Genomic DNA, 115,343 nt, shown 5'->3' with positions numbered 1-115,343 from the left:
TGGCTTGGTGAGGGTAAGCCGATCCAGCATGGGCACGGAGGTGCCGTTCTGAGCGCCATTGGCCACATCTTTTGCGTTGGCGCTCAGGATGGTGTCCTGATTCTCCAGGAGTGCCTTGGCAATGGCTCGCAAGCCCTTGTCTTTCCATGCACGGTTGGCCCCGGCCATGCGGCGGGCTGCCCGGCGGGCGCGGTCGGTGATCGCCCGAACTTCGGCGGCAATATCTAGTTCTACAATCTGCTCGGTCATGTCACCAAGTCTAAGGTACCTGCGAATGAGATGCTGTGGCGTATCCCTCAGAGCGTCCCGGCTGTGCCACCCCTGTAAACTACCGGGCAATCTACTTAGGGGTTCAGGAGCACCAGGTCATCGACGTGGATAACCTCACGTTCAAATTCGCGGCCCAGTTCCTTGGCCAACGCCTTGGTTGAGCGGCCCAACATTTGGGGTAGATCCGAGTACCTGTAATTGACTAATCCCCGGGCAAAAACTTTTCCTGCGGAATCACAAATTTCCACCGCATCGCCAGGGTCAAAATCACCGGTGACGGCTGTGATACCGGCGGGCAGCAGCGATTTGTGCCGCTCCCCCACGGCCCGCACGGCGCCGTCGTCCAATACCAACCGACCACGAATATCGGCCAAATGCGCCAGCCAGAGCATGCGGACGGGGCGCTTATTTCCGTTGATCCCAAACCAGGTGCCCACGTCTTCACCAGCCAGAGCCTGCGCTGCCTGCTCCGTGGAGGTGACGAGTGCCGGGATGCCTGTTTCGGCGGCAATCAGGGCAGCCTGAACCTTGGTGGCCATACCGCCTGTACCAATCCCGGCCTTGCCCGAACTGCCTATCACAATGCCTTCGAGGTCCTCGGGTGAGTCCACATTGCTGATGCGCGTGGCACCTTCCGCGGGCGGACCGTCGTAGAGGGAATCGACGTCGGAGAGCAGGACCAGCGCATCAGCCTTGACAAGATGGGCCACCAGAGCAGCCAACCTGTCATTGTCACCAAACCGGATTTCATGGGTGGCCACGGTGTCATTTTCATTGACAATAGGGACCACGCCCAGATGCAGCAGACGCTCCAGGGCCCGGTGAGCATTGACATATTGGTGACGGCGCGTGAGGTCCTCAGCGGTCAACAGGACCTGGGAGGCTGTCACCCCGTGAGAGGCGAACGCCTGGTTGTAGTGCGCCATCAAAAGGCCCTGCCCCACACTGGCAGCTGCCTGCTGAGTGGCAAGATCCTTGGGTCGCTTGGACAGGCCCAGTGGGAGCAGGCCGGCGGAGATGGCTCCGGAGGAGACCAAGATGACCTCTGTGCCGGCGCGCTGACGCTGCGCCACAACAGCTACCAGCGCCCGTAGCGCCTCCTCGGAAATACCACCGGCTACTGACGTCAACGACGACGAGCCTACCTTCACCACGATTCGCGCCGCAGTCGCTATATGGCTACGCGATGTGCCTGAACCCGCCTGATCCTGCCCCGTCATTGCCATTAGTCCTGAGCTGCACCTGTGTGCTCGGATGAGCCTTCGGCAGCAAGATCCGCGGCGATGCTGTGCGCCTTGCTGGTGGTGCGGTCATCACTGAGCTCGGTCCAGATACCGGCCTCACGCTCGGCAGCCATTTCGGCGCGTGCAGCGGACTTTGCGTCGCGGCGATCCTGCTGTTCTTGGCGCTTCTGAGAACGTGTGGGGCGATCACCCAAATCAAGTAGGCGCAGGTCGGTGCCACGGGGTGCGGCCAGGTGCTCGGCGCCACCCATCATGGTTGGTTCCCAGTCGAAGATCATGCCGTTGTCCCCGCCAATGACCACGGTATCCCCAGGTGTGGCACCGATGCGGAAGAGTTCCTTCTCGACTCCGGCCTTCGCCAGCCGGTCTGCTAAGTAGCCAATGGCTTCCTCGTTCTGGAAGTCAGTCTGCTCAACCCAACGCTCGGGCTTTTCCCCGCGAACACGGAATAGCGGAAGCATATTGCGCTCTTCACGATGGATGGTGAAGGACGATTCATTGACTGCACGGGGGCGCAGCACAACGGGCGCAACCTTAACGGCCATGTCCGCTTGGGCCTTGCGCGCCGCCATGACAATTTCAGCCATGGCAAAGCCGAGTGCCTTCAAACCTTCGTGGCTTGCGGCGGAGACTTCGAAGACGCGGTAGCCGCGTGATTCCAGGTCGGCACGGACAAAACCAGCCATGTCACGGCCATCAGGAGAATCAACCTTGTTCAGGGCGATCAGGCGGGGGCGGGCGTTCAAAGGCACCACGTCACCGTCGGCTCCTGCGAAACTCATGTCAACGTCGTACCGGTCAAGTTCGCGCTCGATGATGGCGAGGTCACTGATGGGGTCGCGGTCAGCTTCAAGGGCGGCACAGTCCAAGACATGCACAATGGCGGCACAGCGTTCTACGTGACGCAAGAAGTTGTGGCCCAGGCCCTTGCCTTCGCTGGCACCTTCAATGAGGCCGGGCACATCAGCCATGGTGAAACGTACGTCACCGGCTTGGACCACACCCAAGTTGGGGATCAACGTGGTGAAGGGGTAGTCAGCAATTTTGGGCCGGGCCGCAGACATGGCAGCGATGAGGCTGGACTTACCGGCGGATGGGAAGCCCACCAGGGCAATGTCAGCGATGGACTTCAACTCAAGGACAATGTCAGCCTCTGAGCCCGCAATACCCAACAGCGCGAAGCCCGGAGCCTTGCGCTTGAGTGAGGACAGAGCATTGTTGCCAAGTCCGCCTTGGCCACCGGCGGCAGCAATATATTCGGTACCGATGCCCACCAGATCGGCCAAAACATTGCCGTCTCGGTCCTTGATAACGGTGCCATCGGGTACTTCTAGGATCAGGGATGCCCCGTCCTTGCCGTCCCGCCAGTCACCCATGCCGGGCTGGCCGTTGCCGCCGCGGCGGTGGGGTGCGTGGTGGAAGTCAAGCAAGGTGGTGGTTTGGTCACTGACGCGGAAGGTGACGCTGCCACCGTCGCCGCCCTTGCCGCCGTCGGGCCCGCCCAACGGCTTGAATTTTTCGCTGTGAACTGAGACGCAGCCATGGCCGCCAGTCCCGCCGGATACGTGCAGAACAACCCGGTCAACAAAGCTGGCCACTGAAATCTCCTTGAATAGAACGTGCTACTGCGTACTAATTCTAGTCCGCTGCACAGCTGCACACCGATATCGGTTGGCGCTGCTGATGGTAATAAAATCTGATGTTAAAACTGCCTGTGTTAAAAGCCAGTGGAGCGAGCCATGCGGCCCGCTCCACTGGAAAAGCTTTGGTATTAGACCGTAGCTGCAACGATGTTTACAACACGACGTCCACGACGTGTGCCGAACTCGACTGCGCCTGCGTCCAATGCGAACAGCGTGTCGTCCTTGCCACGGCCGACGCTAACGCCGGGGTGGAAGTGAGTGCCGCGCTGGCGAACGATGATTTCGCCAGCCTTGACAACCTGACCGCCGAAGCGCTTTACGCCCAGGTACTGAGCGTTGGAGTCACGACCGTTGCGAGTGGAACTCGCACCCTTTTTATGTGCCATTTGAAAATGCCTGCCTTTTTACTAAAAGTATCTAAGTGGATCTAACGCTCAGTGCGCTTATTAAGCGATTGAGGTGATCTTGACCTTGGACAGTTCCTGACGGTGACCCTGACGCTTCTTGTAGCCGGTCTTGTTCTTGAACTTCTGGATGACGATCTTCGGTCCACGAAGATCCTCCAACTTCTCAGCCGTAACCTTCACATTAGCCAGGTCCTTCGCGGCTGTGGTGAGCTTGTCACCATCAACCAAGAGCAAAGCGGGCAGCTCAAATGTGCTACCGACTCCACCGGGGACGCGGTTCATGGTCACGTGGTCTCCTACGGAAACCTTTTCTTGACGGCCGCCTGCGCGGACAATCGCGTACACCACTGGGGAACTCACTTCTCTCGACGTTATTACAAAGTTTTTATGCCAACATGAATCATAATTGACCATGCTAACCGTATGCGCCGCAGTTCAAGATTGAACAGACACGGTATGCATACTATGTGCCTCAACGCCGTGGACCTCAATGGAGTTCTGCCATGGAGTGGTTGCCCTAGGTGTTGGCGTAAGCACCGAAGATCAAGAATACGCTAATTCTGGCTCCGGGAGCAAATGAGACTGATTTCGTATCCTGCGCATCCTCGGACAAGTGAATATTTTCATCCGATGGCTGCGGCGATCCCCGAAACCGTACTAGGCAACTTTAGCGCGACTCAGATCAGAAAAAGGCATTTCCGGGCGTGACTCGCCGCATTTTTTGCTTTATCCGGCGTGGTGTTAATCACTCTGGGTATCTTGGGGCGCAGGAGCGTGCAGGTGCGGGGCCGCAAAGAAGTCCACCTCGTACGCGGCGGAGTGGGCAAAGGCTGCCTTCATGCCGGCCCGCTCACGCACTGAACCGCTCCGTGCTGCGTTGTCCAGGATGGCAATTGCCGTTTCCGTGGCTTTGGCAAATTCTTCGGAGGCGTACGTTTGCAACCAGGCCCCGTAGGGGTGCTCACCCTCAAACGCTAGATACTCGGTGTGCAGCATGCGGCCCACTTCCGCATACAGCCAGTAGCAGGGCAGCACTGCGGCCACTACTTCGCCGTAGCTTCCCGAGAAGGCCACGCCCTGCAGGTGATCCACATAGTGTTTGGTGACAGGTCCTTGCATCAGCCCGGCGCCTTGCCCGCCCTCCAACAGCCCTGCCGCATCGTGTTCACGCTCCAACGGATACTGGCTTAGCCAATCTCGGTGCAATGAGACTTCCACTTCCAGGCAGTTCTGTGCCCCGCCCGCCCAAAACTTCTGCTCCGCCTCGGTAGGCGCCAGGGCACTGGCCCTCGCGAGCACTCGCGAGTACGTGCCTAAGTAGAGTGCGTCCTGGGCCAGATAGTAGGCAAAGTGCCTGCGGGCGAGTGTTCCCGCGGCAAGTTCGCTAATGAAATCAAGGGAAGCAATCGCGGCACGTTGCTCAGCGCAGTCCGCCCAGAGCTCTTGGCTGAAGCTATCTGCGTGAGGAGCAGCAGTTGCCCACAGTTCGCTCAGGTGATTGACGGGCCCCGAACCGTGACCCACCGCCAGTTCAGCAGATGTTTCCAAGGCTCGAGCCAGCCACGCCTTGGCACGGGCCACGCTGCGTGGCCAATCATTGAGCTGGGGCATAAGAGTTGCCAGAGCCGCCGAAAGTGAGCAGCCGGTGCCATGAGTGTTGGGGGTGTCAATGCGTGTCCCCATGAATTCATGCACTGTGCCGTCCGCGGAAACCAGGGCGTCCGGACATTTCCGAGACGCAAGATGCCCACCTTTGACCAGCACCCGGATCTGGTGTTCGGCTGCCAGTTCCTTGCCCTGTTGCACCGCCTCGTCCCAGCTTGAGGCCGCGGGCTTGCCCAGCAGGACACCAAGCTCGGGAATATTGGGGGTGACCAGGTGCGCCAGGGAAAGCAGAGAGAGCATGGCGTTGCGGGCCTCGGGAGCCATGAGCGTGTCACCGCTGGTAGCCACCATGACCGGGTCAAGCACGACGACGGGAGGCCGGGTTGCCGCCAGCCACTGCCCTACCGCGCTCATCACCTCGGCCGTGCCCAGCATGCCGATCTTCACCGCATCAATGCTGATGTCTTCGGAGATGGCTTCCAGCTGTGCCCTAAGGAATCCAACATCCGGCACGTGAATCTCGCGGACGCCTCGCGTATTTTGGGCCGTCAATGCCGTGATGGCGGCCATTGCGTAACCGCCATGGGCGCTGATTGCTTTGATATCGGCTTGGATACCGGCCCCTCCCGAAGGGTCGGAACCGGCAATACTCAAAACCCGTGGGTGGCGTGTTCCCGGGAGATGTGGCACTGGCAGTGCCGCAGCAGGCGAGCCTGCAACAAGCGAGCCGTGGACTGTTGAGGCTGGGATTGTTGAGGCTTGGACTGTTGAGGCTTGGACTGTTGAGGCTAGGGGTAGCGCGTCTTGATCAGAAGAAACTAGTGCAGTTGTATCCATGGGGACATCCCTTCGCCGGTGCTAACCGGGCAGGTTCAACGGGTATTGTCTCAGCCGGCCCTGATGGCCTGGCACCCCGTGTCTGTTTCCACCCTAACCCTGCTAGCAGGCCAACAAAAAATAGCCCGCAGCAATGCCTGTAAAGTGACGCACATTTGCGTTTCTTCAAGCACTGCTGCGGGCCATTGAGAGAAGGCCTAGGCGGTTACAGCTCGGAAGCCGGAACCCCTACACCCAAAATGATGGGCTCGGCACTCTTGTGGACTACCGGCGCCGGTGTAGAGATGCGCACCTGGGCGCTGCTGTGGGGAGCTGAACCTTGGCTTGTAACAGGCGCCTCTGACGTTTCTACCGTCATATCAGCACCACCTTGAGCACTGCGTGCGCTGCGGTTGCGGCGGCCACGGCGTGCTCGGGAACGGTTACTGCCGGACTCTTCCGCCTCCGCTACCTTGTGCTCGTGCGTAGAGGGCTCGGGCGCAGAGGGCTCGGGTGTAGAGGGCTCGGGTGTAGAGTGCTCGGGCGCAGAGTGCTCTGCCCCGGGGGCTGAGAGCTGGTCCAGCGCCTGAGTCAGCCCCGCCAGAGCGGCTGCCTGATCAGCATTGTTGTGCGCAACCATGCCACCGCTTTCACTGCGATGCCCACGCGGCAACTCAATGGCCTCCCCACCCAAGGTGAGGATTCCGGCGTCGTGCATTACATGCTGCTCCGAAGCATCCGCAGCCTGGTGGTGCCCCTGCGCTGGGGAATGCTCGTGATGCGTGGCAGCAGCTGCGGCAGCAATGTTCGCCAGCGCGGCACGGGCTTCGTGAGCCTTCTGCGCCTTCGCGGCTTCAAGGGCCTCGGCAGCCTCATCGGACAGCGGCGTCACGGGGGTTTCCTGATGCTGCTCCGCCTCGTTCCCCTGCGTACGGTTGCGGTTGCGCTTCCGCTCGCTTCGGGTTGAGCGGTTAGCGGTGCGTTCCGGCTCGCGCTGCTCCACGGTGGGTGCGTGAACCTGAGCCTGAACCTGGGCGCCTTCCACGCCGGGTGTGTGCGGGCGGCGGTGCTCCACGGGAATTTCGTGGGTGACCATGCCGCGGCCGGCGCAGGTGCCACACTGCTCACCGAAGACCTCAAGCAGGCCGGTGCCCATACGCTTGCGGGTCATCTGAATCAGACCCAAACTCGTCACCTCGGCCACCTGGTGCTTGGTCCGGTCACGTCCCAGGCACTCAACCAGGCGGCGCAGCACCAGATCGCGGTTGGATTCCAAAACCATGTCAATGAAGTCAATGACAATGATGCCGCCAATGTCGCGCAGCCGCAGCTGGCGCACCACTTCCTCGGCAGCTTCTAAATTGTTCTTGGTGACGGTCTCTTCCAAGTTGCCGCCGGATCCGGTGAACTTGCCCGTGTTCACATCAACCACTGTCATGGCTTCCGTGCGGTCAATGACCAGTGAACCACCGGAAGGCAGGAACACCTTACGTTCGAGGGCCTTGTTGATCTGTTCGTCAATGCGGTGTGCACTAAAAATGTCTTCGGGGTTGGTCCACTTTTCCAGACGGTCCAACAGATCCGGGGCTACGTAGGTCACATAGGCCTCAATGGTGTCCCAGGCGTCTTCACCCGAGACGATGAGCTTGGAGAAGTCTTCATTGAAGACGTCACGGACCACCTTGATGGTCAGATCCGGCTCGCCGTAGAGCATTTCTGGTGCCAGCGTCTTGGAGGAGGCGGCACGGTTGTTGATGCCTTCCCACTGGGCGCGCAAACGGTTGATGTCATTGGTGAGCTCTTCCTCACTGGCACCCTCGGCTGCTGTGCGCACAATGACCCCGGCGTTCTCGGGCAGGTGGTCCTTCAGGACCCGCTTGAGACGGTTCCGTTCGACGTCGGGCAGCTTGCGTGAGATCCCTGTCATGGAGCCGCCGGGCACAAACACCAGGTAGCGTCCGGGCAGGGAAATCTGGCTGGTCAGGCGGGCACCCTTGTGTCCAACAGGGTCCTTGGAGACCTGGACCAGAACCGAATCGCCGGACTTCAGCGCGTTTTCAATGCGGCGCGGCTGGCCGTTGAGGTCCGCTGCGTCCCAATCAACTTCGCCAGCGTAAAGAACCGCATTGCGGCCGCGGCCAATATCCACGAAGGCCGCTTCCATGCTGGGCAGCACGTTTTGGACCTTGCCCACGTAGACGTTGCCGATCAGGGAATCCTGCTGCGTCTTGGAAACAAAGTGCTCGGCCAGGATGCCGTCTTCGAGAACACCAATCTGGATGCGGTCATCGGCTTGGCGGACCACCATGACGCGGTCCACGGATTCGCGGCGGGCCAGGAACTCGGCTTCTGTGATGACTGTGCGGCGGCGGCCGGAATCGCGGGAGTCGCGGCGGCGCTGCTTCTTCGCTTCCAGACGGGTAGAGCCGCGCAGACTCGTAACACGGTTAGAGACGCTTGCCGTGGGCTCGGCAGGAACGCGGGGGGCCCGCACACGGGTCACCGTGTTGGGCGGATCTTCATCGCTGCCGCCGGTCAACTCCAGATCCGTATCGCCACGGCGGCGACGGCGGCGGCGGCGGGAGGTCACGCCGTCGTCGCTGTCATCAGAATCGCTCTCAGCGACGTCGGCATCTTGGCTCTCATCCACCGGCTGCGTATCGGCTGCGCGTGGCCGGCGGTTACGGTTGCGTGAGCGGCCACGCTGATCGGCATCCGCTCCGTCCTGCGTGTTCTCCTCAGGGTTCCCGCCCTGCGTGGTAGCAACGGGTACCACTAGGCTCAGATCCGGCGCCAAGAACAGTGCCGAGATGCCGGAATCCGGAGCATGGAACAAGGAGTCCGTCACAGCGGGTTCGGCTTGTTCGGGCGCATCAATGGCCTGCGGTGCTTCAACGGGTTCTTGGGCAGCTTCTTCGGAATTCGCACCGGTTTCTTCGGCAGGCGCACCGGTCACGGTAGGTACGGCAGCCTCGGCGGGAGCTGCGGTTACGGCCGAGGCTGCGGATGCGGGGGTAGACGTGGGGGCTGAGCTCCGGCGGCGGCTGCGCGTTGCCTTGGGCGCTACTGCAGCAGCAACCTGTACGGGCGCTTCTTCGGTGGCAGCCGCTACCTCACTGACGCTCTCCTGGGCGGCCTCCGGCGCGGCTACATCTGCCGCTTTCGCAGAGGCACGGCGTGAGGTTGATCGGGTGCGGGACGTGGCGGCCTTGGGAGCGTCTGCCATCTCGGTGGCAACCTCAGCCGTAGCTTGCACTTCGACAACGCCCGTGTCTGCGTGCTGCTCTGCTGCAACCTTGGTGACGGGAGCTTTTGCTGCACGGCTGCGCCTGACCGGAACCTTGCGTGCAGGAGCATCTTCTTCAGGCACAACTGTGGCTGGGGCGCCGCCTGTCAGGATCAGTTCACCCTGGCCGGCAACTTCACCCGAAACGGGAGCAGTGACGGGGGCGCTGGCACGGCGACGGGGGGCCTTCTTGGCGGGGGCGGCCACGTCATTGGCTGCGGCTTCAGAGCCGGCTTTCTCAGAGTTGGCGGCTTCAGAAACGGCGTCTCCAGAAATGGCGTCGAGCAGCGACAAGCCAGCATCGCTGACGGACGGCGCCTCTGCTTCCGCTGCGGAGCTACTCAACGGTGAATCGCTCTTTTTGGCGCGGCTGCGACGCACGGGAGCTTTCTTGGCTGGCGTTTCAGCCTCGGCCGGTGCTGCGGCGGCTGCTTCAACGGGTGTCACGGCCGGAGCAACTTTTTCGGCCGGTGCTGCGGCGGCTGTCCCAGGGCTGGTGACGGCCGAGGTGGCTCGGCGGGACCGCGTGGTGCGAGTCTTTGGAGCTGCGGCCGGAGCAACTTCTGTGTTCTCTAGTGTGGGCTGTTCATTTTCCATTGTGGGCAGTGCCTTCGCACCGATTTGGCACCTCCACATCGGGCGCCAAAGTCGGCTGATGTGCCAACACCCTCGGGCGTTGACGGAAGTCGTCTAATTACTTTCCAGGCGGCACCAACTTCCGGGTGCGCAAGCTCTGAAAAGCCAATGGTTTGCCAAATACTGAGCTGGTGGATGGTTGCACACACAGGCAACGTCTTCTCCAGCAGCCAGTAGGCGTGCCATAGGACCGAAAGGCGCATGTGGATCGCCGCCCAGCCTTTTATATTGTCTCACACGCACTTGTCCTACCTGCGATTTCGCGCAGGGCGCGCCATGATTGGCACGCTACAATCAGGACACAATCACCGGTCTCGATGAATAGGACGCCATGCCACGCACCACAGTTTCCCCCATTGAGCCAGCTGACCCGGACAAACCTGCCCTGGCGCGCGCCAAACCCTTTGGCTGGCTGTTGGTCATTACCGGCGCCATCGCCTGGATTGCATCCTTCACCTTGGTGCTGGAGAGGCTAGAGCTTTATAAGAATCCGAACGCCATTGCCAGCTGCGACGTCAACGCTTGGATATCCTGCAGCGATGTCATGAAGACGCCCGAGGCAGCCCTGCTTGGCTTCCCGAATCCCTTCATTGGCGTGGCCGCATTTGCCGTGGTGATCACCACAGGCATGGTCCTGCTGGCGGGGGCAAAAATGAGCCGCTGGTACTGGATCGGCCTGCAGATTGGCATCACCGCAGGCATGGCCCTAGTGTCCTGGTTCTGGTTCACAGCGTTGTACACCTTGGCGATCTTGTGCCCGTACTGCATGGTGGTGTGGGCCATGATGATCCCCCTCTTCGTGTGGACAACGCTGCGGAACATCAATCACGGCATCATCCCCGCACCCGCTGCGCTGAGAAAGTTCCTCAACGATTGGTCCTGGACCATTGTGGGACTGATCTACCTGGCCACCCTGGCATCAATCTTCTTCCGGTTCATTCACTTGATCATCCCCTCCAACGCCTAGCCTTCCAACGCTCGGTTAACTACCAACCGAGCGTTGGATGTGGCCGCGGGGTTAAAAACGACGGCGGGGGCTCACCATAAGGTGAGCCCCCGCCGTCGAACTTCCGTGGATGGGCCCACGCGCCCGAGGGACCCGCAACGAGCTTGCGAGCTGCGGGAGGGCGTGGATGGGCCCACGCGCCCGAGGGACCCGCAACGAGCTTGCGAGCTGCGGGAGGGCGTGGATGGGCCCACGCGCCCGTGGATGGGCCCACGCGCCCGAGGGACCCGCAACGAGCTTGCGAGCTGCGGGAGGGCGTGGATGGGCCCACGCGCCCGAGGGACCCGCAACGAGCTTGCGAGCTGCGGGAGGGCGTGGGGACTAGTCGAACCAGATACCGATCTCGCGCTCTGCTGAGAGCACGGAATCGGAACCGTGGACCAGGTTCTGCTGAACCTTCAGGCCCCAGTCGCGGCCAAAGTCGCCGCGGATGGTGCCCGGGGCTGCCACCGTGGGATCGGTAGCGCCGGCCAGTGAACGGAACCCGGCAATAACGCTGTCCCCTTCAAAGATGGCCGCCACCATGGGCCCTGAGAGCATGAAGTCAACCAGCGGCTCGTAGAAAGGCTTGCCCACGTGCTCTTCATAGTGAGCCTCGAGGACCTGACGGGTCGCGTTGACCATTTCGAGCTGAACCAAGGTGTAACCCTTAGCTTCAACGCGAGCCAGGATGGCGCCGGTGAGGTTGCGGGCCACGCCGTCGGGCTTCACAAGGACAAGGGTGCGCTCAGTGCTCACAATAACTCCAATAACTAGATAAAAAGGACATTCACTCTTAGCTTACTCGGACGGTTCCTCAGGCGCCGATTCCTCTGGAGCCGATTCCTCGGGGTGCGCTGCATCCCATTGCGCCTGGACCCTGGCGCGTTGGGCGTTCTCACGGTCAATCCGGGCTCCGGCATACAGGGCATACCACCAGGCCACCGCGAACAACACACCCACCACGAACATGGACGGTTCCCAGAAGCCACCCGCGATCAGCACAATCTGCAAAATCCACCCCAACGCCGGGCCCCAGGGTTTGCGGATCACCCCGCACGTCAGGATCAGCACCACGGCCAGCACGCCGCCGGCAATGAGATAGGCCGGATTTTTGTCCTTCAGGCCAAAGAGTGCCAGGGCCAAGAAAAGGGCCACGAAAGCTTCAAGAAACAGCACCACCGAGGCGAACATCAGCCGTGTGGAGCGTGGCTTCTTCGGCGTGTTGGGCTTCCATTCGCGCTGCGCCTTTGTCAATTTTGCCATGGCTTAGGCGCCTGCCTTTTCGCCGGGGCGGCCCAGCAGTATCCGGGCTTCACCCACCACGGTGATGGAGCCGGTGATCAGTACGCCGCCGGCGAGATCGTTATTGGCTTCGGCACGTTCCACCGCCCACTCAATGGCGTCATCAAGCTTCTCCGCAATGTGGACGTCTTCCTCATTCCAGCCAAGGTCAACGGCAAGCTCAGCCAATTCCGCTGCCGGGATGGCGCGCGGGGAGTTCGACTGTGTCAGGCACAGCTCCTGCGCCTCATCGCCATAGGCTTCCTTGAGCGAGTTCAGGATTTCTTGGGCATCCTTTTCCGCCAGCACACCCAGCACCACCACAAGCTTGCTGAACGCGAAGGACTCCTGCAAGGCAGCCGCACTGGCCGCAATACCTGCCGGGTTGTGGGCCGCATCCACCACAATGGTGGGTGAGGTGCGCATGACTTCCAGACGCCCCGGCGAGGTGACGGCACCAAAGCCCTCCTGCACGAGTTCGTGGTTCAGTTCCCTCTCTCCCCCGCCTAGGAAAGCTTCCAGCGCGGCAAGTGCGACGGCAGCATTCTGGGCTTGGTGGGCACCGTGCAGCGGGAGCAGGATGCCCGGGTAACGCCCGGCCAGTCCCTGCAGGTCCAGTTGCTGCCCGCCCACGGCAACCGTGCGTGACTCAACACCGAACTCCACGCCTTCAAAGCGGAAATCGGCATGCTTTTCCCGGGCCGCATCCAGGATGACCTGGGCGGCGTCAGTAGGCTGGGCGGCGCTGATGACAAACGCGCCCTCCTTGATGATGCCAGCCTTCTCCTGTGCAATAAGCCCTGTAGTGTCTCCGAGCAGTTCGGTGTGATCCAAGGAGATGGGGGTGATCACGGCAACCTGGCCGTCTCCCACATTGGTGGCGTCGGTGATCCCGCCCAGCCCTACCTCCATGACGGCCACATCAACAGGCTCGTCAGCGAAGATGGCAAAAGCCAGGATGGTCAGCGCCTCGAAGTACGTCAGTCGAGTTTCACCGGCTGCCGTAAGTTCGGCGTCCACAATGTCCAGATAAGGGCGGATCTCATCCCAAATCCTTACGAACGTCCCATCACTGACCGGCGCCCCATCAATGCTGATGCGTTCGGTGACTTTTGTCAGGTGCGGGCTGGTGTACCGGCCGGTGCGCAGATCGTGGGCCATCAGCCCCGCCTCGATCATGCGCGCTGTGGATGTTTTTCCGTTGGTGCCGGTGATGTGGATGATGGGGAAAGCCTTGTTGGGCTCACCCAGAATTTCCATGGCGCGAAAGAGCGGAGCCAGGCGCGGCTCCATCTTGTTTTCGGGCGCACGGCCCAAAAGCTCGGCGTAAACGCTCTCCACCGAAAATTCATCGTGCTGGGCGCTCATTTAGACGGCACTCCGTTCAACTGTGATGGTGGTTTCGACGTCACCGGGGATGAGTTCAAGCTTGAGCGTGAGAGTCTCGGACTTCAGCAGCTCCGCGTTGGCGTGCAGTGCGTCGATTGTCTCTTGAGGGGCGCTGATGATGGTGCGGATCCTGTCGCTGACCTGCAGGCCGGTGTCCTTGCGGGCCTGCTGAACGGCACGGATCATGTCCCGTGCGGTGCCCTCAGCCTCAAGTTCCGGGTTCAGCTCGGTGTTGAGCACCACGAAGCCGCCGGTGGGCAACATTGCAACGGCACTCTTGCCGCCGTCGGCCGCGTCTGCCACCACGGTCTCCAGCGTATATTCGGAGGGTTCCAGAGCCAGGCCACCGGCGGTGACCACACCGTCAGTGACGGACCAGTCCCCGGACTTGGAGCCCTTGATGGCGAGCTGGACGTTCTTGCCCAGGCGCGGTCCTGCCGCACGGGCGTTGACTACCAGCTTCTGGCTGATGCCGAATTCCTCCGGGGAGGCGTCCGCTGCGTCCACAAAGCGGATGGAACGGATGTTCAGCTCCTCGGCCACGATTCCGGCGCCGCTGGTCAAGGCTGCGGCGTTCGGTGCCACCACGGTAAGTTCGGCCAAAGGCAGGCGCACGCGCAGCTTGGCGGCCTTGCGCAGGCTGGAGCCCGTGGAGCAGATCTGCTGGATGGTCTCCATCTGCGTCACCAAGGCGGCGTCAGGTAGGAAAAGATCGGCGTTGGGCCAGTCGGTCAGGTGCACGGAGCGCCCGCCCGTGAGTCCGCGCCAGATTTCCTCGGTGAGCAGAGGCAGCAGCGAGGCGGCCACCCGGCACACGGTTTCCAGAGCGGTATAGAGCGCGTCAAACGCATCCTCGTTTTCGTCGAAGAATCGGTTGCGGCTGCGGCGCACATACCAGTTGGTGAGCATGTCGAAGTAGCTGCGCAGGGAATCACAAGCGCCGGAGACATCGTAGCCATCCAGCTTGGCTGTGATCGCGCGGACCAGATCGCCGGTGTTGGCCAGCAGGTATTGGTCCATGGGATCGGAGTAGCCGTCGTAGCGCAGCTTCGCGTCGTAACCCTTGCCCTGGTTGGCCGTGTTGGCGTACAGGGTGAAGAAGCTGTACACGTTCCACAAGGGCAGGATGACCTGGCGGACGCCGTCGCGGATGCCTTGTTCGGTGACTACCAGGTTGCCACCGCGCAGGATGGGGCTGGACATCAGGAACCAGCGCATGGCGTCGGAGCCGTCACGGTCCAGGACCTCTGAGACGTCCGGGTAGTTGCGCAGCGACTTGGACATTTTTTGGCCGTCGGAGCCCAGCACAATGCCGTGGCTGATGACGTTGCGGAACGCCGGGCGGTCAAAGAGTGCCGTGGAGAGGATGTGCAGCATGTAGAACCAGCCGCGCGTCTGACCAATGTATTCCACGATGAAGTCGGCCGGGTTGTGGGTGTTGAACCAGTCCTCGTTCTCAAACGGGTAGTGGACCTGGCCGTAGGGCATGGAGCCGGAATCGAACCAGACATCCAGCACGTCCTCCACGCGGCGCATGGTGGACTGGCCTTCTTCGGGGGTGCGCGGGTCATCCGGGTTGGGGCGGGTGAGCTCATCAATGAACGGGCGGTGCAGATCCACCTCGCCCTCATTGTTCAGTGGCAGGCGGCCAAAGTCGGCCTGCATTTCGGCGAGGGAGCCGTACACGTCGGTGCGCGGGTACTCTTCGTCGTCGGACTGCCAGACGGGGATGGGTGAGCCCCAGTAGCGGTTGCGGGAGATGGACCAGTCGCGGGCGTTGGCCAGCCATTTGCCAAACTGGCCGTCCTTGACGTTGCCGGGGATCCAGTTGATGTCCTGGTTTAGTTCCACCATGCGGTCCTTGAACGCGGTGACTTCCACGTACCAGGAGGAGATGGCGCGGTAGATCAGAGGTGTGCGGCAGCGCCAGCAATGCGGGTAGCTGTGCACATAGCTGGCCTGGCGGACCAGGCGTCCGGCATTCTTGACCACACGGGTGATGGTCTTGTTGGCGTCAAAGACCTGAACACCGGCAATCTCGGCCAGCGGTCCTTCAGCGAAGAGCGGCAGGAAGTTGGCGCCCTCATCGATGGAGAGAACCACGGGGATGCCGTACGCCTCACACACCTTTTGATCCTCTTCACCGTAGGCGGGTGCCTGGTGGACAATACCGGTACCGTCCGTGGTGGTGACGTAATCGGCTACCAAGAACTGCCAGGACTTGGCGGTGCCGTACTTTTCATCGTCGGCAAAGTAGTCCCACAGTGGCTCGTACTTCAGTCCCTCAAGCTCGGTGCCCGCATAGGAAGCGGAGACGGCGGCCGTTGCGGCAGCTCCGTCGTCGTACCCCAAATCCTTGGCGTACGCGCCCACCAAGTCAGCGGCCAGCAGGAAACGCTCGGCGGTAGCGGCACCTGTGGTGGAGGCAGTAGCGATACCGTTGGGCCCAACAGGGACCACGGCGTAGCTCACGGCGGGCCCAACAGCGAGGGCCTGGTTGGTGGGCAGGGTCCAGGGCGTGGTGGTCCAGGCGATCGCGGCCACACCGGCCAGTTCCTGCGAGAGGGCGGATTCGCCGGGCAGGATCGGGAACGTGACGGTGACTGTGCCATCCTGACGGTCCTTGTAAACGTCCTCGTCCATGCGCAGCTCGTGGTTGGAGAGGGGGGTCTCATCCTTCCAGCAGTAAGGCAGCACGCGGTAGCCGTTGTAGGTGAGCCCCTTGGAATGGAGCTGCTTGAACGCCCACAGCACCGACTCCATGTACTCAACGTTGAGCGTTTTATAGTCGTTCTCGAAGTCCACCCAACGGGCCTGGCGGGTGACGTACTCCTGCCATTCGCCAGCGTACTTCATGACTGAGGAGCGGCAGGCCTCATTGAACTTGTCAATGCCCATGGCCTCGATCTGGGCCTTGTCCGTCATGCCCAGCTGCTTCATGGCTTCCAGCTCGGCGGGCAGCCCGTGCGTGTCCCAGCCGAAGCGGCGCTCCACCCGGCGCCCGCGCTGGGTCTGGTAGCGGGCCACCAGGTCCTTGGCGTAGCCGGTGAGCAGGTGCCCGTAGTGCGGCAGGCCGTTGGCGAAGGGCGGGCCGTCATAGAAGACGAACTCGTTGGACCCGTCAACACCTGCGTCGCGGGCGTCAATGCTGGCCTGGAAGGTGCCGTCCTGATCCCAGTACTTCAGGACCAGTTCTTCCACCTTCGGAAAATTCACGGAGGAGGGAACATGGTTGGATTCGGCGTGGAGGCCGGCGGCGGCTGAGGCCTTCGGGAAGTGGGTCATCACATCATCCTGGTGGTGGGCGAACTTTTTCAGGATGCAAGGACGGCTTGCGCCGCGGTACCACCTCGCTTGCCGCACCTGATTTTCACCGGGCCCGGCCGCTTGTTGACTGCTGTAACGGGCTTACCCGCCCGGTTCTACTGACGCCAGCTTTCCTTCTCAGGGTGACTGGGGCGTTCTTCCGGAAGCTCACCGGTGATGGCCGGGTCTGTGCTTTGTTCCTTATCTTACCGGATACTTCCACGGTGGCCGTACTGCTTCTTCGGTCCGAGGCTGGTGGTCAGCGCTCGGACCATCGGGGGCACCGCAACCTCATCGACCGGCGAGAATCGACCTGCGAGAATCGACCCGTGAGATATGGCTGCTTTGAGCCTGCCAGAAGCGCCTTATCTCACGGGTCAATTTCGCCGCTTCCAAACTACAGCCGATGCGGGGCCTGGTTTGCTACTTGCGGATGAGCTTGTGCGCGGCCGCCTGTGCCACGGGGCGCATGATGATTTGGTCCAGGTTGACATGGTGGGGAAGCCCGACGGCGTAACTCACCACATCCGCCACGTCCTCCGGGGTGAGTGGTTTTTCAACACCCTGATAGACCGCCTCGGCGGCTTCCTGATTCCCGGCGAGACGGTTGAGCGCAAACTCCTCCGTGTGAACCAATCCCGGAGCTACCTCAATGACGCGCACATTGTGCTCCGCTTCTTCTAAGCGGAGGGCACCGGTGAGTGCGTGTTGGCCAAACTTGGCTGCGTTGTAGCCGGAGCCACCCTCGTAGGCTGTGTACGCTGCGGTGGAAGTCAGGTTCAAGACGGTGCCGAAGCCGTGTTCACGCAGCGCAGGCAGCAGCGCCTTCGTCACCTTCAGGGTTCCCAAGACGTTGACCTGGAACATCCATTCCCAATCATCCACCTGCGAGGTGGCCACACTGTCCACACCGCGGGCGCCGCCGGCAATGTTGATGAGCGTGTCAACGCCAGGCTCGCTGAAGGTGTCCGTGACAAAATCACGCAGCCGCTGAACGTCATCGCTCGAGGTGACATCCGCGGCAAAGGGAACGGAGCCGGTTTCCTGTGCCAACTGCACCAGTCGGTCCTCGCGGCGGGCCACGGCAATGACGTTCCAGCCGTCGGCGCGGAGTTTGCGGACCGTGGCGGCACCGATTCCTGAACTAGCACCGGTGACAACTGCATTCTTTGAAGTGTTTTCAGACATGCTTCAAATGTATCGTGTTGCATCTCCGGGATGCGGTCACAAAGCTGCAGTCAGGACGATGCATTCAAAAAGCTAAGCAGCACAGCCGCTTGGTTTTGCTCGTGGTCCTTGGCGCCGTACAGCAGCACCACCTGTTCATGTCCAGCCAAGATCTCGCGCAAGTCTGTCACTGCCGGGTTCTTGTTGAGTTCTGCGGTGTAGTCGCGGACAAAGGTTTCAAAGTGCTCGGGGACGTGACCAAACGCGTTGCGGACCTCCGTGCTGGGGGCCACGTCCTTGAGCCAGAGGTCAATTTTGTCCTTTTTGACCCCACGCGGCCACAGCCTGTCCACCAGTACCCGGTACTCCCCCGGCTCCGGCTCTTCATAAACACGCAAAATCCTGATTGTGCCCATATTTGCATCATAACCCCGGTGTTTGCTCCGGTGGCACATATGCAACTGCGCACCGTTTTCTTGCAATGGTGCGCAGCTCCTGTTTCTGCGCACCATTGGCCCATAACCGTGCGCGGAAGCTGTCGGATCCGGCCCGGCTCATGACGAGCATTGCCCATGCGCCGTGGAGGAATTTTCAAAAAGCGCATAGTGAATGGCGTACCAGCGGAAGTCAGGCTGTAAACAACCGAGCAGCGCTCTCCGGCTTTGCCTCGGCGGGCAGAAACCATTCGCACTGCCACTTTTGGGTGCGCCTGGCCTGTGCGCTGGTGGTCTGCACATCAGGGGTGTAAACACGCATGGCCCGTTTCCCGCCCACCCCGGAGACGGAGATCACCCCACGGTGGGCCAACACGGAAAGGGGGAACACAAACTGGCCCAGCCCCGCACCCACGCCAGCCTCAACAACGAACAGGGCAACGCCGTCGTGCATGTCAAAGGGACGGATAGGGCCCGCGGCAGAACGCTGCCACAGGGTCACAAACTGGCCAACCTTGGTGGGTGTGGTCTTCGCGCGGCGGAAAATAGCGGCCCGCCCACCTAAGGTCAGCGTGTGAGCACAGTACTCGGCGCTCTCTTGCTCCGGCACCACATCAGCCCAGGTGACACCCCAGCGTTCCCATAGATTGCCTGCGTTCTGCATCTAAAATCCCCTGAATCTAGGTTCGGCGCCAACTCGTGGAAGAATTGGTGCATGGCTGAAATCATTCCGGGCACAGACACGCCCGCACCCACGTCAAGCAACGTCCCCGACAAGCCCGTTTTGGAGGGTCTTGAAGAGTCCCTGACCAAGCGCTGGCTGGAAGAGGGCACCTACAAGTTTAACCGTGAAACCACGCGGGAGCAGGTGTACTCCATTGACACTCCCCCGCCCACCGCGTCCGGATCGCTGCACGTGGGGCACATGTTCTCCTACACGCAGACCGACGTGCTGGCCCGTTTCCAGCGTATGCGCGGCAAGAATGTCTTCTACCCTATGGGCTGGGATGACAACGGCCTGCCCACCGAGCGCCGCGTGCAGAACTATTACGGTGTGCGTTGCGATCCGAAGATTACCTACGACGCCGACTACCGCCCTCCCGCGCAGCCCGCCAAGAACCAGCGTGATTTCGATGTCATCTCGCGCAAGAACTTCATTGAGCTGTGTGAAGAGCTGGCGGTTGAGGACGAGAAGGTCTTTGAGCACCTGTTCCAGACGCTGGGCCTCTCCGTTGACTGGGAGCTGACGTACCGCACCATCGATGACCACTCCCGTGCAGTCTCCCAGCGCGGCTTCTTAGAAAACCTGAGTGCCGGCGACGCCTACATGGCCGAGGCCCCCACCCTGTGGGATGTCACCTTCCGCACCGCCGTGGCCCAGGCCGAGTTAGAAGACCGCGAAATGCCGGGCGCGTACTACCGCTACCCGTTCTTCGCCGAAGACGGCACCAAGATTTACATTGAGACCACACGTCCCGAGTTGCTTGCAGCCTGCTCCGCCCTGGTGGCCAACCCGGATGACGAGCGCTACAAGCCGCTGTTCGGTAAGAAGGTCACCTCGCCGCTGTTTGGCGTTGAGGTTGAAGTCCGACCGCACGCATTGGCCAAGGCCGATAAGGGTTCCGGCATCGCCATGGTTTGCACCTTCGGCGACCTGACTGACGTCATCTGGTGGCGCGAACTGCAGCTGCCCACCCGCGCCATCGTAGGCCGTGACGGGCGCATCCTCGGCGATACCCCTGACTGGATCACCTCCGAGCAGGGCCGCGAAAACTACGCGAAGATCGCTGGAAAGACTGTCTTCAGCGCCAAGGAAGGCGTTGTTGAGATGCTTTCTGGGGCTGAACTGCTGGACGGCGAAATCAAGAAGATCATGCACCCCGTGAACTTCTTTGAAAAGGGTGACAAGCCCCTGGAGATCGTCTCTTCACGCCAGTGGTACATCCGTAACGGTGGCCGCGACGATGACCGCCGCGAGAAGCTGATTAACCGTGGCAAGGACATTGAGTTCCACCCGGCGTTCATGCGCTCACGCTATGACAACTGGATCTCCGGGCTAAACGGTGACTGGTTGGTTTCCCGCCAGCGCTTCTTCGGCGTGCCGGTTCCCGTCTGGTACCCGCTGGATGCCGACGGCAACCCGGATTACGATCACCCCATCCTGCCCACCACCGCGATGCTGCCGGTTGACCCCGCGGCCGATGCGGCGCCCGGCTACACCGAGGAGCAGCGCAACGTTGCTGGCGGCTTTGTTGGCGACGCCGATGTGCTGGACACCTGGGCCACCTCCTCCCTAACCCCGCAGATTGTGGGCGGCTGGGGCGTTGACGAGACACTGTTCTCCAACGTCTACCCCTTCGACCTTCGTCCCCAGGGCCACGACATCATCCGCACCTGGCTGTTCTCCTCTGCTGTGCGCGCCGATGCTCTGCAGGGCAGCGCCCCGTGGAAGCACGCCGCCATCTCCGGCTGGATCCTTGACCCGGACCGCAAGAAGATGTCCAAGTCCAAGGGCAACGTGGTGGTCCCCACCGACGTGCTCAACGACTTCGGTGCCGACGCCGTCCGCTACTGGGCAGCCTCCGCCAAGCTCGGTGCCGATACGGCGTATGAGATTGCGCAGATGAAAATTGGCCGCCGCCTGGCCATCAAGCTGCTCAACGCTTCCAAGTTTGTGCTGAACCTGGGCGCCACAGAGGCCAATGTGCTTTCTGCTGACAGCGCCGTGCTGAGCAACCCTCTGGACCGTGGCCTACTGGCCCAGCTATCCGAAGTAGTCACGGCCGCCACGGCTGCGTTTGAAAAGTATGACTACGCCCGCGCTCTGCAGCTGACCGAGAGCTTCTTCTGGCACTTCACGGACGACTACGTGGAGCTCGTCAAGGACCGCGCCTACGGTGCATCCGGCGAGGAAGGCCAGGCATCCGTGCTGGCTGCTCTGGGCACCACGCTGGATTCACTGCTGCGCTTGTTCGCCCCGTTCCTGCCGTTTGCCACGGAGGAAGTATGGAGCTGGTGGCGTACAGAGTCTGTTCACCGCGCACCGTGGCCCACCGCTGTTGGCGTGGACGACGGCGACACCACCTTGCTGGCGACCGTCGGGGACGCGCTCTCTGGCATCCGCAAGGCCAAGTCTGAGGCCAAGGTCAAGCAGCGCACCCAGGTACTCTCGGCCACCGTGACTGCGGGCGAGGTGGAAGCCGCACAGTTGGGCGCTGGGTTGTCAGACTTGAAGGCTGCTGCGAATGCCGTGGAGATCACGGTATCCGTGGGTGAGGGCCAGATCACCGTCTCCAATGTTGTGCTGGAGCCGGTTCAGGAGCCCGCACAGGCCTAGCCGCCGCTGCTCTTCGGATCACTCCGCAGCGTCAACGCTCCTGCGGAGAACATTTCTGGAGGACGCTACTGGGGAACGCCGCACCACACGGTGCGGCGTTCCCTTTTCTGTATCACCCGGCAGGGCTCAGCGGGGCTATGCTGCAGGGCTCAGCGGGTAGCTTGCAGGCTCGCCCGGACAAGCTTGCGCAGACCCTTCTTGGGTGGCACCCGGACCGGCTCTGGCCAGCGTGGACCCAACGAATCGCCGAGGGTTGTGCGCCGCATTTTCCGGCCGATCAGCGGCACCACCCACTCCATGTACCACCGGTAATGCCCATAACCGCGCTGTTTCCAGGTAGTTGGAGGGTGGCTTTTGTCCTTGAGGCTGATGCCATGGGGTACCTCCAGCAGGTCCAGGACCCGTCCAGCCAGGTATTTGTGCCCGCGCTTGGACATGTGCAGCCGGTCCGAGCACCACATGGCGGGGTTCTCGTAAGCCGTCCAAGACGCGTAGTCCACCACCGTGGCACCATACTTCGCAGCGATGGTTCTGATGCCGTCGTTGTACGCATGGTTCTTGCTGCGCAGTGGAGCCAGCGGTGGCGAAACCTCCACATCGTATCCGGTGAACAACAGCGGGGCTGCCCCTGACTGGGCCAGCCGGGCCACGAGTGATTCGTACTCCTGCAGGATCCGGGCCATCGACGTGCCCACGTCCATGACGTCGTTGCCGCCTGCATACAAGGTGACCAGTGTGGGTTTTGGATCCATGGCTGCTTCGAGTTGCTCGGCCGCCACGTGACGCAGCCTTTTACTGCGTACCGCGAGGTTGGCATATTCCCAGCCCGGAGCGTCCCGGGCGAGCCCTTCCGCAACCCAGTCGGCCCAGCCCTTGACTCCATTTGGCCAGTGCTTCTTATCATCACCCACCCCTTCCGTGAAGGAGTCCCCCAGTGCGAGGTAACGGTCGGTTCCCCCAACAATCATTGACCGTTACGTACCGCTCTGGGGCCGCGCCCGTACCGGCGTCCCCTTGCCCACTCCGGTGTAGTCCCAGCAGGACCAGCTCGGCCCCCTGTCGGGCCACCTCACACGGAACCGTCCAACAGTTGCGTTGCCGTCTCTGCCAGCCTGTCCCTCGCATCGAGATTGACCTCCTCGGCCAGGGCCTGGACCTGCTTCTCGAGGGCCAAGCGCCCCACGTAGCCAATGATCTTCTGCCCCGGAGCCGCATGCTTCCTGCGAAAGGCGGCGCTACGCTTTGTGGGGTGGAAACGTTCGGTATCCACCCCGCGGCGCCACAGTTCCACGCGGGGAATGCCGTGCCCGCGCAGCTTCTCGAGGGAGTCAGTGGACGGCGCTAGGGTCAGGGTGGCGGTGGTGTGGATGTTTTCCAGACGCCGCCAGGCCCAGTTCTCCAGAAAAGACAAGCCGTAGCGTGCGGCGTAACCCGGCACGTCCGTCTGGTAGACGGCCACCGTGGGAATCCCCAGCGCCTCCGCGGCCCGCACAGCCCGCCAACCTAGCACGAAGGTGAGGCCAGGTGCACCACATCTGGCTGGAATTCGGTGAGCAGCGTTTTCACCCGCAAAACCCCGCCGGCGGCAATCCGGATGTTCGGATATCGCGCCAAGGCAATGGCGGGCAGCCGCCTGACTCTTGCCCCTTCGACCACGCGCGGCTCCTTGCCGGCAGCGGACGGGGCAATCACCAGCACCTCGTCGCCTCGCGCATCCAGGTGTTGCAGGATCTTTAGCAGTGAATGGGTGACCCCGTTCATCTCGGGCAGAAACGATTCAGCAATGATTGCAAGTTTCACGGTTTAACCATGGCGTGCCCAGGTTGGCGCTGCGGGCTGCGGAGCAAACGAACCGGTGAAGAGTGGGTGAACGTTTTTGGACAAAGGGGAAGCCCCATCGGCCAGAGTGCCGTCGGTGGGGCTTCGACTTTCATGCCGTCATGTGATGCTAACGGTCTAGCGCTTGCCATGGAGTTCAGGACAATTCACCGCATCACCGGTGTCAAGGAACCTATTCGAGCGTCCCGCCGAGGCGGTGCTCATTGATCAAGATGGTTCAGTCAATGAATTTATGGTTCGTACTAGCCCTTTCCTTGGCGGATCGGGTATTAAAAAGTATGCGCTTCTGCTGGGGCAAAAACAACGGCCGGGTGGAAAAAGTTAGACTTTTTCAACCCGGCCGGAAGTATCACGCTCTACATGAGCGCCGTATCAAGGGTGTTAGTCGAATTGGGGGTATTCCGTGCGGCTGCGCTTGATCTCAAAGAAGTACGGGAAGCTAGCCAGTGTCACGGTGGCGTCCCAGAGCTTGCCCGCCTCTTCACCGCGCGGGATACGGGTGACGACGGGGCCAAAGAAGGCGGTGCCGTTGAATGCCACGATGGGCGTTCCCACGTCCTCGCCCACCTTGTTGATGCCTTCAGCGTGGCTTGCCCGCAACGCCACGTCATGGGCGTCTGTGGTGGCTGCCGCTGCCAGTTCGGCCGGCAGACCCACCTCGGCCAGGGACTTGGCGATGACGTCGCCTAAGTCCTTATTGCCGTTGTTGTGGATCTCTGTTCCCATGGCGTCGTAGAGCGGCTTGATGACGTCTTGTCCATGAGCTGCGACGGCGGCCATGATGACGCGAACGGGTCCCCACGCCTTCTTCACGTGCTCCTGGTACTCAGCAGGTAAGTCAGTGTTGTTCTCATTCAGAACGCCCAAGCTCATGACGTGCCAGTCCACCTTGATGTTACGTACCTGCTCCACTTCAGCGATCCAGCGCGATGTGGCCCATGCAAAGGGACAGGTGGGGTCAAACCAAAAATCGGCCTTTTCAGTGGCGCCGACATTACTCTCAGACACGTCAAATCTCCTTAGTAGTGCGGGGTGCAAAGCAGCTAAAACCACTTCACCATTTGGTGCAACGGCGGCAGCTACCCAACTATTCCGTCAGCATGCACACAGATGCGAAAGGGGTGGCCTAAGCCGATTTGTTCCTGCGCTTAGCAACCACTTCGTGGGGAATCAACGTGGGTTCAGACTTCTTGGCCACCACATCGGCAGTAATCACCACTGTGGCAATGTCTTCGCGGCTGGGCAAATCGAACATGACAGGCTGTAGAACTTCTTCCAAAATGGCACGCAATCCGCGGGCGCCAGTGCCCCGGGCCAAGGCCAGATCAGCAATGGCGCTCATGGCGTCTTCATCGAATTCAAGATCGACCCCGTCCAGGGTGAACATTTTTTGGTACTGCTTGACTAACGCATTTTTGGGTTCCGTGAGGATCTGAATCAGGGCCGTGCGGTCCAGCTGAGTAACAGTGGTAATAACGGGCAGGCGGCCAATGAATTCAGGGATCAGACCAAACTTCAGTAAGTCCTCAGGCATAACATCCGCGTAGCTTGCCTCGGACTGCTTCAGGGCACTGAGCGGAGCGCCAAAGCCGATGCCCTTCTTGCCCGCGCGGGAACCAATAATTTCTTCCAGCCCAGCAAACGCCCCGGCCACAATAAATAGAACATTGGTGGTGTCGATCTGAATGAACTCTTGATGCGGATGCTTGCGCCCGCCCTGCGGCGGTACTGACGCTACGGTCCCTTCAAGAATCTTCAGCAGCGCTTGCTGCACACCCTCCCCGGACACGTCACGGGTAATAGAGGGGTTCTCAGATTTACGCGAGATTTTATCAATCTCGTCAATGTAGATAATGCCCTGCTCTGCCTTCTTAATATCAAAGTCGGCTGCCTGTATGAGCTTGAGCAAGATGTTTTCTACATCCTCGCCCACGTACCCGGCCTCAGTGAGAGCTGTTGCGTCTGCAACGGCAAAGGGGACATTGAGACGGCGGGCCAAAGTCTGCGCCAAATACGTCTTACCGCAACCGGTGGGACCCACCAGCAGGATATTTGACTTGGCAATCTCCACCTCATCGTGAACACCGCCGGAGATGGTGTTGGATTTAACCGCATGGCCGGACTGAATACGTTTGTAGTGGTTGTACACGGCTACGGCCAAAGAGCGCTTTGCCGCTTCCTGACCAATCACATATTCCTGCAGAAAATCAAAGATCTCGCGGGGCTTGGGGAGCTCAAAGGCGTCAAGATCTGCCACCTCAGCGAGTTCTTCATCAATGATCTCGTTGCACAATTCAATGCACTCGTCACAGATGTAGACGCCGGGTCCGGCAATAAGCTTGCGAACTTGTTTTTGACTCTTTCCGCAGAAAGAACACTTCAGCAGATCTGTGCTTTCGCCCATCCTGGCCATTGATGTGTCCTTCCGCGAATAACCCGCCGACGGCGCAGTTACTTCTACTACTTCTTCATTCCACAGCTGGTGCCGAGAACGTCCTACCAATTACATTCCACTCTAAGCCACGGCACTGACATTGGCTGGTATGCCAACGCCGGAACAAGGGATTTCCTCCCTTGTTCCGGCTATCGCAGGTACTTTAGCGAGTGATGGCCGCCGGCTTCATCTTGCGCGGTGCCAGTACCTCATCGATCAAACCGTACTCCTTGGCCTGGGCGGCCGTGAGGATGTTGTCACGCTCAATGTCATTGCTGACCTGCTCAGGCGTGCGGCCGGAAAGGTCAGCCAGCGTGTTTTCCAGCCATTCACGCATACGCATGACCTCGTTAGCCTGGATTTCCAGGTCGGAGGCCTGTCCACCCTGACCGCCGGAGAGTGCCGGCTGGTGGATCAGCACGCGTGCGTTCGGCAGTGCCAAACGCTTACCGGGTGCACCGGCGGCGAGCAGCACGGCGGCTGCGGAGGCGGCCTGGCCCAGGCATACGGTCTGAATCTCGGGGCGAATGAACTGCATGGTGTCATAGATGGCCGTCATGGCCGTGAATGATCCACCGGGAGAGTTGATGTACAAGGTGATGTCGCGGTCCGTGTCATCAGCTTCCAGCACCAGCAGCTGGGCCATGACATCGTCGGCTGATGCGTCATCAACCTGGACGCCCAAAAAGATGATGCGGTCTTCAAAGAGCTTGGTGTACGGGTCCTGGCGCTTGAAGCCGTAGGGTGTGCGCTCCTCGAACTGAGGGAGCACGTAGCGGCTGGTGGGTAGGTTGCCGGCAGTGTTGCCAAATGCTGTGCTGCCAAAGTTGTAAGTCATGTCTTGTTGCTCCTGAAATCTTGTGCTTTGGCGAATTACTTGGCGTTGGTTCCGCCGCCACCGGCAACGGAGCCGGCGTGGCGGGCAATCTTATCGAAGAAGCCGTATTCCAAGCCCTGCTCTGCGGTGAACCACTTATCGCGGTCATTGTCCACGAGGATCTTCTCGATGCTCTGGCCAGTCTGCTCTGCCGTCAGTTCAGCCATGACCTTCTTCATGTGCAGGATCAGCTCAGCCTGAATCTTGATGTCCGACGCCGTTCCTCCAATGCCGCCTGATGGCTGGTGCATGAGGATGCGTGCGTTGGGAGTTGCGTAGCGCTTGCCCTTGGTGCCCGAGGAGAGCAGGAACTGGCCCATGGAGGCTGCCAGCCCTGTGGCGACCGTGACAACGTCATTCGGGATGTACTGCATGGTGTCATAGATCGCCATGCCGGCTGTCACTGAGCCGCCGGGTGAGTTGATGTACAAGAAGATGTCCTTGTCAGGGTCCTCGGCCGAGAGCAGCAACAGCTGCGAGCAGATGACATTCGCGTTGTCGTCGCGAACTTCCGAGCCCAACCAGATGATGCGTTCCTTCAGCAGGCGGTTGAAAATGTACTGATCTTGACCGTTTGAGTCCGCGCTGGCCATCGTGGGGGTGGTTTGCTGTGCCATGGTGGGTTTACCTCTCCTTCGTGTGGCCTGCCGAGCGTGCCCGGCGGAACCATCACTAATGTTCACTACTTGGACAGTAGCCCTTTTTCACAAGCCTTTGGGGCCCGTGGCGGTGCTGTTCGCTGTCGGCGCACGATCCCCGTTCGCCCTACGCGTAGGGGAATGAAAGCGCTCCCACGGGCGTTGCTTCGTGGGCATAAAAAAGCCGTTGCCGGCTCTCCTGGGAGAACCGGCAACGGCGTTCAATCTTTGTTGCCCCGTCATGGGGCAAGCAGCATTAGATGCGGACTTCGCCCGGATCGGAAACCGCTGAGGCCTCGATGACCTCGTCCTCGCCAGCAATGTCTTCTTCTTCAGAAGCAACTGAGACGAAGTCGGTCAGATCCACTACGGCACCTTCGGAATCCGTCACGGTGGCTTTGCCCAAGACAACGGCAAGAGCCTTGCGGCGGCGTACTTCGCCAACAATCATGTTGACCTGGCCGGAGGAATCGAGCATCTGTGCGAACTGGTTCGGGTCCATGCCGTACTGGCTGGCCGAGGAGACGATGTAATCGATCAGTTCAGCCTGGCTGACGCCGATCTCTTCCTTCTCAGCGATGGCATCGAGGATGATCTCGTTACGGAAGGCCTTCTCGGTGTTTTCCTTGACCTCGGCGCGGTGCTCTTCGGTGTCATGCTCTTCGGGGCCGTGAGCGTTCTCGGCCTTGAAGTGCTGCTCGAGCTGATCGGCAACCACCGAATCCGGGACAGGCACCTCAACGAGCTCTACGAGCTTCTCAAGAACCTTGTCGCGGGCCTCAACACCCTGCTCTACGGTCTTGGACTCGGCGGCCTGCTGGGCCAGGTCTTCCTTGAGTTCGTCAATGGTGTCGAACTCAGAAGCCAGCTGAGCGAAGTCATCGTTTGCCTCGGGCAGTTCGCGTTCCTTCACTGAGGTCACCTTGAGCGTGACCTGAGCTTCTTCACCAGCGTGCTCGCCGCCGGCAAGCTTGGTGTTGAAGATGGCTTCCTCGCCAGCGGACAGGCCGGTTGCGGCCTCGTCCAGACCGTCAAGCATGTTGCCTGCGCCAATCTGGTAGGAGAGATCCGATGCGGCGTCAACCTCGACGTCGTCGATCTTGGCAGCGATGTTGATGGTCAGGAAGTCACCGTCAACGGCCGGGCGGTCAACAGCAACCAGGGTGCCGAAGCGGGCGCGCAGCTCATCCAGAGCCTTGACGTTATCTTCTTCGGAAGCCTCAACAGCGGCAACCTCAACCTCGATGCCTTCGTAGCTGGGCAGCTCAATCTCGGGGCGGATATCCAGCTCAACGTGGAACTTGACAACGCCGTCGGTTGCGGTGGGGTCAGGAACCTCGGTGATTTCTACCTCGGGACGGCTCAACGGGATGAGCTTGTTCTCGACCACAGCATCCTGGTACCAGCCATTGAGGCCGGAGTTGATGGCGGTTTCCAGAACGTAGCCACGGCCAACGCGCTGATCGATCAGCTTGTTGGGGACCTTGCCCTTACGGAAGCCAGGTACCTGTACCTGTGTGGCAATCGTCTTGTAGGCCTCGGTGATGCTGGGCTTCAATTCCTCAAAGGAAACCTCAACGTCAAGCTTTACACGAGTGGGTGTGAGGTTTTCGACAGCGCTCTTCACAGCGTGGTACTCCTGATGGTCTGTTGATGGATATTTAGGCCCAGCACATGGGCAGTCACTGACCAACCGTGAACCGAATAATGCTGAAGTCGGGGCGACAGGACTCGAACCTGCGGTCTCCTGCTCCCAAAGCAGGCGCGCTAGCCACTACGCTACGCCCCGTAGTTGCCCGGAACAGTCTACGGGCAAAAGTACCCAGATGCACAATCGGGGGTTTACGGGGTGCTTTTCACGGCCCGTGGCGCGTAGCGAATCGCTCGTAAGTAGCGGCTTTTGAGGCACGACGCCGGGCACTCACCCGCCGCTGTTGCCTTACGTTCTCCGGCCGCTGGCCCAGTCGCAGCCGGCGCCAGAGCGTCCAGGAGGTAGTTGTTATGTTTGGAGGCCTGTCCACAGGCCTCCAAACATAACAACTACCTCCTCGGAGCAGCCGGGAACGCAAAAGTCCCCGGCCAGATGGCCAGGGACTCGTTACTGCATGGAGGGGGCGACGGGAATCGAACCCGCGTCATCAGTTTGGAAAACTGAGGCTCTACCATTAAGCTACGCCCCCGTATTTCGGGGCTGTTGTGGGCTTTCGCCGGAACAACTCCGTAACACTATCAACCACTTTGCCAGTCTCGCAAATCGGCGCTCGAAGGAACTCAAAAGTGCGTTGATTCTCCGGCATTTAGGCCTTTCCGCTCTGGCAGTGCGGGCACCAATAGAGCTTTCGGCCACCGAGCTCAGCCATGGCGATCACGGTCCCGCAATGCCGGCAGGGCTGACCAACACGTTTGTACACATAATGCGCGTCTTGCACCGGGACATCCTTATTGGGGCGGCTTCCGAGCAGAGCAGCATCGAGCCCGCGGCCCACAGCTGCGCCCAGCCCTGAAGGCCGGTCCCCCAATTCAGTGGTGATGATGCGCCCGTCACGGACGCCGTCGGCCATAATCTTGGCAATGTCCTCCCAGAGCGCCCGGGCCTCTTCCACTTGCAGACTCTTGCCTGGCCGCATCGGGTCCAAGCCCAGACGGAACAGCACCTCCGCGCGGTACACATTTCCGACCCCGGCCAGCACCTCTTGCTTCATCAGTTGCAGGGCGATGGAGGTGATGCTTTTGCGGATCCGCCGGCCAAATTCTCCACCGTCCCCGGGCAGGTTGTTCAGCGGATCCGGGCCCAGCTTTCGCCGCACCACAGCGGCCTCGGAAGGCGTGAGAACCTCGCAGGCGGTTGGCCCGCGAAGATCGGCCCAGCCGTGGGCGGAGACCAGCCGAACCCGCACGGCACCCTTGGGCTCCGGCGGTCCACCGTGGCCCCACCCGCCGGAGTCCCCAGCGACTTCCTGTTCTCCGATCCGCCGGGGCGCACCAATACTGGAGGCTCCCGTAAAGGTGGAGTCTCCGCCAAAGTCCCAGGCACCGTAGAGCCCAAGATGGACCCGCAGGATCAGCTCATGCGAGAAAGTGAGGAACATTTGTTTGCCGTGGGCCTCTGCCCGCTCCAGCGCCTGCCCGTCAATCAGCCGCGCGCCAGCCGCAAACTTGCCCTGCGGGCTGGATACGGCCAGCACTGAGCCAGCAAACACGTCGTTGAACTGCCGCGCCAGGCGGTGCACCGAATGTCCCTCAGGCATTTACTCGACAACGTCTCCGGTGGTCTCGTACGTGGCGATCTTGCCGATGCGGCGCACGTGGCGTTCGGCATCGCTGAAGGGCTCGGCTAGGAAGGCCTCAATGATTTCGGTGGCCTCCTCAACGCTGTGCTGGCGTCCGCCCACAGCCACAACATTGGCGTTGTTGTGCTCGCGGGCCAGCTGGGCGGTGGAGAGGTTCCAGGCCAGTGCTGCACGGACGCCCTTGACTTTGTTTGCCGCGATCTGCTCGCCATTGCCGGAGCCTCCCAGCACAATGCCCAGCGCGTCTACGCCTGCTGCCTGGTCGGCCACCACGGCGAGGGCTGCGTTGATGCAGAAGGAGGGGTAGTCGTCCTCGGCGTCGTATGACTGCGGGCCGTGGTCAACCATCTCGTAGCCCTTGGCTGCCAGAGCGGTGATGAGGTGGGCGCTGAGCTCCATGCCGGCGTGGTCGGTTGCGATGTGAACGCGCATGAGGATTCCTTCGTTTTGGGATTGAGTACCGCCACAAGCCTACCTATGGCCGGGGCATGCTTTGGCCGCTGCCACTTGCTACCCGCCCGGCCCTGCTCAGCGCTGTGTTGGCGGTTTTCCGGCCCGGCGGTTGAGGATTTCGGAGAGTTCATCGGCCGTGTCAAGGTTGGGGGCACTGACGGCAACCTTTGCGCCGTCGTTCATTCGAAGGACCACGGCGGCACCCGAGTAGCTCAAAAAGGTTGCGTTTCCGCTGTGTTTGCGCAGGCCCCAACCCCCGTAGTCTTTGGCAACAATGTCTAAAGAAACTGCTGCGGCAATCTCTTCGCAAGGTGCCACCAGAGCGGGGATGAAACCCAGAATCTTGACGGTCAGCCCCTGGCGGTCCACGTGAACGGTGGCACACAGCATGGCCACGAGCAGCAGGGCCGCCGCCAGCAGTCCCAGCAGTATCCACGGGGAAATCAGTGCCAGCAAAGAGCCGGGGAGCACCGCCAACAACAGGATCATCATGGTCACGGATCCGCGCGGATGGAGGAAGTAGGCCAGCTGATCGTGCGCCGCCGCAGGATCCTGGGCACTGTCAAGGATCCCCGCCAAGGCGGCATCATCGGCTCGGGTCCACTGCTCATCGGGTTTGAACGTCAAGGCCAGGACCACGCCCATGGCGGCTGCCAATCCGGAACCCATGAGCATCACGTAGCCATCCACTCGCACCGCAGGCAGCGGGCCTTGACTGGATTGGCCCAATAGTGCCGCGGCAAACAAGGTGCAACTGGCCAGTTGAAGGGCCATGGCTGTGCCTAAGAGAACTCGGCGGCCGGTGCCTGGCAAGGTGGTGCGGGCTCCCCACCCGCCAATTCCGGCGCCCAGCACCAGTATTGTCCCCACTCCCACGCTCAGGAATACAGGCAGAGAAACCGCGCCCCCGCCCCACGGCAGTTCCACTCCGTCAGGAAGATCGCCACCCACCAACAGCCCGCCAATCACCAGCCCTATAGCCAGTAATCCGGGAAAGATCAGGGCGAACCGCAGCGCCCGGGCGTCAAGGTGCCGGGCGCTGGGTACGTCATGGCTGCCGTCAAAGGTCATGATGCTAGTTTTTCACTTTCGTGTTGCGGACGTAAGCGTTAATGAGCGCGGCCGCCTCGGCAGCCTTGAGCGTGCTGGGCATGGAGATGAGAAACCTCTGGTGGAAGCCCGCCTCAATGACCACGGCGGGCCCGTTGGCCATGATGAAGCCCACAGCTCCGCCGCTCATCCGGTATCCCCAGCCACCGTAGTCCATGGCTTTGATGTCCTCCACTGTGGCGTTGTGGATTTCTTCCCATTTCAACGGCATGATCTTGAAGAATCCGGAGGCCAGGACCTTCACGCCCTCGGCGCTGATCACCGCGATGCCGCGGGTGAACACCCAAATCAGGCCTCCCACCACAACGCCGAGCAGGGCCAAGGCAGGGAAAATGAAATAGGTGCTCACTGCCACAACACCGCCAACGCCTGCGCTCAACAGCCACGCCCAGGGGCCCATGGAGACCTTGATGGCCATGGTTTCGCCTCTGGCCACACGGTCCTTCGCCGCCGCAACAAGGCTTGAGTCCCCTGAGGAGGCCTCGTTGTTGGCAACCAGCACCTCGGGGCTGGGGCTCCTGTCCATCTCACCGGGCTTGTACAGCCACATCACCAAGGCACCTCCTGCAGCTGCCAGCGCCAAGCCCGCGCCCATAACGGGATTCGAAATTTCAGCCTGCGAAGATTCCGAGAGCCCTATCTGGCCTGCCACCACGGCAACCATCAGTGCCCCCACACCCATCCCCAACCCCACAGCCACACCGGCACCAATCCGGGCAAGCAAGGCGTTCTGTCCGCGAGCGAGCACGGCAAGGGCTGCAATGATGCCACCCACTCCAAGCATGGTCAGGACCGTGGTGAGCGCCACGCCCCACAACGAGGACCATCCATCCACCTCGTTCTTGGAGTTCCAATGGATGGCCAGTTCCTGCGGCAGCCGTGCGGAAATGGTAAACATCCAGACCGCGGCCAGGATCCCCAGGAGCAGCATCCCACCGAGCAGTCCAATCAACCACCGCTTGTTGTACTGGCGTTCCGCCGCTGCACCGCGCACTTGCTCCCCCACTAAAAACCCCGCTGCTCGTCCTTTTCAACCATTCTCCTCCAACCCTGCCCCACGCCACACCCCCGGGCAAACCGCCGCCGCGGGCCCCATTTGCGCCCTAGCGCGTCTCCGCTGGAACGTCCACTACCAGCTGGGTGGCAACATGGCTATGAAAAATTCGTTCGGATGAAATCGGTGCGGGGTTAGGGTGGAAGAATCATTTCAATCGCTGGCGCTCCTCTGCGCTGGCAGCAATGTTCCATCCGCACCCGAACGGAAGGCATCACTTTGCCTGGCATGAACCTCACCCGCGCCGAAGCCATTGAGCGCACAGCCACTTTGACCGTCACAAGTTATGACGTGAGCCTTGACTTGACCACCTCGGAACGCACCTTCGCCTCCACCACCACGGTGAAATTCAATGCCACAGAGGGAGCGTCCTCGTTCATTGACGCGGTAACGGAAAGCGTCAGCCGTGTCACTTTGAACGGACAGGACCTTGATCCGGCGCAGGTTTCCGACGGCGTCCGCATCCAGCTGCCACACCTCGCCGCCGAGAACGTGCTGAGAGTGGAGGCGCAGGCGTTCTTTATGAATACCGGTGAGGGCCTACACCGGTTCGTGGACCCCGTGGATGGCGAGGTGTACCTGTACAGCCAGTTCGAGGTGCCGGATTCGCGCCGCATGTTCGCCGTGTTTGAGCAGCCGGACCAGAAAGCCACCTTCACCTTCCACATCACGGCACCGGATCACTGGGACGTCATCTCCAACTCCCCCACCCCCGTGCCGGAAGCCGCTGGCGAGGGCAAATCCACCTGGCATTTTGAGCCAACCCTGACAATATCCAGCTACATTACGGCCCTGATTGCCGGGCCTTACGAGTGTGTGCGCAGCGAATTGACCAGCTCCAACGGCCGCATTGTGCCCCTGGGTGTGTTTGCCAGGAAATCCCTGATGGAGTACCTGGATGCGGAGAACGTTTTTGAGCTGACCCGCCAGGGCTTTGAATTCTTCGAGGCGCAGTTCGGCGTCCCTTACCCCTTCCCCAAGTATGATCAACTGTTCGTCCCCGAATTCAATGCCGGAGCCATGGAAAACGCTGGCGCCGTGACGTTCTTAGAGAGCTACGTATTCCGCTCCAAAGTGGCGGATGCCACTGTGGAACGCCGCGCCATCACCATTTTGCACGAGCTCGCCCACATGTGGTTCGGCGATCTGGTCACCATGCGCTGGTGGAATGACCTGTGGTTGAACGAATCCTTCGCGGAGTTCATGTCCACTCTGGCCGCCGCCGAAAACACCAAGTATGTGGATTCATGGACCACGTTCTCCTCGCTGGAGAAAAGCTGGGCGTACCGCCAGGACCAGTTGCCCTCCACCCACCCCATCAAGGCCGAGATCAACGATCTCGAAGACGTGCTGGTCAACTTTGACGGCATCACCTACGCCAAGGGCGCCTCCGTTTTGCGCCAACTCGTGGCCTGGGTGGGGCAGGAGGAGTTCATGGCCGGCGTGCGCGCCTACTTCGCCAAGCACGCCTGGGGGAACACGGAACTGCCGGACCTCATGGTGGAGTTGGAAGCTGCCAGCGGCCGGGACCTCTCGCTCTGGACACAAAAGTGGCTCGAGACGGCAGGGGTGAACACCTTCAAGCCCGCCCTGGAAGTAACGGACAGCGGCATCATCACCTCATTCTCGATCCTCCAGTCCGCTGTGGCAGAGCACCCAACCCTGCGCCCGCACCGCGCGGCCATTGGCTTCTACAACCTGGCCGCCACCGGTGAGGACGCCGGCAAACTGGTCCGCACCCACCGGGTGGAACTAGACGTTGACGGTGCCGTGACGGAGGTTCCCGAGCTGGTGGGCCTGGAGCGCCCGGCACTGATCCTGCTCAATGACGACGACTTGGCATACGCCAAGATCCGCCTCGATCCGCACTCGCTGCAGACAGCCAAGGAGCACCTAAAGGACTTCCGGGATTCGCTGCCGCGCACCCTGGTGTCAGCCTCGGCCTGGGATGCCACGCGCGACGGCGAAACCCCCGCCCGCGAGTACGTTGACTTTGTGCTGGCCACCATTGGCTACGAAAGCGATTCAACAGTCATCATGGTGCTACTGCGCCAGCTAAGCACCGCCTTGAGCTTCTATGTTGCCCCCGAACACCAGCAGGCCACGGCCATTGCCGCCGCCGATTCGCTGTGGGAGCTGACACGCAATGCCGCAGCAGGAACTGATGCGCAATTGCAGTTTGTCAAAGCGTTCGCCGCCCTGGCCCAGTCCCCTGCCCAGCTGGATCGTGTGCAAGCACTCCTTGACGGTGAGAAGATGCTGAACAAGCTGGTCCTGGACACCGATATGAAGTGGGAGTTCCTGATTGCCCTCGCCGCGGGTGGCCGGGCGGATGCCGCTGCCATTGAGGCGGCCCTGGCGTTGGACAACACCCAAAACGGTCAACTTGCGGCAGCCACCGCCCACGCAGCCATCCCCACAGCCGAGAACAAGGCTGGGACGTGGGAGTCCGTCGTCGTCCGCGGGGACGGGGCCAATGCAATCCAGCGCGCGGCGATTGACGGGTTTACGAAGGGTTGGGACACGGCACTGCTGGAGCCCTTTGTGGCCAAGTACTTCGGTGCTCTCCGGGAGGTGTGGGAGAGTAAGTCCTATGAGACGGCGTCCACCATCATCACCGGTTTGTACCCGGTCAAGCTGGTTTCACAGGCCACCCTCGATGCTACGGATGCGTTTCTGGCCACCTTGGGCACCGAGGTGCCGGCCTTGCGCCGCCTGCTCGTGGAAAGCCGCGATACCGTGGTGCGAGCACTGCGCGCCCAGGCCGCGGACCGCTAGGCACCCCGGCCGTGACATTGCCCGGGCTGCAGCATATTTTGTTGCAGCCCGGGCAATTTTTACTGTGTGTATCTACCCGCCGCGGGTGCGGCGGACTTTCCCTCAAGTATTGCTAAAAAGTCTAGTCCTCCCCGGCTTTTCGGAGTAGCTTCAGGGCATGTTCACACATCATTTAAAGTCAATTGCTGCCCGCGTAGGAGCTGTTACGCTCCTTTCCGCCGGGATGATTGTGGGCTTCGCCGGAACACCGGCCCTGGCCCAGACACAAACCACCCACACCACTGGAACAAGCAGTATCTACACGGTTCTGGGAGACTCTTATTCGGCAGGCTCCGGTGGTGGCGGCGAGGTTGGCGCCTGTGGCCAGAGCCCCAACGGTTATGGCCCCTGGGTGGCCGCTAAACTTGGCGCCCACCTGGAGAATCTGGCCTGCGCCGGTTTTACCACCGATCAGGTGCGCACCCTGGAAGTGCCGTATCTGCAATCGGGCACAAAGGTCATCACGTTGACGGCCGGTGGTAACGATGTTGCCTGGACCGCCGCCATCACGGCCTGCCTTGCGCCAACATCAACTGCCACCATGTGCCAAGGTGCCGTGGCGAACTCCATCCATCTCATGAGCAAGTTGCCGAAATCGGTAACCTCCATGCTCAAGGCAGTCAAGGCTAAGGCTCCGGGCGCAAAGGTTTTGTACCTGGGCTATCCGCGGCTCTTTGAACCGCAGAACATGGCCGCTCTGGGATACACCCCAACTCAGATCTCCGGAACCCGGGCCTTGAACGCCGCCGCTGATCTGCTCAATGGCACGCTCGCTTATAGCGCTCTGTCCAACCGGGTGGCATTTGTCCCGGTGGCTTATCTCTTTAGCGGACACGCCGTCCCCTCAGCCAACCCTTGGCTGAACTACCCGGGCGGGCCTAACCCGTACGCGTTCCATCCAAATGCTGCCGGCTACCAGTACGGGTACGCAGGAGCCCTGAAGTACTTCCTCTAAAGCTCCTCCGACAGAGTGATTCTCACACCCCGGGGCAGGCAATATCCCCGGGGTGTGAGAATCCCCTATGCTTGGCTGCATGAGCCTGACTAAGCACTCTTATGAGATCAACGTCCACTGGACAGGTAACCGAGGGCCCGGTACATCCAGCTATAAATCGTATGGCCGCGATCATGCCATCACGGCGCAGGGCCTGCCGGCACTCCTGGGCTCAGCGGATAAGACCTTCCATGGGGACCGGGACCGGTGGAATCCGGAGCAGTTACTGTTGACAGCCCTGGCCCAGTGCCACATGCTTTCTTATCTGCATGTAGCCGTCAAACACGGGGTGGTAATCACCAAATATGAGGACACCGCCACGGCCACGCTGGTGCTTAACCCTGATGGCAGCGGACAATTTGAATCAGCCACCCTGCACCCCAAAATTTATGTGGCAGATCCAGCCACCGAATCACTTGCCCTCTCCCTACATGCCGAAGCAGCGGCTGCGTGCTTCATTGCCCGCAGCGTGAACTTTCCCGTGCACCACCAGCCGGGTCTATTGGCTGCCACGCAGGACTAGGCACCCAGGACTGAGCACCCAGGACTGAGCACGCGGGGCCAACTACCCAGGACTAACTGCTCAGGATTAAACCGTGTCCACTGCGCGTTAGGGTTGTTAACAATCATCACTGCCCCATTGGAACGGACTTTAAGGTAAATCGCGCGTGCAGCTAACCAACTTATTGGGTGAACCCACTGAAGGCTTCTTCGAGAACCTTGCCCAGGCCGGCATCACTGTGGCAGTGGGTCTGGTGGTGTGGCTGGTGCTGCACTACTTCATCCGCATAGTGGTCAAGCGCGCTAAGGCCGAGACTACGTTACTGGAGCACCGGAGCATGCGTTGGGCCGCGCCCATGCTGCGCACCATTGACCCTGTGGCGCGTGCTCTGGATAATGAACGCCGGGTCCAGCGGGCCCGTACCATCGGCACCTTATTGAACTCCGTGGTGACAATAGTGGTGGCTGTGGTGAGCGGGTTCTACGTTCTCATTGCCTTCAAGATAGATATCGCTCCGCTGCTGGCAAGCGTGGGTGTGCTTGGTATTGCCATTGGTTTTGGCTGCCAACAACTGATCCGTGACTTTTTGGCAGGCATTTTTATTGCCATTGAGGACCAGTTCGGCATTGGTGACGTCATCCAAACCAGTGAGGTGATTGGCACGGTTGAATATGTCAGCTTGCGGATCACCCGGGTCCTTGGCGAAGACGGCACGCTCTGGTACCTGCGCAATGGTGAGATCCTGCGCCTGGGCAACCGTTCCAAGGGCAGCTACCATCCCCCAGCTGAAGCAGGCTCACCCACCTCAACGCAAGCGCCGGTCACCTCAAGCACCCCGGCAACAGCCCCCGCACCGGCACCCGGGCAAGTCCCGGCGTCGGAGTTGAACGAGACCTCTGAGTAAAGAACATCAGAGTAAGAACACCAGAAAGCACTGAACAGACTATGAGTTCCCAGCACAATCCCACATCTCCCTTTGCGAACGGCCCCGCCGCTAACGATGCCGCGGAGGGGATCCCTATCCCGTCGCGCTTTGGCGAACCGCTGGCCACGCTCCTGCCAATTCCCACCGTGGGCAAACCGTTGCCGTCCACATCGGGGCCTACCCCGGATGAAGCCGAGGATTACTCGGACACGTTTTACGGCCAGGTGGGCGGGCATGAAACCTTCAAGAAAATGATTCATGTGTTCTACCAGGGCATCGCTGCTGATCCAGTGCTGCGCGCCATGTACGCCGAGGAAGATCTGGGCCCGGCTGAACACCGCATGCTGATGTTCATTGAGCAGTACTGGGGCGGGCCGCGCACCTATCTTGAAGAGCGCGGACACCCGCGGCTGCGCATGCGTCATATGCCATTCGCTGTGACCCCCGAGGCCCGTGACCGCTGGCTGGTGGCCATGCGCAAGGGAGTCGATTCCGTGGAGCTCTCCCCCATGCACGAGGCCACCCTGTGGGACTACATGGAACGGGCCGCGGCGTCGTTAGTGAACGCAGCGTCGGTTCCATCACAGGCACTCTAAAAGGCCAGCTGGGTGGGGTGGGCTCGGGCCGGTTTGCCCAGGCTGGGTATGCCCGGGCTGGGTCTACCCGGGCTGGGTTTGCCCGGGCGGCTCACTTTAAAGCAGCGACGCTGGCTTCACCAGAATGTGGCCCCGGTTGGTGCTGATCCGCAGCCACCGGTGCGAGAGAAAAATAGTGGCAGTCTCGGTGGGTGCCACAAAGCCCAGCGCGTATGCTGCGAAGGCGGCCCCGCCGGGGATCTGGCCCGGCACATCCGCCATGGTGCGCCCCCAGACGGAAGCCCTAACGTTATTGACTAAAAGAGCGCCGGGATTGACGGGGATGATCTGGCCAATTTCCTGCACGCCGGTCTTCGCCACCTCGATCAAAGTCTCCGCAGGAACCGTAGCTATTTCCTGCCATGCCGCGCGCGGGGCACCGATCCCGGCCCACGATTCGTGGACGCTCATGGGAGGCACGGGCAGACGGAGCTCGCCGTCTCCCATACGGGCCAGGCGGTCCGCCACAGCGGACAGGGACACCGTGACATCAAGGTCCGCGGGTGCCGCCAGGGCCATGGTGCGTAGTCCCAGAATCGTGGGGGTACCTTCGCCCAGAAGCTTCCCGCGCATGACGCACACATACGCCGCGAGAACGTGACCGGCCCCCTGAAGCCGGATGGCGCCGTCGTCCGCGGTACGGGCACGGCTAACAAAGGTGCGCAGATCCGCAAGGGTTCCGGCATCCTCAAGGACCAATTCGTTGGTGTGGGTGGTGGTGTCCATCAGTGTGCTCCTTGTGCTGGGCTCAGAACGGGACGGGCGGGTGCGCGCCGGAAGGGCACCGGGTCACCGCGCCATGGATTTAAGGCGCTTTTCTGGGTCTCTGTGAGGCGGACCGGGCGCCCCGTGTCGCGTGAGACCACCACCATGGAGGTTGCCGCCTGGGCGTAAATAATGGAGGTGTCGGCTTCCGTGACGGTGTAGCCGAGTTCAAAGCTGGAACCGCCCACATGGGTGACCCAAGTATTCACATGGATGGGATCGGTCCGGAAGCTGATGGGGGCTAGATATTCAATCTCATGACGTCCCACAAGAGTGAAGAGTTCCGGGCCAAGCAGGCCGCGGAAAGTGCTGCCACCGGGCAGTTCGGCATAGAACAATTGGACTCGCGCGTCCTCAAGATACTGCAAATAAGCCACATTGTTGACGTGATTGTACGCATCAATGTCGCCGAAACGGATTTGTTGGGTGAGCTGAAAGCCAGGTGCCATGCCTTCATCATGTCAAAGCGGCGTTGGTGCCACCAATCAAAGTCCCCAACGTCACAGCAAAAGCCAGGCGTAGGGCGGGATTCATACCGGACTCCCCATTTGTCGCAGCCTCCTCTGGACACATAGAGTCACGTTTATGAATGTCACACCAACGGACTTTGACCCTATGGAATCCCTCCTACGCATCTTGGAGCTCTCCGATGCAGGAGGTGCTCAAACTGACGAGGATATTTTTATAGGGCTCGGTGATGCAAAAGCGCCCCGGGCCCGGCTTTTTGGTGGCCAGGTTCTGGCACAGTCGCTGGTGGCAGCTGCGCGCACCGTGGGAGGGGACCATCTGGTGCACTCCATGCACGGCTATTTCCTGCGCCCAGGCGAGGCGGCCTCCTCCCTGACGTTTGGCGTGCAGCGCCTGCGCGATGGGCGTTCCTTCTCAGCGCGACGCACCCATGCCTACCAGGGCGGTGTACCCATCCTTTCCATGATTTCCTCATTCCAGAAACCTGACAGTGGGATTGAGCATCAAGAGCCCATGCCGCAGGGCATTCCTGCGCCAGAGACACTTCCCACGTCGGCCCAACTCCTGGGTGGGATCGATCACCCTGTGGCCCGGGCGTGGGCTTACGAACGCCCCTTTGACATTCGGCATGTAGAGAATGACATCTATTTTGATGTCAAGGGTGAGCATGTGGCGCACACGGCTGTGTGGCTGAAAACTTTGGGCCCCATGCCTGAGGACCAGAACTTGCACCGCGCGGCTCTGGCCTACGCCAGTGATTACACGTTGCTGGAGCCTTCACTGCGACGCCACGGCATCAGCTGGGCAACCCCCGGCATCAGTGTGGCCAGCCTTGACCATGCCATGTGGTGGCACCGGCCCTTGGCGGTGGATGATTGGCTGCTGTACGTTGCCGAATCGCCCAGTGCTTCAGAGGCCCGCGGTCTGAACCTGGGCCGCTTCTACAACCGCGACGGCGTGCTAGTAGCCTCCGTGGCGCAAGAGGGCATGATGCGTATTCCAGATGGTACTGCTGCGGACTAAGCCTGCGGGCTAAGGCTGGGGCGTGACGCGTGCCGGCTACGGTTCCGGTTTGTCGGTGGGCGCCTCAACCGGGGCGGAGGTGGCGGCCTCCGTAGTGCCGCCGGATTCGGGACCCGCGTTCGCGCCTTCAAGGAATCCTGATCCGGGGCGGGCGTGGCCGAATGGATCAATGCGTGCGCGCCGTGCTGGCGGGACTTGCCCCCGCAATCTGGCCGTGAGGAGCTTCAGGGTAGCCAACGGAGAGATTTCCTGCGGGCCATCCACCTCCAACCCGTAAAATTCCCCAATGTGGCCAACAAAAGCCTGGCGTTTGGCCTTCTCATACGCACGGGTCTCACGGGCAAAAGCCTGGTACGTGGAAAAACAGATCAAGATCAGCACCAGGCTAAACGGCAGTGCGATGATGATGGCTGCTGTTTTCAGGGCCTCCAACCCGCCGGATAGCAACAGCGCGCTGGCCAACAATGATGTGGCGAGGGCGAAGAAGATACGGATCCAGTTTCGGGGTTCCACATCTCCCCCACTGGCGATCATTCCCATGACCAACGCACCTGAATCAGCGGAGGTGACAAAGAAGATGACGATCATGATGATCGCCCCGATGGTCAGCACCCCGCCTGCGGGAATCTGAGCGAGTGTGGCAAAGAGTGCTCCGGCGGAATCCACTGTTCCATCCGGACCCACCAGCCCGCCGGGGCCGTTAAGCTCGGAATACAGTGCGGTACCACCGAGCACGCTGAACCAAAGTAAGGTGACCACGGTGGGGACCAGGATTACCCCTGCCACAAATTGGCGCACGGTGCGGCCCTTGGAAATCCGGGCAATGAAGATACCCACAAAGGGTGCCCAAGAGATCCACCAGCCCCAGTAAAAGGTGGTCCACGTTGACTGCCAGACTTCGCCCTCCGCACCGGAGAAGGCACTGACGTTGAAAGCCATACCCACAAAACTCTGCAGATAGTTGCCGGTTGACTGCACAAAGTTACGCAGCAGGAACTGGGTAGGACCCACCACCAGCAAGAAAAGTACAAAAATACCGGCCAGTATCAGGTTGGTGTTGGAGAGCCATTTCATGCCCTTGCCCACTCCAGAGAGCACAGAGAGCAACACCAGGCAGGTGACCACCACAATGATGACCAGATCTATGAACATTGAGGAAGTGATCAGCCCCGCGTGTTCCAGACCGGCACTGATCTGCAAAACACCTAGTCCCAGTGATGTGGCAACACCGAAAATGGTGCCAACCAGGGCCACCACGTCAATCAGGTTTCCCAGGCCACCGCTCACCCTTTTCTTCCCTAGCAAGGGTTCCAGCGTCCACCGGATGGAAACAGGACGGCCGCGACGATGGATGGCGTAGGCCAGTGCCAAGCCAATCACCACGTAGATTGACCAGGCGTGGACACCCCAGTGCAGGAAAGTTTGGGAGAGGGCATGCTGGGCAAGTTCACCGGGGTTGCCGGTGGTGCCAGGCTTAGGAGATGCAAAGTGACTGAGTGGTTCGCTGACGCCGTAGAACACTAGGCCAATGCCCATACCGGCGGCGAACAGCAACGAAAACCATGAGCCCAGCGAGAATTCCGGCTCGTCGTCATCTTTGCCCAGCTTGATATCGCCAAATTTGCTGAACCCCACCCACAGGCTGAAAATCACCAAAGCGGTGGCCAGCAGCACGTAATACCAGTTGAAGTAGCCCACAATGGCGCCTTGAATACTGGAAAAGAGCGCCTCGGCAGTTTGCGGCGCAATCATGGCGAACGCTGCAAAGACCAAAACTATGGAGGCTGCTGGCCAAAAGACCCAACGATGGACTGGAGGTTTGCTCTTAGTCTCTGACATGGCCCCAGCATAAGTCCATGAAGGGAGGAAAACGCGTGTTACGGGCATAAAAGTGACCGGTCCCTCAAAAGGAACCGGCCACTTTATGGGCCCACGTACCCGAAGGACCCAACAATCAAACGCGCCAGCGGTTGATTATTGGGAGGGCGTGGGGACTAGTCGCGGGTGAGGCGGCGGTGAGTCACGCGGTGCGGACGTGCTGCGTCTGCACCAAGGCGCTCAACCTTGTTTTCCTCGTAGGCGTCAAAGTTACCTTCAAACCAGTGCCAGTTGGCCGGGTTCTCATCGGTGCCTTCGTAGGCGAGGATGTGGGTGGCGATGCGGTCAAGGAACCAGCGATCGTGAGAGACCACAACGGCGCAGCCGGGGAATTCCAGCAAAGCGTTCTCGAGGCTACTGAGAGTTTCCACGTCAAGATCGTTAGTGGGCTCATCCAAGAGCAACAAGTTTCCACCCTGCTTAAGGGTCAAAGCCAGGTTCAGACGGTTGCGCTCACCACCGGAGAGCACACCTGCCTTCTTTTGCTGGTCCGGACCCTTGAAACCAAAGGCTGCCACATAGGCACGGGAAGGCATTTCAACCTGGCCCACCTGGATGAAGTCGAGTCCGTCGGAGACAACCTGCCAGAGGGTCTTATCGGGATCAATGCCACCGCGGCTCTGGTCGGCGTAGGAGATCTTGACCGAGTCACCTACCTTGAGCTGGCCGCCGTCGAGCTCTTCAAGACCAACAATGGTCTTGAAGAGGGTTGACTTACCAACACCGTTGGGCCCAATGACGCCAACAATGCCGTTGCGGGGCAGGGTGAAGGAGAGTCCGTCGATCAGGACACGGTCCCCATAGCCCTTCTTCAGCTTGTCGGCCTCGAGCACGATCCCACCAAGGCGCGGGCCTGGGGGAATCTGAATCTCTTCGAAGTCAAGCTTGCGCGTGCGGTCAGCCTCGGCAGCCATTTCCTCGTAGCGGGCCAAACGGGCCTTGGACTTGGTCTGGCGCCCTTTGGCATTGGAGCGAACCCATTCGAGTTCCTCGGTGAGGCGCTTGGCCTGCTTGGCGTCCTTCTTGCCCTGAACTTCCAGACGGGCGCGCTTCTTCTCTAGGTAAGTGGAGTAGTTACCTTCGTAGGGGTACAGGTGACCGCGGTCTACTTCTGCAATCCACTCGGCAACATGGTCAAGGAAGTACCTATCGTGGGTGACGGCCAGGACGGCGCCGGCGTAGCTCTTGAGATGCTGTTCCAACCAGTTTACGGACTCAGCGTCCAAGTGGTTAGTGGGCTCATCCAGGAGCAACAGGTCAGGCTTCTGCAGAAGGAGTTTGCACAAGGCAACACGGCGGCGTTCACCACCGGAGAGAAGCGTGACATCGGAATCTCCCGGGGGACACTGCAGTGCGTCCATTGCCTGCTCCAGCTGAGAGTCAATATCCCAAGCATCGGCAGTGTCAATAGCTTCCTGCAACTTGCCCATCTCTTCGAGAAGGGTGTCGAAGTCAGCGTCGGGGCTAGCCATTTCCTCGGAGATCTCGTTGTAGCGGGTGATCTTTGCGTAGATCTCCCCCACGCCTTCCTGGACGTTGCCCAGAACGGTTTTTTCCTCGTTCAGCGGCGGCTCCTGGAGCAAAATGCCCACAGTGTAGCCGGGGCTCAAACGAGCCTCACCGTTGGAGGGAGTGTCCAAGCCAGCCATGATCTTCAAAATGGTGGACTTACCGGCACCGTTAGGACCCACAACGCCAATTTTGGCGCCGGGGTAGAAAGACATACTTACGTTGTCAAGAATGAGTTTTTCTCCAACAGCCTTGCGGGCATTGGACATTGTATAAATAAATTCCGCCATACCCTCAAGGTTAGTGGGTGCAGGCATATATCTCACATTCGCGACGGTGTAAGTGAGCAACACGGCAGACTGTGGCCGGTCAGGGGCGCTGGCGCCTAGTGAACGTCTCCGACGAAGCAGCGCCCTGATGCCAAGACCGGAAGGGTGGTCACGGCAACGTTTCCGCCACGTACCTGACCGATGACGCATTCTTTTCCAACCAGCGTGGCAGATTCAATGGCATCCACGGCAAGTCCAGTAGGTGTGATGTCAATGGACACCTCCACCTTTTCCTTGACGGCGCCAGCTTCAAGCATGGCTGCCATCATTTGCTCCCTGTTGGGTGCCTTGGTGGTGGAGGCCAGTGTGGTGAGTGTGGCTTTCAGTTTCCCGGACATCTCTTCAGCAGCCGAAACCTTTTCAGCCTGCTTCTCTTCGGGGGCCTTTGATTCGGGGGTATTGGCACCATCCTTGACCGGGGCTTTCGAAGTAGCGGCCGGTGCAGCATCGGTAGCTGGCGCCTCGCCTGGTAGCAGCGAGCAACCGCTCAATGCCATGGAAGCCACTAACAGAACAGATACTCCAACAGCCCTGAGACTGAGCTTGCGCGGAGTGGGCTGGTGGCGAGATGTCATCTTTTCCAAAGTCACCCCGCCATTGTGCCATGCGTACCCGGTAATTGAGCTCCACCACGGCGAACCAAGAGCTTGGCCAACACCTCAGAAGGGGGCTGCCTCTGCCAGGATCTCCCCCGTCTCATGATCAGCGTGCTCATGCGGCTGGATCCCTTCAGCCTTTGCGGGGTCATACGCTGCTGCGGCCGCATCTAGGTCCTCATCGCCCTCGCTGCCATCAACATCGCCCCCGCCTTCGGTCCCTTCGTGTGGCTGATCTGCATTAGTTGGCTCATCATCGGGGATCTCTCCTTCCTCGACGTCTTGAGGCCCGCCCCAACCACCGGGATCATGACCAATCTCGCCGTCTCCGGGGCCGGCAAGGCGCGCGCTGGTCTTGCGGCGGTAGTTTGCCGTTCCAAACTGGAGGTCAGGACCAATGCTGTCTGCATCGATCTCAACGCCGGTTGCGTGACTTCCGTCCTTACGGAGGTAGGAGGTCACCTTCAGCTTGCCCACAATCAAGATCCGGTCCCCTTTGTGGATGCTGACCATGGTGTTGGAGGCAAGGGCCTTGAAAACATTGACCCGAAACCAGTTGGTGGGACCGTCCACCCACTTGTTAGTGATGGGATCGAGTCTGCGCATGTTGGAACCCATGCGGAACTTTCCGATGACCAAGCCACTGTCCGTGGTGTTCATGACGATCTCAGAACTGACAAATCCCCGGAGACTGATGTGATTTCCCATTGCCCTACCTTTCGATGGGCCGCAGCTGCGGCAGTGTTTGCTTGAGTTCCAGCCAACGCCTTTCCCGGTTCATCAACCAGTGGAAGAAGCCCAAATGTGAACCAAATCAAGCCCTAGTGGGCCTGTGGAGGAAGAGAAACATGAATAAACCTGATAATTTAGATGCGGCCCATGATTGGGTCAACGCCTCGGTAGCTCAGCGGATAGAGCAGGAGCCTTCTAATCTCTTGGTCGTGGGTTCAATTCCCGCCCGGGGCACCAGAAAGGGCCTCTGACCTGCGGTTATGTCCCGCAGGTCAGAGCCATTTAAGGCCAAAAACGGCCCAACTCCCCCTTTACTCCCCCAATTCAGCAAAATTTTCTTCAGAAATCACTCCCCCTTTTCAGCAGGTTGAGCTCCCCCTTTTGCGGCCAAGCGGGAGAATCGTTGCCCTTGGCGAACGCTTCGACTCGATTGAGCGGCCTCCCGCAAGCCAACCCGAAACCGCGATGCAGGGAGCGGTCAAGTCCGCGCAGACGCCCAATCCCGGAGGACTGTCTGAGCCATGCAAGCTATCTACCCAGATGCCACCCAACAATGTCCATAGCCCGAAGTGGAGTGATCTTCACTTGCGTAGCCAGATCGGCGATTTCCAGCCAATGGTCAATCTGGTCAGCTAGGTCACGTTTCATCGCCGCCAACAATAGCCGGGAGTAGTCGTGCCAGCTGCGGCTACGGTCCCTCGGATCCAGCCCCTCGTCCGCGTAGCACCGCGAGATGTTCTTGTCATAGAGCGGTATGAGCTCCGGCCGTTTCCTGTGCAGCACTTTCGACAGTTTTGTCAGGCTGACATATTTCGGTCGCTTCTCGTCCAGAACCCCGAACAGCCGCGCAATCGCATCCAGGGTTGCGGCGTTGGCCTCGGCCAAGGATCCCTGCAGGGCAGGGTCAGACAACCTCTCATTGATCAGAGGAATCAGCGATTCGAGCCCGTAGTAGCTGTCGAGCGGTCTCTGATGTGCGTTGAGCAAGGCAACGGCCAGCAAATCCGCGTGACCCACGTCCGTTCCTGGGTGTCCGGGGTAGGCATCGTAGGCAGGGTAGGCCCAGATCCCCTCCCCTGAAAGGTACTTCCGGGCAAACGCCTTGGCGTCATCAAGGGGGATTTTCCTGCCGCCCACAGTCAGTTGCTCAGTCATGCAGCGATCCTACCCACGTCATCCGACACTCATGCAGCGCAGACGGATCGTGTCCAAGTTCTCCGTGTCGGCCCCTCAACATAAGATGCAAGGGACAGTTTCAAGAATTTGGCCCCATGAACACGGGCGGGAATGGGGAGTAGTGGCAGGCAACAACAACGCCAACTTGGTATGGAGCATCGCGAATATTCTGCGGGGCACTTACAAACCGGCGCAGTACGGCTCCATCATCCTTCCCTTCACCATCCTCCGCCGGCTGGATTGCGTCCTGGAGGACACGAAACAGGCAGTGCTGGAAGAGCAGGCTAAGAAACAGCATCTGGACATCCCCTTGGACACATTCTTGGAAAAGGCCTCCGGACACACCTTCTTCAACACCTCAAAGTTCAACTTTGAAAAGCTCCTTGATGACCCGGCGAACATCAAGAACAACGTGCTCAGCTACGTCCAGGCCTTCTCCGAAAACACGCGCGACATCTTCGAGCGCTTCGAGTTTGAAAAGACCCTGGAGAAGCTGGACAACGCGGACCTGCTCTACCACGTGGTCAAGGACTTCGCCGGGATAGATCTGCACCCGGACACCATCACCAATATTGAAATGGGCCTCATGTTTGAGGAGCTCATCCGCCGCTTCGCCGAGTCTTCCAACGAAACCGCCGGTGAGCACTTCACCCCGCGCGAGGTCATCCAGCTCATGGTCCGCCTCCTCATCGACACCGAAGACGACGTGTTGACCAAAGACGGCATCGTCCGCAGCATCTACGACCCTACCGCCGGCACCGGCGGCATGCTCACCGTTGCGCAGGAACACCTGCGCGAGTACAACCCCAGCGCCACACTCGTCGCCTACGGCCAGGAAATCAACGACGAGTCCTACGCCATCTGTAAATCCGACTTGCTCATCAAGGGCCAGGACATCACCAATATCTATGTCGGCGACACCCTCGCCAACGACCAGGCCGCCGGCAAGCAGTTCGACTTCATGCTCTCCAACCCACCCTTCGGTGTTGAATGGAAGAAGATCCAGCCGCAGATCCTAAAGGAACACGAACTCCATGGCTTCGACGGCCGCTTCGGTCCCGGCCTGCCCCGCGTCAGCGACGGCTCTTTGCTGTTCCTTCTCCATCTGATCAAGAAGATGCGCCCGGCCCACGAGGGCGGCTCCCGCATCGGCATCGTCCTGAACGGCTCACCCCTGTTCACCGGCGGCGCAGGCTCCGGCGAATCAGAAATTCGCAAGTACTTGCTGGAGAACGACTTCGTCGAGGCCATCATCGCTTTGCCCACGGACATGTTCTACAACACCGGCATCGCCACCTACATTTGGGTACTCTCCAACAACAAACGGCAGAAGCAGCCCGATAGGGTTGGCAAGGTCCAGCTCATCAACGGCGTGGACTTCTTCCAGAAAATGCGCAAGAGCCTCGGCTCCAAACGCAAGGAACTGGGCCCCAAGGACATTTCCAGCATTGTCAGTCTCTACGGCAGCTTTTCCGACGACGGCGACACCACCAAAATCTTCAACACCACGGACTTCGGCTACCGCACCATCACCGTCGAACGCCCACTCAAACTCAGCTTCGCCTTCACCCCCGAACGCGTCGAGGCTGTTTTTACGGCCAAGGCATTGGGAAAGCTCGACGCCGGCACTCGGGTTCGGCTTGAAACGTGCCTCCGCGCCGCAACAGTGAGCGAGAAAAGGGACGTGGTCTACAAGAACCGCGACCAGTTCACCAAAATCCTCAAGGCTGCACTCATCGCTGAGAAGATCATCCTGGCGCCACCCATTCTCAAGGCGGTGCTGGCAGGGTTGTCGGAGCGCGACGACACTGCCGACGTCTGCATGAAGGGCAAAACACCCGAGGCCGATACCGACTTACGCGACACCGAAAACGTGCCGCTCAACGAGGACATTCAGGACTACTTTGCCCGTGAAGTGCTCCCCCACGTCCCCGACGCCTGGATCGATGACACCAAAACCAAAATCGGATACGAAATCCCCTTCACACGGCACTTCTACAAGTACGTAGCCCCACGTTCATTGGATACGATCGACGCAGACCTCAACACCCTCATCGCAGAAATCACCGCTCTTCTTGCCGAGGTTGAGAAGTGACTAACGTTAAGCCTTACCCGGAATACGTTGACTCCGGTGTCGAATGGTTTCCCGCCCTCCCCTCAAATTGGTCTACAACGAAGCTAAAGCACATCGCGACGTGCCTGCCTGGCGGGACTCCGGACACGTTGGATGACGACTATTGGTTGACGGACGGTTCGGGAACTCCTTGGGTCGCAATTGGAGATATGAGCGGACGCCAGATCATCCATTCGACTTCAAAATCTTTGACGGATGCTGCACTAGTTAATAAATCACTGCCGATTGGCGGGCCGGGGACTCTGCTCTTTGCAATGTACGCCAGTGTCGGAGAGGTGACTCCCCTTGGCATAAGCGCAGCCTGGAATCAAGCATTGCTTGGGATTGTTGCCGGGCCAAAAGCGGAAACACGATTCATTTACTACGTGCTTCAATCGGTCAAAGACTGGCTCCCTGCCCTGTATCGCAGCAACACCCAAAATAATCTAAATGCCGCCCAAGTCGGGAACTTCGACCTTCCGTTGCCGCCATTAGCCGTTCAGCAGTCAGTTTCTACGTATTTGGATCGTGAAACCGCACAAATCGACGACTTGATCGGCAAGCAGGAACGTCTCATCGAGCTCCTGGCTGAGAAGCGCCAGGCTGTCACCACCCAAGCCGTCACCAAAGGACTCGACCCCAACGCGCCCACCAAACCCTCCGGTGTTCCGTGGCTTGGCAGCGTTCCGACCCACTGGACCGTTATGACGATCAACCGCCTAGCCTCGGTGATTTCCAAAGGGACGACACCGACAACAATCGGCGCGGAATTCACTGATCAGGGCGTCAAGTTCCTCAAGGCAGAGAACATCCAAAACAATCAAGTATGGGATACACCTGCGAATTTCATTTCCACCGATACCAATCGGCTACTTGCACGGAGCCAACTTCAGGTAAACGATCTGCTCGTAGTAATTGCAGGGGCCACAACCGGTAAATCGGCCGTACTTCTTCGTGCTCAGACTCCGTCTAACACCAACCAAGCGGTGGCATTTGTCAGACCACGCGATCCAATTATGTCTAAGTGGATACATCACGTCCTATCGACCCAGCGCGTTCAAAGCTTGATTTCCTCCCTTTCAGTTCAGTCCGCGCAACCGAATCTGTCGATGGGTGACCTCGGAAAAATATGGGTGACAGTCCCTCCCCCAGTAGAAATCGACCTGATCTTGAGCCAGACATCACGAGCCATAGAAAACCTGGATAGTTTGACGATGATGGCGCGCCGAGCAGTTGAACTTTTACGCGAGCGACGATCGGCCCTTATTTCGGCCGCCGTGACCGGCAAGATTGATGTACGAGAAGGAGTTGCTTGACTATGGTTTTACCGCAGTGGCATGGTTTCGTTGATCCGGTACTCCGGCTCATGGTGGACGGTCAGATCCGGCGAAATGTTGAGATTCGTAATTTGGTTGCCGAAAGGACCGAACTTTCGGAAGAGGACAGGGCCGAGACCATGTCATCCGGTGAAGCCCGGTGGGCGAACCGCATCAACTGGGCGATTTTCGATTCGTTCAAGGCCGGCCTGCTGCTTCGTGAGGCCCGCGGTCAGTACAAGATCAGTGACGAGGGCCGCCGTCGTGCTTCTGAGTCTGGGGAGATTACCTACCAGACCTTGATGGAGTATGACTCGTATGTTGAATATCAGGGGTCTTCCAAGCAGCCCAAAACGGGGTCAAGCTTGACCATCGGGGCGACAGAACCTGGCCAAACAACTACAGCGGCTGCAGATCCCTCGGAGGCACTCGAGCAGTCGGCCGCGCAGCTCAATCGGGTCGTCATTGACGAGATCTACGGTAGCCTCATGCAGCTTTCTCCGGATGGCTTCGAGCGACTCATTCCCCATGTTGTAAAGGCCTTGGGTTACGGGACCGATCGCGAAGACAATCTCAAGCCCACGCAACGCTCCGGTGACAAAGGGATTGATGGGATTGTGTGGCAGGATGCCTTGGGGTTTGACCGTGTGTATCTGCAGGCCAAGCGGTATTCCGAGGGGAACAATGTCGGCGGGCCCGAAGTGCAGGCATTTAGCGGCGCTTTGGGTCAGTTCCGCGCCACCAAAGGCATCTTTATTACGACCTCCACGTTCACGCCGGCGGCCCGTGCAGTGGCGCGGGAGACGGCACATTACACCTTGATTCTGATCGATGGTCAGCGTTTGGCGTCACTCATGTTTGAATACGGGGTGGGGATCCAAGTCGATAAGACTGTAATTGTGAAGAAGTTGGATCAGGACTTTTTCGACGGTTTCTAGGGGGAATCATTTTGGCACAGCACAGCGAATCAGCGTTTGAAGACCATATCTGTCAGGCCTTGCAGGCCAGCGGGTGGCTTTACTCACCGAACGATCACGAGTACGACCGGGAACGGGCATTGTTCCCTGCTGATGTATTCGGCTGGCTTGAAGAGACCCAACCTGATCAATTGGCCAAAGTGGTCAAGCCCGCTGACTCCCCTGCCGAGCAGGAGGCCGCGAAACTGCTGCTGCTGACGCGCCTGTGCAAGGTGCTGGACAAGCCCGCCACACGGGAGGCTGGCATGCTCTCCGTGCTGCGCACCGGGTTCAAGGACGTTTCAGCAAAGTTTGAAATGTGCCAGTTCAAACCGGCTATGGGGCTAAATCCCGAAACCCTTGAACGCTATGGCAAGGCCCGGCTGCGCGTCATGCGCCAGGTTCACTACTCCACCTCGAACCAAAACAGCATCGACCTGGTCTTGTTCGTCAACGGCTTGCCGGTGGCGACCATAGAACTGAAGACGGACTTCACGCAAAACATTAGAGACGCCGTCGAACAATACAAACACAACCGCCTGCCCAAGGATGCCAAGACCAACAGGGAAGAACCGTTGCTGGCCTTTGGTCGGCGCGCCCTGGTGCACTTTGCCGTCAGCAACGAAGAAATCCAGATGACCACCCATCTGAAAGGCAAAGACACGTTCTTCCTACCGTTCAACCTCGGCAAGAACGGGCACAAGGGCAACCCCGACAACCCGAACGGTTCGAGCACCAGCTACTTGTGGGAACAAGTCCTCCAGCGAGACACCTGGCTGGGTATCCTGGGCAAATTCCTGCACCTTCAGGTCAGCGACTCCACCAACCCTGTCACCGGCGAGCGTGACCTTCGCCAGTCATTGCTATTCCCGCGGTACCACCAGCTGGACGTCGTCACCAAGCTCGTGGATACCGCCCGGGTAGAAGGGCCGGGACACAAGTACCTTGTGCAGCACTCGGCAGGCTCCGGAAAAACAAACTCGATCGCCTGGACAGCCCACCAGCTGAGCACACTCCACAACGACGACGACGCAAAAGTTTTCGACTCGGTCATTGTTGTTACGGACCGCACCATTCTGGATACACAGCTGCAGGACGCGATCTACCAGATTGAGCACAAGTCCGGCGTCGTAGTTCCCATTCGTGGCAATGCTGGCTCCAAATCGGCCGAGCTGACAGCCGCCTTGGTGGCCAGAACGCCGATCATCATCGTCACGATTCAAACGTTCCCCTTCGCGCTGAAGGCCATCGCTGAATCCAAGGCCTTAGTGGGGCGAAACTTTGCCATCATTGCCGATGAGGCACACTCCTCCCAGACTGGCTCGACAGCGAACAAGCTCAAGCAGGTACTCTCCGCCGAGGAACTTGCGGATGTGAACGACGGCGGTGAGGTCGATGTCGAGGCCTTCCTGGCCGCGGAAATGGCCGAGCGTGCCGATGCGAAGAACATCAGCTACTTCGCGTTCACGGCAACGCCCAAGGCCAAGACGCTGGAACTCTTTGGCCGCAAGGGATCTGACGGGTTGCCTGAACCATTCCACCTGTATTCGATGCAGCAGGCCATTGAGGAACGCTTCATCCTGGACGTCCTGCAGAATTACACCTCCTATAAGGTGGCGTACAAACTGGCGCATGAAGGCCGCGAATACGACTCCGAGGATTCCAAGGTGGAGAAGTCCGAAGCCTTGAAGACGCTCATGAAGTGGGTGAAACTGCACGAACACAACATCGCCCAAAAGGTTACGCTGATCGTGGAGCACTTCCGCGATAACGTGGCCTGGCGCCTGGACGGCAAAGCCAAGGCTATGGTCGTCACCGGATCCCGCAAGGAAGCTGTCCGCTACAAACTGGCCATCGACAAGTACATTTCCGAGGCCGGGTACACGGGGTTGGAAGCCATGGTCGCCTTCTCCGGACAAGTAGTTGACACCGATTCCGGCCCCGAACCCTTCACCGAACACAACATGAACGAAGGGCTCAAGGGTCGCACCCTGCCCGAGGCGTTCGCCTCCACCGATTACAGGATCATGCTCGTCGCCAACAAGTTCCAGACCGGCTTCGACCAGCCCCTACTGGTGGCCATGTACGTGGACAAGAAACTCTCCGGCGTCTCCGCCGTGCAAACCCTTTCCCGGCTGAACCGTACCGCCGTCGGCAAGGACCAGACCTTCGTGCTGGACTTTGTCAACGACCCGGCCGAGATCCAAGCATCGTTCGAGCCATATTTCCGGCAAGCCACCATCGAGTCCATCTCGGACGCGAACGTCGTTCATGATCTACAAGCAAAGCTCGATGCCGCCCAAATCTATACCGACTCCGAGATAGAGGGTCTCGTCAAGGCCTACGTCACCGAATCGGGTAACAACGCTCTCTCTGGCTGGGTTTCCCCGGCCAAATCCCGATTCAATACCCAGTACAACGCCGCCGTCGCACAGGAGGATAAGGCCTCACAGGACGCTCTGGACCTTTTCCGAAAGGACATGGGCAGCTTTGTCCGCGCCTATGACTTCCTCTCCCAGCTCTACGACTATGCCGAGACAGACCTAGAGAAACGCTCCATTTACTACAGGCATCTGCTGCCAGTCCTGCGCGTCAACGATTCCCGTGTGGAACTAGACCTCTCCGAGGTTGTGTTGGCGAAGTACGCACTGAAGGACAAAGGCACATCCAATTTGGCGCTCACAGGCGACGGCGAACCGCTCAAGCCACTGACCGATCCGGGAACAGGCGTACCCAAGGACCCGGTGCTGGTCACTTGGGCAGACATCATTCACCAAGCCAATCTTCCCTTCGAAGGGGAACAGTTGGACGCTGTGGCCCACTTCGTCGATGGTGTGAAGCGCGAGCTCGTCAAAAACACCACGTTGCAAACGCAGGCGCGCAACAACTCGCGCCAGCACTTCCGCAGCAGCCCCGACCTGGCCCACGCCGTCACTACCGCCGTGTCCGACGCCCTCGATAGCCACACCAGCCTCAGCCTGCAGGCCCTCGGCAGCAAGGACAAGATGAAGGCGCTCCTCGAAATGCTCAGCTCGCTAGTATACGAAGAATTGCAGTCGTGAAGATTTAGTTAAGTGGCTCAGAGGAAATAGTCTTTGGCATCCGGCCAGCGCTCCGTCCAGTCCCTATTGTTTGGATGGCTCGAGAGCCACTGGCGGATATTGATCAGAACTTCATTGACGTCTCGAAGCAGGTCTTTCTGCTTCCGAATCAGAGTGCGATCAGTTACGTTCTTCCGAAGCGCGTGGGCTGGTTTTTGACGCGCTGATCGGACCGCCTTTAGAGGCTTTACAGCCCACTCTGCTTGTTCCTCTGTAACGTGATTCGTGGTCATTAGTTCCTGAAGCCATCTAATAGTGCCAAAAGGATGCTGGCTTGTGTCGTCTTCCTTTGGAACTCCCGCTGCGTCAAAGGCCGAATGTCTGAGGTTCTCCGATAAGACTTTGTCGAGCAGGTGAATGAAATGGTCCCACTCCCGTTGATCGGATCTAAGAGTCCAACCAAGATCTTCGGGCAATTCAGTGGTCTTGAACAATGGCCGCCCCCAAACACCCTCGAAGAGTTTGTCGAGATATCCCAGTTCTTGGGACAGTCGTGCGAAGGGCCCGATTCAGTCTGGCCAATGGCCCATCTGTGATCCATACCATACTGGATGCGGCTCTACTCCATCATCCGACACTTGATAGCTTGCCCAGCGCAGCTGATGCTCAGGGGTGAGATCATCGAGATCACCGTAGAATGCGACTACCCGTCTAACGATTGGGCCTTTCGGGTCTTGCTGGCCTGCTTGGCGAAAATCATAAGCAAACCCCAAATGCAGCAGACTCACTTTGTCCTTCTCTGGTTCTTCGTCATCCTCATACGCCTCATCGGAAATACCCAGGTTGATCCCGAAATCGCCCATATCAAAGCGGTAGCGTGCATCGTTCCTGTAGAACTCGAGAACATCTGCGCTAAAGAAGGCTGGCTGCAAGGTAGCTTTTCCGCGAGCCATCGCAGTCAGAAACGGTGCTTTTTCAAACCGATCCGGAAGTGGTTCATGCTTCATAGCTAGTTCAGTCGGGTAAATACAGACTCCGTAGTCTTCCGGCGCGAGCTCTCTGAGCTCTTCGATTTGGGCCTCAATTGTCCGCCTCGAATGCCACGGCCGAATGTGAATGTTGAGGTAGTCCTGACTACCGACTACTTCAACCATGCCAGCTTCAAGTAATTCGATCGAGGCCATCACTATCTCGGGAACGATAAGCTCGCCATACAGGTGAAGTCCGTTGAAATCGGATCCCAGATATTTTTGGCGGACCCTTTCGAGTAACTCGATTGCATCCGCACTCAGCTGGTTCTTCAACGGCCTCCACTTTTACACCTACACAGGTCCAAAACTCATCATAGTCATGGCTCGCTACCGACTGTGCCAGCGTCGTTGACCGTCACCCGGGCCCGTCCGTTTGCCACAGAACGTTCGGTCATGTCGTTTAGCTCCGTCAGCACGATGAACAGGCATTAATTCGAAGACCGCAGTGCGCTGCCGTATCGCGTCTGGCCGTTCAACGGTCAGCACAATCAACCGAGAAATTTCATGGACCCATATGAACATTTGCCGAACCACGTTGTGCCTTCTGGTACCCCATCATCGCTGGGCGGGCCCTCCACGCAACCAGGGCGCTACGCGCCGGGCACTCCTCCAAAAATTCTTCCTCGGCGCTCCTGCGTCGCTTATTTCCTCGAAACAATTTTTGCCCCGTGCCCGGTACCCCAAGTTGCCCTCCGGCCCCTAATACCCAGCGGTGATTCCTCTTACCAGAAGGCACCAACAGAGCAGGCGGCCGCGAACAACTAGCCACCGTCCACACAGGAGGAGCAAGAAAATGGAACCGATCAGAATCAGCAGCCCGGCCGACGTCATCAGCTACATGGGACACAGCCTCGGCTACTGGCCAAAGGAAAGCCTCGTCTGCGTCGCCCTCGACGGCAAGGCACTCGGACCCACCCTCCGCGTGAACCTGCCCGTCACCGAAGACGTCGGCGAGAGCTACGCTGAACGCGTCGCCCACGCCGTCTGCATCGACCATGACGCGACCGCTGTACTTATCGCATTGTTCACCCAAAAGCCCTGGAACGAGGCAAACTCCAAGCCCTTCGCTTCCATGGTTCAGGGACTCAAGGGCCGGCTCCTGGATAAAGGGCTGCTCGTGCATGATGTGTGGATCGTTGGGCCGAATCTTTTGCCTCGTACGACGGAGCCAAGCCCACCACGTGCGGCAAGGAGACCCCGCTAACAGACTTGGAATCCAGCACAGTCAATGCCGAACTCGTCTTCCAAGGCAGCGTCATCGAACAGAGCGGCACACCGGCCATCCCCGAGTTGTTCGCCGCTGTTGATCACGACTCCGTGGAGTCGGCGCTGAGGGACATCGCCACCAACCCCAACCAGAACCTTCATGCGGCCTACCGGCTTTGGACGGATCTCATCGACCACGAGGAAGAACCCACCCACGATCAGCTTGTCGAAGTCCTCGCCGCGCTGCAGTACGTCGGGTTCAGGGACCAGATCCTGGCCGATATACCCGGCATCAACGAACCCATGGCCACCACACTCTTCGGCACCACCGAAGAAGCGCCGCAATGGGACCGCATCGACAACTCTGAGAAGCTTCTGCGGAAGCTGCTCACCATCGCAGCCCCGACCCATGCTGCTCCCCCATTGACGCTGCTCGGACACATGTGCTGGTGGAAGGGCAGAGGAACAGCCGCTGCGAACTACATGCACGTCGCCCTGACGTTTGACCCCGACTACCACCTCGCCAGGCTGCTGGACCAAATGCTCGGCGCCGGCATCGTCTCAGGCTGGGCACAACACAAGAACACCGCATACCGGAACACCCACTAACAAATCCCCGCAGGCCGACCCGAAAGAAACAGAGAGTGAGGTGAGGGAAATGAACATCACGGTCTACAACAAGCCGGGCTGCCAGCAATGCAAATTCACCTGCCTGTCCCTAGACCATGCCGGAATCCCATACAACGTCGTCGACCTGACCACTAACGCCGCCGCCCTCGAGTACGTCCAAGACATTGGCTACTCCCAAGCACCCATCGTCGTCGTCAACGACCAGCACCACTGGTCGGGATTCAACCCCACCGAAATCGAACGACTCCGACTCGTCATCCACTAATCACCCCAAATAGGAGATCCAGTGCCGCATGAAAACCTCATGTGGAACTCCCCTAGGTGACGGCCATTCCTGTGACGGGGGCGCCGCCCACCATGACCCGGACGTTGAGGCTCGCAGCATGCAAAATGACGCCTTGCCAGATCCAGCCCGAATTAATGGGGCCACGTTTGTTAGTAGTCTGACCCTATGGGCGGAGCAAGTAGAGCATATGAGGAACGATTCGATCGCGGCTGGTCCGGTAGTGACAAGAGAGTTTGCGCCGAGTGCCTGACTGACGATTCACTGAAAGTTGCTGTGCATGCTGAGGAAGTGACCGGTGAGGGTAACTGTCTCTCCTGCGACGAGGAGTCGTCTGCTCCATTTGACGTGCTAATGGAGGCTTTTGTTGATGGCGTGAACTTCCTTTTTGATGACGCATTGAACTCTGTGCCATATGTGTCTACTGAAGGCGGTTTCGTAGGCGCCGAAACTACAGATTCATGGGATCTAATAGAACAGTTCGACGATTGTTTTGAATCGGAAAATGGACACCTTATCCAGGACGAAATACGAAGCTGCCTGGACGACAAGACCTGGGTCAACAGGGAAGACCCAGACTTTGGGCCTGAAGCAATGCTCGGGCAAGCATGGCAAAATTTCTGCAAGTCAATAAAATATGAATCACGGTTCGTATTTTGGCTCGACAAAAAGTCCAAGGCGGACTTGGAACAGTCCTCAGATGCATTCACACCAGCAAGCGCCCTTCAACACGTGAGTGAATTGATCGAGGAACTACGCCTCTATAAATCCTACGAAATAGGATATGTCTTCTTCCGATCACGGACATTTGACAAGCAGAATCTGCCCCCATCTACCTCAAGAGGACTTGGTACTTCACCAGCAAAGATAGCGCTGCAAGGCAACAGGATGAGTCCCGCGGGAATTCCCATGTTCTACGCCAGCGAGTCAGAAGTCGCTGCACTCGCAGAAGTGAGCGTCAGACTGGATCACAATGCGGCATCAGTAGGTACATTTGCCTCGACCAGAGAATTTAGCGTCGTTGACCTGACCGATCTCCCCCCAATGCCCAGCCCCTTTGACCCAGAAAAGCGAGACCAACGATGGATGATCTCGTTCTTGAATTCGTTCGTTGACGAGATTTCACAACCCATCGAGCTGGGCCGCGACCAAGTTGACTACGTACCCACGCAAGTGATGACCGAATACCTTCTGCGCATACACGAAAGCCCCAAACGCATTGATGGCATACGGTTCCATTCCGCAGCCCATCGAGGCGGAATCAACGTGGCGTTGGACATCTCAAATGAAAACTTCATTGAGAGGAATGTGGAAGGTGATGCCAGCGCGTTGCAGATGCAACTACTGTCCCATTCTGTATACCAAGCCGACGTGACGTGGACTGAGTACGACCCACCCTTGAAGGAACAGTTGTAGATTGGGTTCAGACCCATAGCTGGCGTCTTGGCCAGTGACTAGTGCACCCGACGAGCGAATCCTGTCCATAACTCCGACTGACAGGATATGCGCGTTCTCAATGGAGGCACTTTCGACGGGTGGAGGGGCACCTCTCACCATGGTTGTGAACGACCACCAGTACTGGCCAGGATTCAACCCCACCGAAATTGAGCGGCTCCGGCTCGCCACCCAATAGCCACCCCCAGCAGGAGAGGAGTGCCGCATGAAAAACTCATGCGGCACTCCCCAGCACCATCCCCATCCCCATCCCCATCCCCATCCCCATCCCACCGATATTTTCCTAAACCTATCGTTGCAGCCCGGTCTCACTACGACCAGTTCCCTTGGCAAAAGCACCCGAAAATACCCTGCTGATGACGCAGCCAAAAAGCCCTTCACACTGTTGGCACCGAGGTGGCCTCGCGTCACGGCAAGCGTGACGGCTGGTCATGGTGAAATCAGTCCCGGTCGATATGGAGGAGTATGACTACGCGAATCTGCCCCGAATGCACCACCGCCTTCACACCCTCGAGCACACGGCAGCTCTTCTGCCGCCCCGCGTGCGCGCACCGTCAACGGCAACGAAATTACCGGCACACCAGCCCGGCCGGATCACCAGCGGCCAAGACTCGAAATGATCAGTCCACTGCCAACAACCGGGAGGCGCTGGTGGCCCTCACCACCCTCTACGAGGCTACGATCCGGAATCTTCGATCTACCCATCAACGCAAGCTCGTCAGGATCACTCGGTCCTTTGAGAGCCAGCTGGCTGCAGCCCATGAACAGCTCAATGAACGTGCCCAAGCCGCGTCACGGGCACAGTCGAAGGCCGATGACCTGCAACGCTCGATGCAGCACCTGCAGCGTGAGAATGAGCAGCGACGCCTCAGCCAAGTCCAAGCCGTGAAGGACATGCGACTCCTCGCCGCCAAGGTCCTGACATTGCACTCGAACGCGAACATGCGGCTCGATCCGTCGACTGCGGCGATCTTCGCACGCCGCGGCTGGAACACAGAAATGGGCAAGTCATGACCGTCTCCATAGCCCGCCTCTCCACCGACGCCGGCGTCTCCTATCTCCTGAAGACCACCAGCCACGCCGACGTCGAAACCCGGGACATCACCGGCTACTACACCGATGCCAGCAACCCGCCCGGGCAATGGCTCGGCGCAGGACTTCCCGGCATCGAAATGAGTACCCATGCCACCGTCACCGATGCAGCCGCGAAGGCCCTCTTTGAACGAGGCGAACACCCCACCACGGGCGCATCCCTAGGTAGGACGCCTAACCAGGCAACCACCGTCACCGGAAGGAACGGCCAGCCCGCGCGCCGCGCTGCCGTGGCCGGCTTCGACCTGACCTTCAGCGTGCCAAAATCCATATCCGTGCTCTGGGCCCTGGGCAGTGACGCGTACAAGGACAAAATCATGGCAGCCCACCACACCGCACTCGAAGCCACCCTGGCCTGGTTGGAGACCTCCGCCATCCACACCCGCGCCGGCCACGGCGGCGTGGCCCACGTCAGCGTCCACGGCGCCATAGCGGCCGCCTTCGACCATTGGGAGTCCCGCTCCGGAGACCCCCAGCTGCACACCCACGTCGTAATCTCCAACCGGGCCCAACGCGTCAGCGACGGCGCCTGGACCACCCTTGACTCGCGCACCCTCTACAAGGCCACCGTGGCAGCCAGCCAACACTACAACGGGCTTCTTTACGACCAGCTCGGCCGAGATCTGGGAACCGAGGCTGAAGTTCGCATACCCACCAGCACCATCCACAATTTCAGTTTCGAACTCGCAGGTGTGGACGATGAACTCATCCGCGAGTTCTCCAGCCGGTCCCGGATAATCGATATTGAAGCGGCCCGCCTCATCCACGACTGGTCTGAAACCCACGGCCGGGAACCCAGCAACGCCGTCAAACTCAAACTCCGGCAGCAAGCAACACTGTCCACACGCACCGCCAAGAACCACGACATCATCCCCCTCAACACCCGCACCCGGCAGTGGCGAGAACGAGCCCAAGCCAGGGGCTTCGATCCCGAGGCCGTACTGGCAGCAACCATCAACCGCTCCCACACCCGCCCACTTACCTCCTCCGACACCGACGCTGTCTGGATCACCAGCACCGCCGGACTGGTGAAGGACCTGGTCGCCCGGCGCCGAGCCACCTGGAACCGTTGGAATCTGATCGCCGAAGCGGAACGGGTGTGCCTGGAAATCCGCTGCGCCACCCCCGCCGACCGTCTTAGCCTCATGGATGCCATCGCCACCGCTGCCGAGGAACAATCCGTCGCGCTCAACGAATTCCGCTACAGCATCCCCACCACTACTGCACCCGACCTGACCTTCAACGGCCGCAGCGTCTTTGATTTGGCCAGCGCCCACCTCTTCACCGACGTCTCCACACTGACGAATGAGGAAGCCATCATGAACGCCCACACGCACGACGCCGGCCCGCACCTCAATCAAACAACGGTCCAGGAAGCCCTCCAACAGTTCATCAGCCGCCGTGGAGAAGCCTTGCAAGGCGAACAACGCCGGGCCGCCGAGGCGGTCCTGGCCAGCGGGCGTCGGCTGGACGCCATCGTCGGTCCCGCCGGGACGGGCAAGACCACCACGATGAGCGCCGTCAAAGCCCTCTGGGAAGCCCACTTCGGGACAGGGACCGTCGTGGGGCTCGCCCCCGCTGCAGCGTCTGCCGACGTCCTCGGTCGCGAGCTCGAGCTGGCCACGGACAACGTGAGCAAATGGCTCTACGAATCCACAGGCCCGGGCGCCGCCATCCGGGCCGGACAGTACATACACGCCGCGGAAAGGTACCAGGCAGCCTGTCAATCCCCACGACTAGACAATCAGGCCCGAAAGGCCATGGAGCGCCTTGCGCAGCGCCTGAGTGCCCTTACATCGACCCAGTCGAAGTGGCAGCTTCGTCGGCACCAGCTGGTCATCATCGACGAAGCTTCTATGGTCTCCACCTACCAGCTCGCCGCCCTGCTCGATCAAGCCTCATCCGCCGGGGCCAAAGTCTTGCTCGTCGGTGATCCGGCTCAGCTGGACGCCATCGATGCCGGCGGCGTTCTTGGGTGGCTGGACAGGACGGGATGCGCACAACGTCTCACCACCGTCTGGCGCTTCACGAACGACTGGGAACGCGCCGCCTCCCTGAAACTTCGCAAGGGCGACTTCGACGTCATCGCCGACTACGACGCCCACGAACGCATCAGCAGCGGCACCTACGACGCCATGGTCGACGACGCCTACAACCACTGGGACGCCGACATCCGCACCGGCCAGACCTCGATCCTCATCGCCCCCGACAACGACACCGTCGCCATGCTCAACGAACGAGCCCAGGCAGACCGTGTCGGCACCGGCGCCGTCGACGCGGAAGCCACCGTCGGTCTCAGTGACGGCCTCCACGCCGGACAAGGTGACACGATCCTGGCCAGGCGCAACGACCGCCACATCCTCGACGACACGGGAGACTTCATCCGCAACGGCACCCTCATCACCGTCTCCGGCTCGCCCAACCCCGATGGGTCCATCGATGGGATCCGACAGGACAACGGTGCAAGGATCCTCCTAGGCGCCAGCTACCTTGCCGAGTCCGTGGAGCTCGGCTACGCCACCACCGCCCACCGCTCCCAAGGAATCACCGTGGACACCGGCCACACCCTCGTCAGCGAGGGCAGGCTCACCCGGGAACTCTTCTACGTCTCCATGACTCGAGGAAAGGCCGGCAACCACGCCTACATCAGCGAACCCGACCCGCGCGACCATCATGGCGTGGACTCATCGACCCTGCCTGACTGGCGGGAAATCCTGGGAGGCGTGCTCTCCGTCGAAGGTGCCGAACACGCCGCCCACGAAGTCCACGAGGAACAACAGAACCAAGCCAACTCGCTGTCCCGCCTGCTCGCTGAGCACGACTACCTTGCACAAATAGCAGCGTCCGACGACGTCACCCACCTCATCAGCACCCACTCCCCAGAGCTCGTAACAGTGATGCGTGAATCGGCGTCCTGGGGCGCCATGGTCGCCGCATGGGGCCGCACCGCCGTCATTGACCGAAACCTTGCAGGGCAAGCCCTGGCCGACGGTCTCCGACCAGCAGATGGTGCCCGGGACGTTGCCGCCGACGTGCAGTCCAGCCTGCAAGCACTCCAACGCCGGCGACGCTCCGAGGAAACACTGGGGACCGTGCCAGCATCGGTGCCCACAAACCGGGACGATCTCCAAGAACTGCTCAGCGATGTTCAACAGCGGATCACCAAAAGAATGGCCGAGGTGGCCGTCCACGCCCTCGCCAACGAAGAACCATGGATGGGCGTGCTGCGCTCACAAACCGGCCTGCAGGCCAATGACGGAACGTGGAAGCCGCTGGTGCGTGACGTCGCAGGCTTCCGAGACCGTTGGGATATTGACAACCCGGAGTTGCCCCTCGGATCAATGCCCGCCTCCGCTGACTGGAACCACTCCGACCAGCGGGCCAGGCTCGAGGCCCGCATCACCGCTGCCCACGACAGCACCCCCACGACGACGTCACCCGAGCCGACAGCCCGACGGCAATCACCAGTGCCCGTTGTCGGACCCTCGCTGTAAAATCAGTACAAAGGCAGAGGTCGAGTCATGCGAACGAACCCAATGGTCAAACCCCAAGCCTCATCCGGCTGGGCAGTCACACTCGCCGTGATCAGCTGCGTGTGCCTCACCACCGCCATTAGGCTGTTCATAGCCCAGACGGCGGCCGCAGTGGTCGGTTTGGCCTTCGCGGCTGCGGCCGTAGTCTTGGCCGGCATTGCAGCAACCATCTGGGTCGTAAAAGTCCGCCGTTCGCGGGCGTGGATTACCCATGCCGTCCAACAATGGGAGCATTTCTCCACCGTCAAAAGCCAGCTCGGAGTCACGACCGAAATCACCATCCTGGACATTCACTCATTGGACCCCACAGGCACTTGGGTCACCCTACGCTGGGACAAGTTCGGATATGTTCAACGGGCATGGATGGAAGCCATCCCAGACGAAATTTGGCGGGGCTCAGTCCTCCTGATCTCACCGGATCCAAACCAGATACAGGTACACGGGCCATGGCCCGAGGTCTACTGTCTGATGGCTGCTGATTACCACACCTACGCATCGTCGGCCGCCATCCCCTTCGTCACAGATCCCAAATACCGACCACGAGTCCAAGTCAACTCTTCCAAGGCAAGATAGGTGGCAGGTGACCACGTGGCGCCCGACATTCAACAACTATGCTCAGCCGACGCCCGCCTGTTTCTGTCAATTGGCGCCGTCATCAGGGACGGCAGATATCGTTTGGAGTGACTCCAGAAACCTTCCCGGCCATTGGCATGTCTCGTATCCCATGGGTTCTGCGACACTGAGGTTATGAGACAGTCAGTGACATCAACTTCTATAGCATTCTCCACTCATGAAGCTTGGGCGATTGGTATTTCCGGATGACGCCAGATTGACCGACCAAAGGTCAGCGCCGCCAACACAGGTGCTATCCAGGTGTACTGGGCCAAGACCGATACTTTCGAGATCGTGTTTGAGTGGGTCGATTGTCACAATAATTCCCATCCGAACCCCGGCCTGAAGCACCAAATTCTCGAAGGGCACCGGTAAACACACTATGCTCGTGCAATCGGCCGGTTGCCCGACGACCAGGCCAACAAAACGACTTCATGGCCTTCCTTTAAGTTCACCATGACCTGGTAGTGACAGCCCGACAAATAACGAGAAATAAGGAGGCCACGTGACTACGGAATTTTGGACGATCGTCAGCGCAGTAAGTGCCATCATTGCAGCACTGGGCGCGATTATCGTGCCTATCATCATCTATAAGTTGAGCAAGCGACCAACAGAACCTTGGGAACTCAAAAGACTCGAAGATACCCTATGGCAGCTCAAGTATCTCGGCAAGTCCCCCGTCTGGGTTACGTATTTCCTCAACTTCCATGGTGGCCCAGTAACTATAATGAACGGTGCAGGCGCTCCCGTCATGCCGTGGACTCACGGACGAACTGAGATTCTCAGACTCGGTACCCAAATCACGGGAACGGAGTTGACGGTCTTCTATCGGGACGTAAAACCTACCGAAGCGGAACTAACCATGGCCCCGGAGTACGGCACCCCGGATGGCATGAATTCACCGCTGTGGAGCCAATCGGTCTGGTAACTGGTCCGGTTCATTACATCTTATTTGACCGGCAACCCTCGAACAGTATCAAGACCCTGAGCTCCGACGGACTCCAAATAATCGTGAGTTACTAACTTCACTAACCCCAAGTCGTCTCTCACGATCGCCCCCTCTAAAACAGCCCCGGCAAGATTAGCCTTCATAAAGTTCGCATTGCTCAAGTCAGCGCCCACTAAGATCGCACCGTTTAGTCGCGCACCCGTCAGATCCGCGCCGTTAAGGCTTGCCTCGGTCATGTCCGCTCCAGTTAAGGTCGCACCTTTCAGAGTCGCCATGCTCAGGGTCGCCTGGGGAAGCTTGGCATCGCCCAAATGAGCCATATCTAGGATGCCTTCAGATAGGTCAGCCTGACTTAAGTCGGCGGCGCTCAAACCTGCGAGGGTGAAGTTGGCACGGATCAGATTCGCAGATCTTAGGCTGGCGCTGAAGAGATTTGCGCGAACCAAGTTCGCATTGAGGAGAGTCACTCGAGTCAGGTTCGCGTGGTCCAGCTGCGCTTCTGCGAGGTTTGAAAATCCGAAATTTGTATAGGCCAAGCACGCATTTGATAATCTTATTCCTCCCAAATATGTCCTGGACAAATCGAACGAGACTTGATTGCTGTCTAAGAATTTACGGCGTCCGAACACTGTTACGGCTGCAGCGACGTCGGTCACCAATACAGCATTCGCGCCCACCATCTTGGCCACTGAGGATCTCTCCCGGGCAAATGCACAGAGCACGTCCAAAATCGTCTGTCGGTCCCGCGGGGAGTCCTGGGCAATCCGTTCGAGAGCATATATTCCACCCAGCCGAATGGACGGCGACGACTCGGCCCCCAACTGCTTGACAGCTTCGGTATACCGATTTGTACGATTCGCGTCTCGATCGAGTTCTTGTCTCTCCCTGTCCAATTCTTGGCTTCGACGGTCCAGATTATGTTTGGACAAACTAATAAGAAGAGTAAAGATTGCGATGCAGCCACCGACGGAGAACAGAACGCCCTGTCGGGCATCGGTAACCGCCTTGACGAATTCTGCCGAGCTAAGAGGCTTCAAGGGATCAACAATTGCTCTGGTAGACCAGTTCACCAAGGCCTCCGGCAGCAACCAAATGGCCGCAATCGAAGCAGCAACGAAAGCGCACGCCCCAAACCACCGCCAGCGTAGATGATTCTTATTCTCAACATGCAGATTTACCTCAGTCATACCTGCATCATGCACCACCGGTGAATGAACATGGAAAATGACAGTTAAGCGCCGGCTCTGAACAACGTCACGATATCGAATTACCCCACCTGCTGTCCGTCCGCGTACAGGGACGCCGGTAACGGTGGAACTTGCCGAACGGATCCGCGCAGCCTGCTCACCTATAGCGCGTGCCGTTCGACACGCAGGTGTCCTTTCCCCTTAGCGTCAGTTGGAACCGATCCGACCGAGCCGCCTGTCTCGCATCCCTAGGGATACAAGACAACTGATCGAGACACTGCACGATCCTTGAAAATTCAAAGGCGACCACGTCTTGCTACTATGTCTCATAAGCAAGGGCTGGGATTGCGGTAGGCAACCACTGTTGCGCGACACTTTGGAGAAGACAATGGGCAAGCTCATCGGGTACGCACGCGTATCGACCCGGGTACAGGACGCTGACCGACAAATCACTGACTTACTCGGTGCCGGTGTGCGCCACGATGACCTCTATACGGACCACGGAGTCAGTGGTGCCAGGACCAGCCGGCCAAGTTTCGATAATGCCGTCAAGGCCCTTCATGAAGGCGATACCCTCGTGATAACCACTTTGGACCGGCTCGGACGATCCACCGCCAATATGCTGGATCTCTCCCAAGGGCTGCGGGAGCGCAAAATCGGGCTGCGTGTGCTGAATCTAGGAGGCGGCGATGTGGACACGGGCACGCCCATGGGTTCAATGGTCTTCACCGTCATGGCAGCACTGGCGCAAATGGAACTGGACATCAAGCGGGAACGCATCACCGATTCAGTGTCCAAACGCCGAGCCGCCGGCAAAGACCTGGGCGGCCGTCGGCCACAGTTCACCAACAGCCAGATCGACAATGCCCGACGACTCATCGATGCCGGCCAATCCGCCACCCAAGTCGCCCGAGATCTAGGCATGTCCCGAGCGACCCTGTACCGTCGCATCGCAGAGATCGAAGCCCAGAACTGGATCACCACTCAAGACTGAATCTTGTCGGGGCAGGGACGGCAAAGGAAATACAGGGCCCTAACAACCATGATCATGCGCTTATCGCCAACCGCTGTACCTCTGGTCCCCTAAGAGCAAGACGGGCCAGACCACTCCCCCACCCAGATGAACCTTGCCCAAAGCCATTTGGCCTGTACCGTATGACGCTCCGTCACCGGACGGTTCACCGGACACCCTAAATGGACACTGCATGGCCCACCAATTGCAAGGCAGCAGGTCAGCCGCCGGTGCGTCAGCTGAAGGACCGGCTTGCGGAACACTCCTCACGGTGGCCGTGGTTCGCCTGTTGTCCACATACTTTGAGGCGTACCGCGCTTTACCGCGGCTATGATTCGATAACGCGAAACGCCGTATACATCCACAACGATTGAATCTTCAAGGGGCACGATGACGTGGTGACGACCAATGACGAGCAAATCCATACGGACTACGCCCAAAATAACCCGACTCAAATGCAGTGGCTGACCACGCCGACAATGGTTGATCCCGTTGTGCGGCGACAACTTATGCTGTGTTGGCGAGATGTGTCGAACGCGGGCGGTGCCGTGGGATTCCCATTCCCACCGGTTTCCGAAGAGCAAGTCCTGGTGTCACTTGATGCCATGATTGAATCTCTTGACGAACCGGCCAATCGGCTTCTGCTGGCCACTATCAACGGGGAGCTAGCCGGGTGGCTGTTCCAGGTTGGAAATGCAAACGAGCTCACAGCGCACTGGGCACGAGTGCTGCGCGTCCAGACTGCCCTCAGCTTTCGGAAACGCGGGGTCGGGCGGGCGCTCATGGCCGAGGTGGAACGGGCAGCCACCGAGGACCTCACTCTTGAACAGCTGCATCTTGAACTGCGCTCCGGTATGGGCCTTGAGGGCTTTTACGAATCTTGCGGTTGGCAGGAAATCGGGCGTTGGCCCAAGGCTCTCCGGTTTCCTGACGGCGACCAAGACGAAGTCCTCATGGCCCTGCCACTGCGCCAAACCTCCGAAACGGCCGTTAGTGCCCGGTAGCCGTTCCCCGCCGGACGGCTAATTTGATCTCACAGCTACTGCTGCCTCAGCCGATCAGGCCGACCTGTGATCGACCGGCTTGCGGGACGCCAGTGCGGTAGATCGATTTCGAGACGAGTGCTACCAGTTCTGACCGCCCGCGCCCTATTCACGCGCGCCCTTCGTTCCTAGACTGAGGCATGAGTAAAACTGCCAAACGCGCCATATGGATAGCAGGATATTTAGTCCTCTGCTGGTTGATGTATCAGTTGTTGGGTTGGCTCGGTCTGCTGATGCTAGTGCTAGCCGGAATCGTTGGTGGAATTGCCGCAGTCTTCATAAACCGGAAAATCACTAGGGATCAGCATCGTTCACTTCCTTAAATCCGCCCCACAAGGCGTTCCCCTGAGAGACATTGGATCAGCAACAATTCTCGTCTAGATCCTACGGCCTAGCATGCCGAAATCTGACCTGCTAAATGGACACTTCGCTGGCTATTTCGTCAGGGTTCATTCGTGGTTTCCTCTTGTCTTGCAGGACTGTTTTCTTCCCGATTTCTAAGTACCATCCAAGCCCGAAGTGCCTGAAAAAAGCAGAAGCCGCAAAGTACAAGCGCGGCGACAGCTACCCACGTTTTGATAGAAGTTTCCCAGTCAAAGAGCACAAGGCAGGCGATGAAGGCGCTTGCCGCCAAAAGGAGATGATTATTCCTGAACGACCGCACCCGAGCAGTTGATGACTGCCGCAACTTATCTCCATTCATAGCTAAAGGTAACAAGCTGACTACAGGATACATAGGTCCTTGCAAGGTCCCGTAGCGGGTTCCACATGTGGGAGCCATCAATCATCGATCCCCGTTGTCCGCTCGCCAGCTCAGAGCGGAGCAGCCCAGTCGGGCATCTTTATGAGGCAGAAGGGGTGGCCGGAGGGATCGACAAAGACGTGATCTGCGGCGTGGACTTTGCGTGCGCCCAGGGCCTGCACTCGTGTGCTCGCCTCATCGATATCTTCGACCATGATGTCGAGATGGAACTGTTGTGAGCTCGACGGGTCTGGCCAGGTGGGTGGTACGTGTCCCGGAGCATTTTGGAACGCCAGACCCGATGACGTGTCATTGGCTGCCACGACGATCCACTCTTCCGAGCTGAAGGTGATCGGCAGTCCAAGAATCGCCGAGTAGAAGTGCGCAAGACCTGAAGGGTCAGCCGTATCAAGAACGACGTGATGCAAACGCCCGATCATGCTCCAATCCTTTCAGGCATATCCCGCTTCAGAAGTGCAATCTTGTTCCATTTGACGTTCCACTACTGGGATGGGACGATCCTGTCTGAATCGCCGGTCTCGTGGGTTGCCTCCGCTTCTGCTGCAACAGCAAGCTCCCCGTCAGAAATGCTGAGCATCAACGAGCTCTCGCGCGTAGTGAAGAGATGTGTGACTATTTCTCGGTGGTTGACTTTCCAAATACTGGGCGGCACCTCTTGGTCCTCCCACGGCCTGCTCGGCGGGCCGTACAGATCGGTCAACATACCCGACACTGCGTCGTGGCCCAGGCGGGTCTCAGGGGCCCGCGCTTTGGGGAACGTGTATAGGTGGAAGTGAACGCTCATGAACCTGCCGTGAAACAAATTCCATGAAGCAAAGGAAATACCTGGCAGGTCAGTGAGGAGGGTATACGACGCCGCGGATGACGCGTCCGAGTCGTGGTCCAAGCGTTCTCCGGATTCGAAGAGGAGGTGCCTGAAGAGAGTCTCGCGTTCCTCATCGGTGCTCGGCCATGTTCCTTCCACCAGCTGCGCCACTAGGGCAGCAACTGTGGCTGGACCAGGAATCAGTTCGCTTCTCGGCTCTATGATCGCGGGCATATGGTGACACTACCTCCATGGCACGGCGAAAACACCCGCTCACCTCAATGACTCAAGAAAATGATGACTCGTGAGCGACGGGGTCGAGACCAAACAAGTGTGTTCAACTCTCACCGTCACGCGGCCACCAAGAGGATCCTGTCCCGCAGACCGTTCCACATACGGGCGATGCAGACGTTAGCCCTCTTACTATTGGTGTATGCCCAATTCACTTCCTGCTTCTGCGCTCCCCTTGTCAGAGATCGAGAAGTCTCTCATCGGCCTGGCACGCGAGACAATCAATGCAACCACTGATGCCGGACCTGGGAACGAAGGTGTGCACACAATGGGCGCTGCGGTTCGAGCAAAAGACGGACGGACCTTTTCAGGCGTGAATCTGTACCACTTCACAGGCGGTCCCTGCGCGGAGCTCGTCGCGCTCGGAGCAGCGCGCGCCGCAGGTGCGGCTGAATTAACTCACATTGTGGCCGTTGGAAATCATGACCGAGGCGTGAAAAGTCCTTGCGGGCGGGATCGGCAGATTCTTGTTGATTACTACCCAGGAATCCGCGTAATCCTCGATACTCCACATGGACTTGTGAGCGTTATTGCCAGCGACCTCTTGCCGTTCAGCTACGACTACCTTGCCGAGCAAGTCTGAATTAGGACGTCCGGTAAACGGTTCCGTTTATGGAGTCCCTTTGCCAACGTGAGAATGTTGCAGAGCTCAAAAGCGGTCAGGATCAGTGAGAATAGGCTCATGCCACACCCCAACGACATCGTGACGTTTCATGACCCGCCCATTCCCGAAGGGCATTCCGCCTATATTCCTGGCGCCGGACCCTCACTTAATTTCGACGTAGTCGATTGGAGTGACGCTTGGCCCGGGCAATTCCACGTGCTCGCCAAGGAGATCAAGGACGCCCTGGGCTGGCGCGCGCTAGTGATCGAACATGTTGGTTCGACGTCAGTTCCAGGCCTGCCCGCTAAGCCGATTATCGACATTGACCTGATCGTCGCCGACCCCAACGATGAGGAGTCATACGTTCCAGCACTTGAACGTGCCGGTTTCGAACTACGGGTTCGGGAGCCTTGGTGGTTCGGACACCGCGTCCTGCGCCACTTGGAGCCAGCTTGCCATCTTCACGTCTTTGGATATGACAGCCCCGAGGTAATCAAGCATCGAATCTTCCGAGACTGGCTTCGCGCCAATCCTGACGATCGTGTTCTCTACGCAGATACAAAACGTGAGGCGGCAGCTTTGTCACGGGCTGCCGGCGAACACTCCATGCAATACAACGCCCGCAAGGAACTCGTAATCAAAGAAATTTACCGTAAAGCGTTCATCGCCACAGGCCTACTCAAGGCCTAGAAACCACCAGCAGGGGCGCACCGTCCCGGTGATGGTTCCCCTCTGGAACTGCGATGGAGCGACTTTTCAGCCCCAGCGCCCGCATGAATCCATGGGCCGGTGCCCGACCGGCTAACGAGACAGTTCGCCAATTTCTATACGGGACACCCGGCGCGGGACGCACTTCGCTGCTACCCAAATTCTTGCCGCCGTTCTAGGGTGGGGTCATGGTGGATTGGGAAGCAGCCAGCCGACAAAGCGACTTGCGATTGTGGCGAGCCATGTTCTGGATTCACATCGTACTTTTAGTGCTCGGAATCGTTAGTCTGCTTCTCGTTATTTTTGGGTCCGAGGGCAATCCCAACCCGTGGGCACTTGTGCCGGGCATCGCCATAGTGGTCATGGTGGCAATCTTGCTGCCCAACTCTTACAAGAAGTGGCAATCAAACAGATAGGCCAGAAACTCCATACGATCTGCGAAGGCGTGACCATGGGCAAATATTGTCCTGCGGACTAGGCGCCGGTCGGTCAAGGTTCGGCTACGGGACACGATAAGCGCCGCGCGGTCATGGGCAGCCGCGGTGGGATGCTTATTCTGTGGACCTGAAAACAAACACCAATGTGCCAGTAGTCGCCATTCGTCCGTACCGCCTCTCGGACGCTGCAGACACCATGGCGATCTTCCTTGGCGCAGTGACCGAAACAGCTGCCTCCGATTACTCGCCCGAGCAGATTGAGGCGTGGGCACGGCCAGAAGCGCGCGAACTGTCCGCCTGGCACGCCGCGATGAACGCGCGGAATAGTTACGTGGCGACCGTGGATGGAGAGCCAGCAGGCTTCTCCGACGTAGACCCGAAAGGGTATATAGACATGATGTTCGTGTCCCCGCGGTACCTACGACCGGGGTAGCACGCCTCCTGCTTGCCGACGTGGAGGCCCACGCACGCGCAGAGCGTCTGACAGAACTGACCGCCGATGTCAGCATCACGGCCCGACCGTTCTTCGAGCGCTACGGGTTCGTCGTCAAGGCAAAACAACATCCCGTGATGGTCGGCGTGCAGCTAACCAACTACGCAATGACGAAGAACCTGCTCGGCAACTGATCCGCACAGGGAATCAGACTTCTCCCAGCAGCAAGAGTCCCGTTCGAGGTTCTACGGGACAGTGGACGGCATTGATCAGGTGGGTTTGAGCCAAGATTATTCGAGGCAAGAATGGCTTTTGCGTGCGGCCGAGACTTCCTCGTGTCAGACTGGCTCAATGATCCCGCCGGCTGGGTCTTGCTCAGAGAATACATTCTCCTTTTGAAAGGCTTGTGGCGTGACGCTATTGAATGACCGTTATGTCCCCATTACCTCCGGTCTTGGCTTCCTCGAGGCGCCTTTAGGTGAGGTTGCGCAGGCCTTAGAACAATGGCGTGTGGCTATCCATGGTTCGGCTAGGCAAGAACGTTTTCTTGGTGGGTTTGAGGATAACGTGCTGAAACTTGAACCTCTGGTATCCGGGTGGACCTCAAGAGAACTACTGGTAGCCACGAGCAATCCGAACTGGACTGCCTTCTTCGACTGTGACGTTCTAGGGGGTGACCAAAAAACTCCTATTAGTTATCTAGCCAAGACTATGGGTTGTCATGGTCTATTTGTTTGTTCGGTCCCAGCATCAAAAGATGCCTCACGCGGGCCGTGGGGTGGGATTCAGTACAAGCTATACGGGCCAGTGGGAACGCCATCGAATTATGTGCGTGCTATTTCTTTGAGTCAGGATGGGGCGCGCTGGTCCTTCGATGCCGATGACAAGCCGGTCCTAGATTTCGAGGAGGTTGAAGCGTATACGAGTAGGAAAGTTCGTGACCGGTTCACTCTGGACATGCTCAAACGGTATTGCGCAGCCCTGGGGCTGCATCCCTTTGATGCAGAGTTCTATCCGGGGCCGTCAATTCTGGTAACCAACGCCTCAGAACTGCAAACTCAGGAAACCTCGTTGACCCTCGCAGAGGTAAGAGAACGAATGGGCCTCAGCAACTAAGAACAGCGCCATCCCCACACCCCGCAGAGTAGATCGCTCAGACCAGAATGGACCCGATAAACCGATGAACACTCAACACCCCTTGAGCGATGCGACCACGACCCTCGGTCTGGATACACCCCACATGGTGCTGGGCCCCTCTCGGGAGGAAGTCGCCGTGTGGGGTCCTGATATCACGGGTGAATCAGCCTGGAGTATCCAGAAAATTCTCAACGCCCAAGGTAGTAGTTGGCATGCCTTCGTTATCGGTGGCGATCTTCTAGACGCCGATGACCTCGCCTCTGAATGGGAAGCCCTCTCCGAGGATGATGACTGCTCAGCCCAGGAGCTAGATAGTCTTCGCGAGAATGATGCCAGAGCCGAATTTTCCTTACCCAGCAACGACACACCTGCACAAGCCCTTGTCACCTCTGGACTTGAGCTTCCCGATGAGAGCCCGATCTCTGATGTTGGTGGGACGCTGATCGCCATGCGATTGGCGTATCCAGGTGATGTTATTGCCCATCTTGAATGGGAAGGTGCCGATAACTGGGGAAGCAGGACAGCCCTGAGCGTTATCTTGCGCCGCTGGTACCTCGAAGCGGGGGCAGTTCCTTTACATCTCTCCGATACCGACGATGCAACCATGACCCTAGCCATCGCAGACCTACCAAAGATGATCGACGATGTTCAGGGGGCCTGTGATGAGTTCACCGTGCTCTCAACAACACCCTCAGGAACGACCATCGCCCAACTCTGGTGGGACTAACACGAGTGAATGTTTGCTAGGCAGCTTTGGTGAATCGTCCACAGTTAGCATCTCAAATCCGACTCAAGGGCTCCGGACTTCTGCCCACCATCTGCCATATTCCCCGGTGGGTATCTACTGGACCGTAGGCCGAACGATAATTGAGACAAGTTATCGCTTTGACAAGTGGTCGACCAGATATGCCGAGGCTTTTAGGGTGAGACGGGGTTGGGCAGTCCGCAGGCATCGTATTGCTGTGACGTTATGTTCTGCTGGATCTACTCCAGCTTCGTCAAGAACATTCTTTGCCCATTCGTGTGCGGCCGAGGCTGGTCCGGCTAAGTCTGACGAACCGCCAAAGATGCTCTGCAGTCGCTGTCGAGGATCTTCTTTGTCGCCGAAAACCTTTGCCGCTAGTTCGCTCTGCATGGTTCCATCCTGTCTATGTTGCCTTTTGGACAGTCTAAGCAAAGACCAAGCACGTTATCGAGCCTATCCCGCAAGCCGGTCGACCCCCGGCCCGTGGATTCATGCGCGCGCTGGAGCTGAAAAGTCGCTCCATGGCAGTTCCAGAGGGGAACCCAAGGCTCCCCATACGGGACATTTAAGCCGTTGTGAATCATTGACCATTACGGCCAACACGGAAAGCGGACATAATCCATTCCCGATCGGCGTTGACGCCACGGCGATCGCGGTGCACGCGACCGATTGAGAATCTACATAGAAATCTGTATAGTTCATATATGACCACCATGACGATCACAGAAGCATCACGTGCCGGCTTGTCCTCCTTAGTTGCCTCGGCTGAAGCGGGAAACGACGTGCCACTTTCCCGACATGGCCGGGTCGTCGCCGAAGTTGTTTCCGCTGAGGAAATCTCCAGCCTTCGGCGGGACCGTGACACTCTGCGCGATGCAGCTCTCGTCATGGCTCGTTTCGCCACCGACAGCGGCGTCCGCACCGATCTAGACCAGGCCATGGAATTCTTTGGATTCACCCGTGCTGAGCTGGAGGCCGAGATTGCTGCCGACATCGCCGCAGGGCGAGCGTGAGCCCACACCCGCAGCGCGTCTGCGTCGTTCGACTCACCGAAGATGCCGTTGCCGACCTTCACCGGCTCAGTAAGAAAGACCCTCAGATCGTCCGCACCGTCTTCAAGAAGATGCTGCTCTTGGAGCGCTCGACCAACGCAGGCGAACCCCTGTTGGGCGCCTTGATTGGTTTCCGCAAACTTGTTGTAGGGGACCGCGATTGGCGCATTGTCTGGAGAGTCACCGCAGACACAGATGGCACACCAATCCTTGACATCTCCGAAATATGGGCCGTGGGCGTTAGGTCGGACAGAGAAATCTACGAAGAACTCAAAGCACGAGTCGCACGGATAGGAGATGACCCCAAGCTTCAACCGCTAAAAGACGTCATCACCCAAATGGGACGTCTTTACGAATCCGTTGAAGCTGCCGCAGAACCCACCAGGGAATCCACTCTTCCGAGCTGGCTTCAGACCGCCCTCCGCGATCAACTCAACCTTGCCCCGGAAGAAATCTTCAACCTGACCGAACAGCAAGGTCAAGAGTTGTTGATGGAACACTGGTCCAACCAGCGCAAGGAATAGGCACTCAAGCCTCGCGAGCCAGACCAATTGATCGACAAGGAATTCCGGCAGTAGGCGACCATGTCATGCCAAAACAAATGGTGTCGGTTTGGTTGCCCAGATTTCGTCGACCCGTTGCCAATGTTCGCAACCAAGTCTCGACGAACCTACTATTACCTTGCACCGAGCCCCGGCGTAAGATAATCACCAATGACAGCGACCTCCAGGTGAGCGGGCACCTCACACATGGCACACTCTGCCCAGAAGTTGAACCTGAATCCGCACAGGGTCACCGGCCCATCCAGTGGCACTCCCCTTTTATTCCCCTTTTTCAACCAAGAACGACGGCAGTCCACGACACGCCATAGCCTTTGGAACCCATGAAGTAGCGCGGAAACACGCGGATTTTGGCAGTCAACGACAACAGGCAAATCCAGATGATGAGTTTCTCTTGGTCGTGGGTTCAATTCCCGCCCGGGGCACCAATGTGATGTCTCGGGCCATAGTTGCCACTATGTCGCGGGACACGGTTCCGCCTTGATGTGGGAACGCAAAGGGTTACACCTCGGACTTCGGACCGGAGCGTATCTTTTTTCTTTCCGCTCCTTATGCCGGTCCCAGGGACCACGTTCTGGATCCCCATGCCGTGCTCCACAAACTTTGATGCGCAGTTGCCCGCCTCCAAATGCCCGACCAGCATCTATAGCCGCCCCCACTCCGGTCAAAAGCAAGCACTAGCAAGAAACACTGAACTGACCTGGAAACCTTGAAAAACTGACTGCCAAGAATTGGCCCCCTGTCCCTGCACTCCCGGCGAGGCATGGCATCGAAGCGAGCAGAATGTGGCAGCAAGGCGACGACCAGATTATCCCCGCCGATCCTCAGCTTCGCCAACCACCCCGCCACGCCCAAAAATGAATCCGCTCCCACCGGACGTAATCAATCAGCGCTCAGAGGCAGGCGGTGGATCACGGCTCAGGCGATCAGCGCATCGGCGATCGCCAGGACGTCATCGAGAATCCCTAGGCCCAGGCTTGCATCCTCCACGCTGATGTTGCAAGGGGGCACTACGTGGATGCGGTTGAGGTTGGTGAAGGTAATCAGGCCCTTCTCCTTGGCCGCCGCCACGATCTGGCCCATTTCCGGTGATGAGCCACCGTACGGGGCCAAGGGCTCACGTGTTTGGCGGTCCTTGACAAGTTCAATGGCCCAGAACACACCAGTCCCACGGACCTCACCCACGGAGCGGTGACGCTCGGCGAAGCCGCGCAACGCTGGGCCGATGACGCTCTCACCCAAGGTGGCCGCGTGCCCCACTATGCCCTCATCCTCCATGGCATTGATGGTTGCGACGGCCGCCGCAGTTGCCAGCGGGTGGCCTGAGTATGTGAGGCCGCCCGGGTAGACGCGCGAGCCAAAAGTCGCCGCGATGGCCGGGCTGATGGCAACGCCGCCCAGCGGCACGTACCCGGAGTTCACACCCTTGGCAAAGGTCAACAGATCGGGCACAACGTCAAAGTGGTCAACGGCAAACCATTTTCCGGTACGCCCAAAACCTGCCATGACCTCATCGGCAATGAACACGATCCCATACTTGGTGCACAGTTCACGCACGCCCTGCAGGTATCCGGGCGGCGGGACCTGGATGCCGGCGGTTCCCGGGATGCTTTCCAGGATCAGCGCGGCAATCGTGGCGGGCCCCTCAAGGGCGATCAGCTGATCGAGGTGCTCCAACGCACGCTGACATTCCTCTTCCTCGGTGGTGGCGTGGAAGGCCGTGCGGTACAGGTACGGCGGGAAGAAATGCACGGTACCCGTGCTGGCGTTGTCGCTGGGCCACCTGCGGGGATCGCCTGTCATGTTGATGGCAAGCTGAGTTCCACCGTGGTAGGAACGGTAGGCGGAAAGCACTTTGTGCTTGCCCGTGTGCAAGCGCGCCATCCGCACGGCGTGTTCGTTGGCGTCGGCCCCGCCGTTGGTGAAGAAGATTCGATCCAGCTCACCCGGTGTGCGCTCGGCAATCAGGCGGGCAGCCTCGGAACGGGCAGCATTGGCGTAGCTGGGGGCGATGGTGCACAAGGTGGTGGCCTGCGCCGCAATGGCCGCCACCACGGCGGGATGTTGGTGGCCAATGTTGGTGTTGACCAGCTGGGAGGAAAAGTCGAGGTACTTCTTCCCCTCCCCAGCCCACAGGTAGGAGCCTTGGGCGGCGGTGACAACCATGGGATTGATCGAATCCTGTGCCGACCACGAATGAAACACATGCTTGCGGTCAAGCTCCCAGGTGCGGTGGGCATCTTCGGTGATGCCGGTCTGAGGCCCGGTACCGCTTTCAACGATGGACGTCATTGTTTTCTCCTTAAGATCTCTGCGGTTGGTCGGTTAGACGTTCTGGGGGAAGCCGAGGTTGATGCCACGGTTGCTGGGGTCCGACCAGCGGGTGGTGACGGCTTTGCCTCGGGTGAAGAAGTTCACACCCTCTGTTCCGTGCGCATGGGTGTCGCCAAAGAGGGAGTTCTTCCAGCCGCCGAAGGAATAGTAGGCCATCGGAACGGGGACGGAAATGTTGATGCCCACCATGCCCACCTGCACCTCATTTTCGAAGCGGCGGGCGGCACCGCCGTCGCTGGTGAAAATAGCGGTGCCGTTGCCGTAGGGACTGCCGTTGACCAGCGCCAGTGCTTCGTCAAAGCTGTCCACGCGCAAAACCGACAGAACCGGGCCAAAGATTTCATCCGTGTAGATGCTCATGTCCGTGCTGACGTTGTCGAAGAGGGTGGGGCCTAGGAAGAATCCGCTGCCTTCGGCGTCGGGCGCCACGTTCCGGCCATCCACCACAAGGGTTGCCCCAGCGGCCTCTCCGGCATCAACATAGCCGGAAACTTTTTCCAAGTGGGCCGCTGAAACAAGCGGTCCCATGTCAGAACCGCGCAGCCCGTCGCCTGTGCGCAGCTCACCGGCGCGCTGGGCAATCTTTCCGACCAGTTCATCAGCTATGCCACCCACGGCAACCAAGGCAGAGATCGCCATGCAACGTTCGCCCGCCGAGCCGAAGCCGGCGTTGATGGCGGCATCGGCGGCTAGGTCCAGGTCCGCGTCGGGCAGGACGATCATGTGGTTCTTGGCCCCACCGAGCGCCTGGACCCGCTTGCCGTTGGCTGTTGCCGTCTTGTACACGTACTGGGCGATGGGAGTGGAACCAACAAAGGATACAGCCATAATGTCGGGGTGGGTCAACAACGAGTCAACGGCAACCTTGTCGCCCTGCACCACGTTGAACACGCCGTCAGGCAGGCCAGCCTCTTTCCATAATTCCGCCATCCAGATGGCTGCTGTGGGAACCTTTTCGCTGGGCTTGAGGATCACGGTATTGCCCGCGGCAATGGCCAGCGGGAAGAACCACATGGGCACCATGGCTGGGAAGTTGAAAGGGCTGATGATCGCGACCGGGCCCAAGGCCTGGCGGACGGAGTGGATGTCAACCTTGGTTGAGGCGTTCTCCGTGTAGGAGCCCTTGATCAGGTGCGCGATGCCACAGGCGAACTCAACCACTTCCTGGCCGCGGGAAACTTCCCCGAGTGCGTCATCGAGCACCTTGCCATGTTCGGCCGTGATGATCGCGGCCAGTTCACCCTTGCGTGCGTTGAGCAGTTCACGGAATGCGAAGAGGATCTGGGTGCGGCGGGCAAGGGACGCATCACGCCATGCCGGGAAGGCGGCCTTGGCCGCAGCCACGGCTACATCAACATCTTCGGCGCGGGCCAACACCACGTTTCCTGTGACCTTACCCGTGGCTGGGTTGGTGACCTCTGAGGTGCGCTCGCCTGCTTTGACCGGGCTGCCGTTGATCCAATGCTCAATGGTGTTCACGTTATCTCCTGTAGATGAATTCCAATGCGAGGAGTTCTCCCCGGCGTTGACTCCAGTCTGCCGCGGTTCAAACACAGACGATAGGAGCCATGTGTAAAGAATTCAATGAGATCCATTACACTGTGTAAATGCTGCCAACATTGCGCTCTATCCTGAACCTGCCTGTGGTCCGCGCTGCCGATCCCGAAATCCTGGGCGGAGGCGGCAGTTTGGGCGGAGACGGCAGTTTGGGCGGGGACGGTGGCCTTGATGCCCCCGTCCGGTGGGTCCACGTCAGTGAGTTGCTGGATTTGGCCGGGCTGCTCTCTGGTGGCGAGTTGGTCCTCACTACCGGCCTTGAGCTGGATAAGGACCCGGGCCGCACCGCTGCGTACATCCGCTCCCTTGAAACCGCGGGCGCAGCCGGGCTGATCATCGAGCGCACAGCACCGAGGGGAAGTACCACGGCGGCACTCAAGGATGCAGCCAAGGCGGCGGGAATGCCGATCGCCGTGGTGCACCGCCGTGTCAGGTTCGTTGAAATCACCGAGATCGTGCACAGGATGATCGTTGCCGAACAGCTGGAAAAGGTGGAACACGCAAGGGATGTCCATGAGGCGTTCACCGTCTTGAGTCTTGAAAGCGCCGGGACCGCGCAAGTGGTGGAACAGGCCGCGGCGATGATTGGGGCATCCGTGGTGCTTGAGGACCTCCAACATCATGCCCTGGCCTTTTCGGCGCAGGGCTTACCCGCCGCAGAATTGCTCCACGATTGGGAGCGGCGCTCCCGCACGACTCCTCCGGCCCGGCCCGCCGCCGATTCAACGGCAAGAGCTAACACCGTGGCTCGTAGCGGTCCTGAGGGCTGGCTGCAGGTTCCGGTTGGCATTAAAGCTCAGCTGTGGGGACGCTTGGTGGTGCCGCTGCCACCGGACAGCCCCCACGAGGACGAGGCTGCGGTTATGGTCCTCGAGCGCGCGGCCCAGACGCTTGCTATCAACCGGCTGGCCGAAAGGGATCAGCGCGGGCTCTCCGAACAAGCCCAAGCAGGCCTGCTCAGCGCCCTGCGCCAGCCCCGCGGACTGACCGAGGCCGAGGCGCTGGCTCGCGCCGGGTCCCTGGGCTTGAAACGCTCACCCTTCTACCTTCCCCTGGTCTTTCGCAGCCTCCATCAGGACTCATCCCCGGGCGATCCCCTAGCCAACCAGCAGCAAGAACGGGCACTGCTTGAACTCCTGGCCACGGCCTTGAAATCCACGGCGGGCAATGCGCTCACGGCCAGCATCGAATCGGGTTCAGTGGGCATGCTCCTTGGCCTTGCGGCCAAGGAACTCGAAGACCACACCCTTCAGCGCCTGGCGGCTGCACTCTCCACCCAGGTGGGCCACGGCGAAGGTGACTTAGCCGCCCGCTGGATCATCGGCGTCGGACGCTACCGCTCAACGCTACTTGAGGCGGCCGCAGGCATTGACGAAGCTACGCACGTGGCAGACACAGCGGCAACGTTGCGCAAACAAGACAGGGCTTACTACCGGGCCACGGACATCAGGCTGGGCGGCCTCTTGGCCCTGATTCGCAACGATCCGCGCGTGCAGCAATTTGCCGAGTCCGAGCTGGAAACCGTTTTGGCGGCCGAGGCCGAAGGCGCACAGGGATACTTGGAGCTACTGGGCCGCTATCTCGACTCCGGAGGCAACAAGGCGGCCATGGCCCGCAGCGGATACCTGAGCCGGCCAACCCTGTATGCCCGCCTCGCCAAGTTGGAACAGCTTCTGGAGGTTGACCTCGAGGACCCTGAATCGCGGACGTCACTGCACGTGGCACTGATGCTGCACAGGCTTCGCGGCCAGTAGCCTGCCGGTGCCGCAACGGCGCGGTGCCGCAACGGCGCGTTACCTCAACGGTCCGGCACCTCAACGGCGCGTTATTCGCTGGCGAAGTACACCTTGCGCAACGTCTCGGTGACGGTCCAGGCTGTGCGTTGGCCGGCGCGGAGGCGGACAACGTCCCCTGCGGCGATGTCCAGCGCGTGTGCTGTACCGAGGAAGTCTATGCGGGCCCTGCCGGCGAGCACAACGAAGACCTCCTCGGCCTCGGTGTCGGTTGCGGTCCCGGGCGTCATTTCCCAAATGCCCACGCTGACGCCATCCAAGCCTTCAAGCTCGTGAATCGCGGTACTGGGGTTTCCCGCCAGCACGTCCTCGGCGGGGACCCGCTGGTGCTCCAGCTCAAGGCCGGGCGCCGAAAACCATTCGGCAGTCTTGACACTCATTGGTGTGTTCCTTTGTTGAAAAGTGGCGTGCGGGTGCCGCGGCTTATGCGGCACCCGCACTGGTTTAAGAGTCGAAACCAAGCCCGACGGCGTCGAGCGTCTTCAGGATCACGTTGCGTTTGCCCTCGTTGTGGTCCGCGCGGTCCATGGACCAGCGGGTCAGGTTGATGCCTATGGACGCGAGCGGCTCAGGCGGGAACGGCAACGGCCGTTTGCTGACCATCTCAAGACGGGTCCGCTCGGTGTCCTTGCCTGCGAGCAGGTCCAGCATGACATCGGCGGCGAACCTGGTTGCCCCCACCCCCAGCCCGGTGAATCCTGCCGCGTAGGCCACCCGCCCCTTGCGGGCCGTGCCGAAGAACGCGCAGAACTGGGTGCTTGAATCGATGCCACCACCCCACTTGTGGGAGAACTTCAGGCCTTCAAGCTGCGGGAAGGTGGTGAAAAAGTGGCTGGCCAGCTTCGCGAAGGACTCCTCCCGCAACTCATATTCTTCCTTGACCTTCCGGCCCGGATAATAAACGGCGTCATACCCTCCGAAGAGGATGCGGTTGTCCTTGCTCAGACGGTAGTAGTGGAATTGGTTGGCCATGTCGCCGATGCCGTGGCGGTTCTTCCAGCCAATCGAAGCGAGTTGCTCGGCTGAGAGCGGCTCGGTCATGAGTGCATAGTCGTAGACAGGGACAGTCATGAGGCTGTTGCGTTTGAGCAGTGAGGGGAACACATTGGTGCCGAGGGCCACCTGCTTGCCCGTAACACTGCTAGTGACACCACCCGAGACTGACTCAACGCGCACGCCATGAGCCTGATCCTCCAAGCTGGTAATAGGTGACTGCTCAAAGATGCGGACACCTAGCTCGCTCACAACACGTGCCAACTCGGCAACCAGCTTCGCGGGATGGACCATGGCTGTATCGTCCTTGAACCACCGCCCGGCAAGGTACGTCGGTGAGTTCACCAGCGAACGTACGCCGTCCTGGTCGAAGAACTCGCCACCTTCTTCATCGCCCTCCAGCCAGGGAACCTGATGCGGTTCCACTGCTACGTTCAGCTGCCCGGTCCGCTCGAATTCGCAGTCCATCGAGTAACGTTCGACTGTTTCGGCGATACCGTCAAGATTTTCCATGCCAAGGCGTTCCAGCTGCTCCAGTTCTTTGGGCCAGCGATTCTTACCGTTTTCATAGCCGTGCGTGAGGCTTGCCTCGCAGAAGCCGCCGTTGCGCCCGGAAGCAGCCCAGCCAAGACGCTGCGCCTCAACCACGACGACGTCCAGGCTAGGGTTGCGCTCCTTGGCCCGCAATGCGGTCCACAGCCCGGTGTAGCCACCACCGACTATCACCAGATCGGCCTGCAACTTCCCCTCAAGGCGAGGGTAGCGAATCACGTCCGGCCCTAGATCATCGATCCAAAACGGACGGGGAACAGTTCCTGACAATGATGCTTCAACAACAGCTGAGCTGGGGAATTTCCGTTCAAATACGGTGGTATGCACTTAAATCTCTCCTACTTGGGCGGCCGTCCCGGCACCGGAAACCTTGATGGCGGGACAGCCTTGAGTAACGAATTTAGACTGGCTGGTCCTGCCAGAGAAGTTGGGGACGGGAGTTGATGAGTGTCCGGGTGTACTCGCTGGCAGGGGCGCCCAGGATCTGCGCGGTTGAACCTTGTTCAACGATCACCCCGTCCCGCAACACCAACAGTTCCGAGCAAAGCCGTGAGACCACGGCAAGGTCATGGGTGACGAAGAGGATTGTCAGACCCAATTGATCCCTGAGTTCTTCCACAAGTTCCAGCACCTGGGCCTGGACCGAAACGTCCAGGGCGCTGGTGGCTTCATCCAGGACCAGCAGCTTGGGCCTGGCAGCCAGTGCCTTGGCGATGGCAACACGCTGGCGCTGACCACCTGAGAGCGCACGGGGCTTGGATTCGAACCGTTCCGGACCAATGCCCACCCGGTCAAGGAGTTCCCTGGCGCTTTGTAAGGCCGCACTGCGAGTCTGCCCTTGATGGAGCCGGAAGACATCGGCCACGGCCTTGCCCACGGGAATCCGGGGATCAAGGGAGAGGTACGGATCCTGGAAAACGATCTGTACGTCCTTGGCCAAAAGCTTGCGCTCACCGGCCTTCAGAGCACGGTGAGCCCGGGGCCGGCCGCTAACTTCCAGCTCCCCGGCGTCGGGCGTTTCAAGGGCAACGATCATACGAGCCAGGGTGGATTTCCCCGAACCCGACTCACCCACAACACCCAGCGAACCGCCCTTGGCCAGCGTAAAACTTGCATTGTTCAGCGCGTTGAGGATCTCCCCTCCGGGCAGCGTGTAGCGCCGGCACAGTCCCTCAACCCGCAATAGCGGGCTCTGATCGTCTTGGACAGGAACGGCAGGAACCTTGTCAATGTCGATGCTTGGCGTTGCCGCGATGAGCTGGCGCGTGTAGTCCGCCTGCGGGCTGGTGAAAACCTGGCGCGACCCGCCGTGCTCAACAACCTCGCCCTTGCGCAATACGTAGACCCTGTCACACAGCGAGCCTGCGAGGTTCAGGTCATGGGTAATAAAGAGCATGCCCATGCCGCGGGCCTGCTGCTGTTCGCGCAGCAGCGTGACAATCCCAGCCTGAGTGGTGACATCAAGGGCTGTTGTTGGCTCATCGCACAGCAACAACTCGGGCGAGTCAAGCAGCGCCGCCGCAATCATGACCCTTTGGAGCATGCCGCCGGAGAGCTGATGCGGGTACTGGCGCATCATTTCCTTGGCGCGGCGCAGGCCCACCTGCTCCAGCTGGGCCACGGCCTGGGCCTCGGCCTCTTGCCGGCTAAGTCCGCGCCAGCGCACCAGCGTCTCTGTGACAAAATCGCCTACGGTCCGCACCGGGTTGATGCCGGCGCGCGGGTCCTGGAAGATCATCGAGGCGCGGTTGCGGCGCAGCTCCAGCAGCTTGGTTCCGGAGGCTGTGGTGGTGTCAAGTCCGCTAACCTTCACCGAACCGCTCAGGCGTGAGGTCTCGGGGAAGAGGCCCAACGCCGCCCGTGTGGTCAGTGACTTTCCTGAACCAGACTCACCCACCAAGGCCACGGCCTCGCCGTCGTCCACGTGCAGGCTCACATCACTGAGCAGGTTCCCGCGGCCGGGAAAGGCCATGGAGAACTGTTCAATTTCAAGGAGTTTACTCATGAGAGGTTTCCGCCAATCCGATCGGAAAGTTCCTCACCGATCACGTTGATTGAGACAACAATAAGGACCACCACCAGTGCCGGCAGCAGGGCGGGCATGAGACTTCCGCTAAGCAAAGCCCCGCGGGCCTCCTCGATCATGGCTCCCCAGTCAGAAGTTGGTGGTTGAATGCCAAGGCCAATGAAGGACAGTGCGGCAAGATCGGCCAGGACGTAACCAAAATTCAGGGTGGATTGGGCGCCCACAGTGGGGACCAGGTTTGGCAGCACGCGGCCAAGCACCACCCAGGAGGTCCTGAAACCAAGCACGCGGTAGGCCTGGACGTAGGGCCGGGAGCGCTCGGATATGACAAGCTGCTGGGTCAAGCGGGCAACGTAGGGAATGTAGCTGATGGTCATGGCGATGATTGGCGCCACGAGTCCCTTGCCGAACAGTGCAATCGCCAGCATGGAGAGTAGGAGTGCGGGGAAGGCAAAGACGAGGTCGAAGATGCGGCTCAGCAGTGCGCTGATCCAGCCATCGCTCCACCCCGCAGCCAGGCCCAGCAGCAGACCAAAGATAGTAGATGCCACAACCACAATCAGCGGACCCACTAGCGAGGTGCGTCCGCCAAACATGAGCCGGCTCAGTAGGTCACGGCCCATGGCGTCAGTGCCAAGCCAGTGGGCCAGGCTGGGGCCGCTCAGAACATTCTCAAGGTCCACATAGTTCGGATCGTACGGTGCAATGAAGGGGGCTAGGACTGAGAGGAGGACAACGGTGAGCGCCACCACCACTGCTGCCCAGCCAACCGTTGAGAACATGCTTCCATAGCGGCGTTTTGATAGGCCGGGAAGAAGCGTTGCTGTGAGAGTCATCGGGACTCCGTTCCTGCTGCGATTCGAGGGTCAAGGAGGGGCTGGATCAGATCAACGATGGTGTTGGCCACAACGAAGGCGGTGACGACGATCATGACGATTGCCTGCACCACGGAGAAGTCGAGGCGGTCGATTGACTGCACCAGCAGCCCGCCAATTCCGGCTAGGCCGAAGGTTTGCTCCACGATGGCGCTTGAGACCAGAAGTCCGGCAATCAGAACGCCGCTCACGGTCAAGATGGGGGCCATGGCGTTGCGGAGTACGTGCCTGAAAACTACTGCGCTGGGTTTCAGACCGCGGCTGGTGGCCACCTCAACGTGTTCACGGGTCAGCTGCTCATTCATGGAGGACCGGGTAACCCTGGCCATGAAGGCAATGTAGGTGACGCCAAGGGCCAGTGACGGCAGGGTTAGATGCCAGAGCCTGTCCAATCCGCCGCTTCCACTGCCAAAGGAGGGGAACCAGCCGAGCTGGACGGAGAACAGTGCCGTCAGGGCAATCGCTGCAACGAAGGGCGGAATGGCGCCAGCGGCCGTGACTGAGATCAGGATGAAACGGTCCCAGCCACCCTTGTTCAAGCTGGCCAAGATTCCGGCCGCTAATCCAAGGACGGTGATGAAGACTGCGGCCAGTGCTACGAGTTCAAGTGTCACGGGAAGCCGGGCCAGCAGCACCTCGCTGACATCCTGGCGGTAGGCAAGGGAGCGGCCCCAATCTCCGTGGAGAATTCCGCCCATCCAGGAAAGGTATTGCTCTACGGGCGGCTTGTCCAGACCATATTGCTTGGTGATAGCAGCCAGTGCCGCGGGGTTGGGGCTGCGGCCACGCAAGAGGAACCGTGCGGGGTCCCCCGGGAGGATGAATCGCGAGAAGAAGACGATCAGCGAGGCGAAGAACAAGGTGATGAGCAGGGTTGCCACCTTGCGAATCACAAAGATCACCGGCGATGCCTTCAGCTTCTTCTTTGTGCCACGCGTTGACGGGGCCGGAGCCGCCACTATGTCAGTTACAGCCATGGTTACCGGCCTCCGATCGTTGCTGCCCACGGGAAGTACATGTAGTTGATTGACGGGGCCACACCGGTAATGCGCTTGCCCAGCCACAAGGAGGTGACTGTTTCATAGAGCGGGGACCACACCACCTCATCGCTGGCGATCTTGGCGGCCTGCGCCGTCAGTTGGGCTTTGGCATCGGGATCCTTGGTTCCGATTGCCTCGTTGACCAGGTCATCGAACTCGGTGTTTGACCAGCCCCCATAATTGCTGAAGTCCCCTGTGCGTAGCACCGTGTACATTTCAAGCGGTTCGGCACTTGAGAGGTACCAGGACGTCTCAAAGATATCGATCCCCTTGCGGGCTTCCGGGTCCGAGAACAACGTGGTGTATTTGTCATTGGACATGGTCAGAATTTCGGGCTCCAGGCCAATTTCCTTGGCGGCCGAGGCGACGGCCCGGGAGGCGATGTCAAAGGCGGCCGTGATGGACGCCGTCGCGTAGACGAACTTCTTCCCTGTTGCGCCGGCTTCCTTAACGAGGCGTTTGGCTTCTTCGAGGTCGTAGTCAAGAGTTTGTAGCTCGCCGAAGGCTGCATCGACGGTAGCGGGTTTGGCCCCGATCCAGACGTTTTTGGTTGTCAGCCCATTAGTCACGCTCCCGTAGCCCTGTTCTGCGGCCCGCAGCAACGCCTCTCGGTTGATCGCCATCATGAGGGCCTTGCGGACGCGGACGTCTGCGAAGACCCCCTCAAGATTGGAGGTGACAAGGCTTTGCACCGAAGTGTCGGTACCGAAGTACATGTTCCCTGCGTCAGTATTTGCCTTCAGAATGTCAATGGCATTTGAGGGAACCTGCCAGCTCCCGTCGATCTCACCGGTCTGTAGTGCATTGGTGCGTGCGGTGGCATCGGGAAGGATTTGGAAGGACATCTCCTTCGCCTTGGCCTTGGCCTCCGGATCCCAATAGTTATCAAAGCGCTTCAGACTGATGCTTTCACCCGGTGCCCAGTTATCAAACATGAAGGGGCCCGTGCAGTTCACACCGGTTGAAGAATTACCGTAATCGGTACCTGCCTCGGCGAGGGTCTTGGCCGATTCGATGACGCCCGGCGCACCCACAAGGGCTGAGTTCAGGCCATAGTCCGGGGTTGTTGTGGTGATGGTGACCTCATAGTCGCCGGTCTTTTCAATGGAAGCTACACGATCAAAAGAGGAAGCCCAGAACGAGCCAACTTCTTCGCTCTGGTGGCGTTGGAGCGAGGCCACAACGTCGTCGGCGCTCATGAGTGAGCCATCATGGAAGTGCACGCCCTGACGGATGGTGTACACCCAGGTCAGGTCATCAAGTTGTTCAAACTTCGTGGCCAGTCCTGGAGATGTGGTGAGGTCCGCGTTCCAGCTAAAGAGGGACTCACACATGTTCGAGAGCACCAGGTTATCCGAATAATCGAAAGCATAGGCGTAGTCCAGTGAGAACGGCTCTGCGTAGAGCGCCCAGCTGAAACTATCGATTTCCTTGCTGGGATTGGGTGTTGTGGCGCTGAGCTCGAACTTAGGGGCGCCGTCGTCGTTGCCAATCGCGGCGGGTCCGCAGCCGGTGAGCATGAGGGCAACAGCCGAACAGCCGGCCACTCCAGGGCCAATCCGTCTCAGCCAGGTGCTAAATCGGGTCATGGGTTTCCTCCACAAATAGTGACTTGCGCTGGGGAAGTCACTGGCTCACGCCCCGGGCAAAGACAAGCTCGCCGGCAATCCAGGTTTGGTCCACTTGGACCGTGTGCAAATCCTGCGAGGGGATGTCAAAGAGGTTTTTATCAAGAATTGCCAGGTCGGCGAGGGCCCCGGGACGGATGGTGCCGGTGGCCGCATCGAGGTGATTGACCCATGCAGTGCCCTGAGTGTAGGCATCGAGGATCGCTTTAAGCGTGAGCTTGTGCTGCTTCGGTCCCAACGCGGGCAGCGAGCCACCCGGTTCCACCCTGTTCACCGCCACGTGAATGGCCAGAATCGGGTTGGGAGAAGAGACCGCCCAGTCACTGCCGGCGGCCAGATGGGCACCTGCGGCAGCAAGTTCACCGAAGGGATAGTGGCGCTGGACGGCGCCGTCCTCCATGAACGGTAAGGTCAGTTCGTCAAGCTGTTCTTCGTGGCACGCCCAGAGTGCTTGGATGTTGGCTGTTGCGCCGATGGCTGCGAAACGCGGCGCGTCCTCACTGCGCACCACCTGAAGGTGCGCCAGGTGGTGCCGGTTGCCGCTGGGACCATTGACGGTCAGGGCATGCTCGACGGCGTCAAGGGCGTCTGTGACTGCGCGGTCCCCCAAGGCATGAAAATGGACTTGCATGCCGTTGGCGTCCAGATCTGTGACGAACTGGCGCATCTGGCCGGGTTCAAAGAATTCAATCCCGTGGTTGTCAGTAGCGTGTCCGTGATTGTCACGGTAGGGGGCGTGCATAGCTGCGGTGAAGTTCTCGGCTACGCCGTCAACCATGACCTTTACCGTTCCCGCCGAAAGCCGCAGCGGGTCGCAGGAGGCCGCGATTTGATCGCGCCGTGCCAGGATTCCCTCGATCTGCTCAGGGCCAGCGACCCGGTCCCACCACTGGGCTGCGCGGACGCGAACCTTCAGTTCGTTAGCCTCAAGCGCCTGGCGGTAGACCGCCAGGGTGTCACCGAAACCTTCCTCGGAGGCACCCACCCAGGCGTCTTGCCAGGCGGTAATTCCGTAGGAAACCATGAGCTCTTGGGCCCACAGCAACCCCTCACGGGCCTGACCGGGCGCAATGCCCGGGTGCAGATGGTCAAAGAGCCCCATGGCGCCTTCATGAACGGTTCCGGCAGGATAGCCATCGGCCTCACGCTCAAGACGGCCGCTGGCGGGGTCATGGGTTGAGGCGTCAATACCGGCCACTTCAAAGGCCTTGGTGTTGGCCCAGGCTCCGTGATGGTCGCGGTTCTGAATCAAGACGGGGCGGTCCGAGACCACGGCGTCAAGCATCTGGCGTGTGGGCGTTCCGCCCGGAAACAGGTCCATGGCCCAGCCTGCGCCAATGATCCAGGGCTCATCGGGGTGGCTCTGTGCATAGTCACGAACAGCGGCAACTGCTTCATCTGCGGTGGTTGCCTCATTGAGGTCGCACTGCAGGTGTTCAACGCCCGCCATGATGGGATGCACGTGCGCATCTTGAAAGCCCGGAATAAGGAGACGTCCACGCAGGTCAACATGGTGTGTATCCCTGGTTACAAAGGCTGAAAGCTCATCAATGCTGCCAATGGCCAGCACGCGGCCTTCCCCGATGGCCACCGCTGCAGGACGGGGGCCCTGCTCCAAACCTGTGTAGACCAAGCCATTGCCAAAAATCGTTGACGCGACTGTCATCGTGTACCCCTCGATAGAACGTTGTGTTGCACGTCACGTTATGCGGCAAAATTGAGAATGTCAATGACGTTGACAATGGCATTGACATTAGCGTTGACTGTGGTCAGCGATTCTCATGTAGCGTGGAATCAAAGAAGCAAATCAATCAATTTTTGGAAGAGACGGTGCTACATGGCTATCCCCAGCCCCGTTCTAGCGGATGAACTCCCCCCCGAACGGCGTGTGCGGCTCGATGCAGACACCATCATCGACGCCGTACTGGAACTTGCCCGCGACGAACCACAGTCGCGATTTACTTTCAAGAGCCTCGGCGAGGCTCTTGGTGCCAACCCAACCGCCATGTACCGCCACTTCCGCAATCGTGACGCAATCCTGCAGGCAGCGCTGGACAGATTGTTCACCATGGCGCTTGAGGAAGCCACGACGGCTCAGGCTCCTAAAGAATGGCGCCCTCGGCTTGAGTGCTACCTCAATGCCGTAGTCGATGTCTTCATCAAATACCCGTCCATTGGCTGCGACTCCTTCGCTACGGACACCTTTGGCCAGGGCGAGCTGCACGCCATCGAATTTGTCCTTTTGTGCCTCAAGGATGCCGGCCTGTCCGGTGAGCGCATAGTGCATTATTACGGCGCCCTGGAAAGCTTCACCCTGGGCCATGGCTCAGGACTGGCCCAAGAAGTACTGGCGAAACCAAACTCCAATGGCCACGAGCCCTGGTTGGAGGCAATTGCCGTGGCCTCAGTCACCGGTTTCCCGCTGATCCAGGAACATCGCCAGCGCCTTCTTGACCTCGACGGCATAAGCGTTTTCCAGGCAGGCCTGGGCGCCATTCTCGATTCGGTGGAGCGCGACGGTACCCGCTAGACCACGGGGCGCGGCAGGACGCCGCGCCACGGCCTTACCCCACCCATCCCAAGGGAGCATGATGTACCAGTTCATCAACGGCAGCATCCGGCAGGGCTCATCGGCCCAGACGCACGACGTCGTCAATCCGGCCACGGGCGCCATCGTCGCTACCGTGGACCTCGCCAACGAGGACGACGTCGACAGTGCCGTGGCCGCCGCCCGCGCCGCGTTCCCCGCGTGGGCGCGCACGCCACCTGGCGAGCGCTCGGCCATCCTGCACCGCTTTGCTGCAATCCTGAGCGAACGCGCGGAGGAATTCGCCCAGATCGAGAGCAGCCAAACAGGCAAGCCGCTGCGGCTGACACGGAATTTTGACGTGCCGGGCACCATCGACAATGTGGAGTTCTTCGCCGGCGCCGCCCGCCATCTTGAAGGCAAGGCCACGGGCGAATATTCGCCCGAGCACACCTCAAGCATTCGCCGTGAGGCCATCGGTGTTATCGGCTCCATCACGCCGTGGAACTACCCACTGCAGATGGCCGGATGGAAAATCCTGCCAGCCATTGCTGCGGGCAACACGATTGTGCTCAAGCCGGCCGAGATCACTCCCCTGACCTCGGTGATGTTCGCCCAGGCGCTCCATGATGCGGGGCTGCCGCCCGGCGTCGTCAATGTCTTGGTGGGCACTGGCACTGAGGTGGGTGCGGCACTTATGGCACACGGGGACGTGGACATGGTCTCCTTTACCGGATCCACGGCGGTGGGCCGCACTGTCATGGAGGCCGCGGCTGCAACCACGAAGCGGGTTCACCTTGAGCTAGGCGGCAAGGCGCCGTTCGTGGTGTTTGAGGATGCCGATGTTGACGCGGCAGTCCATGGCGCCGTTGCAGGAAGCCTGATCAATTCAGGTCAGGATTGCACCGCCGCAACCCGCGCGATTGTGCACCGCTCCGTCTACCAGGAGTTCACCGACAAGCTGGCTGAGCGTTTCAGGGACATCAGGCTGGGCATGCAGGAGGACGACGGCGCGGACATCGGTTCGCTGGTTTCCTTCAAGCACCGCGACCACGTGGCCGGGATGGTCGAGCGGGCCCGAGGCTATGCGAAGGTCATTGCCGGCGGGGACATCCCCACCGACGGAGCTCTCGCTCAGGGCGCTTTCTACCCGGCGACTCTCGTTATCGATGCGGCACCCGAGAGCGAGATCGTCAAGGACGAAGTTTTTGGGCCCGTGCTGGTTGTCCTGCCGTTCGACGACGACGACGAGGCCATCCGCCTTGCCAATGACACCGTCTACGGGCTGGCCGCATCGGCCTGGACAAGCGATCTGCAGAAGGCACTGCGCGCCACCCGCGAAATCCATGCCGGTTGTGTGTGGGTCAATGACCACATCCCCATCATCTCCGAGATGCCCCATGGCGGCTTCAAGCAATCGGGCTTCGGCAAGGACATGAGCGCGTACTCCCTCGAGGAATACACACAGGTCAAGCACGTCATGTTCGAACTGACCGGCGCCGCCGAGAAGGACTGGCACCGCACCATCTTCGCGCTGCGCTAAGGCAGGTGTCCTCACGGGGGTGTCTTCTCATGGGAGGTGCCTTCTCATGGGGTGCTCCAGATGAAAACTGCCTGCAGGACTGCTGCTGCGCGGTAGCCGAGTGCAAGTTTGTCCTAACTTTGTCCTAACGGGCGGCCAGTCCGCGCCGTGGGAGCGGCCAATCGCGTGATCAACAGGCTCAGTCAGCAGATTTCTGAGATTCTGCAGTTTCCATTGTGGGGCAGGCCACGTAGGCGCCGGTCAGCAAAGCCGTCAGTGCCGTATCCAGATCCCGTTCAGGCTTTGGCGGCGGTGGCGCGTCCCTCGCGGACTTGCCCGCCTTCTGGGGCCTGAACGGCGTACTCATAGCCCACTGGGCATCAGAAAAACGATGTAACGCGATTTCACCCAAAAATTATCTCAACCCCCTGATCACACCATGAGGAGATACGTCTCAACTCCCAACCATAAGCAGCACGGTTACTTGATGGGAATGTTCCTTGCCCGTCCCGAATCCAGTATAAGAAACTCCATGGCCTTCAGCCGGTCGTTGAGTTCGGCCGCGCCCAGTCGAGGTCTTCGGCCCTGTGAACGCTCACGTCTGTGCCCTTGGGAAGGCATTCCCGGAGCAGTGGAGTACTTACCCAAGGGCATCGAGCTCAACAATCGCCCGCACTATCTGGACTCCATCACCGGCGAGCTCACCGCCCGCCCCCGGGCAGTCTTGGGATTCCTCACACCAAGGGAAGTATTCACCAAGCTACTCAACGAGGATGTTGCTAAGACGGCTTGACACCGCCAACCGTGGAGTTTGCCTTATTTGCAATACTCTAAATAGAGGCTGTTTTGGTTTTCGATGAGCAGTTGGGGGAATGAACATGAAAAATGTCTTCATGCGTGGGCCATCAGCGCGGAGCTCAAGCAGCGGCAGTGGGGAGCGCGTCATGATCCTCACTGCAGGAGTGGGATCGGGGCACAACAGCGCCGCGGCGGCGGTCCAACAGGCGTGCGCCGCGCGCACGGACATCGTCGAGGTGTTGGTGCTGGATGTGCTGCAGGTCAGTAGCGCACTCTACCGCGACGTGCTCGGGAAGGGTTACTTCGTCTTGGTCAGGGAGTTGCCGTGGCTGGTCGAGTGGGGCTATGACGCCAGTGATCCGCCGTTCGGACGCCGCGGTCCAATCGACCCCTGGACTCGGGTGAATGCGGTTCCGGTCATCCGTGCGATCAAACGATTCCGACCCACCGCTATCGTGTGCACGCACTTCTTGCCAGCCCAGCTGATGGCATCACTTCTTCTTCGCGGCGTGATCGAGGCTAGAACTGCTGTGGTCACCACCGACTACGACTTCCAGGGCCTGTGGCTTACGAGCGCATTCCACATGCTCTTCGTGGCCAGGGAGGAGGGGCACGTGGAGCTGACGGCGCTCGGTCTGCCTCCTGACCGCGTCGCGGCCACGGGGATCCCGATCGCGGCTATGCCGGATGTTGCCCCCGTGCGCGATGTCAGTGAGCCCCCGATGCTGTTGATCTCGGCAGGTGCGAAAGGAGGTGACTATGCCGTCGCGGTGGTGCGGCAGATGCTGCATATGCGCTCCCCCTTCACGGCCACAATTGTGTGTGGTTACAACGACGCGCTGAGGCAGCGCATCGAGGCGCTCGTAGCCTCCGCCGGTGACCGCTACCGTGTCCTCGGCTTCACAACGGAAATGCCGGCGCTGCTGCGCCGCGCAGACCTTTTCGTGGGAAAACCGGGCGGGTTGACGGCATCGGAGTGCATGGCTGCAGGGCTGCCCATGGTGCTGGTCAACCCCATCCCGGGGCAGGAGGTCCGCAACGGTGATTATCTGATGGAACAGGGGGCGGCTGTTCGCTGCAACAATACTGCCACCATCGGCTGGAAGATCGACGAGTTGCTGCGCGAGCCGGGCCGGTTGCAACGAATGCAAGCGGCAGCGCAGGGAATCGGCCGCCCTGACGCGGCGGCTGACGTACTGCACGGTTTGCTCGACGGGCCGTTCCGTCCTCTGGTGGTCACCCGTGCGGCGCAAAAAACGATCCTTACATCTAGCGGGGATCACTTCGTCGCGACTGACCTCACGGGTCCATCCTCGCTGGTCCGGCTGGTCGAGCAGGCCACAGGCAGTACGGTGGCGCTGCTGCGATCGGAGGAACTGGGCGATCTGCAGAAGCGGTATGCGGCTCCGGACGGGGGGCTGTTACTGCGGCGTGACGTTGCACCGCTCTCACTTCGGTGGGAAGCGCGGCGGTTGCTCCGCGCCATGCTCAAAGGCGACGACGTGCTCCCCGTCCGCGTTGAGGCACTGTCGGCACACCCTCGCACCTTCCCCGGGTGACCGGGCGCGACCCGTACCGACCTCAGGTCGGCTGACCGTCCACGACGCCGATTTTCTCGATCAAGGCCCCAGGGAACCGTAATCGGCGCGCGTGTTCCCAGCTGTTGGGGCTGTGCTGGGCAGCAAGCAAACCCCAGTCGCCGGCGCGGGGAGCCCAGCGCTGTGTCGCCGGATCGCGCTGCAGAGTGGGTCCCGCATCCAATGTGACCCGGACGGTCGACTCCGCCCCTGGCTGCAGCGTGACCTTCTGGAAGCCCAGCAGCTGCGCTACCGGCTTGGGGAGGGAGGTGTCCGCGGCGTAGACCTGCACGACGGTCGATCCCTCGCGATCACCGGTATTCGTCACGAGAACGTCAGCGCTGCCTCCCGTGTCGTCGAACTTGTGGTCGAGGAGCCGGTGCTCGATTGTCGTGTAGCCCAGGCCGAACCCGAACGGGAATGCTGGCGCGTGCCCATCACCGTCGAGCATGCGTTGACCCCACTTGTCGTCGTAGATGACGGACTTCGCAGCGCTGTCGAACGGCGGGAGATGTGCGGCGTCCGTCGGCAGCACAAACGGCAGCCGTCCACCGGGCTCCGCGGCGCCGGTGAGCACGCTCGCTAGCGCATGGCCGCCCTCCATCCCTCCGTACCAGGCGAGGAGGAGCGCCGGCACGCGGTCTCGCCATTTCTCCGTCAGGATCGCGCTGCCTCCGATCAGCACGACGACGGTCCGTGAATTTACTGCTGCGACTGCGCGAATAAGGCGCACATCGGAGGGGCGCAGATCGAGCGAGTCGCGGTCGCCGCCACGGACGAACCGTGACGCAAAGTGTGCCAGGGCAATGAGCGGCCCTTGGAGTCGACCCGAGCCAAATGCCCGGCCGAGCACGCCCACGTCCACACCAGCGGTGACGACCGACTCGCCCTCATCGTGCTGGTCCAGGCCGACGACGACGATGACCGTTTCCGCTGCGGCCGCCGCAGCGACTGCGGCACGTACGTTTTTGCCGGAGGTGCTCGTGATCCGTACTTGGGGAAGCGCGTCCCTTAGCCCCTGCAGCGGCGAGACCGTGGAGGGGGGCCGAACGCGTGAGGAACCGTGATCACCTAGGTTCGCCTGCCCCGCGAGGCGCCCGATCACCGCGAGGTGCCCGGTCGTGGGGGCCAATGGTAGCAACGGCGCAGTGCCGGTGATCTCGTTCTTCAGCAATACGATCGACTCTGCGGCTACCTGGTAGGCCAGCTTCCGATGCGCCGGCGAGGCAATGAGGGCCGGGCTCGGCACCGCCTCCTCGCGCGTCGCGGCATGCAGCACGCTGGTGCGCAGGATCCGGCGCGCTGAGCGCAGCACGGTCGTACGGGCCACCTCACCCCGGTGGAGCGCGGCCGGCAGATCGCGGGCTCGCACCAACCGCAGCGGCATCTCCACGTCCATCCCCGCCTGAAGGCTCAGGACCGCATCATGGGTACCGAACACCCAGTCGCTCGTCACGAACCCCGAGAAGCCCCACTCGTCCCGCAACACATCGGTGAGCAGTGGACGATTGACGTCCATATACTCGCCCCGCACCCTGTTGTAAGCACTCATCACGGAATCGACGCCCGCATCTACAACGGCCTTGAAGTGCGGCAGGTACACCTCGTGGAGGGCGTGCTCGCCGACCGAGACATCGACCTCGAAGCGCTCGTTCTCCACCGAGTTAAGCGCGAAGTGCTTCACACACGCCATCACGTTCACACGTACGCCTCGGGTCAGGGCCGACCCCATCCGGCCGGTGAGCACCGGATCCTCCCCGTAACACTCCTGCGCCCGGCCCCACGCGGGGTGGCGAAGCAGGTTGACACACACGGAGGCGGAGTAGTTGGCGCCCCGTGCCCTGGTCTCCAACCCGATAGCGTGACCTACCCGCTCCTCCAGAGACGGGTCCCACGTCGCGGCGCGCGCCATCGTCACAGGGAAGGCAGTGGAGGTGCCAATCACAACGCCGCGGGGGCCGTCGCTAAACCGGATTCCCGGGATGCCGAGCCGCGGGACCGCCCCGGCCACGAAAGGCCGCCGATCCAGCAGCACCGGGATGAGCGGCAGCAGCTGCTTGGGAGAGTCGCCGTCAAGCAGTCCAAGGAGCTCCCGATCAGTCATCCTGTCGATCAGCTGATCCGCAGCCTCATCCGCATCGAGCTCACCAGCCCGGACTGCGCTGACCGCCTTGCCATATGGGCTTACCTCAGACGTCAACACTTTCCTCGACCCGGATCGTGTACCCGCACTCCACCGCCTCACTGCTCCAGCACTCGCGCAACCCGACCCGCTCCAACCATCTCCATGCCCTAAATTATGCACCCTCTTGGCCTCAATCCGGTGCCCAGCAACCGGGGTGAGGCCACACCACGCGATCATTCTGATCCTATGGCCCGGAATCCGCCAACGCTTTCGCCGCTTGATTCCGCTGGCCGTGTCGATAGCCCGATAACAGTGAATACGACACGGCGGTGTCAAGCCGTCTTAGCAACAAGCCCCGGATCAGCGGAACTCAACTCATCCAACGAGCCTGAAACAGCAAAATCCTTGGTAAACACAAGAGGCTAGTGGCTTGCCGAACGATTACATCCCTCTCAGAATCCTCAACGCCTCACCCCGTTCCTAGGACCGGGTTTTTCTTTTTTTACTTGGTAGTCCTTGGCATCATCCAGGGGGAATTCGGCAATGATTTCCCCGGTTTCATGGTGAATGACGACACAGGCGCCGGTGATCACCAGGCCTACCCTGCCATGTTAATAGGTACGGCCAATGCCGAGGTGGAGGAGAAGTTAACTGCTAAGGTCCACTTCGAGGCCCACGGATTGCTGGAGCGCACGGTCATAGAGAATTCTTCCGATGGCGAGGTCTAGCATTCCGATTCCCACGGAGTTGAACAAGGTGATGTCATCTGAATCTGTACGCCCTGGCGTTTTCCCTGTGATGACGTCCCCAAGTTCGCCTTGGACCTGCTCCGCTGTCATGACCTTTTCGTTGATCGGAATCAGCAGGTCTCCGGACTTTGTGAGCGCTGTTGACAAGCTATCCACAAATACCCGGGAACGGATCATTCCTTCAGAATCTATTTCACGCTCGTCAGGCCGGGGCCTTGCACCTACAGCGTTGACATGCAGACCAGACTGAAACCATTTGCCAAAAACGAGCGGTTCAGAAGCCGGTGTGAGTGTGCACAGAATGTCCGCGGACTCCACAACAAATTGGGCAGACGGAGCAATAACCACGTTAAGCTCCAAATGTGCGATCTGACGCTGGAATGCTTCGATGGTTGAAGCTTTCCGGGACCAAACCACCACCGTCCGTATTGAAAGAACAGCAAGCATTGCCTCAACATGCGCCACAGCCAAAGCTCCAGCACCAACAAGCCCGAGAACGGAACTCTCAGCTCTCGCGAGGGCTTTGCTGGCCACAGCGCTGGCCGCTGCCGTGCGGACACGTGTGGGGATACGTCCGTCCAAGATAGCTAGAGTCTCCCCTGTAGTTTGGGAAACCAACAAAAGGGTTGAACGCTGTGTTGGCAAGCTGCGCTCCACGTTTCCGGGGATATCGGAAAGTAACTTCACTGAAGCTAGGCCGCTAGGGCCCGAAACCGCCGCCATCGGAAGGAACCGTGAGTCAGAAGCAGGCAGGTGAAGCGATCCCGGGGCTGGCTGGTGGGCTAACCCATCGGAAATCTCTGCGAATGCTCGTTCCACAGCCTCGATGGTGCGCGGCATATCAACTAAGGAATCGAGTTCGGAAGCTGTCAAAATTAGTGTCATCTCAGGGTCCTTGATGTCTACGGAGGAGAATTTGCTTGCGTCTGAAAAATTGTATGGAAAGGCAAATGAGCCTGCCTTCAGCAGTGACTCCAACGCCACTACTCCGGAGCAATTTTACTCTGCCAACACCGTGATATTCCGCCTAGGCACAGCAATGCATTACTCAGGGAATCACGTCCACACCACACCATTGTTGGACGAATAAGAAAGATCAGTCCGCTGTAAACAGATCAGTACCCAACCTCGTCAGAACAAGCCGGCAGGCGCTGGGGATGGGCTCAATGATGACCGCAATGTTTTCAGCAGAGAGCCTGCGGGCCGTTTCACTGAGCGGCCCACCAGCAATTATTACCGCCTGAGCGCCACTAGCAACCGATTCCCCTACAGCTTGACGCAGCTCCAGGAATTGCCGTTGCGGATCTGCAGCGAGTGCCAACGGTCCGCTGGTTGTCAGCTTGACCCCGCGGAAATACTCGGCTCGGTCATGATTCATGACCAGATGCCTCAGCGAGGGCACTAGCAACGGGGTACTGGTTGCCATACCGAAAGTTCTGCCGCCCTCAGACGCGGCCAAGATCGAGGCTTCACCTATTCCCACTACGGGGACCGTCACCTCGTCGCTAAGTTCTTGACGCCCAGGATCACCAATGGCAGCAACCATGATTGCCACTACATCCGGACCGTCAGGACCGGCCAAGTAGGTTCGTACCACGTCGAGAACATGGGTTGCTGCAGCCTCGAGACTTGCTGGATCGATGATCATTCTGGGCCCATGAAAAGCTGTAATGCCCACAGCTGCTAAGCCGCTACCGCGCAGTTCAAGCGTTGCTAAATCTTGCATCATTGCTGTAGTTTTTGGGTTCGTGTTGGGGTTGACCATCAGAATTACCCGACGCTTAGTGGACATAAACAGCCTGTTCCTCTTCTTCTAAAGCTTTGCCAAAAGGTCCGTAATGGTCGGCAACTACACACAGAATCAGGGGAAGAGCCCGCCAGCAAGTGAGCCGACGGCCAACATGATCGAGGTACCAAATCCCACAACTATGGCAATACTAGTATCAAGAAAAGCTATGCAATGTCCCCCAAGTACAGCCCCGAATGGCCGCTGCAGTGAGTGCCTTCTTGCGCGGCATTCAACTGGCAAGCTAAGTTGCCCTCGCCGCGCTGATTAGCGGACCCGGACTGCATGAGGAGCGTGAACCACCCTGAACAAATGCACCCATCCTGCGGGGCGTGTTTGAGTATGATCTGACTATGACAACTCATGTCCTCGTTGCCGGTGCTACCGGTGATCTTGGGAGCCGGATCATGCGCGAACTTCTGCTGAGGGATACCCACATCAGGGTTCTCACCCGTCCGGGCAGTGGAAAAGCACAAGCAATGTACGGCAATAACAACCGCATGGAGATCGTCGAGGTACATTACTCCGATCAGTCAGCCCTATCTACCGCCCATTTAGACGTTGAGACGGTGATCTCTTCGGCGACCGGGTCACTGCCCCCCGACATCGCCCGCACCATGTCCGATCTGAGCGGAACTCCGTACAATTTGCTGTGGGCTGGCACCACGAATGTGCTCCCAGCCATTAGCAAGGTTGCCCAACGCTTCTGGAAGGATCCGCTCGCCACGTTTCCCGCTTGGCAGGGAATGCAGTACTTCATGAGCACGTTCTCTGGCCAATCACAGTTGCGCCATGTTGAGAACAACCGCTATGGCAAACATCCTTGGACCACGGTGAAGGATGTTCTCGCCCAGCATGGCCTGGACAACGCAAACCAACACTGATCCCGGACCAGCTGAGGCCAAAAATAGCAGTGTCAAATCTGTCCTGACTCGGCATGGTCTATGCACTTCGTCCTCGATTCGCCTAGGGTGGGCAAGGACGAAAGGAACATTTCATGAAGAAAATCCTCATGGTACTGACCAGCGTTTCAGAGATTCCCGGTACGGGCGAGAAGACTGGCTACAACGTGGCCGAAGCCGCTCATCCTTGGAAGGTCTTCAAGGATTCCGGCCATTTCGTTGACTTCGCCTCTATCCAAGGAGGTCAGCCCCCGCAGAACGAGGTGGACACCGACGATCCCATCCAGGTGGCCTTCACCCAGGACGAGGCTACGCGCGCCGGCCTGTACAACACAGCCCGCGTCGACGTCGTAGATCCAGAGCAGTACGACGCCGTCTATCTGGTAGGCGGCCACGGAACCATGTGGGATTTCCCGGAAAGCAAGGGCCTTCAGCAACTGGTAGCCAGTGTTTACAACGCGGGCAACGTGGTGGGCGCGGTCTGCCACGGCCCAGCTGGCTTGGTGAACGTGGAGCTGGCGAACGGGATACACCTCGTCAATGGACGGAAGGTCGCTGCCTTCACCAATGACGAAGAGGTAGCCGCGGGCAAGGACAAAGTTATCCCCTTCTTCCTGGCGGACCGCCTGGAGGAGAAGGGTGCAACCCACGTCTTTGCCGACGTCTTCGAGGAAAAAGTTGTGGTTGATGACCGGCTGGTAACCGGACAGAACCCAGCCTCAGCCGCGGGGGTGGCAAAGGAGATGGAGAAGCTCTTTGCCGAGGTAATCCACCAAGAAAAAGCTGTGCTAGAGCAGGAAGCACAAGCTCTACGTGCAAAGAAGGACGCCGAGAAGGCGGCTGCTGCAGCTGCTGCGGCGGATACTGAGCACTAACGCTACAAGCACCTTCAGGCAACGGCCGTCCTTCCCTTGAAGGGCGGCCGTTGCCCGTTCAGTCCAAGGGTGGGTTACCCGCCACCAACAGGTACCGCATTAGCTACTCGCCCCTAGGGCCAGCGCGGCAACACCGCTTGAGTGATGCGGTCTGCGCTACGCTCAGCTGGCGTGAAAAGGCTCAGTATTCCCCTACCTGCCAGTGACTGCCAGTGACTGCCAGTGACAAAATAGGTAACATGACACAGCACGGTGTCATGTGGCCACTCGATGAAAGGCAACACCATTAAAAAAGATTTGAAGGACGCTGCAGGTGCCGCCGAGAACGCCGCGAACTCTCGGATCTTTGTCATCACCGCCCGAACAGGCTTTGCCGTCAGTGGTGCCTTGCATGTCTTGATCGGCTTGATCGCCATACAGTTAGCCTTCGGTAAAGCCGCGCAGGCAGACCAAGGTGGTGCCATGGCCCAACTTGCCCAGGGAACCGCCGGTGCGTTCCTGCTTTGGCTTGGTTTCACGGCCTGTGCGGCACTGGCCTTATGGCAACTCAGTGAAGTTGTTTTTGGGTATCGCGAACGTGAACCCAAATCAAAGCTGTGGAAAAAGCTTGCCGCAGCAGGGCAGGCGGTAGTTTTTTTGGCTATGGCCATAGCTTTTAGCTCGTTCGCTGTTGGTAACGGAAAAAATAGTGGACGGTCCACAAGCGACTCCACAGCCGAGATTATGAAGTTACCACTGGGACCGCTGCTGTTGATCTGCGTTGGTGTTGGCCTCATCGTGACAGGGGTGGTCTTCGCTGTCAGGGGTATCCGCACCTCTTTTAAGAAGAACCTTTCCTTACCCTCCTCAGCCGCTTTACGAGCAATCATCACCGGCCTAGGGCTCATTGGATACATCGCAAAAGGTATCGCGTTGTTTTTGGTGGGACTGCTCTTCATCATTGCCACCCTCCAGGCACGGCCCCAGGAGTCCACCGGATTAGATGGTGCGCTAAAAGCCGTGCGGGAGCAACCGTATGGGGTCTATCTCCTGACCCTCATTGGCGCAGGCCTAATCTGTTACGGGCTCTACCAAATTGCCAAGGCCAGATTCGTTAAAATGTGACACCACAGCACCACCGCGACCACAGGTAACTAGAACTGCACCACAGGCCTGACATAACTTAGTCCGTGATGGTAAAGACACTCCCCTGCGTTATCAAGGACATTTGCAACTTGGGTTTGCTGTGGCTGCGCCGAAGTTTGGAACCTCCAGCCTCCACCCGATACGGTGAGTTGATGGCGGACATCACACTCTTTACCATTGGACACTCCACCCACTCGATGGATGAATTCATTGCCCTCTTGAAGGCTCACGGGGTGAAGAAGGTTGTTGACGTACGCACCATACCCAAGTCCCGACACAACCCCCAGTTCATGGAGCATTCCCTAGCGGCCAGCCTGCGGGCGGCAGGGTTGACGTATCGACGGGTTGCTTCCTTGGGTGGTTTGCGCCATTTCAAGCCGGATAGTCCCAATGGTGGCTGGCGCAACAAGTCATTTCAAGGCTACGCCGACTACATGCAAACTGATGAGTTTCGTGAGGCCTTGGAGAATCTCATCCAACGCGCCCAGCACAACGATCTTGCCATCATGTGTGCTGAAGCGGTGCCGTGGCGTTGTCACCGGTCAATGATCGGTGATGCTCTTGTGGTCCGCGGCGTGAGAGTCCTTGACATTATGACCGAAAAGCGTGCAACAGAGCATGTGCTCCGCCCTTTTGCCCGCGTAGAACGAGAAAAAATCACCTATCCCCCCTATGAAGAAAACGACGGCCCGGCAGAATAGTCTCCAGCGGTATCGGTCAGTAATGAGATTGCTAGAGACGGGATGTAGTGGAGCCAACCCGCTGGGCCTTGAACTAGCTAGTCCCCGGGCTTCTGTGCAGGTGACGGTCGTGGCCGGACGCGTTTGTGGTCTGGGAAGAATCCGTGCTCGAGTCCCCAAAGGATGGCGTTGGAGCGGTCCGTTACGCCGATACGGCGGTAACAGCTTCGGATGAAGGTCTTGACGGTATTGATGGATAACCTGGCTCTTTCGGCTATTTCCGCGTTACTGAGGCCTTGGGTGATAAGGGCAAGGACTTCAGCCTCCCGTTGAGTCAGGCCCTCTTCGCGGCCAGGCCAATCACCAAGGCTCGATTTCGACTGTCCACTGGGACCGTGGAAAACTTGGCTTTCACCACGGTGGATATCGTGGAGGGCGCTAACAAGACGGGCCGCCGGAAGGCCTTTGGATAAGTACCCGCTGGCGCCGTTGGCCAGTGCAGCGTTGATCCGTGTTTCATCAAGGTCCCACGAATAGACAACCACCTTGCCTGCCAGCGGATTGCTTGCCAACTCATGCACATCCACACCGTCTCCCGGCAAAGCCGCGAACGTATCATAAAGCGTGATATCGGCAGTCCTCGCCACATTTCGGTTGAGGTCCAGTTCAACCACCTCCACGGTATCCCCATAAGACCGAAGCATCATCTCCAGCCCTCGAAGCACGATTTCATAGTCATCTACCAGAGCGACGCGAAGGTTTACCATTCTTCCACTTTAGAGCAGGAGGGGGCGCAAGAGTCCACCCCTTAGGGTGAAGACGTTAACCCCATCCAAAAATTAGGATTTAGGGATGAATACAGCACAAACCCAGAACAAAACCGCGCCTGAGGACGACGATCTCGGCCAGGCGAGCGTTCGGGAACTTATTGTTCAATTGGCCCTAGCCGAGGATGAGCATCGAAACACCGCAAACCCCACGAAGATCGCTGCACTGACCCGGCGCGAACAAGCAATCATCGGGGCGTTACAAAGAGGTGGGCTGGGGACCACAACCCTGGCCAGCCCACACAAACTTGGTCCGTCAACAGGCTTCTCCTCTGAAAACCTCGTGGGTAAATAGTGTCAGCAGAGACCAAGACACGGCTAAGCCTTAGTCAGACGGAGTATCCGTATATTCGATCACCGAAAAACCTGCAAGCAACCGCCGTAAGGGTGGTGGTTAGGGATGCCGGCATCGAGATTCACGGATATGCGGTTGCACGCGAGGGGAACCACGTTTCTATTGTGTGGACTGTAGCATCCGGCCGGCACCGTCAGCGTACTTTCTCGGCCGATAACGTTTTCCTGTCAGGATTCGGCCACGGCTGGGACGGATACCCGATCCCTTTCGAGAACCTCGCTGCCCTACGTCCGGCAGCGCACTGACCGCGGCGGAAGTGTGCAGCATGCTGTTCTCGCAAACTCAGCGGTCCAGACTTCAAGAGAGCGTACGTCAGGAGCAGAGCATGCCCACTGTTTATCAACAAGTCAGCATTTCTCCCTTGTCCCCTGACTCCAAACCGGGAAATGCGTTGCAGGAGTCAGCCTCCCGAACTTTTTCACTAGGACCCTCGCCTCTTGACCTTCCCCTCTCCCCACACGCAGCGATTTCAAAGTCCGGCGCGGGCGCGGCTCAATTGGTGCTGCAGTTCATGGGTCTAGCCGATGCTCTCTCGCGCCGCTATAGTGCGCCCGGGTGTGAGGCCGAAGACTTGCAGCAGGTAGCCAGGCTTGGACTCGTAAAGGCTGCCAGAAGGTATCGCGAATCCGGAAATCATGGGTTCATGGCCTTTGCCGTGCCCACCATCACTGGGGAGCTCAAACGGTATCTCAGGGATCATTCTTGGGTGGTGCGGCCGCCTAGGCCCATCCAGGAAGCCAGGCTCAAAATCAGGCAGGTGCGCCCCGAGCTGACGCAGCATCTAGGCAAGGCTCCCTCAACTGCCGATCTGAGTGTGGCAGCTGGCTTATCAGTGGCGGAAACCACACTGGCCTTGTTAGCGGAGATGGCAATGGTGGCCCAGCCGATTGAACAAAATGACGCGCCAACAAGCTACGAGGGCCAAGTCCATGCCGCCCGTCTGGCGACGGAGGACCCCGGATATGAACGAGTTGAGCAAAAGCTAACGCTTGAAGCGGCTTTGCGGGACACGAGCGAGGAAGATAGGCGCCTACTTCATTTGCGCTTCGTGCTTGAGTTCTCGCAAGGGCAGATTGCTCAGGAATTCGGGGTCAGTCAAATGCAAATTTCCCGACGCCTCCAACGGTTACTCGACCGCCTCGGGCGCCGGCTGACCGATCCCGCGGATAAGTAGACGAAAACGCTGTAAATAGCTTGAAGTGAGCCTGTCCGCCATCCTCCCTAGAGGATGGCGGACAGGCTCACACTAATCTCAGGCCTTGCGCCCCACAATGGCGCCATAGATGCCCAAAACCACCAGTGAACCTACAATGGCGACCAGCCAGGTTTGCAGGCTCCAAAAATTCTCAAGCCCGACGCCGAAGATCGCACTACCGATCCATCCCCCGAGCAAGGCCCCCACCACTCCTAAGAGCATGGTGATCAGGATGCCGCCACTTTGGCGGCCGGGGAGGATAGCTTTTGCTATCGCACCAACAATGAGTCCCAGTATCAGGAACGCAATAAAACCCATGAAATAACTCCTTTTAGTTCAACTTCTCAGATCGAGGGGCGTGCCCATTGTGGGTTCACCCAGGTGACGGCGCAACCGTTAGCGGTCAGTGACGTCCTTGGCAGCATCTTTGATGTGCTCACCAGCCTGCTTGACACCGGCCTTGGCCTGGTCCGCTTGGCCCTCCGCTTCAAGGCCCTGATCATTCGTGGCTGAGCCGATGTGCTCCTTGGCCTTGCCCTTGAGCTCTTCGGCCTTATTCTCAAACTTGTCTGCGATACCCATGGTTGTCTCCTTCAGGGAACGAAAAGCATCAGAGGCCACCCGGCCGCTGCTTTTCGATCCGTTTCCCGGGCTCAGCGGCAATGGCGCCACGAGCCTCAACCATTACAATTCCCCCAACTGAGGAATCCAAACATTTTCGATGCCAAGTTCTCTGCTGCGTTAACCTCATAACGAGCCAAAGCAGGGGTCAGAAACTAGGCATTCCGAGCAGAACGTATCCGGTTCGGCCCATCTCCTTGGCGCAGTGTTTGCCCGAGCTCATGCAACGCCGTGCGCTTATCCATTGGCAGTGCCAACATGGTTTCAAGAGCACGTTTGATCTCTTCCACGGTGGCTGTGTTTGGTGCGAGGGCTGCACCAAAGCCGGTGGATTCAAGAGCAGCGGCGCCGGCGAACTGGTCAGTGGAGAAGGGTAGAACCACCAACGGCACACCAAACGTCATTGATTCAGTGACACTGTTGTTGCCCCCATGGGTAACACCTACGGCAGCAGACTCCAGCAAGGTAACTTGCGGCAGGAATTCACCCACCAACCAATGGTCCGGAATTTCACCGAGGGACTCCAATTCCGTAGAACCATAGGCGATAGCAGCTCTAATCCCAGATTCACGTAGTGCCGTGACAACTTTGATCAGGACGTCCGAACGCACGGAAAGAAAGCTGCCGAAGCTGACGTATACATAGGGTTCATTGGTGGAGGCAATCCACTGTGAGACGCGCGGATCGGTTGGCTCAGCACGCACGGAGGAGCCCAGGAACAAGTGTTGTTGCAGCAGCTCCTTCCTTTCCATTGGCACCAACTCCTCAGGGTAGTTAAAAACGAGTAGGTCCCCGTGCTCTGCGAAAGCGTCCGGTGAAGGTGGGAGGTGGGGAGCCAACACGGCCAACGCTTGGTTCCACTCGGTGGTGAATGATTCACTGACCTGCAAACACAAGTTCTTCAGCTCTTGCAGTTCGCTCTCGTCAGGAGAGAATGCAGCCGGCCATGCCGGAGGATACCCATAGACTTCCGCGGCCAGGGGCAAGGGCAATGCCGTGGGATGGCCCAGGACCACGTCGATGTGATGGACCCCTGCAGCAACCATGGCAAGACGCGCGCTGAACGCCAAATGATCCACAATGATTGTGTGTGGTTGGATCTCCTCAATGATGGCCTGCACCGCCCTAGCCGTGCTGACAGGCTCCCACATCAGATCGTTCATGCGGGCCTCAGCCTGGAAGGTCAGGGTGTCTATCATCCCGTTGCGCGTGGCTGAGAAGAAGCCCCGCAGTGCATCATCCTCACCTTGAGGCTGTTCCTCGGCACGGATAACACCTGGGTTTGAGCCACGGCTAAGTTGCAGGGGTGTGTGTTCAAAGCCAAAGGACTCCACGATGGATGCTGTGGCAGGCCCGGTCGCAACCACAACCCTCTCGCCAGCAGCCAACCAGCTAGTTCCCAAGGCCGCCAGAGGATAAAGGTGTGAGGCGTAGTCTGGGCTAATGATCAAAAGTGTCATGCGCTGGCCATCAATTCTCGTCGCAATTGAACATCGTTTTGGTGCACGTTGCTGTACACCTGGTTCAGTGTGTGGGCCATCGCCTCTATAGTGAAGCGATCTTGGACAACACTGCGGGAGTAGAGCGCCCGTGTGTCTGTTACTTCATTAGCCGCACACACCAGCGCATCATTAATGGCCCCAGCCAGCAACGCAGTGTCCCAAGTGGTGGTAAGAAATCCAGTCCGCCCTTGTTCCACATACGTCGCGGGGCCACCAGCATCCGGGGCAACCACCAGTAAGCCTGTTGCCATGGCCTCCAAAAGCGCAATGCCAAACTCTTCCTTTAGGCTCCCGCAAACATACACACCATTGGGACCGGCAAAACCAGGAATTCCAGTGCGGGTTGCTGCGATCCATCGGGCAACTGTGTCGTTCGGGCGATGACCGGCAATCAACAGCCCTTCCTGGCTTTGCACCTCAGGACTGAGAGTTCCGTTGATGAGCTGGAGCTGTTCGCGTTCATCCGCTGAAGGATCTTGGAGATTCCCGCCAATGATCAAAAGGTTGGTCCGGTGACGCAGATCAGAACCTGCCCAGGCTTCAACTATCGTTGACATCCCCTTGACCCGGTGCAACCGGCCCACACTTGTCAGTAGCGGCAGCGCGCGCCGTTCGGCGGGAAGAGCGTTGAGAAGGTCCCGAAGTTCCAGCAGCGCCGGGCTAGCTGGACCCCCGAAGACGAGGGACTCAGCTTCAAGAACAGCCTGGTCAATCACGCCCAGATCAATGCCCTCAGGAACAATGGTGTGCCGCTGTGGTTCCTTGCCAATATCAATTCCAATCAGCTCGTTGATGTCGTGCCGAAGATTAGGCCGGGGGAAAAAAACGGTATGGGCTGAATTGGCGGCGAGTCGTTGAACAAGGCGGGCGCGGAACCAAAAATGTTCAATCTCGTCAGTGGTTCCAAAGTTTTCCCGGTTGAGAGTGCCAGCAAGATCCATGGAGTTGATGACTGCGTGCGGATCCGGTGCCACCGTGAACACCACCGGGATATCGAGGGCCCGGGCAACGTCGAAGGCGGCAAGGCTGCCTACATCTGCCATTCGCAAGTGAAGCACGTCAACGTTCCCGGCAGCCCTGAGTAGGCGGCTGATGCCACGCCGGGCAGCGACCCAAAAAGTCCAGGGATTCGCTGATTGTTTGGGGTCCTGCAGCAACGGTATATGGCCGTAGACGTGGCCTTGCTCGATGTTGCCCAATGCTGCCATGCTCTGTGATGCAGCTTCCGCTTTTCCTCGAGAAAGGGTGAGCACACGGTCAACCTGCAGGTTACGGCCCCCGCCCACCTGAACGTCATCTGGATTGCGTTGCTGACCAGCCACGAGGGCGTCACCAAGACGCACCAACAACGTGGCAATGCCGCCATTGTCACCGCTTCCGGAATGGCTTAGGTGCGCATCGATATCAGCGTTCAGAAAAAGTTGGGCAACTGTCAGATTTGAACCTTGTTGCGGCATGTCCAGGTCAATATCTGGAACGTCGTGGACATCGAGGTCCATGAGAGAGAGTCTGGCAACCTCCGCCAGATGGCCCCCTCCCTCAACGAGAAGTGTCAGCAGTTCTACTACTTTAGGCTGTCCCCTTCTTTGCCCCAAGGCTGCAACAGCCGCACTGCGTACGGACATGTCCTCGCCAGGGTCATTGGCCAGGCGCAACAGCAGCGTCGTGGAGATGGCGTGTTGCACCAAACCCAGCGTCTCCACCAACCGGTAGCGGCTTTCAACTCTAGCTACACCCAGCAGTGCACTTTCCAGCGAAACGGAAACCATTTCAGGGACGGAAGTACCCCACGCTTCAAGAGTCCGCTGGGATAACATCCCCGCAAATCCGCCAGAAGCAACGAGCCCAACAAGCCTGCCCATGGATTCTAGATGGGGAGAGCGGGAACGGTGTGCCCACGCCGCATGCTCACGAATGAAACCGTGTTCGCTGGAGAGGAGGTCAGAAAGAACACTGTCGGCCTCCTCATCCACCATCTGTCCCAATGCATGCGTTGCTGCAATCGCAACAATCTGGTCCTTGGAACTGATGGCGTTGCGGAGGATGCGGATGTTTCGCACACCACCGTTTTGGCTCGCTTGTACTGCCAGATCGTCTGCTAGCCGCAAGGCATCAACGAGACGATCAGCATGCTTCAAGGCGTCAAGACAGTTCTGAACCCTCACGCGTTTACCTCTTCATGGATAGTTTCTCGCCAAGATAGCAACTTACCTACAACAATGATAATAATCACTGACAGGTCAAATATGCCAAACGGGGTGTCACAGTTTACCCACAAGATCACTGCACGCATTCGGCTGTTCTGCAATCCAAAAGTCGAATCTTGTCGCCACGTTTGAGGCAACGAGGGTGTGATGAGCTGCACCCTCGTGAATGCGGCTAGTCTGCCGCTAAGAAGAATTCCAGAGCTATTCCGTCCGGATCCTTGAAACTGAGGGCTGTCCCGTAGGATGCCTCAACCAACCCGCTGTGCTTGACACCAAGTTTTTCGAGATGGTCGCGCCACTCGAGCAACCCTGCTCTACCCTTCACTGCGAATCCGATGTGATCGAGGCCGGGATTTTTTTCATCGAAGTCCTTTGCCGAACTGATGGTGTGCTGGGTCAGCCCCAAGGTGAGTCCGCCGGCGAGCGTGAAGATGCGGCGTATGAACGGACCATCATCCATATACCCCGTAGGTTCGGTTTCCCATAGTCGAGAATAGAAGCTTGTACTGACGGTTATGTCCGTCACTGTCAGCGCCAGATGGTCAATATGCGGCAGGGCAGGCATGAGTGTCCTCGTGGTAGTTTTCGGCGGCAAACCTCTCCCCAAGATACCGCATCTCAAATCCCAGAACGTGATGTGACTGATACAACCTTCCGGACCCATCCGAGCACCGGATCCCTTAGGCGTGGCGGACTCCGGCCCCGTCAAGAACGGCCGTGTAGCCTTCCCGATATGAGGGGTAGGAAAACACGAATCCAGTTTCCCGTAGCTTGTTGTTGCGGCATCGTTTGCCGTGACTCCCCTGCCCGCTCGAGGAATTGTTGGTGACTTCCGGCGCGGGCAAATCAAGGCTGCGTGCCAAGAATTCAACAACTTCGCGACGATCAACCGGGTGATCGTCAACGCCGATATAGACACTCTCAGGCCAATCCTGGCGGGTCATGAGGTGGATGACTGCGGCTGCCGCATCGTCACGATGAATCCGACTGCTGAATTCTGGCTCAGAGGAGATAGTCGCGATCCCCTGACGTACACGATCAATTTCCCGAGTACGGCCTGGCCCGTAAATTCCTCCAAGGCGCAGGATAACCGCCTCGGGAATCAGCTTGAGCAAGGTCTCCTCTGCTTCTAGCAGCACCACTGCAGTAGGCGAGGTGGGTTGGGCCAGCGTTGTCTCGTCAACCCAAGATCCATCGTCAACGCCGTACACCGCTGTTGATGACACGTACAGCACGCGCGGTGGCGCAGCGCAGTCTTCACGGATTGCCTCGGCAACGCGCAGGACGCTTTCTACGTAGGCGGACCTGTAGCCCTCCACACTGCGCTCATCGGGGCTCATGGCAATCACCACGATCGTGGCCTCCGCTGGTAGCTTCGGCACCTCTGCGGACAGATCAACAGCCTGTCCCTCGATTTCGGCTGGCAGTTTCGCAGCCGAGCGCCGAAGCCCTATTACCCGGTGGCCCAGAGAAGCGAACCGGAGTCCAACTTCAGTTCCGAGGTCACCACAGCCGGCAATCACTACAGCCATTTCATACTCCTCAGATCACACAGTTTGTTTGGATTTTCTCGATGCCCGGTTGCCGGGCATCGAGGAATGCTACGAGCTTATCCAAGATTTCTCGATGCCTTCACCGCCGCTCACCGCCGGCATATCCAATCGCGAACAGCCGTAGGCCGCTCTGCCATCAGCCGCTTCGGGCTTTCCTAATGATGTGCTGTTGTGGAGAATGAGAGCATGCAGACACGTGGCGATGGGTTCGGAGCGGTTCCACCAACTGTTGGGCAGGAGCCAGGTTTCGCTGTGGCGTCAGCCCCGGACCTCCCTCATGAGCTCTTCCTGCGCTGGCGTCAGGACGCGATCCATGCCGGTTTGACTGAGGCGTACGCAGCGATACTTTCCACTGTCGATGCGGACGGGATGCCCGATGCCAGGGTGCTAACCGTCAAGGACGTGAACGGCGATTGTGGTTTCAGGATCGCAACAGGTGACGACTCGACAAAAGGGGCCCAACTATTGGCAAATCCAAAGTGCGCTCTGACGTTCTACTGGAGTACGCTCAACCGCGTTGTGCGAATCCGCGGAACCGCGCACCGGGCTACCGCAGCAGAATCAGCCGCTGACTTCTTGACACGCCACCCGCAAACCAGAGTCAATGCTTTGGCTGCTCCACAGAGCTCCACCTTTGCAACAGATGCCGCACGCGAGGAACTCATCAAACAAGCTCAAGCCGCCATGGAGCTCGATCCGGAGATTGTTTCTCCCCAGTGGGCGGCATGGACTGTTGTACCTAAATCCGTGGAATTTTGGCAGGGCGATCCTCACCGCAACCACCAACGCCTGCGCTATCTACGGACCGATTCTGCGTGGGAAAAGCAGCGCTTGTGGCCGTGAGGTAGTGCCCGGGCCCGCCACTGGAACGTCAGTACAGGGTCAGCAGAAACTGCAGTCAACGATTAATTTTGGTCTGACGCCTACTGATTAAATGCATGACAGAACACCATAATCGTGTGTCCGGAACCTGAGGGTGTGGTTCGAGCGTTGCTTCTTACTGCCGGCTTGGGCTCAACACTAAATCTGAATGAAGCCAATTTTTCCATTGTTCGGTTAAATTTTGATTGACACTATGTGCACGGAAATAGGCAGGCCTCTTCCCAAAAACCACGAGCACCCTGGCAGTCTTAGCTGGGGTGCTCTGACGAGTTCACGCTCCATCAAATCATGCTGCCGTTGTGTGGGCCGCGACCTCAATCAACCGTACGGAGTGTAAAGGCGAAACCTTGGCGAAAGCCACCACAACTCTCGCCATCGAACGTCGGAGGGCTGTACTTAGCCTCTTCGAAACCCAAAGCCTGAAAAGAATATTGTGCATTTTCAGATGCCGCAATAGGCTTCCAGTGTCTTGTTTTTTTCGCGTGATCCCGAAATAGCTCAGGCTTCAGAGCGGCACTTCACGGGGCTCCGTGCGCGAGGTTATAGGGTGGTGCGTTGGGTTTGGGATGACTTGCGTGATGCACGCCGGCTGGTGGCACTGCTGAACGCTGCGGGGTTGCCTTCAAATAAGTGAAGTTGCGCCCCATTCCTTAGCAATTCGAGGCCGGCATTGTTCGTAAACCAAAAAGCCGACCCACCCCTGAAGGGACGGGCCGGCTATCACTACCGTGTGGCTGAAGTTAGACCTTGGCTGGCAGGGTTGTGGGTTTGATCGAGGGGCGCGTGGCCTCGAACGCGGTGATGTCGGGTTCGTTGCGCAGTGTCAGGCCAATGTCATCGAGGCCTTCGAGTAGGCGCCAGCGGGTGTAGTCATCAATCTGGAACGGGGCCACCACGGTGCCTGCCGTGACCATCTTGGCCACCAGGTCCACTGTGACCGCGGTGCCCGGAGCGTTCTCCAACACCTTCCAGATCAGCTCAATGTCATCCTGGGCCAGCTCAGCAGCAACCAGGCCCTGCTTGCCGGAGTTGCCACGGAAAATATCGGCAAAGCGAGAAGACAGCACGGCCTTGAAACCGTAGTCCTTCAACGCCCACACCGCGTGTTCACGCGAGGAACCCGTACCAAAATCAGCACCAGCAACCAGCACGGACCCGGCCGTGTACGGTTCCTGGTTCAAAATGAATTCCGGATCCTTGCGCCAGCTGGAGAACAGGGCGTCCTCGAACCCGGTACGAGTAATCCGCTTCAAATACACGGCAGGGATGATCTGGTCCGTGTCAACGTTGCTCTGGCGCAGCGGAACACCAACGCCGGTGTGGGTAGAAAACTTTTCCATGGTGAGCTCCTTACGCTACTGAGTTGGCGGGTTCGAGGGTGGCTGGTTCAAGGTCCGAGGGCGAACTGAGGGTTCCGCGGATAGCGGTAGCAGCTGCCACCACGGGAGAAACCAGGTGAGTACGCCCGCCCTTGCCTTGGCGGCCTTCAAAGTTGCGGTTGGACGTGGACGCGCAGCGCTCGCCCGGTTCCAACTGGTCCGGGTTCATGCCCAAGCACATGGAACAACCGGCAAATCGCCACTCCGCACCAAAGTCCATGAACACCTTGTCCAGGCCCTCGGCTTCTGCTTCCAAACGGACGCGGGCGGAACCGGGGACCACCAACATGCGGATGTTCGGGTCCTTTTCGCGGCCGCGGATAATATCCGCCGCGGAGCGCAGGTCCTCAATGCGGGAGTTGGTGCAGGAACCCAAGAACACCGTGTCAACACGGATGTCCTTCATGGGCGTACCGGGCTCCAAGTCCATGTAGGCCAGTGCACGCTCAGCAGCGGCCTTGGCATTCTCATCACCAAAATCAGACGGGAACGGGATAGTCTGCGACAGGGA

The 115,343-nt window shown here is 59.4% G+C and carries 98 protein-coding genes, 3 tRNA genes, 2 pseudogenes and 1 riboswitch (1 of these 104 running past the window's edge); of the genes and pseudogenes, 44 read left to right on the top strand and 59 right to left on the bottom strand.

Going from position 1 to position 115,343, the window contains the following annotated elements; all coding sequences use genetic code 11:
- The 7 genes from CVS29_RS10840 to CVS29_RS10810 form a co-directional block, all read right to left on the bottom strand.
- Positions 1-249: the 5' portion of a glutamate-5-semialdehyde dehydrogenase gene (locus CVS29_RS10840; RefSeq protein ID WP_110106342.1), read on the bottom strand. It extends 1,032 nt beyond the left edge of the window; 249 of the gene's 1,281 nt are visible here — the first part of the coding sequence; its start codon is at positions 247-249; its stop codon lies off the left edge, out of view.
- Between the two features lie 95 nt (positions 250-344).
- Complete coding sequence (gene proB / locus CVS29_RS10835) at positions 345-1,490, bottom strand: glutamate 5-kinase (protein WP_110106502.1); 1,146 nt, start codon at positions 1,488-1,490, stop codon at positions 345-347.
- Between the two features lie 5 nt (positions 1,491-1,495).
- Positions 1,496-3,112, bottom strand: a complete 1,617-nt coding sequence (obgE, locus tag CVS29_RS10830; RefSeq protein WP_110106341.1) for a GTPase ObgE — start codon at positions 3,110-3,112, stop codon at positions 1,496-1,498.
- A 173-nt stretch (positions 3,113-3,285) separates the two neighbouring features.
- Complete coding sequence (gene rpmA, locus CVS29_RS10825) at positions 3,286-3,543, bottom strand: 50S ribosomal protein L27 (RefSeq protein WP_044573643.1); 258 nt, start codon at positions 3,541-3,543, stop codon at positions 3,286-3,288.
- A gap of 60 nt (positions 3,544-3,603) precedes the next feature.
- Positions 3,604-3,912 carry a 50S ribosomal protein L21 gene (rplU, locus tag CVS29_RS10820; protein WP_110106340.1) on the bottom strand — a complete coding sequence of 103 codons (309 nt, stop codon included), beginning with the start codon at positions 3,910-3,912 and terminating at the stop codon, positions 3,604-3,606.
- 393 nt (positions 3,913-4,305) lie between these two features.
- Complete coding sequence (locus tag CVS29_RS10815; protein WP_110106339.1) at positions 4,306-6,006, bottom strand: bifunctional hydroxymethylpyrimidine kinase/phosphomethylpyrimidine kinase; 1,701 nt, start codon at positions 6,004-6,006, stop codon at positions 4,306-4,308.
- Positions 5,997-6,095: riboswitch (TPP riboswitch) on the bottom strand. Its footprint overlaps the gene before it by 10 nt.
- Positions 6,096-6,211: 116 nt before the next feature.
- Positions 6,212-9,868 (bottom strand): Rne/Rng family ribonuclease, encoded by a 3,657-nt coding sequence (locus CVS29_RS10810; RefSeq protein ID WP_110106338.1) that lies wholly within the window; start codon positions 9,866-9,868, stop codon positions 6,212-6,214.
- 370 nt (positions 9,869-10,238) lie between these two features.
- Between CVS29_RS10810 and CVS29_RS10805 the strand changes: the two genes are divergently transcribed.
- Entirely contained in the window at positions 10,239-10,874 is a 636-nt protein-coding gene (locus CVS29_RS10805) for a vitamin K epoxide reductase family protein (protein ID WP_110106337.1), read from the top strand.
- A gap of 360 nt (positions 10,875-11,234) precedes the next feature.
- On the opposite strand, the gene ndk is transcribed toward CVS29_RS10805, so the two are convergent.
- The 7 genes from ndk to CVS29_RS10770 form a co-directional block, all read right to left on the bottom strand.
- The gene (gene ndk, locus CVS29_RS10800; protein WP_110106336.1) at positions 11,235-11,651 is read right to left on the bottom strand and encodes a nucleoside-diphosphate kinase; all 417 of its coding nucleotides are present in this window, start codon (positions 11,649-11,651) and stop codon (positions 11,235-11,237) included.
- Between the two features lie 42 nt (positions 11,652-11,693).
- The gene (locus tag CVS29_RS10795; protein ID WP_110106335.1) at positions 11,694-12,158 is read right to left on the bottom strand and encodes a DUF4233 domain-containing protein; all 465 of its coding nucleotides are present in this window, start codon (positions 12,156-12,158) and stop codon (positions 11,694-11,696) included.
- Positions 12,159-12,161: 3 nt separating this feature from the next.
- Entirely contained in the window at positions 12,162-13,544 is a 1,383-nt protein-coding gene (locus CVS29_RS10790; protein ID WP_110106334.1) for a bifunctional folylpolyglutamate synthase/dihydrofolate synthase, read from the bottom strand.
- The gene (gene ileS / locus CVS29_RS10785) at positions 13,545-16,850 is read right to left on the bottom strand and encodes an isoleucine--tRNA ligase (RefSeq protein ID WP_110106333.1); all 3,306 of its coding nucleotides are present in this window, start codon (positions 16,848-16,850) and stop codon (positions 13,545-13,547) included.
- A 444-nt stretch (positions 16,851-17,294) separates the two neighbouring features.
- Positions 17,295-18,059, bottom strand: a complete 765-nt coding sequence (locus CVS29_RS10780; protein ID WP_110106332.1) for an SDR family oxidoreductase — start codon at positions 18,057-18,059, stop codon at positions 17,295-17,297.
- A 50-nt stretch (positions 18,060-18,109) separates the two neighbouring features.
- On the bottom strand, positions 18,110-18,454 hold the full coding sequence (locus tag CVS29_RS10775) for a DUF488 domain-containing protein (RefSeq protein WP_110106331.1): 345 nt from the start codon (positions 18,452-18,454) through the stop codon (positions 18,110-18,112).
- Positions 18,455-18,665: 211 nt separating this feature from the next.
- Entirely contained in the window at positions 18,666-19,136 is a 471-nt protein-coding gene (locus tag CVS29_RS10770) for a MepB family protein (RefSeq protein WP_110106330.1), read from the bottom strand.
- Positions 19,137-19,187: 51 nt separating this feature from the next.
- On the opposite strand from CVS29_RS10770, the gene valS reads away from it, so the two are divergent.
- Positions 19,188-21,809: a valine--tRNA ligase gene (gene valS, locus CVS29_RS10765; RefSeq protein ID WP_110106329.1), complete on the top strand. Its 2,622-nt coding sequence runs from the start codon at positions 19,188-19,190 to the stop codon at positions 21,807-21,809.
- Positions 21,810-21,958: 149 nt separating this feature from the next.
- Here valS and CVS29_RS10760 read toward each other — a convergent pair whose 3' ends face one another.
- The 13 genes and pseudogenes from CVS29_RS10760 to CVS29_RS10700 form a co-directional block, all read right to left on the bottom strand.
- Entirely contained in the window at positions 21,959-22,777 is an 819-nt protein-coding gene (locus tag CVS29_RS10760; RefSeq protein ID WP_110106328.1) for an SGNH/GDSL hydrolase family protein, read from the bottom strand.
- Between the two features lie 173 nt (positions 22,778-22,950).
- A pseudogene (locus CVS29_RS10755) lies at positions 22,951-23,609 on the bottom strand (glycosyltransferase); the annotation flags it as partial.
- Positions 23,610-24,029: 420 nt separating this feature from the next.
- On the bottom strand, positions 24,030-24,656 hold the full coding sequence (locus CVS29_RS10750; RefSeq protein ID WP_110106327.1) for a DsbA family protein: 627 nt from the start codon (positions 24,654-24,656) through the stop codon (positions 24,030-24,032).
- A gap of 118 nt (positions 24,657-24,774) precedes the next feature.
- Positions 24,775-26,061, bottom strand: a complete 1,287-nt coding sequence (gene clpX / locus CVS29_RS10745; protein ID WP_110106326.1) for an ATP-dependent Clp protease ATP-binding subunit ClpX — start codon at positions 26,059-26,061, stop codon at positions 24,775-24,777.
- Between the two features lie 184 nt (positions 26,062-26,245).
- The gene (locus CVS29_RS10740) at positions 26,246-26,920 is read right to left on the bottom strand and encodes an ATP-dependent Clp protease proteolytic subunit (RefSeq protein ID WP_110106325.1); all 675 of its coding nucleotides are present in this window, start codon (positions 26,918-26,920) and stop codon (positions 26,246-26,248) included.
- 35 nt (positions 26,921-26,955) lie between these two features.
- A complete protein-coding gene (locus tag CVS29_RS10735; protein WP_110106324.1) occupies positions 26,956-27,576 on the bottom strand; it encodes an ATP-dependent Clp protease proteolytic subunit in 621 nt (206 codons plus the stop codon).
- A gap of 277 nt (positions 27,577-27,853) precedes the next feature.
- Positions 27,854-29,224, bottom strand: a complete 1,371-nt coding sequence (tig, locus tag CVS29_RS10730; RefSeq protein WP_110106323.1) for a trigger factor — start codon at positions 29,222-29,224, stop codon at positions 27,854-27,856.
- Between the two features lie 89 nt (positions 29,225-29,313).
- Positions 29,314-29,386: transfer RNA gene (locus tag CVS29_RS10725), tRNA-Pro, on the bottom strand.
- Positions 29,387-29,703: 317 nt separating this feature from the next.
- A tRNA-Gly gene (locus tag CVS29_RS10720) sits at positions 29,704-29,777 on the bottom strand.
- Positions 29,778-29,894: 117 nt separating this feature from the next.
- Complete coding sequence (locus tag CVS29_RS10715; protein WP_110106322.1) at positions 29,895-30,845, bottom strand: Fpg/Nei family DNA glycosylase; 951 nt, start codon at positions 30,843-30,845, stop codon at positions 29,895-29,897.
- On the bottom strand, positions 30,846-31,319 hold the full coding sequence (locus CVS29_RS10710) for a ribose-5-phosphate isomerase (RefSeq protein ID WP_110106321.1): 474 nt from the start codon (positions 31,317-31,319) through the stop codon (positions 30,846-30,848).
- Between the two features lie 96 nt (positions 31,320-31,415).
- Positions 31,416-32,411, bottom strand: coding sequence for a hypothetical protein (locus CVS29_RS10705; protein ID WP_110106320.1), 996 nt, complete (start codon positions 32,409-32,411; stop codon positions 31,416-31,418).
- 4 nt (positions 32,412-32,415) lie between these two features.
- Positions 32,416-33,444 carry a DUF1648 domain-containing protein gene (locus tag CVS29_RS10700; protein WP_146213039.1) on the bottom strand — a complete coding sequence of 343 codons (1,029 nt, stop codon included), beginning with the start codon at positions 33,442-33,444 and terminating at the stop codon, positions 32,416-32,418.
- A gap of 288 nt (positions 33,445-33,732) precedes the next feature.
- Between CVS29_RS10700 and pepN the strand changes: the two genes are divergently transcribed.
- From pepN to CVS29_RS19105, 5 genes are all read left to right on the top strand, one after another.
- Positions 33,733-36,282: an aminopeptidase N gene (gene pepN / locus CVS29_RS10695; RefSeq protein ID WP_110106318.1), complete on the top strand. Its 2,550-nt coding sequence runs from the start codon at positions 33,733-33,735 to the stop codon at positions 36,280-36,282.
- A 157-nt stretch (positions 36,283-36,439) separates the two neighbouring features.
- Positions 36,440-37,276 (top strand): SGNH/GDSL hydrolase family protein, encoded by an 837-nt coding sequence (locus CVS29_RS10690; RefSeq protein WP_110106317.1) that lies wholly within the window; start codon positions 36,440-36,442, stop codon positions 37,274-37,276.
- Positions 37,277-37,355: 79 nt separating this feature from the next.
- Positions 37,356-37,838 (top strand): OsmC family protein, encoded by a 483-nt coding sequence (locus CVS29_RS10685; protein WP_110106501.1) that lies wholly within the window; start codon positions 37,356-37,358, stop codon positions 37,836-37,838.
- 145 nt (positions 37,839-37,983) lie between these two features.
- On the top strand, positions 37,984-38,721 hold the full coding sequence (locus CVS29_RS10680; protein ID WP_245932186.1) for a mechanosensitive ion channel family protein: 738 nt from the start codon (positions 37,984-37,986) through the stop codon (positions 38,719-38,721).
- 41 nt (positions 38,722-38,762) lie between these two features.
- On the top strand, positions 38,763-39,338 hold the full coding sequence (locus CVS29_RS19105; RefSeq protein WP_110106316.1) for a globin: 576 nt from the start codon (positions 38,763-38,765) through the stop codon (positions 39,336-39,338).
- A 96-nt stretch (positions 39,339-39,434) separates the two neighbouring features.
- Here the strand turns inward: CVS29_RS19105 and CVS29_RS10670 are convergent, their stop codons facing one another.
- Entirely contained in the window at positions 39,435-40,103 is a 669-nt protein-coding gene (locus tag CVS29_RS10670; RefSeq protein ID WP_110106315.1) for a DUF8185 domain-containing protein, read from the bottom strand.
- A complete protein-coding gene (locus CVS29_RS10665) occupies positions 40,103-40,591 on the bottom strand; it encodes an acyl-CoA thioesterase (RefSeq protein ID WP_110106314.1) in 489 nt (162 codons plus the stop codon). The genes CVS29_RS10670 and CVS29_RS10665 overlap by 1 nt, the downstream gene beginning before the upstream one ends.
- A 136-nt stretch (positions 40,592-40,727) precedes the next feature.
- On the opposite strand from CVS29_RS10665, the gene CVS29_RS10660 reads away from it, so the two are divergent.
- A complete protein-coding gene (locus CVS29_RS10660; protein ID WP_110106313.1) occupies positions 40,728-41,633 on the top strand; it encodes an acyl-CoA thioesterase in 906 nt (301 codons plus the stop codon).
- Positions 41,634-41,669: 36 nt separating this feature from the next.
- Here CVS29_RS10660 and CVS29_RS10655 read toward each other — a convergent pair whose 3' ends face one another.
- The 4 genes from CVS29_RS10655 to CVS29_RS10640 form a co-directional block, all read right to left on the bottom strand.
- The gene (locus tag CVS29_RS10655; protein ID WP_110106312.1) at positions 41,670-43,472 is read right to left on the bottom strand and encodes a BCCT family transporter; all 1,803 of its coding nucleotides are present in this window, start codon (positions 43,470-43,472) and stop codon (positions 41,670-41,672) included.
- Positions 43,473-43,627: 155 nt separating this feature from the next.
- Complete coding sequence (gene ettA, locus CVS29_RS10650) at positions 43,628-45,310, bottom strand: energy-dependent translational throttle protein EttA (protein ID WP_110106311.1); 1,683 nt, start codon at positions 45,308-45,310, stop codon at positions 43,628-43,630.
- A gap of 95 nt (positions 45,311-45,405) precedes the next feature.
- Positions 45,406-45,939 carry a DUF6993 domain-containing protein gene (locus CVS29_RS18895; protein WP_245932185.1) on the bottom strand — a complete coding sequence of 178 codons (534 nt, stop codon included), beginning with the start codon at positions 45,937-45,939 and terminating at the stop codon, positions 45,406-45,408.
- 69 nt (positions 45,940-46,008) lie between these two features.
- Positions 46,009-46,653 carry a single-stranded DNA-binding protein gene (locus CVS29_RS10640; protein ID WP_110106310.1) on the bottom strand — a complete coding sequence of 215 codons (645 nt, stop codon included), beginning with the start codon at positions 46,651-46,653 and terminating at the stop codon, positions 46,009-46,011.
- Between the two features lie 185 nt (positions 46,654-46,838).
- Here CVS29_RS10640 and CVS29_RS10635 point away from each other — a divergent pair.
- A tRNA-Arg gene (locus tag CVS29_RS10635) sits at positions 46,839-46,914 on the top strand.
- Positions 46,915-47,205: 291 nt separating this feature from the next.
- On the opposite strand, the gene CVS29_RS10630 is transcribed toward CVS29_RS10635, so the two are convergent.
- Positions 47,206-47,832 (bottom strand): DUF6308 family protein, encoded by a 627-nt coding sequence (locus CVS29_RS10630; RefSeq protein WP_110106309.1) that lies wholly within the window; start codon positions 47,830-47,832, stop codon positions 47,206-47,208.
- A gap of 142 nt (positions 47,833-47,974) precedes the next feature.
- Between CVS29_RS10630 and CVS29_RS10625 the strand changes: the two genes are divergently transcribed.
- The 4 genes from CVS29_RS10625 to CVS29_RS10610 are packed head-to-tail and all read left to right on the top strand — an operon-like array spanning position 47,975 to position 55,300.
- A complete protein-coding gene (locus CVS29_RS10625) occupies positions 47,975-49,948 on the top strand; it encodes a type I restriction-modification system subunit M (RefSeq protein ID WP_110106308.1) in 1,974 nt (657 codons plus the stop codon).
- Positions 49,945-51,282: a restriction endonuclease subunit S gene (locus CVS29_RS10620; protein WP_110106307.1), complete on the top strand. Its 1,338-nt coding sequence runs from the start codon at positions 49,945-49,947 to the stop codon at positions 51,280-51,282. Before CVS29_RS10625 ends, CVS29_RS10620 begins: the two co-directional genes overlap by 4 nt.
- Before the next feature lie 2 nt (positions 51,283-51,284).
- Complete coding sequence (locus tag CVS29_RS10615) at positions 51,285-52,220, top strand: restriction endonuclease (RefSeq protein ID WP_110106306.1); 936 nt, start codon at positions 51,285-51,287, stop codon at positions 52,218-52,220.
- Between the two features lie 11 nt (positions 52,221-52,231).
- Complete coding sequence (locus CVS29_RS10610) at positions 52,232-55,300, top strand: type I restriction endonuclease subunit R (protein ID WP_110106305.1); 3,069 nt, start codon at positions 52,232-52,234, stop codon at positions 55,298-55,300.
- Between the two features lie 548 nt (positions 55,301-55,848).
- Here CVS29_RS10610 and CVS29_RS10600 read toward each other — a convergent pair.
- Complete coding sequence (locus CVS29_RS10600; RefSeq protein WP_110106303.1) at positions 55,849-56,583, bottom strand: hypothetical protein; 735 nt, start codon at positions 56,581-56,583, stop codon at positions 55,849-55,851.
- A gap of 520 nt (positions 56,584-57,103) precedes the next feature.
- Here CVS29_RS10600 and CVS29_RS19100 point away from each other — a divergent pair.
- From CVS29_RS19100 to CVS29_RS10560, 8 genes are all read left to right on the top strand, one after another.
- On the top strand, positions 57,104-57,514 hold the full coding sequence (locus CVS29_RS19100) for a DUF4192 family protein (RefSeq protein WP_110106302.1): 411 nt from the start codon (positions 57,104-57,106) through the stop codon (positions 57,512-57,514).
- Positions 57,439-58,125 (top strand): DUF4192 family protein, encoded by a 687-nt coding sequence (locus CVS29_RS10590; protein WP_110106301.1) that lies wholly within the window; start codon positions 57,439-57,441, stop codon positions 58,123-58,125. The genes CVS29_RS19100 and CVS29_RS10590 overlap by 76 nt, the downstream gene beginning before the upstream one ends.
- Before the next feature lie 49 nt (positions 58,126-58,174).
- On the top strand, positions 58,175-58,411 hold the full coding sequence (locus CVS29_RS10585) for a glutaredoxin family protein (RefSeq protein ID WP_110106498.1): 237 nt from the start codon (positions 58,175-58,177) through the stop codon (positions 58,409-58,411).
- A gap of 186 nt (positions 58,412-58,597) precedes the next feature.
- On the top strand, positions 58,598-59,845 hold the full coding sequence (locus CVS29_RS10580) for a HEPN-associated N-terminal domain-containing protein (protein ID WP_110106300.1): 1,248 nt from the start codon (positions 58,598-58,600) through the stop codon (positions 59,843-59,845).
- Between the two features lie 504 nt (positions 59,846-60,349).
- Positions 60,350-60,898, top strand: a complete 549-nt coding sequence (locus CVS29_RS10575) for a hypothetical protein (RefSeq protein ID WP_146213038.1) — start codon at positions 60,350-60,352, stop codon at positions 60,896-60,898.
- On the top strand, positions 60,895-64,470 hold the full coding sequence (gene mobF / locus CVS29_RS10570; protein ID WP_110106298.1) for a MobF family relaxase: 3,576 nt from the start codon (positions 60,895-60,897) through the stop codon (positions 64,468-64,470). The genes CVS29_RS10575 and mobF overlap by 4 nt, the downstream gene beginning before the upstream one ends.
- A 27-nt stretch (positions 64,471-64,497) precedes the next feature.
- Complete coding sequence (locus CVS29_RS10565; protein ID WP_146213037.1) at positions 64,498-65,082, top strand: hypothetical protein; 585 nt, start codon at positions 64,498-64,500, stop codon at positions 65,080-65,082.
- Between the two features lie 544 nt (positions 65,083-65,626).
- Positions 65,627-66,049, top strand: coding sequence for a hypothetical protein (locus CVS29_RS10560; RefSeq protein ID WP_110106296.1), 423 nt, complete (start codon positions 65,627-65,629; stop codon positions 66,047-66,049).
- 20 nt (positions 66,050-66,069) lie between these two features.
- Here the strand turns inward: CVS29_RS10560 and CVS29_RS10555 are convergent, their stop codons facing one another.
- Positions 66,070-67,257: a pentapeptide repeat-containing protein gene (locus CVS29_RS10555; protein WP_110106295.1), complete on the bottom strand. Its 1,188-nt coding sequence runs from the start codon at positions 67,255-67,257 to the stop codon at positions 66,070-66,072.
- 388 nt (positions 67,258-67,645) lie between these two features.
- Between CVS29_RS10555 and CVS29_RS10550 the strand changes: the two genes are divergently transcribed.
- The 3 genes from CVS29_RS10550 to CVS29_RS18235 all read left to right on the top strand — a co-directional run bounded on the left by CVS29_RS10550 (position 67,646) and on the right by CVS29_RS18235 (position 69,988).
- Positions 67,646-68,251, top strand: coding sequence for a recombinase family protein (locus CVS29_RS10550; protein ID WP_110106294.1), 606 nt, complete (start codon positions 67,646-67,648; stop codon positions 68,249-68,251).
- Between the two features lie 413 nt (positions 68,252-68,664).
- Complete coding sequence (locus CVS29_RS10545; RefSeq protein WP_211315123.1) at positions 68,665-69,273, top strand: GNAT family N-acetyltransferase; 609 nt, start codon at positions 68,665-68,667, stop codon at positions 69,271-69,273.
- A 457-nt stretch (positions 69,274-69,730) separates the two neighbouring features.
- The gene (locus CVS29_RS18235) at positions 69,731-69,988 is read left to right on the top strand and encodes a hypothetical protein (protein WP_146213036.1); all 258 of its coding nucleotides are present in this window, start codon (positions 69,731-69,733) and stop codon (positions 69,986-69,988) included.
- Positions 69,989-70,125: 137 nt separating this feature from the next.
- Here the strand turns inward: CVS29_RS18235 and CVS29_RS10540 are convergent, their stop codons facing one another.
- A complete protein-coding gene (locus CVS29_RS10540) occupies positions 70,126-70,494 on the bottom strand; it encodes a VOC family protein (protein ID WP_110106293.1) in 369 nt (122 codons plus the stop codon).
- A gap of 62 nt (positions 70,495-70,556) precedes the next feature.
- Entirely contained in the window at positions 70,557-71,114 is a 558-nt protein-coding gene (locus CVS29_RS10535; RefSeq protein ID WP_110106292.1) for a hypothetical protein, read from the bottom strand.
- A 199-nt stretch (positions 71,115-71,313) separates the two neighbouring features.
- Between CVS29_RS10535 and CVS29_RS10530 the strand changes: the two genes are divergently transcribed.
- From CVS29_RS10530 to CVS29_RS10495, 8 genes and pseudogenes are all read left to right on the top strand, one after another.
- Positions 71,314-71,754 carry a cytidine/deoxycytidylate deaminase family protein gene (locus tag CVS29_RS10530; protein ID WP_110106291.1) on the top strand — a complete coding sequence of 147 codons (441 nt, stop codon included), beginning with the start codon at positions 71,314-71,316 and terminating at the stop codon, positions 71,752-71,754.
- Positions 71,755-71,853: 99 nt separating this feature from the next.
- Positions 71,854-72,465, top strand: coding sequence for a GrpB family protein (locus tag CVS29_RS10525; protein WP_110106496.1), 612 nt, complete (start codon positions 71,854-71,856; stop codon positions 72,463-72,465).
- A gap of 206 nt (positions 72,466-72,671) precedes the next feature.
- Positions 72,672-72,899 (top strand): hypothetical protein, encoded by a 228-nt coding sequence (locus CVS29_RS10520; RefSeq protein WP_110106290.1) that lies wholly within the window; start codon positions 72,672-72,674, stop codon positions 72,897-72,899.
- A 217-nt stretch (positions 72,900-73,116) separates the two neighbouring features.
- Positions 73,117-73,547, top strand: a pseudogene (locus tag CVS29_RS19250) (GNAT family N-acetyltransferase).
- 217 nt (positions 73,548-73,764) lie between these two features.
- Positions 73,765-74,469 (top strand): hypothetical protein, encoded by a 705-nt coding sequence (locus CVS29_RS10510; RefSeq protein WP_110106289.1) that lies wholly within the window; start codon positions 73,765-73,767, stop codon positions 74,467-74,469.
- Between the two features lie 64 nt (positions 74,470-74,533).
- Entirely contained in the window at positions 74,534-75,217 is a 684-nt protein-coding gene (locus CVS29_RS10505) for a hypothetical protein (RefSeq protein ID WP_170120956.1), read from the top strand.
- A gap of 722 nt (positions 75,218-75,939) precedes the next feature.
- Positions 75,940-76,248 (top strand): type II toxin-antitoxin system Phd/YefM family antitoxin, encoded by a 309-nt coding sequence (locus CVS29_RS10500; RefSeq protein WP_170120953.1) that lies wholly within the window; start codon positions 75,940-75,942, stop codon positions 76,246-76,248.
- Complete coding sequence (locus tag CVS29_RS10495) at positions 76,245-76,811, top strand: type II toxin-antitoxin system RelE family toxin (protein ID WP_110106287.1); 567 nt, start codon at positions 76,245-76,247, stop codon at positions 76,809-76,811. The genes CVS29_RS10500 and CVS29_RS10495 overlap by 4 nt, the downstream gene beginning before the upstream one ends.
- A 954-nt stretch (positions 76,812-77,765) precedes the next feature.
- Here the strand turns inward: CVS29_RS10495 and CVS29_RS10490 are convergent.
- Positions 77,766-79,139, bottom strand: coding sequence for an aspartate aminotransferase family protein (locus CVS29_RS10490; protein WP_110106286.1), 1,374 nt, complete (start codon positions 79,137-79,139; stop codon positions 77,766-77,768).
- Between the two features lie 33 nt (positions 79,140-79,172).
- Entirely contained in the window at positions 79,173-80,660 is a 1,488-nt protein-coding gene (locus CVS29_RS10485; RefSeq protein WP_110106285.1) for a CoA-acylating methylmalonate-semialdehyde dehydrogenase, read from the bottom strand.
- Between the two features lie 128 nt (positions 80,661-80,788).
- Between CVS29_RS10485 and CVS29_RS10480 the strand changes: the two genes are divergently transcribed.
- The gene (locus CVS29_RS10480) at positions 80,789-82,492 is read left to right on the top strand and encodes a PucR family transcriptional regulator (RefSeq protein ID WP_110106284.1); all 1,704 of its coding nucleotides are present in this window, start codon (positions 80,789-80,791) and stop codon (positions 82,490-82,492) included.
- A 71-nt stretch (positions 82,493-82,563) separates the two neighbouring features.
- On the opposite strand, the gene CVS29_RS10475 is transcribed toward CVS29_RS10480, so the two are convergent.
- From CVS29_RS10475 to CVS29_RS10445, 7 genes are all read right to left on the bottom strand, one after another.
- Positions 82,564-82,911 (bottom strand): cupin domain-containing protein, encoded by a 348-nt coding sequence (locus tag CVS29_RS10475; RefSeq protein ID WP_110106283.1) that lies wholly within the window; start codon positions 82,909-82,911, stop codon positions 82,564-82,566.
- A 64-nt stretch (positions 82,912-82,975) separates the two neighbouring features.
- Positions 82,976-84,403, bottom strand: a complete 1,428-nt coding sequence (locus CVS29_RS10470) for an NAD(P)/FAD-dependent oxidoreductase (protein ID WP_110106282.1) — start codon at positions 84,401-84,403, stop codon at positions 82,976-82,978.
- A gap of 73 nt (positions 84,404-84,476) precedes the next feature.
- The gene (locus tag CVS29_RS10465; protein WP_110106281.1) at positions 84,477-86,081 is read right to left on the bottom strand and encodes a dipeptide ABC transporter ATP-binding protein; all 1,605 of its coding nucleotides are present in this window, start codon (positions 86,079-86,081) and stop codon (positions 84,477-84,479) included.
- Complete coding sequence (locus CVS29_RS10460; RefSeq protein ID WP_110106280.1) at positions 86,078-86,938, bottom strand: ABC transporter permease; 861 nt, start codon at positions 86,936-86,938, stop codon at positions 86,078-86,080. Before CVS29_RS10460 ends, CVS29_RS10465 begins: the two co-directional genes overlap by 4 nt.
- The gene (locus CVS29_RS10455) at positions 86,935-87,954 is read right to left on the bottom strand and encodes an ABC transporter permease (protein ID WP_110106279.1); all 1,020 of its coding nucleotides are present in this window, start codon (positions 87,952-87,954) and stop codon (positions 86,935-86,937) included. The genes CVS29_RS10460 and CVS29_RS10455 overlap by 4 nt, the downstream gene beginning before the upstream one ends.
- Before the next feature lie 2 nt (positions 87,955-87,956).
- Positions 87,957-89,606, bottom strand: coding sequence for an ABC transporter substrate-binding protein (locus CVS29_RS10450; protein ID WP_110106278.1), 1,650 nt, complete (start codon positions 89,604-89,606; stop codon positions 87,957-87,959).
- 37 nt (positions 89,607-89,643) lie between these two features.
- Positions 89,644-91,311 carry an amidohydrolase gene (locus tag CVS29_RS10445; RefSeq protein ID WP_110106277.1) on the bottom strand — a complete coding sequence of 556 codons (1,668 nt, stop codon included), beginning with the start codon at positions 91,309-91,311 and terminating at the stop codon, positions 89,644-89,646.
- A gap of 171 nt (positions 91,312-91,482) precedes the next feature.
- Here CVS29_RS10445 and CVS29_RS10440 point away from each other — a divergent pair, with 171 nt between their 5' ends.
- From CVS29_RS10440 to CVS29_RS10430, 4 genes are all read left to right on the top strand, one after another.
- The gene (locus CVS29_RS10440) at positions 91,483-92,175 is read left to right on the top strand and encodes a TetR/AcrR family transcriptional regulator (RefSeq protein WP_110106276.1); all 693 of its coding nucleotides are present in this window, start codon (positions 91,483-91,485) and stop codon (positions 92,173-92,175) included.
- Positions 92,176-92,236: 61 nt separating this feature from the next.
- Positions 92,237-93,715: a gamma-aminobutyraldehyde dehydrogenase gene (locus CVS29_RS10435; protein ID WP_110106275.1), complete on the top strand. Its 1,479-nt coding sequence runs from the start codon at positions 92,237-92,239 to the stop codon at positions 93,713-93,715.
- 610 nt (positions 93,716-94,325) lie between these two features.
- Positions 94,326-94,487, top strand: a complete 162-nt coding sequence (locus CVS29_RS18470) for a hypothetical protein (RefSeq protein WP_170120955.1) — start codon at positions 94,326-94,328, stop codon at positions 94,485-94,487.
- A 100-nt stretch (positions 94,488-94,587) separates the two neighbouring features.
- A complete protein-coding gene (locus CVS29_RS10430) occupies positions 94,588-96,051 on the top strand; it encodes an MGDG synthase family glycosyltransferase (protein WP_110106494.1) in 1,464 nt (487 codons plus the stop codon).
- A gap of 22 nt (positions 96,052-96,073) precedes the next feature.
- Here the strand turns inward: CVS29_RS10430 and CVS29_RS10425 are convergent, their stop codons facing one another.
- The 3 genes from CVS29_RS10425 to CVS29_RS10415 all read right to left on the bottom strand — a co-directional run bounded on the left by CVS29_RS10425 (position 96,074) and on the right by CVS29_RS10415 (position 100,708).
- Positions 96,074-98,269 (bottom strand): beta-glucosidase family protein, encoded by a 2,196-nt coding sequence (locus CVS29_RS10425; protein ID WP_257032513.1) that lies wholly within the window; start codon positions 98,267-98,269, stop codon positions 96,074-96,076.
- 572 nt (positions 98,270-98,841) lie between these two features.
- Entirely contained in the window at positions 98,842-99,828 is a 987-nt protein-coding gene (locus CVS29_RS10420; protein WP_110106493.1) for an ornithine cyclodeaminase family protein, read from the bottom strand.
- Positions 99,829-100,039: 211 nt separating this feature from the next.
- Positions 100,040-100,708, bottom strand: coding sequence for an aspartate/glutamate racemase family protein (locus tag CVS29_RS10415; protein WP_281268045.1), 669 nt, complete (start codon positions 100,706-100,708; stop codon positions 100,040-100,042).
- Between the two features lie 374 nt (positions 100,709-101,082).
- On the opposite strand from CVS29_RS10415, the gene CVS29_RS10410 reads away from it, so the two are divergent.
- From CVS29_RS10410 to CVS29_RS10395, 4 genes are all read left to right on the top strand, one after another.
- Positions 101,083-101,613, top strand: coding sequence for an NmrA family NAD(P)-binding protein (locus CVS29_RS10410; protein WP_110106272.1), 531 nt, complete (start codon positions 101,083-101,085; stop codon positions 101,611-101,613).
- 113 nt (positions 101,614-101,726) lie between these two features.
- Positions 101,727-102,506, top strand: coding sequence for a type 1 glutamine amidotransferase domain-containing protein (locus CVS29_RS10405; protein WP_110106271.1), 780 nt, complete (start codon positions 101,727-101,729; stop codon positions 102,504-102,506).
- Between the two features lie 270 nt (positions 102,507-102,776).
- Positions 102,777-103,610: a DUF1206 domain-containing protein gene (locus CVS29_RS10400; protein ID WP_110106270.1), complete on the top strand. Its 834-nt coding sequence runs from the start codon at positions 102,777-102,779 to the stop codon at positions 103,608-103,610.
- 68 nt (positions 103,611-103,678) lie between these two features.
- Positions 103,679-104,332 carry a DUF488 domain-containing protein gene (locus CVS29_RS10395; RefSeq protein ID WP_245932202.1) on the top strand — a complete coding sequence of 218 codons (654 nt, stop codon included), beginning with the start codon at positions 103,679-103,681 and terminating at the stop codon, positions 104,330-104,332.
- A 77-nt stretch (positions 104,333-104,409) separates the two neighbouring features.
- Here the strand turns inward: CVS29_RS10395 and CVS29_RS10390 are convergent, their stop codons facing one another.
- Complete coding sequence (locus tag CVS29_RS10390) at positions 104,410-105,078, bottom strand: response regulator transcription factor (RefSeq protein ID WP_110106269.1); 669 nt, start codon at positions 105,076-105,078, stop codon at positions 104,410-104,412.
- Positions 105,079-105,163: 85 nt separating this feature from the next.
- On the opposite strand from CVS29_RS10390, the gene CVS29_RS10385 reads away from it, so the two are divergent.
- Positions 105,164-105,433: a hypothetical protein gene (locus CVS29_RS10385; RefSeq protein WP_110106268.1), complete on the top strand. Its 270-nt coding sequence runs from the start codon at positions 105,164-105,166 to the stop codon at positions 105,431-105,433.
- Between the two features lie 385 nt (positions 105,434-105,818).
- Positions 105,819-106,667, top strand: coding sequence for a sigma-70 family RNA polymerase sigma factor (locus CVS29_RS10380; protein WP_170120954.1), 849 nt, complete (start codon positions 105,819-105,821; stop codon positions 106,665-106,667).
- Between the two features lie 78 nt (positions 106,668-106,745).
- On the opposite strand, the gene CVS29_RS10375 is transcribed toward CVS29_RS10380, so the two are convergent.
- The 6 genes from CVS29_RS10375 to CVS29_RS10350 all read right to left on the bottom strand — a co-directional run bounded on the left by CVS29_RS10375 (position 106,746) and on the right by CVS29_RS10350 (position 112,550).
- Positions 106,746-107,006 (bottom strand): GlsB/YeaQ/YmgE family stress response membrane protein, encoded by a 261-nt coding sequence (locus tag CVS29_RS10375; RefSeq protein ID WP_110106266.1) that lies wholly within the window; start codon positions 107,004-107,006, stop codon positions 106,746-106,748.
- A gap of 78 nt (positions 107,007-107,084) precedes the next feature.
- Positions 107,085-107,270, bottom strand: coding sequence for a CsbD family protein (locus CVS29_RS10370; protein ID WP_110106265.1), 186 nt, complete (start codon positions 107,268-107,270; stop codon positions 107,085-107,087).
- Positions 107,271-107,464: 194 nt separating this feature from the next.
- Entirely contained in the window at positions 107,465-108,769 is a 1,305-nt protein-coding gene (locus CVS29_RS10365) for a glycosyltransferase (protein WP_110106264.1), read from the bottom strand.
- Complete coding sequence (locus tag CVS29_RS10360) at positions 108,766-110,976, bottom strand: glycosyltransferase (RefSeq protein ID WP_110106263.1); 2,211 nt, start codon at positions 110,974-110,976, stop codon at positions 108,766-108,768. Before CVS29_RS10360 ends, CVS29_RS10365 begins: the two co-directional genes overlap by 4 nt.
- Before the next feature lie 214 nt (positions 110,977-111,190).
- On the bottom strand, positions 111,191-111,583 hold the full coding sequence (locus CVS29_RS10355; protein WP_110106262.1) for a VOC family protein: 393 nt from the start codon (positions 111,581-111,583) through the stop codon (positions 111,191-111,193).
- Between the two features lie 115 nt (positions 111,584-111,698).
- Positions 111,699-112,550: an SDR family oxidoreductase gene (locus tag CVS29_RS10350; RefSeq protein WP_110106261.1), complete on the bottom strand. Its 852-nt coding sequence runs from the start codon at positions 112,548-112,550 to the stop codon at positions 111,699-111,701.
- A 207-nt stretch (positions 112,551-112,757) separates the two neighbouring features.
- Between CVS29_RS10350 and CVS29_RS10345 the strand changes: the two genes are divergently transcribed.
- Entirely contained in the window at positions 112,758-113,414 is a 657-nt protein-coding gene (locus CVS29_RS10345; protein ID WP_110106260.1) for a pyridoxine/pyridoxamine 5'-phosphate oxidase, read from the top strand.
- Between the two features lie 779 nt (positions 113,415-114,193).
- Here CVS29_RS10345 and leuD read toward each other — a convergent pair.
- Positions 114,194-114,793 carry a 3-isopropylmalate dehydratase small subunit gene (leuD, locus tag CVS29_RS10340; protein ID WP_110106259.1) on the bottom strand — a complete coding sequence of 200 codons (600 nt, stop codon included), beginning with the start codon at positions 114,791-114,793 and terminating at the stop codon, positions 114,194-114,196.
- Between the two features lie 10 nt (positions 114,794-114,803).
- The coding region (locus tag CVS29_RS10335; RefSeq protein WP_245932180.1) for an aconitase family protein at positions 114,804-115,343 on the bottom strand (540 nt) is incomplete at its 5' end.

Origin of the sequence: Arthrobacter psychrochitiniphilus (assembly GCF_003185915.1) — a bacterium.
Lineage (GTDB): Bacteria > Actinomycetota > Actinomycetes > Actinomycetales > Micrococcaceae > Specibacter > Specibacter psychrochitiniphilus.
Note: the sequence above shows the minus strand (reverse complement) of the source record. Positions and strands in the feature narration are given on the sequence as shown.

What these genes read in the sequence shown, in the direction of transcription:
- proB (WP_110106502.1), bottom strand. Translation starts at nt 1,490, where the DNA reads ATGACGGGGCAGGATCAGGCGGGTTCAGGCACATCGCGTAGCCATATA.
- rpmA (WP_044573643.1), bottom strand. Translation starts at nt 3,543, where the DNA reads ATGGCACATAAAAAGGGTGCGAGTTCCACTCGCAACGGTCGTGACTCC.
- CVS29_RS10815 (WP_110106339.1), bottom strand. Translation starts at nt 6,006, where the DNA reads ATGGATACAACTGCACTAGTTTCTTCTGATCAAGACGCGCTACCCCTA.
- CVS29_RS10810 (WP_110106338.1), bottom strand. Translation starts at nt 9,868, where the DNA reads ATGGAAAATGAACAGCCCACACTAGAGAACACAGAAGTTGCTCCGGCC.
- CVS29_RS10805 (WP_110106337.1), top strand. Translation starts at nt 10,239, where the DNA reads ATGCCACGCACCACAGTTTCCCCCATTGAGCCAGCTGACCCGGACAAA.
- CVS29_RS10795 (WP_110106335.1), bottom strand. Translation starts at nt 12,158, where the DNA reads ATGGCAAAATTGACAAAGGCGCAGCGCGAATGGAAGCCCAACACGCCG.
- CVS29_RS10790 (WP_110106334.1), bottom strand. Translation starts at nt 13,544, where the DNA reads ATGAGCGCCCAGCACGATGAATTTTCGGTGGAGAGCGTTTACGCCGAG.
- ileS (WP_110106333.1), bottom strand. Translation starts at nt 16,850, where the DNA reads ATGACCCACTTCCCGAAGGCCTCAGCCGCCGCCGGCCTCCACGCCGAA.
- CVS29_RS10780 (WP_110106332.1), bottom strand. Translation starts at nt 18,059, where the DNA reads ATGTCTGAAAACACTTCAAAGAATGCAGTTGTCACCGGTGCTAGTTCA.
- CVS29_RS10775 (WP_110106331.1), bottom strand. Translation starts at nt 18,454, where the DNA reads ATGGGCACAATCAGGATTTTGCGTGTTTATGAAGAGCCGGAGCCGGGG.
- CVS29_RS10770 (WP_110106330.1), bottom strand. Translation starts at nt 19,136, where the DNA reads ATGCAGAACGCAGGCAATCTATGGGAACGCTGGGGTGTCACCTGGGCT.
- valS (WP_110106329.1), top strand. Translation starts at nt 19,188, where the DNA reads ATGGCTGAAATCATTCCGGGCACAGACACGCCCGCACCCACGTCAAGC.
- CVS29_RS10760 (WP_110106328.1), bottom strand. Translation starts at nt 22,777, where the DNA reads ATGATTGTTGGGGGAACCGACCGTTACCTCGCACTGGGGGACTCCTTC.
- clpX (WP_110106326.1), bottom strand. Translation starts at nt 26,061, where the DNA reads ATGGCCAGGATGGGCGAAAGCACAGATCTGCTGAAGTGTTCTTTCTGC.
- CVS29_RS10740 (WP_110106325.1), bottom strand. Translation starts at nt 26,920, where the DNA reads ATGACTTACAACTTTGGCAGCACAGCATTTGGCAACACTGCCGGCAAC.
- CVS29_RS10735 (WP_110106324.1), bottom strand. Translation starts at nt 27,576, where the DNA reads ATGGCACAGCAAACCACCCCCACGATGGCCAGCGCGGACTCAAACGGT.
- CVS29_RS10715 (WP_110106322.1), bottom strand. Translation starts at nt 30,845, where the DNA reads ATGCCTGAGGGACATTCGGTGCACCGCCTGGCGCGGCAGTTCAACGAC.
- CVS29_RS10710 (WP_110106321.1), bottom strand. Translation starts at nt 31,319, where the DNA reads ATGCGCGTTCACATCGCAACCGACCACGCCGGCATGGAGCTCAGCGCC.
- CVS29_RS10705 (WP_110106320.1), bottom strand. Translation starts at nt 32,411, where the DNA reads ATGACCTTTGACGGCAGCCATGACGTACCCAGCGCCCGGCACCTTGAC.
- pepN (WP_110106318.1), top strand. Translation starts at nt 33,733, where the DNA reads ATGAACCTCACCCGCGCCGAAGCCATTGAGCGCACAGCCACTTTGACC.
- CVS29_RS10690 (WP_110106317.1), top strand. Translation starts at nt 36,440, where the DNA reads ATGTTCACACATCATTTAAAGTCAATTGCTGCCCGCGTAGGAGCTGTT.
- CVS29_RS10685 (WP_110106501.1), top strand. Translation starts at nt 37,356, where the DNA reads ATGAGCCTGACTAAGCACTCTTATGAGATCAACGTCCACTGGACAGGT.
- CVS29_RS19105 (WP_110106316.1), top strand. Translation starts at nt 38,763, where the DNA reads ATGAGTTCCCAGCACAATCCCACATCTCCCTTTGCGAACGGCCCCGCC.
- CVS29_RS10670 (WP_110106315.1), bottom strand. Translation starts at nt 40,103, where the DNA reads ATGGACACCACCACCCACACCAACGAATTGGTCCTTGAGGATGCCGGA.
- CVS29_RS10665 (WP_110106314.1), bottom strand. Translation starts at nt 40,591, where the DNA reads ATGGCACCTGGCTTTCAGCTCACCCAACAAATCCGTTTCGGCGACATT.
- CVS29_RS10660 (WP_110106313.1), top strand. Translation starts at nt 40,728, where the DNA reads ATGAATGTCACACCAACGGACTTTGACCCTATGGAATCCCTCCTACGC.
- CVS29_RS10655 (WP_110106312.1), bottom strand. Translation starts at nt 43,472, where the DNA reads ATGTCAGAGACTAAGAGCAAACCTCCAGTCCATCGTTGGGTCTTTTGG.
- ettA (WP_110106311.1), bottom strand. Translation starts at nt 45,310, where the DNA reads ATGGCGGAATTTATTTATACAATGTCCAATGCCCGCAAGGCTGTTGGA.
- CVS29_RS10640 (WP_110106310.1), bottom strand. Translation starts at nt 46,653, where the DNA reads ATGGGAAATCACATCAGTCTCCGGGGATTTGTCAGTTCTGAGATCGTC.
- CVS29_RS10630 (WP_110106309.1), bottom strand. Translation starts at nt 47,832, where the DNA reads ATGACTGAGCAACTGACTGTGGGCGGCAGGAAAATCCCCCTTGATGAC.
- CVS29_RS10615 (WP_110106306.1), top strand. Translation starts at nt 51,285, where the DNA reads ATGGTTTTACCGCAGTGGCATGGTTTCGTTGATCCGGTACTCCGGCTC.
- CVS29_RS19100 (WP_110106302.1), top strand. Translation starts at nt 57,104, where the DNA reads ATGGAACCGATCAGAATCAGCAGCCCGGCCGACGTCATCAGCTACATG.
- CVS29_RS10585 (WP_110106498.1), top strand. Translation starts at nt 58,175, where the DNA reads ATGAACATCACGGTCTACAACAAGCCGGGCTGCCAGCAATGCAAATTC.
- CVS29_RS10580 (WP_110106300.1), top strand. Translation starts at nt 58,598, where the DNA reads ATGGGCGGAGCAAGTAGAGCATATGAGGAACGATTCGATCGCGGCTGG.
- CVS29_RS10575 (WP_146213038.1), top strand. Translation starts at nt 60,350, where the DNA reads ATGACTACGCGAATCTGCCCCGAATGCACCACCGCCTTCACACCCTCG.
- mobF (WP_110106298.1), top strand. Translation starts at nt 60,895, where the DNA reads ATGACCGTCTCCATAGCCCGCCTCTCCACCGACGCCGGCGTCTCCTAT.
- CVS29_RS10565 (WP_146213037.1), top strand. Translation starts at nt 64,498, where the DNA reads ATGCGAACGAACCCAATGGTCAAACCCCAAGCCTCATCCGGCTGGGCA.
- CVS29_RS10555 (WP_110106295.1), bottom strand. Translation starts at nt 67,257, where the DNA reads ATGACTGAGGTAAATCTGCATGTTGAGAATAAGAATCATCTACGCTGG.
- CVS29_RS10550 (WP_110106294.1), top strand. Translation starts at nt 67,646, where the DNA reads ATGGGCAAGCTCATCGGGTACGCACGCGTATCGACCCGGGTACAGGAC.
- CVS29_RS18235 (WP_146213036.1), top strand. Translation starts at nt 69,731, where the DNA reads ATGGACACTTCGCTGGCTATTTCGTCAGGGTTCATTCGTGGTTTCCTC.
- CVS29_RS10540 (WP_110106293.1), bottom strand. Translation starts at nt 70,494, where the DNA reads ATGATCGGGCGTTTGCATCACGTCGTTCTTGATACGGCTGACCCTTCA.
- CVS29_RS10535 (WP_110106292.1), bottom strand. Translation starts at nt 71,114, where the DNA reads ATGCCCGCGATCATAGAGCCGAGAAGCGAACTGATTCCTGGTCCAGCC.
- CVS29_RS10530 (WP_110106291.1), top strand. Translation starts at nt 71,314, where the DNA reads ATGCCCAATTCACTTCCTGCTTCTGCGCTCCCCTTGTCAGAGATCGAG.
- CVS29_RS10525 (WP_110106496.1), top strand. Translation starts at nt 71,854, where the DNA reads ATGCCACACCCCAACGACATCGTGACGTTTCATGACCCGCCCATTCCC.
- CVS29_RS10520 (WP_110106290.1), top strand. Translation starts at nt 72,672, where the DNA reads ATGGTGGATTGGGAAGCAGCCAGCCGACAAAGCGACTTGCGATTGTGG.
- CVS29_RS10505 (WP_170120956.1), top strand. Translation starts at nt 74,534, where the DNA reads ATGAACACTCAACACCCCTTGAGCGATGCGACCACGACCCTCGGTCTG.
- CVS29_RS10500 (WP_170120953.1), top strand. Translation starts at nt 75,940, where the DNA reads ATGACCACCATGACGATCACAGAAGCATCACGTGCCGGCTTGTCCTCC.
- CVS29_RS10490 (WP_110106286.1), bottom strand. Translation starts at nt 79,139, where the DNA reads ATGACGTCCATCGTTGAAAGCGGTACCGGGCCTCAGACCGGCATCACC.
- CVS29_RS10480 (WP_110106284.1), top strand. Translation starts at nt 80,789, where the DNA reads ATGCTGCCAACATTGCGCTCTATCCTGAACCTGCCTGTGGTCCGCGCT.
- CVS29_RS10475 (WP_110106283.1), bottom strand. Translation starts at nt 82,911, where the DNA reads ATGAGTGTCAAGACTGCCGAATGGTTTTCGGCGCCCGGCCTTGAGCTG.
- CVS29_RS10465 (WP_110106281.1), bottom strand. Translation starts at nt 86,081, where the DNA reads ATGAGTAAACTCCTTGAAATTGAACAGTTCTCCATGGCCTTTCCCGGC.
- CVS29_RS10460 (WP_110106280.1), bottom strand. Translation starts at nt 86,938, where the DNA reads ATGACTCTCACAGCAACGCTTCTTCCCGGCCTATCAAAACGCCGCTAT.
- CVS29_RS10455 (WP_110106279.1), bottom strand. Translation starts at nt 87,954, where the DNA reads ATGGCTGTAACTGACATAGTGGCGGCTCCGGCCCCGTCAACGCGTGGC.
- CVS29_RS10450 (WP_110106278.1), bottom strand. Translation starts at nt 89,606, where the DNA reads ATGACCCGATTTAGCACCTGGCTGAGACGGATTGGCCCTGGAGTGGCC.
- CVS29_RS10445 (WP_110106277.1), bottom strand. Translation starts at nt 91,311, where the DNA reads ATGACAGTCGCGTCAACGATTTTTGGCAATGGCTTGGTCTACACAGGT.
- CVS29_RS10440 (WP_110106276.1), top strand. Translation starts at nt 91,483, where the DNA reads ATGGCTATCCCCAGCCCCGTTCTAGCGGATGAACTCCCCCCCGAACGG.
- CVS29_RS10435 (WP_110106275.1), top strand. Translation starts at nt 92,237, where the DNA reads ATGTACCAGTTCATCAACGGCAGCATCCGGCAGGGCTCATCGGCCCAG.
- CVS29_RS10430 (WP_110106494.1), top strand. Translation starts at nt 94,588, where the DNA reads ATGCGTGGGCCATCAGCGCGGAGCTCAAGCAGCGGCAGTGGGGAGCGC.
- CVS29_RS10420 (WP_110106493.1), bottom strand. Translation starts at nt 99,828, where the DNA reads ATGACACTAATTTTGACAGCTTCCGAACTCGATTCCTTAGTTGATATG.
- CVS29_RS10415 (WP_281268045.1), bottom strand. Translation starts at nt 100,708, where the DNA reads ATGGTCAACCCCAACACGAACCCAAAAACTACAGCAATGATGCAAGAT.
- CVS29_RS10410 (WP_110106272.1), top strand. Translation starts at nt 101,083, where the DNA reads ATGACAACTCATGTCCTCGTTGCCGGTGCTACCGGTGATCTTGGGAGC.
- CVS29_RS10405 (WP_110106271.1), top strand. Translation starts at nt 101,727, where the DNA reads ATGAAGAAAATCCTCATGGTACTGACCAGCGTTTCAGAGATTCCCGGT.
- CVS29_RS10400 (WP_110106270.1), top strand. Translation starts at nt 102,777, where the DNA reads ATGAAAGGCAACACCATTAAAAAAGATTTGAAGGACGCTGCAGGTGCC.
- CVS29_RS10395 (WP_245932202.1), top strand. Translation starts at nt 103,679, where the DNA reads ATGGTAAAGACACTCCCCTGCGTTATCAAGGACATTTGCAACTTGGGT.
- CVS29_RS10390 (WP_110106269.1), bottom strand. Translation starts at nt 105,078, where the DNA reads ATGGTAAACCTTCGCGTCGCTCTGGTAGATGACTATGAAATCGTGCTT.
- CVS29_RS10385 (WP_110106268.1), top strand. Translation starts at nt 105,164, where the DNA reads ATGAATACAGCACAAACCCAGAACAAAACCGCGCCTGAGGACGACGAT.
- CVS29_RS10380 (WP_170120954.1), top strand. Translation starts at nt 105,819, where the DNA reads ATGCCCACTGTTTATCAACAAGTCAGCATTTCTCCCTTGTCCCCTGAC.
- CVS29_RS10375 (WP_110106266.1), bottom strand. Translation starts at nt 107,006, where the DNA reads ATGGGTTTTATTGCGTTCCTGATACTGGGACTCATTGTTGGTGCGATA.
- CVS29_RS10370 (WP_110106265.1), bottom strand. Translation starts at nt 107,270, where the DNA reads ATGGGTATCGCAGACAAGTTTGAGAATAAGGCCGAAGAGCTCAAGGGC.
- CVS29_RS10365 (WP_110106264.1), bottom strand. Translation starts at nt 108,769, where the DNA reads ATGACACTTTTGATCATTAGCCCAGACTACGCCTCACACCTTTATCCT.
- CVS29_RS10355 (WP_110106262.1), bottom strand. Translation starts at nt 111,583, where the DNA reads ATGCCTGCCCTGCCGCATATTGACCATCTGGCGCTGACAGTGACGGAC.
- CVS29_RS10350 (WP_110106261.1), bottom strand. Translation starts at nt 112,550, where the DNA reads ATGGCTGTAGTGATTGCCGGCTGTGGTGACCTCGGAACTGAAGTTGGA.
- CVS29_RS10345 (WP_110106260.1), top strand. Translation starts at nt 112,758, where the DNA reads ATGCAGACACGTGGCGATGGGTTCGGAGCGGTTCCACCAACTGTTGGG.
- leuD (WP_110106259.1), bottom strand. Translation starts at nt 114,793, where the DNA reads ATGGAAAAGTTTTCTACCCACACCGGCGTTGGTGTTCCGCTGCGCCAG.